101 protein-coding genes, 1 tRNA gene and 3 pseudogenes (1 of these 105 only partly in view) are annotated in these 115,343 nt (G+C 59.8%); 54 read left to right on the top strand and 51 right to left on the bottom strand.

The annotated features are described in order from the left end of the window. The 4 genes in view from ROS217_RS14960 to ROS217_RS14945 are tightly spaced (at most 13 nt apart) and all read left to right on the top strand, a layout consistent with a single transcriptional unit that may run on beyond the window. Nucleotides 1-840, top strand: partial view of a sarcosine oxidase subunit beta family protein gene (locus ROS217_RS14960; RefSeq protein WP_009818620.1) — the 3' portion only. It extends 411 nt beyond the left edge of the window; only the last 840 of its 1,251 coding nucleotides appear in the window; its start codon lies beyond the left edge, outside the window; its stop codon occupies nt 838-840. A 13-nt stretch (nt 841-853) separates the two neighbouring features. Continuing rightward, nucleotides 854-1,141, top strand: coding sequence for a sarcosine oxidase subunit delta (locus ROS217_RS14955; protein ID WP_009818619.1), 288 nt, complete (start codon nt 854-856; stop codon nt 1,139-1,141). Then, a complete protein-coding gene (locus ROS217_RS14950) occupies nt 1,138-4,092 on the top strand; it encodes a sarcosine oxidase subunit alpha family protein (RefSeq protein ID WP_009818618.1) in 2,955 nt (984 codons plus the stop codon). Before ROS217_RS14955 ends, ROS217_RS14950 begins: the two co-directional genes overlap by 4 nt. After that, complete coding sequence (locus ROS217_RS14945) at nt 4,085-4,645, top strand: sarcosine oxidase subunit gamma (protein WP_009818617.1); 561 nt, start codon at nt 4,085-4,087, stop codon at nt 4,643-4,645. Before ROS217_RS14950 ends, ROS217_RS14945 begins: the two co-directional genes overlap by 8 nt. 75 nt (nt 4,646-4,720) lie before the next feature. Here ROS217_RS14945 and ROS217_RS14940 read toward each other — a convergent pair whose 3' ends face one another. After that, complete coding sequence (locus tag ROS217_RS14940; RefSeq protein ID WP_009818616.1) at nt 4,721-5,719, bottom strand: GlxA family transcriptional regulator; 999 nt, start codon at nt 5,717-5,719, stop codon at nt 4,721-4,723. 149 nt (nt 5,720-5,868) lie between these two features. Between ROS217_RS14940 and ROS217_RS14935 the strand changes: the two genes are divergently transcribed. Further along, the gene (locus tag ROS217_RS14935; RefSeq protein ID WP_009818615.1) at nt 5,869-6,516 is read left to right on the top strand and encodes a helix-turn-helix domain-containing protein; all 648 of its coding nucleotides are present in this window, start codon (nt 5,869-5,871) and stop codon (nt 6,514-6,516) included. Nucleotides 6,517-6,769: 253 nt separating this feature from the next. Here the strand turns inward: ROS217_RS14935 and ROS217_RS14930 are convergent, their stop codons facing one another. The 4 genes from ROS217_RS14930 to ROS217_RS14915 are packed head-to-tail and all read right to left on the bottom strand — an operon-like array spanning nt 6,770 to nt 10,643. Further along, nucleotides 6,770-7,837 (bottom strand): heme-dependent oxidative N-demethylase family protein, encoded by a 1,068-nt coding sequence (locus tag ROS217_RS14930; RefSeq protein ID WP_009818614.1) that lies wholly within the window; start codon nt 7,835-7,837, stop codon nt 6,770-6,772. 13 nt (nt 7,838-7,850) lie between these two features. Then, on the bottom strand, nt 7,851-8,837 hold the full coding sequence (locus ROS217_RS14925) for a PDR/VanB family oxidoreductase (protein WP_009818613.1): 987 nt from the start codon (nt 8,835-8,837) through the stop codon (nt 7,851-7,853). Further along, nucleotides 8,834-9,442 carry a dimethylamine monooxygenase subunit DmmA gene (gene dmmA, locus ROS217_RS14920; RefSeq protein ID WP_009818612.1) on the bottom strand — a complete coding sequence of 203 codons (609 nt, stop codon included), beginning with the start codon at nt 9,440-9,442 and terminating at the stop codon, nt 8,834-8,836. Before dmmA ends, ROS217_RS14925 begins: the two co-directional genes overlap by 4 nt. Before the next feature lie 55 nt (nt 9,443-9,497). After that, nucleotides 9,498-10,643: an aminomethyltransferase family protein gene (locus ROS217_RS14915; protein WP_009818611.1), complete on the bottom strand. Its 1,146-nt coding sequence runs from the start codon at nt 10,641-10,643 to the stop codon at nt 9,498-9,500. A 248-nt stretch (nt 10,644-10,891) separates the two neighbouring features. Here ROS217_RS14915 and ROS217_RS14910 point away from each other — a divergent pair, with 248 nt between their 5' ends. From ROS217_RS14910 to glnT, 6 genes are all read left to right on the top strand, one after another. Beyond that, nucleotides 10,892-12,265: an ammonium transporter gene (locus ROS217_RS14910; RefSeq protein ID WP_009818610.1), complete on the top strand. Its 1,374-nt coding sequence runs from the start codon at nt 10,892-10,894 to the stop codon at nt 12,263-12,265. Between the two features lie 11 nt (nt 12,266-12,276). Then, nucleotides 12,277-12,492 (top strand): hypothetical protein, encoded by a 216-nt coding sequence (locus ROS217_RS14905; protein WP_009818609.1) that lies wholly within the window; start codon nt 12,277-12,279, stop codon nt 12,490-12,492. A gap of 148 nt (nt 12,493-12,640) precedes the next feature. Next, the gene (locus ROS217_RS14900; RefSeq protein WP_009818608.1) at nt 12,641-13,537 is read left to right on the top strand and encodes a class II glutamine amidotransferase; all 897 of its coding nucleotides are present in this window, start codon (nt 12,641-12,643) and stop codon (nt 13,535-13,537) included. A 2-nt stretch (nt 13,538-13,539) separates the two neighbouring features. Then, a complete protein-coding gene (locus ROS217_RS14895) occupies nt 13,540-14,217 on the top strand; it encodes a GXGXG domain-containing protein (RefSeq protein ID WP_009818607.1) in 678 nt (225 codons plus the stop codon). Nucleotides 14,218-14,228: 11 nt separating this feature from the next. Then, nucleotides 14,229-15,572: an FMN-binding glutamate synthase family protein gene (locus tag ROS217_RS14890; protein WP_009818606.1), complete on the top strand. Its 1,344-nt coding sequence runs from the start codon at nt 14,229-14,231 to the stop codon at nt 15,570-15,572. 69 nt (nt 15,573-15,641) lie between these two features. Beyond that, nucleotides 15,642-16,970, top strand: a complete 1,329-nt coding sequence (glnT, locus tag ROS217_RS14885; protein ID WP_009818605.1) for a type III glutamate--ammonia ligase — start codon at nt 15,642-15,644, stop codon at nt 16,968-16,970. Between the two features lie 348 nt (nt 16,971-17,318). On the opposite strand, the gene ROS217_RS14880 is transcribed toward glnT, so the two are convergent. Together ROS217_RS14880 and tdm are read right to left on the bottom strand one after the other, a co-directional pair. After that, nucleotides 17,319-17,759 (bottom strand): globin domain-containing protein, encoded by a 441-nt coding sequence (locus ROS217_RS14880; protein WP_009818604.1) that lies wholly within the window; start codon nt 17,757-17,759, stop codon nt 17,319-17,321. Nucleotides 17,760-17,804: 45 nt separating this feature from the next. After that, on the bottom strand, nt 17,805-20,174 hold the full coding sequence (gene tdm / locus ROS217_RS14875) for a trimethylamine-oxide aldolase Tdm (protein WP_009818603.1): 2,370 nt from the start codon (nt 20,172-20,174) through the stop codon (nt 17,805-17,807). 145 nt (nt 20,175-20,319) lie between these two features. Between tdm and ROS217_RS14870 the strand changes: the two genes are divergently transcribed. Next, nucleotides 20,320-21,174, top strand: a complete 855-nt coding sequence (locus ROS217_RS14870) for a DMT family transporter (protein ID WP_009818602.1) — start codon at nt 20,320-20,322, stop codon at nt 21,172-21,174. 38 nt (nt 21,175-21,212) lie between these two features. Here the strand turns inward: ROS217_RS14870 and ROS217_RS14865 are convergent, their stop codons facing one another. The 6 genes from ROS217_RS14865 to ROS217_RS14840 all read right to left on the bottom strand — a co-directional run bounded on the left by ROS217_RS14865 (nt 21,213) and on the right by ROS217_RS14840 (nt 26,434). Continuing rightward, nucleotides 21,213-21,824 carry a tetratricopeptide repeat protein gene (locus ROS217_RS14865; protein WP_254656433.1) on the bottom strand — a complete coding sequence of 204 codons (612 nt, stop codon included), beginning with the start codon at nt 21,822-21,824 and terminating at the stop codon, nt 21,213-21,215. Continuing rightward, a complete protein-coding gene (locus tag ROS217_RS14860; protein ID WP_009818600.1) occupies nt 21,775-22,482 on the bottom strand; it encodes an ABC transporter ATP-binding protein in 708 nt (235 codons plus the stop codon). Before ROS217_RS14860 ends, ROS217_RS14865 begins: the two co-directional genes overlap by 50 nt. Further along, on the bottom strand, nt 22,472-23,239 hold the full coding sequence (locus tag ROS217_RS14855; protein ID WP_009818599.1) for an ABC transporter ATP-binding protein: 768 nt from the start codon (nt 23,237-23,239) through the stop codon (nt 22,472-22,474). The genes ROS217_RS14860 and ROS217_RS14855 overlap by 11 nt, the downstream gene beginning before the upstream one ends. Beyond that, nucleotides 23,236-24,213, bottom strand: a complete 978-nt coding sequence (locus tag ROS217_RS14850) for a branched-chain amino acid ABC transporter permease (RefSeq protein ID WP_254656432.1) — start codon at nt 24,211-24,213, stop codon at nt 23,236-23,238. The genes ROS217_RS14855 and ROS217_RS14850 overlap by 4 nt, the downstream gene beginning before the upstream one ends. Next, nucleotides 24,206-25,075, bottom strand: coding sequence for a branched-chain amino acid ABC transporter permease (locus tag ROS217_RS14845; RefSeq protein WP_009818597.1), 870 nt, complete (start codon nt 25,073-25,075; stop codon nt 24,206-24,208). Before ROS217_RS14845 ends, ROS217_RS14850 begins: the two co-directional genes overlap by 8 nt. A 69-nt stretch (nt 25,076-25,144) precedes the next feature. Continuing rightward, nucleotides 25,145-26,434, bottom strand: coding sequence for an ABC transporter substrate-binding protein (locus tag ROS217_RS14840; protein WP_009818596.1), 1,290 nt, complete (start codon nt 26,432-26,434; stop codon nt 25,145-25,147). Between the two features lie 423 nt (nt 26,435-26,857). Between ROS217_RS14840 and ROS217_RS14835 the strand changes: the two genes are divergently transcribed. Next, entirely contained in the window at nt 26,858-27,586 is a 729-nt protein-coding gene (locus ROS217_RS14835) for a FadR/GntR family transcriptional regulator (protein WP_009818595.1), read from the top strand. Between the two features lie 21 nt (nt 27,587-27,607). Here the strand turns inward: ROS217_RS14835 and ROS217_RS14830 are convergent, their stop codons facing one another. After that, nucleotides 27,608-28,909, bottom strand: a complete 1,302-nt coding sequence (locus ROS217_RS14830; RefSeq protein WP_009818594.1) for an ABC transporter substrate-binding protein — start codon at nt 28,907-28,909, stop codon at nt 27,608-27,610. A 163-nt stretch (nt 28,910-29,072) separates the two neighbouring features. Here ROS217_RS14830 and ROS217_RS14825 point away from each other — a divergent pair, with 163 nt between their 5' ends. Next, a complete protein-coding gene (locus ROS217_RS14825) occupies nt 29,073-30,410 on the top strand; it encodes an NAD(P)-binding domain-containing protein (RefSeq protein ID WP_009818593.1) in 1,338 nt (445 codons plus the stop codon). Nucleotides 30,411-30,560: 150 nt separating this feature from the next. Beyond that, nucleotides 30,561-31,595 (top strand): tRNA 2-selenouridine(34) synthase MnmH, encoded by a 1,035-nt coding sequence (gene mnmH / locus ROS217_RS14820; RefSeq protein WP_050766449.1) that lies wholly within the window; start codon nt 30,561-30,563, stop codon nt 31,593-31,595. A 253-nt stretch (nt 31,596-31,848) separates the two neighbouring features. On the opposite strand, the gene selD is transcribed toward mnmH, so the two are convergent. From selD to ROS217_RS14795, 5 genes are all read right to left on the bottom strand, one after another. Beyond that, a complete protein-coding gene (selD, locus tag ROS217_RS14815; protein WP_009818591.1) occupies nt 31,849-34,020 on the bottom strand; it encodes a selenide, water dikinase SelD in 2,172 nt (723 codons plus the stop codon). Nucleotides 34,021-34,095: 75 nt separating this feature from the next. Continuing rightward, the gene (locus ROS217_RS14810; protein ID WP_009818590.1) at nt 34,096-34,341 is read right to left on the bottom strand and encodes a MoaD/ThiS family protein; all 246 of its coding nucleotides are present in this window, start codon (nt 34,339-34,341) and stop codon (nt 34,096-34,098) included. Continuing rightward, complete coding sequence (locus tag ROS217_RS14805) at nt 34,341-36,590, bottom strand: xanthine dehydrogenase family protein molybdopterin-binding subunit (protein WP_009818589.1); 2,250 nt, start codon at nt 36,588-36,590, stop codon at nt 34,341-34,343. Before ROS217_RS14805 ends, ROS217_RS14810 begins: the two co-directional genes overlap by 1 nt. Then, nucleotides 36,590-37,069, bottom strand: a complete 480-nt coding sequence (locus tag ROS217_RS14800; protein ID WP_009818588.1) for a (2Fe-2S)-binding protein — start codon at nt 37,067-37,069, stop codon at nt 36,590-36,592. Before ROS217_RS14800 ends, ROS217_RS14805 begins: the two co-directional genes overlap by 1 nt. Next, on the bottom strand, nt 37,066-37,929 hold the full coding sequence (locus ROS217_RS14795; protein ID WP_009818587.1) for an FAD binding domain-containing protein: 864 nt from the start codon (nt 37,927-37,929) through the stop codon (nt 37,066-37,068). The genes ROS217_RS14800 and ROS217_RS14795 overlap by 4 nt, the downstream gene beginning before the upstream one ends. A gap of 248 nt (nt 37,930-38,177) precedes the next feature. Here ROS217_RS14795 and ROS217_RS14790 point away from each other — a divergent pair, with 248 nt between their 5' ends. Beyond that, nucleotides 38,178-38,387 carry a hypothetical protein gene (locus tag ROS217_RS14790; protein ID WP_009818586.1) on the top strand — a complete coding sequence of 70 codons (210 nt, stop codon included), beginning with the start codon at nt 38,178-38,180 and terminating at the stop codon, nt 38,385-38,387. Between the two features lie 4 nt (nt 38,388-38,391). Here ROS217_RS14790 and ROS217_RS14785 read toward each other — a convergent pair whose 3' ends face one another. From ROS217_RS14785 to ROS217_RS14775, 3 genes are read right to left on the bottom strand one after another with little or no spacing between them, the layout of a single operon-like run. Continuing rightward, nucleotides 38,392-39,108 carry an RlmE family RNA methyltransferase gene (locus ROS217_RS14785; RefSeq protein ID WP_009818585.1) on the bottom strand — a complete coding sequence of 239 codons (717 nt, stop codon included), beginning with the start codon at nt 39,106-39,108 and terminating at the stop codon, nt 38,392-38,394. A 10-nt stretch (nt 39,109-39,118) separates the two neighbouring features. Then, nucleotides 39,119-39,535: a phage tail protein gene (locus ROS217_RS14780; RefSeq protein ID WP_254656431.1), complete on the bottom strand. Its 417-nt coding sequence runs from the start codon at nt 39,533-39,535 to the stop codon at nt 39,119-39,121. A gap of 41 nt (nt 39,536-39,576) precedes the next feature. Then, nucleotides 39,577-40,689 carry a Ppx/GppA phosphatase family protein gene (locus ROS217_RS14775; RefSeq protein WP_009818583.1) on the bottom strand — a complete coding sequence of 371 codons (1,113 nt, stop codon included), beginning with the start codon at nt 40,687-40,689 and terminating at the stop codon, nt 39,577-39,579. Nucleotides 40,690-40,925: 236 nt separating this feature from the next. Here ROS217_RS14775 and ROS217_RS14770 point away from each other — a divergent pair, with 236 nt between their 5' ends. The 4 genes from ROS217_RS14770 to ROS217_RS24125 all read left to right on the top strand — a co-directional run bounded on the left by ROS217_RS14770 (nt 40,926) and on the right by ROS217_RS24125 (nt 44,902). Continuing rightward, entirely contained in the window at nt 40,926-41,222 is a 297-nt protein-coding gene (locus ROS217_RS14770; RefSeq protein WP_009818582.1) for a virulence factor, read from the top strand. 30 nt (nt 41,223-41,252) lie between these two features. Continuing rightward, nucleotides 41,253-42,176 (top strand): methylenetetrahydrofolate reductase, encoded by a 924-nt coding sequence (locus tag ROS217_RS14765; RefSeq protein WP_040651537.1) that lies wholly within the window; start codon nt 41,253-41,255, stop codon nt 42,174-42,176. A gap of 10 nt (nt 42,177-42,186) precedes the next feature. Continuing rightward, entirely contained in the window at nt 42,187-43,248 is a 1,062-nt protein-coding gene (locus ROS217_RS14760; RefSeq protein WP_040651535.1) for a methyltetrahydrofolate cobalamin methyltransferase, read from the top strand. Nucleotides 43,249-44,131: 883 nt separating this feature from the next. Further along, entirely contained in the window at nt 44,132-44,902 is a 771-nt protein-coding gene (locus ROS217_RS24125) for a hypothetical protein (protein ID WP_157046616.1), read from the top strand. Nucleotides 44,903-45,214: 312 nt separating this feature from the next. Here the strand turns inward: ROS217_RS24125 and ROS217_RS14750 are convergent, their stop codons facing one another. Continuing rightward, on the bottom strand, nt 45,215-45,823 hold the full coding sequence (locus ROS217_RS14750; RefSeq protein WP_009818578.1) for a response regulator transcription factor: 609 nt from the start codon (nt 45,821-45,823) through the stop codon (nt 45,215-45,217). A 640-nt stretch (nt 45,824-46,463) separates the two neighbouring features. Between ROS217_RS14750 and ROS217_RS14745 the strand changes: the two genes are divergently transcribed. From ROS217_RS14745 to ROS217_RS14715, 6 genes are all read left to right on the top strand, one after another. Beyond that, the gene (locus tag ROS217_RS14745; RefSeq protein WP_217623017.1) at nt 46,464-48,707 is read left to right on the top strand and encodes an ATP-binding protein; all 2,244 of its coding nucleotides are present in this window, start codon (nt 46,464-46,466) and stop codon (nt 48,705-48,707) included. A gap of 454 nt (nt 48,708-49,161) precedes the next feature. After that, complete coding sequence (locus tag ROS217_RS14735; RefSeq protein WP_254656430.1) at nt 49,162-50,211, top strand: efflux RND transporter periplasmic adaptor subunit; 1,050 nt, start codon at nt 49,162-49,164, stop codon at nt 50,209-50,211. Next, nucleotides 50,208-53,306 (top strand): efflux RND transporter permease subunit, encoded by a 3,099-nt coding sequence (locus ROS217_RS14730; protein ID WP_009818574.1) that lies wholly within the window; start codon nt 50,208-50,210, stop codon nt 53,304-53,306. The genes ROS217_RS14735 and ROS217_RS14730 overlap by 4 nt, the downstream gene beginning before the upstream one ends. A gap of 110 nt (nt 53,307-53,416) precedes the next feature. Beyond that, a complete protein-coding gene (locus ROS217_RS25025) occupies nt 53,417-55,222 on the top strand; it encodes an autotransporter assembly complex protein TamA (protein ID WP_040650619.1) in 1,806 nt (601 codons plus the stop codon). Next, nucleotides 55,222-58,962: a translocation/assembly module TamB domain-containing protein gene (locus ROS217_RS14720; RefSeq protein ID WP_009818572.1), complete on the top strand. Its 3,741-nt coding sequence runs from the start codon at nt 55,222-55,224 to the stop codon at nt 58,960-58,962. The genes ROS217_RS25025 and ROS217_RS14720 overlap by 1 nt, the downstream gene beginning before the upstream one ends. 113 nt (nt 58,963-59,075) lie before the next feature. Next, complete coding sequence (locus ROS217_RS14715; RefSeq protein ID WP_009818571.1) at nt 59,076-60,668, top strand: FMN-binding glutamate synthase family protein; 1,593 nt, start codon at nt 59,076-59,078, stop codon at nt 60,666-60,668. 541 nt (nt 60,669-61,209) lie between these two features. Here the strand turns inward: ROS217_RS14715 and ROS217_RS14710 are convergent. The 5 genes and pseudogenes from ROS217_RS14710 to ROS217_RS14690 all read right to left on the bottom strand — a co-directional run bounded on the left by ROS217_RS14710 (nt 61,210) and on the right by ROS217_RS14690 (nt 64,663). Beyond that, complete coding sequence (locus ROS217_RS14710) at nt 61,210-61,941, bottom strand: ParB/RepB/Spo0J family partition protein (protein WP_157046613.1); 732 nt, start codon at nt 61,939-61,941, stop codon at nt 61,210-61,212. A gap of 367 nt (nt 61,942-62,308) precedes the next feature. Then, entirely contained in the window at nt 62,309-62,791 is a 483-nt protein-coding gene (locus tag ROS217_RS14705; protein ID WP_083781585.1) for a BRO-N domain-containing protein, read from the bottom strand. A gap of 96 nt (nt 62,792-62,887) precedes the next feature. Beyond that, nucleotides 62,888-63,157, bottom strand: coding sequence for a hypothetical protein (locus ROS217_RS14700; protein ID WP_009818568.1), 270 nt, complete (start codon nt 63,155-63,157; stop codon nt 62,888-62,890). Next, nucleotides 63,145-63,735, bottom strand: a pseudogene (locus tag ROS217_RS25020) (RHS repeat-associated core domain-containing protein); the annotation flags it as partial. The pseudogene ROS217_RS25020 and the gene ROS217_RS14700, both read right to left, overlap by 13 nt. A 292-nt stretch (nt 63,736-64,027) precedes the next feature. After that, nucleotides 64,028-64,663: a recombinase family protein gene (locus ROS217_RS14690; RefSeq protein ID WP_009818566.1), complete on the bottom strand. Its 636-nt coding sequence runs from the start codon at nt 64,661-64,663 to the stop codon at nt 64,028-64,030. Nucleotides 64,664-64,986: 323 nt separating this feature from the next. Here ROS217_RS14690 and ROS217_RS14685 point away from each other — a divergent pair, with 323 nt between their 5' ends. Continuing rightward, nucleotides 64,987-66,072, top strand: coding sequence for a lysozyme inhibitor LprI family protein (locus ROS217_RS14685; RefSeq protein ID WP_157046612.1), 1,086 nt, complete (start codon nt 64,987-64,989; stop codon nt 66,070-66,072). Nucleotides 66,073-66,269: 197 nt separating this feature from the next. On the opposite strand, the gene ROS217_RS14680 is transcribed toward ROS217_RS14685, so the two are convergent. The 3 genes from ROS217_RS14680 to ROS217_RS14670 form a co-directional block, all read right to left on the bottom strand. Next, nucleotides 66,270-66,794, bottom strand: coding sequence for a hypothetical protein (locus tag ROS217_RS14680; RefSeq protein ID WP_009818564.1), 525 nt, complete (start codon nt 66,792-66,794; stop codon nt 66,270-66,272). A 267-nt stretch (nt 66,795-67,061) separates the two neighbouring features. Further along, nucleotides 67,062-68,426, bottom strand: coding sequence for an integrase (locus ROS217_RS14675; protein ID WP_254656428.1), 1,365 nt, complete (start codon nt 68,424-68,426; stop codon nt 67,062-67,064). A 109-nt stretch (nt 68,427-68,535) separates the two neighbouring features. Next, nucleotides 68,536-68,621: transfer RNA gene (locus ROS217_RS14670), tRNA-Leu, on the bottom strand. A gap of 143 nt (nt 68,622-68,764) precedes the next feature. Here ROS217_RS14670 and ROS217_RS14665 point away from each other — a divergent pair. Both ROS217_RS14665 and ROS217_RS14660 read left to right on the top strand, forming a co-directional pair. Then, complete coding sequence (locus tag ROS217_RS14665; protein ID WP_009818562.1) at nt 68,765-69,343, top strand: YqaA family protein; 579 nt, start codon at nt 68,765-68,767, stop codon at nt 69,341-69,343. After that, nucleotides 69,343-69,807 (top strand): disulfide bond formation protein B, encoded by a 465-nt coding sequence (locus ROS217_RS14660; RefSeq protein WP_040650616.1) that lies wholly within the window; start codon nt 69,343-69,345, stop codon nt 69,805-69,807. The genes ROS217_RS14665 and ROS217_RS14660 overlap by 1 nt, the downstream gene beginning before the upstream one ends. Nucleotides 69,808-69,814: 7 nt before the next feature. On the opposite strand, the gene ROS217_RS14655 is transcribed toward ROS217_RS14660, so the two are convergent. After that, nucleotides 69,815-70,243 (bottom strand): Lrp/AsnC family transcriptional regulator, encoded by a 429-nt coding sequence (locus ROS217_RS14655; protein ID WP_009818560.1) that lies wholly within the window; start codon nt 70,241-70,243, stop codon nt 69,815-69,817. Between the two features lie 117 nt (nt 70,244-70,360). On the opposite strand from ROS217_RS14655, the gene rocF reads away from it, so the two are divergent. Continuing rightward, a complete protein-coding gene (gene rocF / locus ROS217_RS14650) occupies nt 70,361-71,290 on the top strand; it encodes an arginase (RefSeq protein ID WP_009818559.1) in 930 nt (309 codons plus the stop codon). 10 nt (nt 71,291-71,300) lie between these two features. Then, complete coding sequence (locus ROS217_RS14645; RefSeq protein ID WP_009818558.1) at nt 71,301-72,353, top strand: ornithine cyclodeaminase; 1,053 nt, start codon at nt 71,301-71,303, stop codon at nt 72,351-72,353. 11 nt (nt 72,354-72,364) lie between these two features. Here ROS217_RS14645 and ROS217_RS14640 read toward each other — a convergent pair whose 3' ends face one another. After that, nucleotides 72,365-73,924 carry a helicase HerA-like domain-containing protein gene (locus ROS217_RS14640; RefSeq protein WP_040650614.1) on the bottom strand — a complete coding sequence of 520 codons (1,560 nt, stop codon included), beginning with the start codon at nt 73,922-73,924 and terminating at the stop codon, nt 72,365-72,367. Nucleotides 73,925-74,371: 447 nt separating this feature from the next. Between ROS217_RS14640 and ROS217_RS14635 the strand changes: the two genes are divergently transcribed. Further along, nucleotides 74,372-75,031 carry an invasion associated locus B family protein gene (locus ROS217_RS14635; protein ID WP_040651531.1) on the top strand — a complete coding sequence of 220 codons (660 nt, stop codon included), beginning with the start codon at nt 74,372-74,374 and terminating at the stop codon, nt 75,029-75,031. A gap of 61 nt (nt 75,032-75,092) precedes the next feature. On the opposite strand, the gene ROS217_RS14630 is transcribed toward ROS217_RS14635, so the two are convergent. The 3 genes from ROS217_RS14630 to ROS217_RS14620 form a co-directional block, all read right to left on the bottom strand. Beyond that, nucleotides 75,093-76,304, bottom strand: coding sequence for a beta-ketoacyl-[acyl-carrier-protein] synthase family protein (locus tag ROS217_RS14630; RefSeq protein WP_009818555.1), 1,212 nt, complete (start codon nt 76,302-76,304; stop codon nt 75,093-75,095). Continuing rightward, nucleotides 76,301-76,561, bottom strand: coding sequence for an acyl carrier protein (locus ROS217_RS14625; protein ID WP_040651529.1), 261 nt, complete (start codon nt 76,559-76,561; stop codon nt 76,301-76,303). Before ROS217_RS14625 ends, ROS217_RS14630 begins: the two co-directional genes overlap by 4 nt. 394 nt (nt 76,562-76,955) lie before the next feature. Further along, entirely contained in the window at nt 76,956-78,581 is a 1,626-nt protein-coding gene (locus ROS217_RS14620) for a L,D-transpeptidase family protein (protein WP_009818553.1), read from the bottom strand. A 326-nt stretch (nt 78,582-78,907) separates the two neighbouring features. Between ROS217_RS14620 and ROS217_RS14615 the strand changes: the two genes are divergently transcribed. Beyond that, the gene (locus ROS217_RS14615; protein WP_009818552.1) at nt 78,908-79,477 is read left to right on the top strand and encodes a YcbK family protein; all 570 of its coding nucleotides are present in this window, start codon (nt 78,908-78,910) and stop codon (nt 79,475-79,477) included. A 182-nt stretch (nt 79,478-79,659) separates the two neighbouring features. Here ROS217_RS14615 and lipA read toward each other — a convergent pair whose 3' ends face one another. The 3 genes and pseudogenes from lipA to ROS217_RS14600 all read right to left on the bottom strand — a co-directional run bounded on the left by lipA (nt 79,660) and on the right by ROS217_RS14600 (nt 82,965). Then, nucleotides 79,660-80,604 carry a lipoyl synthase gene (gene lipA, locus ROS217_RS14610; RefSeq protein WP_009818551.1) on the bottom strand — a complete coding sequence of 315 codons (945 nt, stop codon included), beginning with the start codon at nt 80,602-80,604 and terminating at the stop codon, nt 79,660-79,662. 97 nt (nt 80,605-80,701) lie between these two features. Continuing rightward, nucleotides 80,702-81,730 (bottom strand): hydrogen peroxide-inducible genes activator, encoded by a 1,029-nt coding sequence (locus ROS217_RS14605; protein ID WP_009818550.1) that lies wholly within the window; start codon nt 81,728-81,730, stop codon nt 80,702-80,704. Nucleotides 81,731-81,886: 156 nt separating this feature from the next. Beyond that, nucleotides 81,887-82,965 (bottom strand): annotated as a pseudogene (locus ROS217_RS14600) (DUF6456 domain-containing protein). Between the two features lie 275 nt (nt 82,966-83,240). Between ROS217_RS14600 and ROS217_RS14590 the strand changes: the two are divergent. Continuing rightward, nucleotides 83,241-83,579 (top strand): DUF6477 family protein, encoded by a 339-nt coding sequence (locus ROS217_RS14590; RefSeq protein WP_157046610.1) that lies wholly within the window; start codon nt 83,241-83,243, stop codon nt 83,577-83,579. A gap of 20 nt (nt 83,580-83,599) precedes the next feature. Here ROS217_RS14590 and ROS217_RS14585 read toward each other — a convergent pair whose 3' ends face one another. Next, complete coding sequence (locus ROS217_RS14585) at nt 83,600-85,147, bottom strand: trimethylamine methyltransferase family protein (protein ID WP_009818546.1); 1,548 nt, start codon at nt 85,145-85,147, stop codon at nt 83,600-83,602. 317 nt (nt 85,148-85,464) lie between these two features. Between ROS217_RS14585 and ROS217_RS24710 the strand changes: the two are divergent. The 10 genes and pseudogenes from ROS217_RS24710 (at nt 85,465) to ROS217_RS14535 (ending at nt 95,752) form a co-directional block, all read left to right on the top strand. Then, nucleotides 85,465-86,727 (top strand): annotated as a pseudogene (locus ROS217_RS24710) (OmpP1/FadL family transporter). 51 nt (nt 86,728-86,778) lie between these two features. Further along, nucleotides 86,779-88,350: a glutamine-hydrolyzing GMP synthase gene (gene guaA, locus ROS217_RS14575; protein WP_009818543.1), complete on the top strand. Its 1,572-nt coding sequence runs from the start codon at nt 86,779-86,781 to the stop codon at nt 88,348-88,350. Between the two features lie 374 nt (nt 88,351-88,724). Beyond that, nucleotides 88,725-89,618: a DMT family transporter gene (locus tag ROS217_RS14570; RefSeq protein ID WP_009818542.1), complete on the top strand. Its 894-nt coding sequence runs from the start codon at nt 88,725-88,727 to the stop codon at nt 89,616-89,618. A gap of 138 nt (nt 89,619-89,756) precedes the next feature. Then, on the top strand, nt 89,757-90,875 hold the full coding sequence (locus tag ROS217_RS14565; protein ID WP_009818541.1) for an outer membrane protein transport protein: 1,119 nt from the start codon (nt 89,757-89,759) through the stop codon (nt 90,873-90,875). Between the two features lie 110 nt (nt 90,876-90,985). Continuing rightward, nucleotides 90,986-91,858 carry a hypothetical protein gene (locus ROS217_RS14560; protein WP_009818540.1) on the top strand — a complete coding sequence of 291 codons (873 nt, stop codon included), beginning with the start codon at nt 90,986-90,988 and terminating at the stop codon, nt 91,856-91,858. Nucleotides 91,859-91,886: 28 nt separating this feature from the next. Next, nucleotides 91,887-92,810, top strand: coding sequence for a homoserine O-succinyltransferase (locus ROS217_RS14555; protein ID WP_009818539.1), 924 nt, complete (start codon nt 91,887-91,889; stop codon nt 92,808-92,810). Continuing rightward, complete coding sequence (locus ROS217_RS14550; protein ID WP_009818538.1) at nt 92,794-93,762, top strand: alpha/beta fold hydrolase; 969 nt, start codon at nt 92,794-92,796, stop codon at nt 93,760-93,762. The genes ROS217_RS14555 and ROS217_RS14550 overlap by 17 nt, the downstream gene beginning before the upstream one ends. 36 nt (nt 93,763-93,798) lie before the next feature. Then, nucleotides 93,799-94,668 carry a polyphosphate kinase 2 gene (gene ppk2 / locus ROS217_RS14545; protein WP_009818537.1) on the top strand — a complete coding sequence of 290 codons (870 nt, stop codon included), beginning with the start codon at nt 93,799-93,801 and terminating at the stop codon, nt 94,666-94,668. After that, complete coding sequence (locus ROS217_RS14540; protein WP_009818536.1) at nt 94,661-95,284, top strand: TetR/AcrR family transcriptional regulator; 624 nt, start codon at nt 94,661-94,663, stop codon at nt 95,282-95,284. The genes ppk2 and ROS217_RS14540 overlap by 8 nt, the downstream gene beginning before the upstream one ends. 90 nt (nt 95,285-95,374) lie before the next feature. Beyond that, on the top strand, nt 95,375-95,752 hold the full coding sequence (locus ROS217_RS14535; protein WP_009818535.1) for a DUF2852 domain-containing protein: 378 nt from the start codon (nt 95,375-95,377) through the stop codon (nt 95,750-95,752). A gap of 66 nt (nt 95,753-95,818) precedes the next feature. Here the strand turns inward: ROS217_RS14535 and rpsI are convergent, their stop codons facing one another. The 3 genes from rpsI to ROS217_RS14520 form a co-directional block, all read right to left on the bottom strand. Next, nucleotides 95,819-96,310: a 30S ribosomal protein S9 gene (gene rpsI / locus ROS217_RS14530; RefSeq protein ID WP_009818534.1), complete on the bottom strand. Its 492-nt coding sequence runs from the start codon at nt 96,308-96,310 to the stop codon at nt 95,819-95,821. Then, entirely contained in the window at nt 96,310-96,774 is a 465-nt protein-coding gene (gene rplM, locus ROS217_RS14525; protein ID WP_009818533.1) for a 50S ribosomal protein L13, read from the bottom strand. Before rplM ends, rpsI begins: the two co-directional genes overlap by 1 nt. A gap of 245 nt (nt 96,775-97,019) precedes the next feature. Beyond that, nucleotides 97,020-97,439 carry a PaaI family thioesterase gene (locus ROS217_RS14520; RefSeq protein WP_009818532.1) on the bottom strand — a complete coding sequence of 140 codons (420 nt, stop codon included), beginning with the start codon at nt 97,437-97,439 and terminating at the stop codon, nt 97,020-97,022. Nucleotides 97,440-97,497: 58 nt separating this feature from the next. Here ROS217_RS14520 and ROS217_RS14515 point away from each other — a divergent pair, with 58 nt between their 5' ends. Genes ROS217_RS14515 through gluQRS form a run of 3 tightly spaced genes read left to right on the top strand, consistent with a single transcriptional unit; the run spans nt 97,498 to nt 100,530 of the window. Continuing rightward, nucleotides 97,498-98,283: an enoyl-CoA hydratase gene (locus tag ROS217_RS14515; protein ID WP_009818531.1), complete on the top strand. Its 786-nt coding sequence runs from the start codon at nt 97,498-97,500 to the stop codon at nt 98,281-98,283. A 42-nt stretch (nt 98,284-98,325) separates the two neighbouring features. Continuing rightward, the gene (gene trmFO / locus ROS217_RS14510; protein ID WP_009818530.1) at nt 98,326-99,684 is read left to right on the top strand and encodes a methylenetetrahydrofolate--tRNA-(uracil(54)-C(5))-methyltransferase (FADH(2)-oxidizing) TrmFO; all 1,359 of its coding nucleotides are present in this window, start codon (nt 98,326-98,328) and stop codon (nt 99,682-99,684) included. Nucleotides 99,685-99,696: 12 nt separating this feature from the next. Then, nucleotides 99,697-100,530 carry a tRNA glutamyl-Q(34) synthetase GluQRS gene (gluQRS, locus tag ROS217_RS14505; RefSeq protein ID WP_009818529.1) on the top strand — a complete coding sequence of 278 codons (834 nt, stop codon included), beginning with the start codon at nt 99,697-99,699 and terminating at the stop codon, nt 100,528-100,530. A gap of 22 nt (nt 100,531-100,552) precedes the next feature. Here the strand turns inward: gluQRS and hisI are convergent, their stop codons facing one another. Then, on the bottom strand, nt 100,553-100,921 hold the full coding sequence (gene hisI / locus ROS217_RS14500) for a phosphoribosyl-AMP cyclohydrolase (protein WP_009818528.1): 369 nt from the start codon (nt 100,919-100,921) through the stop codon (nt 100,553-100,555). Between the two features lie 67 nt (nt 100,922-100,988). Here hisI and ROS217_RS14495 point away from each other — a divergent pair, with 67 nt between their 5' ends. Continuing rightward, complete coding sequence (locus tag ROS217_RS14495) at nt 100,989-101,444, top strand: iron-sulfur cluster assembly scaffold protein (RefSeq protein ID WP_040651524.1); 456 nt, start codon at nt 100,989-100,991, stop codon at nt 101,442-101,444. A gap of 99 nt (nt 101,445-101,543) precedes the next feature. Next, on the top strand, nt 101,544-102,764 hold the full coding sequence (locus tag ROS217_RS14490) for a HAMP domain-containing protein (RefSeq protein WP_009818526.1): 1,221 nt from the start codon (nt 101,544-101,546) through the stop codon (nt 102,762-102,764). A gap of 208 nt (nt 102,765-102,972) precedes the next feature. Here the strand turns inward: ROS217_RS14490 and ROS217_RS24895 are convergent, their stop codons facing one another. The 5 genes from ROS217_RS24895 to sciP form a co-directional block, all read right to left on the bottom strand. Continuing rightward, on the bottom strand, nt 102,973-103,095 hold the full coding sequence (locus ROS217_RS24895; protein WP_009818525.1) for a hypothetical protein: 123 nt from the start codon (nt 103,093-103,095) through the stop codon (nt 102,973-102,975). A 97-nt stretch (nt 103,096-103,192) separates the two neighbouring features. Then, nucleotides 103,193-105,283, bottom strand: coding sequence for an ATP-dependent DNA helicase RecG (gene recG, locus ROS217_RS14485; RefSeq protein ID WP_009818524.1), 2,091 nt, complete (start codon nt 105,281-105,283; stop codon nt 103,193-103,195). Continuing rightward, the gene (gene ligA / locus ROS217_RS14480; protein WP_009818523.1) at nt 105,280-107,880 is read right to left on the bottom strand and encodes an NAD-dependent DNA ligase LigA; all 2,601 of its coding nucleotides are present in this window, start codon (nt 107,878-107,880) and stop codon (nt 105,280-105,282) included. Before ligA ends, recG begins: the two co-directional genes overlap by 4 nt. Before the next feature lie 104 nt (nt 107,881-107,984). Further along, nucleotides 107,985-108,701 (bottom strand): response regulator transcription factor CtrA, encoded by a 717-nt coding sequence (gene ctrA, locus ROS217_RS14475; RefSeq protein WP_009818522.1) that lies wholly within the window; start codon nt 108,699-108,701, stop codon nt 107,985-107,987. 101 nt (nt 108,702-108,802) lie between these two features. Next, nucleotides 108,803-109,075, bottom strand: a complete 273-nt coding sequence (sciP, locus tag ROS217_RS14470) for a CtrA inhibitor SciP (RefSeq protein ID WP_009818521.1) — start codon at nt 109,073-109,075, stop codon at nt 108,803-108,805. Between the two features lie 122 nt (nt 109,076-109,197). Here sciP and mnmA point away from each other — a divergent pair, with 122 nt between their 5' ends. Next, nucleotides 109,198-110,349 carry a tRNA 2-thiouridine(34) synthase MnmA gene (gene mnmA, locus ROS217_RS14465; RefSeq protein WP_009818520.1) on the top strand — a complete coding sequence of 384 codons (1,152 nt, stop codon included), beginning with the start codon at nt 109,198-109,200 and terminating at the stop codon, nt 110,347-110,349. Between the two features lie 28 nt (nt 110,350-110,377). On the opposite strand, the gene ychF is transcribed toward mnmA, so the two are convergent. Next, nucleotides 110,378-111,475 (bottom strand): redox-regulated ATPase YchF, encoded by a 1,098-nt coding sequence (gene ychF, locus ROS217_RS14460; protein ID WP_009818519.1) that lies wholly within the window; start codon nt 111,473-111,475, stop codon nt 110,378-110,380. 126 nt (nt 111,476-111,601) lie between these two features. On the opposite strand from ychF, the gene trpA reads away from it, so the two are divergent. From trpA to ROS217_RS14445, 3 genes are all read left to right on the top strand, one after another. Then, nucleotides 111,602-112,393 (top strand): tryptophan synthase subunit alpha, encoded by a 792-nt coding sequence (trpA, locus tag ROS217_RS14455; RefSeq protein ID WP_009818518.1) that lies wholly within the window; start codon nt 111,602-111,604, stop codon nt 112,391-112,393. A gap of 164 nt (nt 112,394-112,557) precedes the next feature. Beyond that, the gene (locus ROS217_RS14450; RefSeq protein ID WP_009818517.1) at nt 112,558-113,019 is read left to right on the top strand and encodes a hypothetical protein; all 462 of its coding nucleotides are present in this window, start codon (nt 112,558-112,560) and stop codon (nt 113,017-113,019) included. Continuing rightward, nucleotides 112,937-114,289: a DNA-packaging protein gene (locus ROS217_RS14445; RefSeq protein WP_050766389.1), complete on the top strand. Its 1,353-nt coding sequence runs from the start codon at nt 112,937-112,939 to the stop codon at nt 114,287-114,289. Before ROS217_RS14450 ends, ROS217_RS14445 begins: the two co-directional genes overlap by 83 nt. Before the next feature lie 6 nt (nt 114,290-114,295). Here the strand turns inward: ROS217_RS14445 and ROS217_RS14440 are convergent, their stop codons facing one another. Next, the gene (locus ROS217_RS14440) at nt 114,296-114,694 is read right to left on the bottom strand and encodes a DUF2177 family protein (protein ID WP_009818515.1); all 399 of its coding nucleotides are present in this window, start codon (nt 114,692-114,694) and stop codon (nt 114,296-114,298) included. Between the two features lie 131 nt (nt 114,695-114,825). On the opposite strand from ROS217_RS14440, the gene ROS217_RS14435 reads away from it, so the two are divergent. Next, a complete protein-coding gene (locus ROS217_RS14435) occupies nt 114,826-115,302 on the top strand; it encodes an REP-associated tyrosine transposase (protein ID WP_009818514.1) in 477 nt (158 codons plus the stop codon). Nucleotides 115,303-115,343: the final 41 nt, after the last annotated feature.

Genomic DNA, 115,343 nt, shown 5'->3' with positions numbered 1-115,343 from the left:
ATGCTGAACGGGGCCGATGCCGACCTGCTGACCACCGCGCAGATTGTGGCGCGCTATCCGTTCCTCAACGTCAATGATGCCCGTTTCCCGATCAAGGGCGGTCTCGCCCAACATCGCGGTGGCACCGTGCGCCATGACGCGGTGGCCTGGGGCTATGCCCGCGCCGCCGATCAACGCGGGGTGGATATCATCCAGAATTGTGAAGTCACCGGCTTTCGCATCGAGAACGGCACATGTCTGGGAGTCGAGACATCGCGCGGCTTCATCGGCGCGAACAAGGTCGGCGCTTGCGTTGCTGGCTCCTCCTCACGCCTCATGTCGCACGCGGGCATGCGCCTGCCGATTGAAAGCCATGTCTTGCAGGCCTTCGTGTCGGAAGGCCTCAAACCCGTCCTGCCCGGCGTCATCACCTTCGGCGCGGGCCATTTCTATTGCAGCCAATCCGACAAGGGCGGGCTTGTGTTCGGCGGCGACATCGACGGCTATAATTCCTACGCCCAACGCGGCAACCTGCCCGTGGTCGAGGATGTCTGCGAAGGCGGCATGGCAATCTTTCCGATGCTGGGCCGCGCGCGTCTTTTGCGGATGTGGGGCGGCATCATGGACATGAGCATGGACGGCTCGCCCATCATCGACCGCACCCATATCGCCGGGCTCTATTTCAACGGCGGCTGGTGCTATGGCGGGTTCAAGGCAACGCCTGCCTCGGGCTTTGCCTATGCGCATCTTCTGGCCACCGACACGCCCCATCCGACTGCCACCGCCTATCGGTTTGATCGCTTCGCCTTGGGGCGGATGATCGACGAAAAGGGCATGGGCAACCAGCCCAACCTGCATTGAGGGACCCCGCGCCATGCTGATCAACCACCCAACCCTCGGCCCCCGCGACGCCAGCGAATTCGTCTACAAGGGCGACGCCGCCCTCATCCGCCGCCCCGCCCCGGACGCGCCGGACGCGCTGGAGCAGTTCATCGACTACGGCTACTTGCGCGACAACCCCGCCGGGGCACATCGCGAGCTGTGGTTCCACGAACAGGGCGATCGAAGCTGGCTTGTCGTCACCCGTGACACGCTGACCCATGAAATCACCGATGTGGAACTGGCCCGCGATGTGGCCCGCCGCGAGGGACGCTCCAAATGACCCAAGAAAACCGTTTGCAGGGCGGGCTGATCGACCGCAGCCGCACCATTTCCTTTCGTTTCGACGACAAATGGATGAAGGGCCATCCCGGCGACACGCTCGCCTCGGCGCTTCTGGCCAATGGCGTGCGCCTGATGGGCCGTTCGTTCAAATACCACCGCCCACGCGGCCCGCTCTCGGCTGGCTCCGAAGAACCCAACGCGATCGTGGAATTGCGCGACGGCGCGCGGCGCGAACCCAACACGCGCGCCACGACCGCCGAATTGTTCGACGGCCTCACCGCGCAATCGCAAAACCGCTGGCCCTCGCTCACCTTTGACGCGCTCTCGATCAACGACCGCCTCTCAAGCTTCTTTGCCGCCGGATTCTACTACAAAACCTTTATGTGGCCCGCCGCTTTCTGGGAAAAGCTCTACGAACCCATGATCCGTCGCGCCGCCGGTCTGGGCTCTCTCAGCCTGCAAGCCGACCCGGACAGCTATGACAAGGGCTATCTGCACTGCGACCTGCTCATCATCGGCGCTGGCCCCGCGGGCCTCGCGGCGGCCCTGACCGCAGCCGAATCCGGTCTCAATGTCATTCTCGCGGATGAGGATTCCCGGCCCGGTGGCCGCCTCAACGCCGAAACTTTCGCAATGGGCCAACACTCCGGATCCGACTGGGCGGCCGAGACCGCCGAGCGCTTGTCCGCCATGCCCAATGTCCGGGTGATGACCCGCACCACGGTCCTTGGCGCGTTCGATCACGGCATCTACGGCGCGCTCGAACGCGTCAGCGATCACCTGCCCGTCCCGCCCGAGGGCAAGCCGCGCCAGATCCTCTGGCGCATCTATTCCACCCGCGCCATTCTCGCCGCCGGTGCCACCGAACGCCCCATCGTGTTCGAGAATAACGACCGCCCCGGCATCATGATGGCGGGGGCCCTGCGCGCCTATGCCAACCGCTGGGCCGCAACCCCGGCGCAAGAGATCGCCGTTTTCACCAATAATGACGACGGCCACCGCACCGCGCAGGATTTGCTGGCCAAGGGCGTGACGGTCACCGCAGTGATCGACACCCGCCCCGATGCCCCCAAAGGCAACGGCTACGAGGTCATCGCTGGCGGCACTATTACCAACACGTCAGGCCGCCTTGGGCTGAGCAAGATCGAGGTGACGGACGCGCGCGGCACTCGCCGTAGCCTAAACTGCGGCGCGCTTGGCGTCACGGGTGGCTGGAACCCGAACGTAAGCCTCACATGCCATCAGCGCGGCCGTCCAACATGGAACGCCGATATCCATGCCTTTGTTCCCGGTGGCACCCTGCCTCAGGGCATGACCGTGGTCGGCGCGGCCGATGGTCTCTTCTCGACCCATGCCGCCCTGACCTCGGGTGCCGACGTCGCCGCAAGCATCGTCGCCGACCTTGGCCGCACCGTCACCCGCCCCGATCTGCCTCAGGCCGAGGATACGCCCGTCGCCCTCACCCCCTTCTGGCATGTCCAAGGCGCCAAGCGCGCGTGGGTGGATCAACAGAATGACGTCACCGCCAAGGATATCAAACTGGCGCATCAGGAAAACTTCACCTCCGTCGAACATCTCAAGCGCTACACGACCCTTGGCATGGCCACCGATCAGGGCAAGACCTCGAACACTGCGGGCATGGCGATCATGGCCGAAGTGGCGGGCAAATCCATCCCCGAGGTGGGCACCACCATGTTCCGCCCGCCCTATACCCCCACCGCCATCGGGGCCTTTGCGGGTCGCTCACGCGGTGCGGATTTCCGGCCCACCCGCAAGACCCCCAGCCATTTCTGGGCCGAAGAACAGGGCGCGGTCTTTGTCGAGGTGGGCATGTGGCTGCGCGCGCAATGGTTCCCCCGCGCCGGCGAAACCCATTGGCGGCAGAGCGTGGACCGCGAGGTTCTGCAAACCCGCCGCTCGGTCGGGATCTGCGATGTGACCACATTGGGCAAGATCGACGTGCAGGGCGCGGATGCCGCCGCTTTCCTCAACATGATCTATTGCAACGCCTTCGCCAAACTGCCCGTGGGGCGCACCCGCTACGGCCTCATGCTGCGCGAGGACGGCATCGCCATGGACGACGGCACCGCCGCACGTCTGGCAGAGGATCATTTCGTGGTCACAACCACCACCGCAAATGCGGTCACCGTCTATCGCCATATGGAATTCGTGCGCCAATGCCTCTGCCCTGACATGGATGTGCAGCTCATCTCCACGACTGAGGCTTGGGCGCAGTTTTCCGTCGCAGGCCCCAATGCCCGCAAACTCTTGCAAAAAGTGGTGGACCCCGAAGTCGACCTCTCGAACGACGGCTTCCCCTTCATGGCCTGCGGCGAAATCACCGTCTGCGGCAGCTTGCGCGCGCGCCTGTTCCGGATCTCGTTTTCGGGCGAGCTGGCCTATGAGATCGCCGTGCCTACGCGCTACGGCGATGCCATGATCCGTCGCTTGATGGAGGCGGGGCGCGAGTTTGACGTGGTTCCCTACGGCACCGAAGCGCTCGGCGTCATGCGGATCGAAAAGGGTCACGCCGCGGGCAACGAGCTGAACGGCACCACCACGGCCCTCAATCTCGGCATGGGCAAGATGGTCTCGGACAAAAAAGACTCGATCGGGGCTGTGCTCTCACGCCGCGAAGGTCTCAATACCCCGGATGCGCTGCGCCTTGTCGGCCTGCGCCCGGTGGACCGCGCCAACCCCGTGCCCGCAGGCGCGCATCTGATGACACGCGGCAGCCCGGTCGATGCCGCCCATGATCAGGGCTATGTGACCTCCGCCTGCTACTCGCCCAACTTGGGCCATGCCATCGCGCTGGCCTTCCTCAAATCCGGCGATACCCGCATGGGCGAGGTCCTGCGCCTCGTCTCGCCCCTGACCGGCGTCGAGCATGACGTCGAAGTCGTCAGCGCCCATTTCGTCGATCCAGAAGGAGAGCGCCTCCGTGCCTGATCTCATCGCCATCACCCCGCTCGGGGCGACCCGTCCCCGTATCGACAGCCACGGCCCGGTCACATTGACCGAAGTCACCGACCGGGCGCTTGCCTCCGTCGCGGCGCGTCTTGGGCATGAGGCGCAGACCGCCGCCCTTGTGACCTCTCTGATCGGTGCCCCCGCCCCCGGTCCGGCCCGCATGGGCGGCACTGACCTCACCGCCTTCTGGATGGGACCGGATCAATGGATGCTCGACGCCCCCATCGAGACCCACGAGGATCTGGCACATCAGATCTTGGCGCAGGCCAAGGGTGCCACAAGCGTCACCGACCAGACTGGCGCATGGTGCCGCTTTGACCTCAGCGGTGACGGCTTGGCCGATGTGTTGGAACGCCTCACCAACGCCAACACCCGCGCCTTCACCGGCGGCGAGGCGCAGCGCACGGCGGTTGAGCATATGGGCTGCTTCCTGCTTTGCCACAGCCCGCGCCATATCTCGGTGATCGGCCCCCGCTCCTCGGCGGGTTCCCTGCATCACGCGCTTCTGACAGCGATACGCTCAGCGCATTAAAGACGGTGCCCGTGAAGGCGGTGACCACCAATCGGGCCCCCCATGGCACAATTGAGGATCGAGTAAGGGCCGCGCTCACACCGAGGGCACCGGCAGATTGCCCTTGACCCGCGTGAGATTGATCCTTTGGCGATCCTCACGCGGCGAGATGCCAAAAGCCTCGCGGTAATGCCGCACCAACACCTTGGAACTGGCATACCCAACAGCTTCGGCGATCTGCATCATTGTGTCGTTGGAATACATCACGATCTGCCGCGCGGCCTTCATTCGCATGGCGCGGTAATAATTGGTCGGATTCTGCCCCGTCGCCCGCTTGAAACTACGCTCCAGATGGCGCGGCGTGATCGCCAAATCCTCCGCCACCTCTGCCATGGAAATGGGCACCGACATATGCCGTGCCATAAGGTCGATCGCCCGCGCAACGATGGGGTGGAGATCCTCCTGTTTGCTGCCTTCTCCAAGGACCGGCACCATCTGCTGAACCCCGGCCTTGCGCATCATTGGATGTTGAAACCAACACGCCACCTCGGTGGCGATCCCCGCGCCAAGCTCGGTTTCGACCATATGCAGCGCCAGATCAAACGCAGCCGCCGCCCCCGAGGCCGTGACACAGCGCGGCGTAATCTCGATCACCTGATCCGACGCAGGCACGCCCGGAAACTCTGCCAGGAACGCCGCCTCGTAGCACCAATGCACCGACAAGGCCGCATCTCCCACGGCACCACTCCGCAACAGTGGAAACACCCCGCCGCTGATTGCCCCGAGAATGGTCCCATGCCGCGCCGCGCGCCGCAAATGAGCAGGTGAACTGCGCTCCGCAAACACGCTGGTGGGCGCGGACAAGAGCAGCAGATAGTCGCAATTCGCCGTATCTGCGAGGCTGCGACTGGGTTCAAACGCAATCCCGGCACTTGAGATCACCGGCTCGGTCCCTTCAGCTATCAGATCCCAGGCAAAGGTATGCCGCCCCGAAATTTCATTGGCCGCACGCAGCGGCTCGATCACCGAGGTCAGACAAGACATCGGAAATCCCGGAAATATCAGGAACCCCACCCGGATCACACGCTCTGTCATCGTCAGTTTCCTCTAGTCAGACCCTGCTTTGTCTCTACGTAACATTTTCCACTTGGGAAAAAATTATGCAATATGGTGAAGTACAGCGAGAAACTTACGAACAATCTGGCAATTCGAAACGGCCCGAATTACAACCCGAGAGGAAAACGATGAGCATCATGGAACCCGCAAAATTGGTCAAACTGACTCAGGATCCTCACAAACTGCGCGACGAACGCGAGAAAGTGCTCGAAGTTGCCATCGGCCGCGAGGTGCGCGCCTATCGCAAGAAACAGAACATCACCGTGGCCGAACTTTCGAACATGACCGAACTCTCCATCGGCATGCTCTCCAAGATCGAGAACGGCAATACCTCGCCCTCGCTAACCACGCTGCAAACGCTGGCACGCGCCCTCTCCGTGCCCTTGACCGCGTTTTTCAAGGAATACGAAGAGCGCCGCGAGGCAGTCCATACCAAGGCCGGGCAAGGTGTCGAGATCGAGCGCGCAGGCACCCGTGCAGGCCATCAATACAATCTCCTTGGCCACATCGGATCGAACAGCAGCGGTGTCATGGTCGAGCCCTATCTCATCGTGCTCAACTCCGAATCCGACACGTTCAAGACCTTTCAGCATGAGGGGATCGAGATGATCTACATGCTCGAAGGCGAGGTCGGTTATCGCCATGGCAACGAAACCTACCATCTCACCCCCGGCGACACGCTCTTTTTCGACGCCGACTCGCCGCATGGGCCGGATCAGTTGATCCGCTTTCCGATACGGTATCTGTCCATCATCAGCTACCCGCAGAAGAGTTGAGGCTTGGGTGCCGGGTTGCTCCCCTTCACCTCAAACAATGAGCCGCGCGGATCGTTGGGCCGGGGACTAGCGAAGCAACGGCACGTTATGGCGTTTTATGCCTGCCAAGTCCGCATGGCCTCACAGTATTGCTGCTCCTCTCAGCATCGCTAGGCCGCGGGACGGCCCAGCGATCCGCGCGGCGGCGCGTTCCGCGCCTTGATTCCGCGCGTGCGTGCTTTTGGGGCACCCTTCGCAATAGCCCCACACCTCCTCACTTCTGCAACGGTGGCTCCGTCTCCAGATCCGGCCAGATACCGGGGCTGGTGGGCAGGCCATCGTCAAACCGGCTCAGATACTCGATCATCAGCGGACGATTGGCGATGAATCCCTTGTAGGTCGCCAGTTCCTCAGGCAGATCGCGCACCACGCGGTGCAGACGGCGACCCCATTTCGGCACGCTCACCACATCCTGAAACGCAATCAGATAGCAGCGTATCGGAAACAGCAGCGCATTCGAGCGCGGCAGCCGGAAAAACGTCTGCAACTCGACCCGCAGATGCTGTTTCGCGCCGATATTCTCGGGCGTCAGCGTGGTCTTTTGCACGCCCCATTTGTGATAATTCTCGGGGCTGGTATCGAGCAGCGGATTGACTGTCATCGTCCAGTTCAGCCGCCTTGCCGGGGCCCCCTGCTGCACATTCAGCAGGAACTTCAGCGCGCGCTGGAAAATCCCCATCTCATGCGCCAAAGGCACCGGCGCATGCCATTCAAAGAAATTCATGCCTATGTCGAAATCGAGCGACCAATCGGCCTGCGTGGTAATCATCCCCGCATCCATCCAAAGCATCTCGTCGCGCTGATCCAACACCGCGAAATCGCCTTGAGTCTGGCGCGTAATATACTCCAACGGTCCCTGCGGCAGCGTGGTCTCGTCCAGAAAGGTAAAGCTGTGGTCGATTCCCATCGGCTTGTTGATCCACCGCCACCTGTTCCCGTCGCGATGCAACTCAAAGAGGTCGGGATAATCCTCGGACTTGCAGGTCATGATCAATTCGAGCACGTCCCATCCCGCCAGCGTCATATGCGGCAGGGATTGGCACCGCAGCGGATCATCGGCCAGCACCAGCGCCCGGTCGGCCATTTCCGACAGGTAATGCTCGTCCACATCGAACCGCTTTTCATAGACTGATCCGGCAGGCCCGCCGCGATGCTGCTCCATATTCACCGAATACATATAGCTGTCTTCGTGGAACGGGAACGGGAACCGCTTGATCGCCCAGGGCGAATTGCGGAATGAATAATCGTTGCGGAAGGTCTCATTATTGAACTGAATGGTCATCTCGCGTGGCTCCTTATCGGTCCAGAACCAGCGTCTTGCCGATGAAACGGCTGACGCAGGGCATGATTTTCTTGCCGCTGGCGTGCTCTGCATCGTCCAGCCAGTGATCGCGGTGCACGATCTTGCCGTCCAACTCGACCACATCTGTCTCGCATTGGCCGCAGGCCCCGCCGCGACAGAGGAAGGGCGCATCGACCCCTGCCCGCTCGATGGCCTCCAAGAGACTCTCGTGTTCGCCCACCTGAATGACCAGATCGGATTTGCAGAGCCGCACCTCAAACGGCACGCCGGGTTGCGGCGCGAGAAACTCCTCGGAATGCACCGCCTCGTCCGGCCAACCAAGCGCGGTCGCGCGGGTCTTGACCCAAGTAATCATCCCTTTGGGACCGCAGACATAGATATGCGTGCCCAGAGGCTGCCCGCTCAAGAGATCATCGAGCGGAATCGCCTGCTCCTGATCGTCGTAATAGATATGCGCCTTGTTGGAATATTTGCCCCGCAGCTGATCAGCATAAGAGCCAAGATCGGCATTCCGGCAGGCATAGTGCAATTCCCAATTGCCGTTGGATTGCTCCAACTGCGCGATCATCGCCATAAACGGCGTGATCCCGATGCCCCCGGCAAAGAACACATGCTTGCGCGCCCGCAGATCGAGCGGAAAGAGATTGACCGGATAGGTGATCGTCATCGCGTCACCCGGATTGACATGGCGATGCATATAGAGCGACCCACCCCGCCCCTCATCATCGCGCCGCACCGAAATGGCATAGAGCGACCGATCACCGGGGTCGGACATCAGCGAATAGGGGTTCAGCCGCGTGCGGCCCTCGTCATGCATTTCCACGACCGTATGCGCGCCCGCCGAAAAGGGCGGAAACTCCGCCCCCTCCGGGCGGCGGAATTCGAACCGCGTCACCAAGTCGTTGACCGGCACCACAGCGGCGACAACCACCTCGATCTTTTCAGCCCCGGCGCGGGCCTTCTGGGGGGCGGCGCTCATGAATACAACTCCTGTGCGGGAGGGACATTGCCGGGGTCTTCCGCGTCGATGCACACCCCCTGAAACGCGGCCAGCCTGCGCGAATAGTGATCGCGCACAAAGAGGTTTAGCCCACAATGCGAACAGACAAAGGGATCGGTCGTCACATCCTCGGTGATCCCCTTGCAATGCACGCATTGCATCCGCCGCGCGGTCGAGCCGCGATGCTCGGTCTGAATGGCGCTATGCGGAATGCCCGCCGTCACCGCCTCGTTCATCGCCTGCCCCATCAGCCCCTCGGTTCCCGCAAGATAGACCTGCAACCCCATATGCGCATCCGACAGCACCCGTCGCAGACGCTGAACCGAGGCCGGATAGCTAGGACCGACGTAGAACTGTGCAGGCTTGAGCGCGCGCAGTTTCTCCACATAAGTCTCACCAGTCCCCTTGGGGATATAGATGATATGCGTCTTGGCCATCAGACCGTCTTCATGCGCGGCCAAGTCCAGAATCGCCTCGGCGCCCTCGGCATCGGCAATCATCAAGTGCGCCTTGCCCGGTCGCGGGGCCAGCGTGCCATAGACCGGGCGGCTGGTGATACTTTCCGGAAACTGGAATTTCGACATCTTAGCGTCTGCTCCCTTTCGCGTCTTTTGGCCCAAAGGCCCGAGGGCCAAGGGATTAACCCTTGGCCGCGCGGATCACCTTGTCCTTGTCGTAGAACGGCATTTCCTCGGCCACACACGCAACCTCGGTGCCATCCGCATACCGCACGCTCATCTTGGTGCCGGGTACAGCGCAATCGACCGGCATGCGGGCGATGCCGACATTATGCCCATTGAGATTGGAATTCATCCCAAATGTGACCACGCCCACCGTCTCTCCATCCTTGAGCAAAGGCGCGCCCATATCGGCCGGCTTCTTGCCGTCCAAACGCACGCCATAGATCTTGAACCGCTCGCGACCCTCGAGCGCATAGTGGTTCTCTGATCCGCGGAACCCGGTCTTGCCGGGCGACACGGTGAAATCCAAACCCAATTCCCACAAGCTATCGCCACACAGGTCGTCTTTGAACGGATAGGTCTCGGAATTGTCACCCGGATAGAACAACAGATAGCTCTCGGTCCGCAACAGATCGAGCGTCGAGAATTGCACCGGCCTGATGCCCATCTCCTTGCCCTGCTCCAGAATTTGATCCCAGATTTGCGGGGCATGCCGCGCCTGACAGAATATCTCATACCCACGCTCACCCGTATAGCCCGTGCGCGAGATCATCACCGGCAGACCGAAAATCTTGGTCTGCAATATGCCGAAATAGGCCAGATCGCGTATCCCCGGCACGTGCTTTTCGAGGAAATCCACCGCAACCGGCCCTTGCAGCGACATGTCGTGCAGATCGTCGTCAAAGATCATCGCGACATTCTTGCCATAGGCCGCCATCGCCAGCGATTCGTGGCCGGTGCCGGTGCCATGCACCACCATCCAGTGATTGACCGAGAGCCGGTAGATCACGCAATCGTCGAGGAATTTTCCGGCATCGTTAAGCATGCAGGCATAGACCGCGCGTCCCGGCATGATCTTGTCGACATTGCGCGTTGTGGCACGGTCGATCACGGCGGCCGCATGTGGCCCCACCAGATGTATCTTCTTGAGTCCCGACACATCCATCAGACCTGCCTTGGTGCGCACCGCGAGATAATCCGCCTCGGCGCGTTCGTCCGTGTGGTCATAGAACCATGCGGTTCCCATCCCGTTCCAGTCGGTCAGCTCGCCCCCGATGTCGGTATGACGCGGTGCAAGCGCGGAAGTTCTATAGATGATGGCCATGGCAGGTTCCCTATCGGTGTTATGTTTGACGATATTCAGACCTAGATCGTAGCAAAAATCAATACTTTCATGCAGATTATTTTCCTGACGGGAATATCCTCACCATCCATGCCCGAATTTCGAGCGACCAGAGAATTGATCAGCGATCCGAGTCAAACCTGTTGACAGCGACCGAAATCTTTGCCTCCCTTAGAAGAAAAAGTTTTCACCACCAATAAAACAACACACAGCACAACAGGGAGAGTGCGATGAACGGCAACCTTGATGCGTTGACGACCATCTTCACCGAATTCTATTATTGGGTGACGGTCGTCTTCATGTTCTTAATCCATGTCGGCTTTTGCATGTACGAGGTGGGCGCAAGCCGCCGCCGCAACCACATGCACACGCTGATGAAAAACGTGATGGTGATTCCATTGGTCACCGTGACCTTCTTCTTCTTCGGATGGTGGATCTATTGGGCATTTCCAATGTTCCCCTTCTTCGGCGGACTTGACCATGAGATGGCCAGCGCCAATCTGCCCTGGTCGCCGACCATGGCCACCAATCTCGACGACCGTATCACCGGCGTCTTCTGGGCGGCGTTCCTGCTGTTCTCCTGGACTGCGGCCTCGATCGTTTCGGGCTCGGTGATCGAACGCATCCGCTCCTCTGCCCTTTGGGTGCATGCGGTGCTGATCGGCTCGGTCTGGTGGATCATCGACGCGGCATGGGGCTGGCACTACGGCGGCTGGATGGTCAAATATCTTGGCTATCACGATGCCTACGCCTCGGGCGTGATCCATGCCATCGCGGGCGGCTATGCACTCGGCGTGATCATGGTTCTGGGGCCGCGGATCGGCAAATTCGCCGCCGACGGCACCCCGCGCGACATCCCGCCCCATAACCCCTGGATGCTCACCATCGGGATTTTCCTGATCTATACCGGCTTCTGGGGCTTCTATGCCGCCTGCAACGTGCCGCTCATCTCGCCCGAAGTGATCGGTGGCCAGATCACCGGCACCACCTGGACGGCGACCAATATCTACCTTGCGCCGACCTCGCTCTCGGCCATTACCTTCAACTTCCTGATGTCGCTGTCGGGCGGTCTGATGGCGGCCTATGTGGTGTCCAAGGGCGATGCCTTCTGGACTTTCTCGGGCGGTCTCGCCGGGATCATCACCGCGTCTGCGGGCAATGACCTCTACCACCCGATTCAGGCCATGCTGGTGGGCGCGGTCGGCGTCGTGATCGTCTACAAACTGCACTACTGGGTAGAGCGCCGGTTCAAACTGGATGATGCTGTGGGCGCGGTCGCCGTACATGGCTATTCCGGCGTCGTCGGGCTTATCCTTGCGGGCTTCATTCTCTGGGGCGCACCGTCCTCACCGTTCGAGGACTACGCCACGATCAATCCGCTGGGCAATACTCTTGGCGCGGTGATCATGTTCTTCGTCCTGGGCTTCGTACCCGCCTTTGTGGTGGCCAAGATGCAGGCCGCCGCCGGTGTGCTCCGCATCCCGGTTGAGGTCGAATTGCAGGGTCTCGATTACGCAGAACACCATGCCTATGAGGACGCGATCGTTAAGGTGATCGAGGCCGACAAGGCCTATCTCTCGGCCAAAGCAACCCCCGCAGAATAAGGAAAAGGCACATGTCTACAATCGGATACGAATCATGGGCCGTTGATCTGGCCGATGTCGGGGCTATCTACCCCTTTCAGGGTTGGGAAATCCCGATGACTGTGGTCGGCGTGATCTTCTGGCTTGCATGGCACCGCATCCAGTTCGTCCGCGAGGGCGAGCACCTGGAACAGGCACGCAAGATGGGCGACCCCGAAAAGGTCCGCAAACATCTCGACCGCTACTGAGATGATCAAATTTGCGCGGGCCTTTGTGGTTCGCGCAAATTACTTGTAGGAAACTTTTATTCATTTCAGTTGCAGTACCTACAGCCCGATGCTAGCTTCGGACTTAGGAAACCCTACGGGGCAGAATCACAAAGTGGAGCAAACGCGAATGTGCGGGATTGTCGGACTTTTTCTGAAAGACAAAGCACTTGAACCCCAGCTTGGCAGCATGCTGACGGATATGCTGATCACCATGACGGACCGTGGTCCCGATAGTGCGGGGATTGCCATCTATGGCGCGGCGCAATCGGGTCACAGCAAGCTGACCGTTCAATCGGATGCAGCAGCCAAGGATTTTGACGGGCTGGCAGACCGCCTCGCGTCCGAAATAGGCGCGCCGGTCACGCTTACCCGCAAAGATACTCATGCGGTGCTGGATTTCCCCGCCGACAAGGCCGCCGAAACGCGTGCGGCGCTTGAACGCATCGCCCCCGGCGTGCGTGTCATGTCCGCAGGTGAGAGCATCGAGATTTACAAGGAAGTCGGCCTGCCCAAGGACGTCGCCGCCCGCTTCGACATCTCTTCGATGAGCGGCAGCCACGGCATCGGTCACACCCGTATGGCCACAGAATCGGCCGTCACCACCATGGGCGCGCACCCGTTCAACACCGGCGCTGACCAGTGCCTCGTGCACAACGGCTCGCTCTCCAATCACAACTCCCTGCGCCGCAAGCTGCTGCGCGAAGGCGTGCGGATCGAAACGCAGAACGATACCGAAGTGGCCGCCGCCTATCTCACCTGGAAAATGCGCGAAGGCGCGACCTTGGGTGAGGCGCTGGAAAGCTCGCTGGTGGATCTCGACGGGTTCTTCACCTTCGTCGTCGGCACCGAGGATGGCTTTGGCGTGGTCCGCGATCCCATCGCCTGCAAACCCGCTGTTATGGCCGAAACCGATCAATATGTGGCCTTTGGCAGCGAATATCGCGCGCTTGTGAACCTGCCCGGCATCGAAGAGGCCCGCGTCTGGGAACCCGAGCCCGCAACCGTCTATTTTTGGAAGCACTGAACATGCAGACATTTGACCTAGCAGCCGAAGGGCTGCGCAGCCTCAACGCGACCCTGCAGGCGCAGGCCGCCGAAACCAACCAAACCAGCTGGGATGTCGTCAACCCACGCGGCAGCCATGCCATCGCCGTCGGTCTTGATGCCCCCATCGAGGTGCATGTCAAAGGCTCGACCGGCTATTACTGCGCCGGCATGAACAAACAGGCCACCGTGCATGTGCATGGCTCCGCCGGTCCGGGCGTGGCCGAAAACATGATGAGTGGCACCGTGATCGTCGAAGGCGACGCCAGCCAATACGCCGGTGCCACCGGCAATGGCGGCACGCTGATCATCAAGGGCAATGCCTCGTCGCGCTGCGGCATCTCGATGAAGGGCATCGACATCATCGTACATGGCAACATCGGCCATATGTCCGCCTTCATGGCGCAATCGGGCAATCTGGTTGTCTGCGGCAATGCCGGTGACGCGTTGGGCGATAGCCTCTACGAGGCGCGTCTCTTCGTGCGCGGCTCTGTGAAATCCCTTGGTGCCGATTGCATCGAAAAGGAAATGCGTCCCGAACATCTGGAAATTCTGGCCGATTTGCTGGAACGTGGTGGCTGTGACGCCCGCCCGGAAGAGTTCAAGCGCTACGGCTCTGCCCGCCAACTTTACAACTTCAAACCTGACAACGCATACTGAGGGCTCAGACCATGAAAGACGAGACCCACGGCGCTCCGCGCACCCAGCCGATCCAATCGGCGACCTTCACGCAGTCGATCAACGCCGAAATCCGCCGCGCGGCAGCCACCGGCATCTATGACATTCGCGGTGGCGGAGCCAAACGCAAGGTGCCGCATTTCGACGACCTGCTGTTCTTGGGCGCGTCGATCTCGCGCTACCCGCTCGAAGGCTACCGCGAACGCTGCGACACCTCGGTGACCCTCGGCACCCGCTACGCCAAGAACCCTATCCAACTCGACATCCCGATCACCATCGCAGGCATGAGCTTTGGCGCACTTTCCGGCCCCGCCAAAGAGGCTCTGGGGCGCGGTGCCACGCTGGCTGGCACCTCGACCACCACCGGCGACGGCGGCATGACGCCCGAGGAACGCGGCCATTCCAAGAAACTGGTCTATCAATACCTGCCCTCCCGCTATGGCATGAACCCAGATGACCTGCGCCGCGCCGATGCGATCGAAGTGGTCGTGGGCCAAGGGGCCAAACCCGGCGGCGGCGGCATGCTCTTGGGTCAGAAAATCTCGGACCGCGTGGCCAAGATGCGCAACCTGCCCAAGGGCATCGACCAGCGCTCGGCTTGCCGTCACCCGGACTGGACCGGCCCCGACGATCTGGAAATCAAACTGCTGGAACTGCGCGAAATCACCGCATGGAAAGTGCCGATCTATATCAAGATCGGTGGCGCGCGCCCCTATTTCGACACCACGCTGGCGGTCAAGGCGGGGGCCGATGTGGTCGTGCTCGACGGGATGCAAGGCGGCACAGCAGCCACGCAGGACGTGTTCATCGAACATGTGGGCCAGCCCATCCTCGCCTGTATCCGCGAGGCCGTCCGCGCGCTTCAGGATCTGGGCATGCACCGCCAGGTGCAACTCATCGTTTCGGGCGGCATCCGCACCGGGGCCGACGTGGCCAAATGCATGGCGCTTGGCGCGGATGCGGTCGCCATCGGCACCGCCGCCCTGATCGCATTGGGCGACAATGACCCCAAGTGGGAGGCCGAGTATAACAAACTGGGCACCACCGCCGGGGCCTATGACGACTGGCACGAGGGCAAAGACCCCGCCGGCATCACCACCCAAGACCCTGAGTTGATGAAGCGGTTTGACCCCATCGAAGGGGGGCGCCGCCTCAACAACTACCTCAAGGTCATGACGCTCGAGGCCCAGACCATCGCGCGCGCCTGCGGCAAGAGCCACCTGCACAATCTCGAGCCAGAGGATCTCTGCGCCGTGACGATGGAGGCCGCCGCCATGGCCCGCGTTCCGCTCGCAGGCACCGATTGGTGGCCCGGCAAACCCGGCACCAGCTTCTGATCCCCGATCCGGCGTGGCCATATCGGCCACGCCCCTCTCTTACAACACATGACAACAGGGACTGAAAAAATGACCAGTGATCTGGCGAAATTTGCCAAGGACAAGGGCGTAAAATACTTCATGATTTCCTACACCGACCTGTTCGGTGGACAGCGCGCCAAGCTGGTGCCGGCAGAGGCAATCGCCGACATGCAAGAGGACGGTGCCGGTTTCGCAGGCTTTGCCACCTGGCTTGATCTCACCCCGGCGCATCCCGACATGCTGGCCGTGCCGGACCCTGCGTCGGTCATCCAACTGCCTTGGCAACGCGATGTCGCCTGGGTCGCCGCCAATTGCGTGATGGATGGCAAAGACCTGCCCCAAGCCCCCCGCAACGTGCTGCGCCGCCTGATCGGAGAGGCCGCCGCCGAGGGGATGTATGTCAAGACCGGCATCGAGGCCGAATTCTTCCTTCTGACCCCCGAGGGCGATCAGATCAGCGATCCGTTCGATACCAGCGGCAAACCCTGCTATGACCAACAGGCGGTGATGCGCCGCTATGACGTCGTGCGCGAGATTTGCGACTACATGCTCGAACTGGGTTGGGAACCTTACCAGAACGACCACGAGGACGCTAATGGCCAGTTCGAAATGAACTGGAAATATGACGACGCGCTGGACACGGCTGACAAACATTCCTTCTTCAAGTTCATGACCAAATCCGTCGCCGAAAAGCACGGCTTCCGCGCCACTTTCATGCCCAAACCGATCGAGGGCATGACCGGCAACGGCTGTCATGCGCATATCTCAGTCTGGGATGGTCCGGGCAAAAAGGCCAAAAACAACGTCTTCGCGGGCAAAGGCGAAGGCCAGACCGGCGAAGTGGGCCTGTCGGAGCGCGGCAAGCATTTCCTTGGCGGCATCATGAAACACGCCAGCGCCTTGGCCGCGATCACCAACCCGACCGTCAACAGCTACAAGCGCATCAACGCGCCCCGCACCATTTCGGGGGCCACTTGGGCGCCAAATTCGGTCACATGGACCGGCAACAACCGCACCCATATGGTGCGCGTCCCCGGCCCCGGTCGGTTCGAGCTGCGCCTGCCCGATGGCGCGGTCAACCCCTATCTCTTGCAGGCGGTGATCATCGCGGCGGGCCTCTCGGGCATCCGCTCCAAGGCCGATCCGGGCAAGCGTCACGACATCGACATGTATGCCGACGGTCACAAGGTGCGCGGCGCTCCCAAGCTGCCACTGAACATGCTCGACGCGCTGCGCGAATATGACAAGGACAAAGAGCTCAAGGCGACCATGGGCGAGGATTTCTCCGCCGCCTATCTCAAGCTCAAGCGTCAGGAATGGAATTCCTTTGTCAGCCATTTCACCAAATGGGAACGCGACAACACGCTCGATATCTGAGCCGGTGCATAATACCGGACAAATGGCCCGCGCGAGGGATCGCGTGGGCTTTTTGTTTGAGGGCTGTAAGGGCGGCGCGCAAATGCCTTTTTAACGAACGTTTGCCCAATCGCCCCGCGCGGAACAAGGCGCGAAGCGCCGCCGCGCGGATCGCTGGGCCGTCCGTCGCACCGAAGGTGCGCCGCTTTACATCGGCACGCCTTTGGCGTGACGGCCTAGCGATTTCGAGATGAAACACCATACTGTCAAGTTAGACAGACGTTGCTGGCATAAAGTGCCAGATGGCACCGTTGCTTCGCTAGTCCCCGGCCCAGCGACCGCGCGGCTCACAACTTAGCCACGCGTCCCTCAGCCCTCCGACACCGGGCACCCCTGCCCCATCCGATCCGCCTCCTCACGCCAATCCGGCACCGCGTTGATCAGCATATGCGCCGCCCGATCCAGCGTGGCGCGAAACCGCTCCACCACAGGCCCCTCCATCCCCTCATCGCGCAGCGCTGCATCAAAGGTCTCGAGCCACATGCTCACATCCGCCTGTCGGATCGGCACATGCGCATGAATTTCGCGCAGGTCCATATGCCCGAACCGCTCCCGGTAATAGGCGCGCCCGCCCAGAAACCCCGACAGGAATTCAAACTGCGTCTGGCGCGTATGCTCCAACCCATGCCCGCGAAAATGCAGGCGATGCAGCGGATAGACCGCCGGATCATGCTCCATCCGGTCGTAAAACGACCCAACCAGATCCCGCAGACGGTCTTCGCCGCCGATATCCTCAAGGGCTGTGCTCATGGCTTTCACCTTCGCCTCAGACCGCCCCGACCGCCTTGACCCAAATCAAGAGCGCGGCTTGGTCTTTTGTGGATCATAATGAGCAAAAGGCACCACCACGGTAGGAAGCCGTTTCTGCTGCCCATCGAGCTTGCCAATCTCCACCTGCGTGCCAACCGCATGATGCGCCACATCGACCCGCGCCAGTGCGATATTCTTGCCCAAGAGCGGCGAGCGCATGGAGGACGTCACCTCGCCCACCTGCGCGCGACCGATATGCACCGAATCGCCATGGCCCACCGCGACATTGCTCTCAATGTCCAAGCCCACAAGCACCCGCGCCGGATGCTCCTTGCGTCGAATGAGCGCCTCACGCCCGATGAAATCATCCGGCTTCGACTTGAGCGGCACGGTAAACCCGATCCCCGCTTCAAAGGGGTCCGTTTGGTCGCTGAAATCATAGCCTGCGAAAATCAGCCCCGCCTCGATCCGCACCATATCCAGCGCCTCAAGGCCCATCGGTGTCAACCCATGATCCTTGCCCGCCGCCCAGACGGCATCGAACACCTCAACCGCATGCTTGGGGTGACAGAATATCTCATACCCCAATTCACCCGTATAGCCGGTGCGCGACACCACCACCGGAATCCCGTCGTGATCCCCGATCCGTGCCGGTGTGAACCGGAACCAGCCCAGTTCGTCGAACTTGGGCTGATGCGGCGCGGTCCAGATCACCTTCTTTAGCAGATCCCTGCTCTCCGGCCCCTGCACCGCGATATTGTGCTGCATATCAGTCGAGGACCGCACCAGAACCTTCAGCCCCAGTTCCGCAGCCTTCTCGCGCAGCCATTCGCCGCCATAGTCACTGCCGCCGATCCAGCGGAAATTATCCTGTCCCAGCCGGAACACGGTGCCATCGTCAATCATGCCGCCATGCGGATAGCACATCGCGGTATAGACCACGCCCCCCACCGGCAGTTTCTTGATGTCGCGGGTAAAGACATATTGGCAGAGCGCCTCACTATCCGGCCCGGTGATCTCAAATTTGCGCAGCGCGCTCAGATCCAGCACCACCGATTTCTGCCGACAGGCGTGATATTCCGCAATCGGCCCGGCACTCGACATGGCACTGGCCAGCCAATAGCCGTTGTATTCGATGAAATTCTCGGTGAACCGCGCGAAACACGGGTGAAATCCTGTCTGTTTGGTCATTCTTGGCTCCGCGTCGGGGGTGGGCCGATAGGCCACCGATCTTTGAAATGTTTCCTTGCCACTATACGTGCGCACATGGATATCCGTGGGGTTCCAGCCATTGGCGGCGGTCGTGTCATCCGGACAGGCCGAACTCACGCAGACCAGATCCGTCAGCGCCTGCAACAGCACATAGTCGCCCGGCCGCGTCCAGGGTTCGTCGGTATACATGACCCCATGGGCGTCAATGCCGGTGTTGAAGAAGAAATTGATCGCCATCCAGCCCGCGCGTCCCGTCACCCCATGCGGGGCCAAGGCGCCGTTGAAATTGTCCGAACAGTTCACATGCCCCGGATAGCCGATGTCGTCATAGTATTTTGCCGCACAGGCCAGCGCAAAGGCATCATGCCGCCCGACCGTGTCCTGCACCACCTCGACCAGTGGCATCATCTCTTGATCATAGTATTTCGCATGCAGCCCGGGCATCGGATAGGCGTGCCCCATCAACGTGCGCGTCGTGGTCACATCCAGCGCATGCTCAATGCCCTTATCCAGCTTGCGCGCGGCAAAACACTGAAAATCCGTGCATTGCCGCCCGTCCACGTCAAGGATCTGGATATAATCCCCCGCCTTGACGAAATAGGCCTCGGCGGTGGCAGAATGCACCCGTAGATCCGTCACCGGATCAGCCAAAGGATCGGGCAATTCAAACCGCGCAGCGGATTTGAGAACCGCGCGCGTCACCCAGACTGTGAGCGGCGTCGCCGTATCCTGCGTCGCGAAATCCATGATCCCGCCGGGGGCCGCGATCACCACCACGCCGTCACGCCGCGCGACGAACTCAGCCTCGCACCCCGCTGGGCTACTGGCCTCGAATACATCCACAGACCGCGCATGCGCCAGATCAATCCCCCGCGCCTCGAGCCCCATGCGCAACCCGCGCAATGAGGTTTCCGATCCGCTCAGGAGCGATTTGAGCCCGCGCGCCTCGCCCGTGCCCGCCTCGCCCAGAATACCCGGATCAATCACGCCATCCGGCCCCGCCGCCACGATCTCGCAGCGCTGTCCACCTTCGGTATTGACCACGCGCAGACGGTCTCCGGCCTCGACCCGGATCAGGATTGCACCCGCGCCCTCGACCACATAGCGTTCGCTTCCGGGCGGCAGCGCAAACACGCGCGGCTCGACAATGACACTTGGCCGGGGTGGTCCGGCCTGAACCTCGGGATAGCGCGTTTCCAACACCACAGACCTCCTCGTTCTCCGCAAGACATTTGCATACGCGGAATATTTATTTAACAATAAGAATATCCGAACCCATCCAATCCAGCAACCTGAAACCGGACCACCAACCCGAAATCTAACATAAAGACAAAGGACCGAAATCCGAATGACCGCTTTGATACTTGGGCTGGTGGCCGCCGTCGCCTGGGGCACACATGATGTCTGCGTTCGCTACGTCAGCCAGAATAACGGTATCTTTGCGCCTTTGGTCTGGGTTTTGACCTTTGGCTTGATCCTTGTCACCCCGATCAGTGCTTTTGCCGGATGGGCGGCCCCCGCTGAGGGCAATTTCGGCCTCGCCCTGTTGGCAGGCCTGTGCTTTGGCGTGGGCGGCACGGCGCTCTACCGTGCCTTCTCCATCGGCCCGGTGCGGTTGGTCGCCCCGGTCATCGGTGCCTATCCGATTCTCTCGGTCGCTTGGGCCAGCCTCAGTGGCACGCCCACCACTGCGCTCGAATGGGTCATGGTGGGCCTGATCATCTGCGGTGTGGCCTATATCGCCCAGAGCGATGCGGGCCATGACCAGGCCGAGGCCACCCCAAGTCCGCTTCCTGCGATCGGTTGGTCGGTGCTGGCCGCCGTGGGTTTCGCGCTGACCTTTGCAATCGGGCACAGGGCCACGGCCAACGGCGGCGAATTACTGCTCTTGGCCCCCACCCGCGCCGCCGCCCTAGTGGTCGTGCTGGGCTTTGCGTTCGCCGTACGCGCCCCCCTGACCCTCACCCGTCGCCACGTCCCGCTTTTGGCGCTGATGGGCACACTCGATGCGCTGGCCATCGGCTGCGTGATCGGCGCGGGTCAGACCGCGCGGCCCGAATTCGCCGCCATCGGTGCCTCGACCTTTGGCGTGATCACCGTCCTCTTCGCGGCCATTTTCCTGCGCGAACGGCTGCGCGGCACGCAATGGCTGGCGGTTCTGGGCGTCTTCACCGCCATCGGCATCTTGGGCGGCGGGCACTGATCCCCGCCGTTCATCGTTCTTCAAATACTCAAAAAATCTCAGCCCTCGGCGATTAACAACGCTGCGGCCAGAAACTTGCGCCCGTCATCAAACACCGGCGGCTTTTCGCCCCGCCAGCGGGCACAAATCGGTCGGTCCGGTCGCGCCCCGGTTAAGAGCCGACGCAACGCCTGATCGCTCTCGGCGGCAATCGCGCGATACCGCTTGCGCATATTGTCATGGAACGTGTCGCGGTGCAGCGCCTCCATCCGCAGATGAAACAGCGACGAGCGGCTGCGCGGCTTGAACACAATCCCGCCGACGGCCTCCGAGGCCCCCATCCACCGGCTCAACGCCTGCTTTTGCAACCGCTCCGCCCGCGCCCCCTGCCCGGCATCCCGCGCCAGAACGGCCAGATTGGCAAGGCTTGTCGCCCGTCGCATATCCTGCGCCTGGAAAAACAGCCGCGCCACCCATCCGGCCCGCCGCAGCATCCGGGCGGCACCCGTCCGGTCGCCCGCCGTATAGGCCGCACAGCCCGCCTCGGTCAGACGCTCCCAGACCAGATCGGCCCGCGACCAGCCTGCCGCGCGCGCCACCCGCATTTCCGTGTCGCCGCGCTCAAAGCCCCAGATACGCGGCGCGAACATGTTCATTTCCACGTAACTCATGGGCAGGTCCCTCCATTGCGGTATCCCCGGTTTCCAACACATAGGCATGATGCGCCAGTTCCAGCGCCAATTCGGCATTCTGTTCCACCAGCACCACCGACAGCCCCTGCGCGTTGATTTCCTCGATGATCCGCGCGATTTCCTCGACGATCACAGGCGCCAGCCCCATCGACGGCTCATCCATCAGCAACAAACGCGGCTTCGACATCAGCGCGCGGCCAATCGCCAGCATCTGTTGCTCGCCGCCCGACATGGTTTGCGCCCGCTGCACCCGCCGTTCGCGCAGGCGTGGAAACCGGTCATAGACCTGCTGCAGATCGCGCTCGATCTCCGGCTTGTCGCGCCGCAGAAAGGCACCGGTGCGCAGGTTCTCTTCCACCGTCATATCCTTGAAGATGCGCCGCCCTTCGGGCACATGGGCGATGCCATGCGCCACCACCTTATGCGCCGGCAGATGATCAATCCGCTTGCCCTCGAACAGGATTTCCCCCGCGACAATTGGGACCATCCCCGACATGGCGCGCAGCGTCGTGGTCTTGCCCGCGCCATTGCCGCCTATGATCGTCACGATCTTGCCCTCGGGCACGGCAATGGAAATGTCGCGTATCGCGTTGATCTTGCCATAGTTGACGGCAATCTTGCGCATCTCAAGCAACATGGCGCGCGCCTCCCAGATAGGCCTCGATCACCGCCGGGTGGTGCCGGATCTCTGCAGGCCCCCCTTCGGCCAGAAACTTGCCGAAACTCATGCAGGTGATGGTATCGCAGAGCCCCATGATCGCCTGCATATCATGCTCGACCAAGAGAATCGTAATCCCATCCGCCTTGAGACGGCGCATCAACTCCATCATCTGCCGGGTTTCCTCGGGATTCATGCCGGTAAACGGCTCATCGAGCAGCATCACATCGGGATGGCTGGCATAGGCCACCGCCAGCCCAAGCGCGCGCTGATGCCCATGCGAGAGATCCCCAGCACGTTCTTCAACCAGATCGCTCAGACCAAAGAACTCAAGCGCCTCACGCGCCCGCGCCTCTGCCCCACGACGATCTTCGCGATCCCAACCGACGATGGCGGCAAAGATATTCGGCCGAAACGGCATATGCGTGCCCACCAGCGCGTTCTCCAGCACCGTCAGTTCGGCAAACAACGTCGAGTGCTGGAACGTCCGCACCACGCCGCGCCGCGCGACCTCATGCATCGCAAGGCCGGATATATCCTCACCCCGCAAGAGGATCTGACCAGACGTCGGCGTATAGAACCCCGACATCATGTTGAACGTGGTCGTCTTGCCCGCGCCATTCGGCCCGATCAGCCCGTGAATGCTGCCATGCGCAACCTTGAACGACAGCCCATCCACCGCCATCAACCCGCCAAAGCGCATGGTCAGCCCGCGCATTTCCAGAAAATCGGTCATGCCTCTGCCTTTCTGTCGGATTTAGCTGTGGACCTACGTGGCAGGAACTTCTGAACAATGCTCTCCAATCCGTTGGGAAGAAAGAGAATAGACAGGATCATGATCGCCCCGTAAATCAGCGGCCGTGCCTGCTCGAACCCCATCCCGCGCAGCACAATCTCATTGATCACGGTCAGCAGAACACAGCCCAATATCGGCCCGTAGAATGTCGTTGTGCCGCCCACGATGGCCCATGTCAGCACAAAGACCATCACCTCGATGTCAAAGGAATTGGGATTCACCGTGCCCACGTAATGCGCCTGCAACGCCCCTGCGATCCCGGCAAAGCCCGAGGCAATGGCAAAGGCCAGCGTTCTGTAGGCGCGCAGATTGACCCCCGACGCCTGCGCCAGCTTGTCCTGCCAATGCACTGCGTGAAAGGTCAGACCCACGGGTGATTTCTCGATCCGCCACAGCACCCAGAGACAGGCCAAGACAATCACCCCGGCAAAATAGTAGTAGGACACCGGCTCGAAGAAATCGAAGCTGTAAAACCCCAGCGAGAAGTCCGGCATCGGATCAATCCCCGAAATCCCCCGTACGCCGCCGAATGGCTCGCGGAACCGCTTCCAGATCAGTCGGATGATCTCACCCGCGGCAAACGATCCGATGAGAAAGTAGAACCCCTTCATCCGAAAGAGCGGAAAGGACAGCAGCACCGCCAAAAGCGCCGATGTGATCCCGCCAAGGAACATCGCCACCGGCACGGCGACACCTAATTCCTTGGTCAACAGCGCCGAGGCATAGGCCCCCACCCCCATGATCACCACATGCCCGAGCGACCATTCGCCGGTCAACGTCAGCAACCGATACGAGGTGACCAAGAGGATATTGATCACCAGAAAGACCAGAATTTCCTGCTGGGAAAAGCTCAACCCATGCGGCAAGGCAATCAGCGCCACCGCGCCGAAGAGAAACATCAACGGCTTAAGCACGATCCGCACTCCCGAACAATCCGGTGGGTTTGACGATCAGCACCACCAGCATGAGCGACAAGCCCACGATATCGGCCAGCACCCCATCCGAAAAGGTTGTCACGAAGGTGTGGACAAAGGCATAGACCACCGAGGCGACGATTGCCCCTTCCAGTGATCCGACACCGCCCACGATGATGACGATAAAGGCCGTGACAATCACCGAATGCCCCATATGCGGGTTGACCGACACCAGCGGCGCCGTCAGCGCTCCCGCAACCCCAGCCAGTGCCGCGCCGATAAACATCGCAATCCGCGCCGTTTGCGTGATCGAAATCCCCTGCAACGCGGCGGCCTCCGGGTCTTGCGCCGAGGCGCGCAGCGCCCAGCCAAACCGCGTCCGCTTGAGGAAATACCACAGCGCACTCAAGAGCACGACAGCCGCCACAATCACATAGAGCCGCGCCACGGGCACGCCCACCTTGTCAGTGATCCGCCACACCTCTTGCGTCACCGGGGGAATATGCTCCATCCGCACGCCAAACCCCATCACCGCCAGGGATTGCAGGATCATCAGAAACCCGATCGAGGCCACCAGCCCGCCCAGGGGATTATCCTTGAGCGGTCGAAACAGCCCCCATTCCATCAGCAGGCCCAGCATGCCGACGAACAGCATGCCAATCGGCACCGCGACAAAGAACGGCAGATGCATGTCGGCATAGAGCGCCACCACCGCATAGGCACCGGCCATGAATAACTCGCCATGGGCGAAATTGACCACACCCATCACCCCAAAGATCAACACGAGGCCGACCGCGACCAGAGAAATATAGCTTGCTGCATAGACGGCGTTCAGGCCGGTCTGCGCCAGGAGTTCCATCATCGGAATGCTCGAATTTTAGAGAGAAGAAGAAACAGCGCCCGCGTGCCGGGCGCTGTCCGTGTGCCGATCTTAGCTCCGCTGATCCCACATCTGGCCATAGGCCTGCATATGTTTGATCAACAGATCGCCATGCCGGCTGTACCAATCGGGAATGGACCGGAATTCCTTGATCACAGCCTTGCCGTTCTCAATCGCCACCACCGGCCAATCGCCGACCAGCGCGTTGTTGATGCCAAAGAGTTCCTCACCCCACCATTCCGCATCACCAAAGGCGTGTTTGCCGGGCCCGTCCTGCATCGCTGTGATCACCGCTTCGGGATCGGCAGAGCCTGCCTTTTCCGCCGCCGCTTTCCACAGATCCATGATCGAGGCGTATTCCCAGCTCACCGCGCCCCACTGACCCGGATGCCGCTTGTTATACTCGGCATAGAACCCGTTGGGGTCTTCGAAATTCACGGTTTCTGCATTCAGCGCCGGATCATCGAAATCCGGGAACTGGAAAATGAACCCTTCCATGAATTCCTTAGAGGTCTTGGCGATCATCTGGTCATAGAAATCCGCCGTGCAGCTGATGATCTGCCCGCCAAAGTTCTGCTGGAAGAGTTGCTCTGCGATCGGGTGAACATAGTCTGAATAACACGTGTCGAGACAGATGATATCGGGGTTCTTGGCCAAGAGCCGCGTCACCACCGGCGCGAAATCCGTCGTCGCAGGATCAAACAGCAGCGGCTCGTCCAGCATCTCGATCCCCGCAGCCTCGAACGCTGCCAGATAGGTTGCCACCGACGGCAGGCCAAGCGCATCGTCCTGCGCGCACATCACGGCCGTTTTCAGCTCGGGCTTGTTCTGCGCCAGCCACTCCACCCCGGTCACGTTGTAGATCGGGTGCACCTCAGCAGGTGCCAAGAGCGTCTTGCTGTCCGGAGAGAGATCCGACGGAAGTAGCGTCGAAAACAGCATGCCCGTGCGTTCCGCCACCGGCTGCACACCGGGCCAGGTATCGCCACCCAGCATCATGATGAAGCTCACGCCATCCTCGCGGATCAGCTTGGTCGCCCCTGTCCGGGCCTTGGCAGGGTCATATTCATTGTCATAAGACACGAATTCCACCGGATGCGCACCATCCGCCAGCGTGATGCCGCCCGCGGCATTGACCCGCTCGGCCCAGATTTCACAGCCATCAAGACCGGGCTTGCCCCAGGCCGCCACAGCACCTGTCAGCGGCGCAAGAAATCCGATCTTGATCGGCTCACCCGCCGCAAGCGCCATTTTCGGCAGCCCAAGCGCCGCAGTCGCCGCTGCCGATGTCTTTAGAAAGGTCCGACGTGTGAACCCCGAAGCGATATATTTGGAAAGCATGCGTTCCTCCAACTGTTGGCGCCACGCGCCATCCGCGCAGCAGAGAGTAGCCAAGAGCGACCTGTTTTTGGTTCATTTCCAACCTCAGTCACTATACCAGTTTCCGAAATTGGTTTGGCCCACGAGGGAAGGCTAGCAAAGCGATCTGCAACTCACAAGAAAATTTGTTTCTTAGAGTTATAATTAAACCGGATCTCTAAGCCAAATCTTTCAATTCGCACAGAATTTTAGCAAGATCAGTTTGCGGGCAATTGGCACATAACGGCTTTCACCCTGAAAAACTGGTCCTCTAAGGCGTTAAAATTGGTCCTATGATCCCGCCGTCCGACTTGTGAAGGCGACGCATTCCGCCTAGATTTCCACCAAACGGCCTTCGCGCCAGACGCGGGACCAGACGAGGGACCAGACGAGGGACATCACATCATGGCCAGTCAGACCACGAATACCACGGCGCAACTCGTCACCACACATTCGGTTGGGGCGACCGTGCAGGTGGTGATCGACAGCCTCTTTGCCCGAATCAAATCCGAGGACTATCCCGAGGGTGCCCGACTGCCGTCAGAGCGCACGCTGTCGTCAGAACTCGGCGTCGCCCGTAACACGGTGCGCGATGCGCTCGATGTGCTCGAATCGCGCCAGATCATCCGCCGCCGCGCAGGCTCTGGTAGCTTTGTCACCTATAAGAGCGAACTCAGCCGCACCGGCAACCGCAGCGCCTTGGCCGAAAACACCAGCCCGCTCGACCACCTCGTCGTGCGCGGCATTCTGGAACCCGAGATGATCCGCCTCGCGGTCATCAACATGACCCCCCGCGACATCATGGAACTCGACGACATTCTCACCCGGATGGAGGCAATCAGCACCAATGCCGCCGAATTCGTGAGCTGCGAAGAGGAATTCTATCGCAAGATTGCCGCAGGCACCGGCAATCCGCTGCTCGCCTCCTGCTATGATCTGGCGATCGAGGCCTGCTTGCAGACCCATCGTTCCACCATGATGCGGCGACATCTCACGCCCAAACGCATAGAGGATTACCAGAAACGCTATAATGCGCTCTTCAACGCGATTTCCTCCCGCGACGTCGAAACTGCGGTGGAATATATCAAGCTGCATCTGATCGAAGAACAAAAAACCCTGCTGCAAGAGGACTGAGCCCAAGACGGCCGCGCCGCTTCAGCTCACCACCAGCCGCGCCTCGAGACAGGCCTTGCCCGCCCCCTGCCCGTGCCGCTGATGCCAGAGTTGCCCCAATGCCGCCATCTCGGCCCGCAACAGCGCCTCATGCCGCGCCAGCCACGCGGGGATTGACCCGAAATCGACAATCCGCGCCTTACCGCCTTGGATTTGCACGACCGGCCAATCGCCGATCAGCGTATGATTGAGGCCAAACATGTCCTGCCCCCACCATTGCGCCGGGCCAAAGGCATGGTTGACCTCGCCCAACTGCCGCATCGCCGCCAGAACCGAGACCGAATTGACCGTCCCCGCCCGCTCGACCGCAGATTGCCAGATATCGAGGATGGCGGCATATTCCCAACTCACCGCCGTCCAGCTGCCCGGAAACCTTCTGTTGTATTCCTCATAAAACGCCTGCGGCTGGTTAAAGAAGAACGCCTTTTCCGCCAGCGCCGGATCGTCGAAATCGGGAAATTGGAACAGGAACCCTTCCATGAATTCCGCCGAAGTCAGCGCGATCAACTGCTCATAGCAATCCGCCGTACAGCTCAGGATCTGGCCCTCATATCCCTGAAGATAGGCAAATTCCGTCATCGCATGCACCATCGGCGTATAGCTCGTGCACCAGCACAGCATATCCGGCGACGCGGCCAACATCGGCGCGACAACGTCGGGGGCCGATGCCGTGCCGGGATCATAGCGGATTTCCTCAACGATCTCGATCCCCACCGCCTTGAACGCCGCGCGATAGGCGGCCAGCGCTGGCAGGCCAAGCGCATCGGTCTGCGCACAGAGCGCCACGGTGCGAATATCCGGCCGATGCTTGGCGATCCATTCCACCGCCGTCACCGTATAAATCGGCAGCGATTCGCCCGGCGCGATCAGATACGGCGTATCCGGCGACAGATCACTCGTCAGCAAGGATGAGGTCAGCACCTTCTGCCCCATCAGGTAATCGCGCACCTCCGTAAACGAATCGCCCCCCAGCATCATCACCAGTGCCGCGTCATGCTCCTGCACCAGATGTCGCGCCCCGGTCAGCGCCTCCGCCCCGTCATAGCCGCAATCATAGGCCTCCAGCCGCACCGGGAAACGCCGCCCCCCCATCAGCACGCCCCCCGCCCGGTTGAGCCAATCCACCCAAATCTGACAGCCGTTCAGCCCCGGCAGCCCCCATGATTCGACCGGACCGCTCAAGGGGGCCAGAAATCCGATGGTCAACGTCTTGCGCATCCCGACGGAAAACCGGGGCAGAGCGCTTCTGATGGCCAGACGTTGTGCGAAACTGGAATTGGACATGCTTGATTTCTAGCAGGTTCGCGGCCCTGCGCCACCCAGTTCATGGGAAAATTTTATTCTTCGCGAGAAAATTTATTGACAACAGGTCCGGCGCAACCTCAGTCTGGCATGGACCAAAGGCACCAATACTAGAATATTGGTCCATACCAGCTTGGAGGGCTACATGACCAAAAAACGAATTGCGATCATCGGCGCGGGACCGTCGGGCCTGGCCCAATTGCGGGCCTTCCAATCCGCAGCGGCCAAGGGTGCCGAAATCCCCGAAATCGTCTGTTTTGAAAAGCAGGACAACTGGGGCGGGCTCTGGAACTACACATGGCGCACGGGCCTTGATCAATATGGCGAGCCGGTGCATGGCTCCATGTATCGCTACCTATGGTCAAACGGCCCAAAAGAAGGCCTTGAATTTGCCGACTATTCCTTTGAGGAACATTTCGGCAAGCAAATCGCCTCCTACCCGCCCCGCGCCGTGCTTTTCGACTATATCGAAGGCCGCGTGCTCAAGGCCGGCGTGCGCAATCTGATCCGCTTCTCCACCGCCGTCCGCTGGGTCGAGAAAGCCGGTGATAAATTCAACGTCACCGTCTGCCACCTTCCCGAGGACCGCACCTATACCGAAGAATTTGATCACGTCATCGTCTGTTCGGGCCATTTCAGCACGCCCAATGTCCCCTATTTTCCCGGCTTCGAGAATTTCAAAGGTCGCGTCCTGCACGCCCATGACTTCCGCGACGCGCTGGAATTCAAGGACAAGGACATTCTCATCGTCGGCACCAGCTATTCCGCCGAAGACATCGGCTCACAATGCTGGAAATACGGCTGCAAATCCGTGACTGTCAGCCACCGCACCGCACCCATGGGCTTCAACTGGCCAGACAACTGGCAAGAGGTGCCGCTCCTGCAAAAGGTCGAGGGCAACACCGCCTATTTCAAGGATGGCACCACCAAGGACGTGGACGCGGTCATCCTCTGCACCGGCTACAAGCACCATTTCCCCTTCCTGCCCGACGATCTGCGGCTCAAGACCGCCAATCGCCTCGCCACCGCCGACCTCTACAAAGGTGTCGCCTTCGTGCGCGAACCGGCCCTCTTCTACCTCGGCATGCAGGACCAGTGGTTCACCTTCAACATGTTCGACGCGCAGGCGTGGTGGGTGCGCGACGTGATCATGGGCCGCATCGCCCTACCGGATCAGGCCACGATGGAGGCGGATGTGATCGACCGCGTGACCCGCGAGGACGCCGGCGAGGATGATTACGCAGCGATCTGGTATCAGGGCGATTACGTCAAGGAACTGATCGACGAGACCGACTATCCCAGCTTTGATGTCGAAGGCGCCTGCAAAGCCTTCAAGGAGTGGAAGGGCCACAAGAAAAAGGACATCATGGGCTTCCGCAACAATGCCTATAAATCTGTCATCACCGGCACCATGGCGCCCATGCACCACACGCCATGGAAAGACGCGCTTGACGACAGTCTCGAAGTTTACCTCCAGAACTAACCTTCCCTGACTGAGGTGGGCGGCCCCGCGCTGCCCACCTTTTTTCATATCCCCCGACGCCATGCAGGCGCGACAGGGCTTGATCTTGGCGGACGCGCAGCGCATGCACAGGGCCATGTCCCATCCCTGTCCTCATCCCGTTTTTTCCTGATGCCGATTGCCCTCGACAGTCTCGCGGCATTGGCCGCCCTGCCCTTTGACGAGGTGATCGACGTCAGATCCCCCGCAGAATTCGCCGAGGATCACATTCCCGGTGCCATCAACCTGTCCGCACTCTCGAACGAAGAACGCGCCCATGTTGGCACCATCTACGTGCAACAGGACCGATTTCTCGCTCGCAAGATTGGCGCGGCACTCGTGGCCCGAAACGCTGCTGCCCATCTTGAAGGCCCGCTTGCGGATCGTCACGGCGGCTGGCGTCCGCTCGTCTATTGCTGGCGCGGTGGCCAGCGCTCAGGCTCTTTCACCGTGATTTTGCAACAGATCGGCTGGAAGGCAGACACCATTCAGGGCGGCTATCAGAGCTATCGCCGCCTCGTCGTCCGCGCCCTTTATGAAGAGGCGTTTCCCGCCCCAATCACGCTGATTGACGGTGGCACCGGCACCGGCAAGACCCATCTGCTCTCCCATCTCGCAGCCCAAGGCGCGCAAGTGATCGACCTTGAACACCTGGCCGCCCATCGCGGCTCGGTCTTTGGCCCCGTCGCGGGCGGGCAACCCTCGCAGAAATCGTTCGAGAGCGCGCTGGCCGCTCAAATGGCGCGGCTCGATCCCACGCGCCTGGTCTATATCGAGGCCGAGAGCACCCGCATCGGGCGGATCAACCTGCCGCCGATGCTGACCAGCGCCATGCGTGTCGCACCTGTGATCCGGCTCGAGGTGCCCCTTGCCGCCCGCGTGTCCCATCTCTGCGCCGATTACACCGACCTCATCGCCGATCCCGACCGGCTCGACGCGATCCTCACGCGGCTGGTCCAGTATCATGGCCATGCGCAGGTCGACCAATGGCGCGCCCTCGCCGCCACGGGGGATTTTCCCACCCTCGTGACGCAGTTGATCGAGACCCATTACGACCCCCGCTACATCCGCAAACCCCGCCCCGAAGGGATCACCCCCCTGGACTTGCCAGATTTGTCAGAGGCCACGCTGCAAGCGGCAGCACGGAATTTGATCAAGAGCGCGTAGGCTTGGGGCCACTTCCGACCACGAAGCCGCGCGGATCGATGGGCCGGGGACTAGCGAAGTAAAGGCCTTGGCTGCCACTTTATGTCAGCAAAGTCCGTATGACCAATCAGAGAGGCACTCCCTCTCAAAATCGCTAGGCCGTCACGCCAAAGGCGTGCCGATGTAAAGCGGCGCACCTTCGGTGCGACGGACGGCCCAGCGATGCGCGCGACGGGCTTCGCCCTTGATTCCGCGCGGGGGAAACCCGCGACCCTCACCCCCTCACCCTGATCCCCACCGGCCCCGCCACAATCCGTCCGATCACCGCCGCCTCATGGCCCGCCGCATGCAACCGCTGCACCACCCCTTGCACCGCATCGGCCCCAACCGCCGCCAGCATCCCGCCCGCCGTCTGCGGATCATGCAACAACGCCAACCGTGGCCCAGCCCCGCCCACAACCGGTGCTGCCGCCACATTCGCCGCCCATATCGTGGACCGCACCCCCGCCGCCGCCAACCCTTCAGCCCCCGCATAGACCGGCACCTGCGCCAGATCGACCTCAGCCGCAACGCCCGACGCCCGGCACATCGCCATCAGATGCCCCGCAAGACCAAAACCCGTCACATCCGTCATCGCATGCGCCTGCCCCAAGATCTCCGCCGCCTCCCCCTGTGGCACCTGCAACGCGGCCAGCAGGGCGGCAATATCGCGCCCGTCGGCCACCCCGCGCATCTCAGCGGCCAAGAGCACGCCCGAGCCAAGAGGCCGCGTCAGGATCAGCACATCGCCCGGCATCGTCCCCGCGACCGTGATCGCCTCGCCGTCCAAAATTCCCGTCACGGTAAAGCCGATGCTCGCCTCCGCCCCCATGGTCGAATGCCCGCCCACGATCTCAGCGCCCGCGCAACGCAACGCATCGCCCGCCTGCGCCATGATCTCGGCCATACTGCGCGCCTGCAACACCTCAGACAGGCGCGGCAGGGTCACCGACACCAGGGCCGCCTGCGGCTTTGCCCCCATCGCCCAAACGTCACCCAAGGCATGCAGCGCCGCAATCCGCGCCATCACCCCCAGATCCTCGGTAAAGCCGCGCAGATGATCCGTGGTCAGCACCTGCCGCACGCCCCCCACGCGGATCACCGCCGCATCATCCCCCGGCCCGGTCAGCACGTCCTCGCGCCCCCGCGACAGCTCCGCCGCCAGCACCTCGCGCAAAACCCCCGGTGCCACCTTGGCTCCGCATCCGCCACAAAGCGGCTCGTCTCCCACACCACCCAAGGCGCGCAGACGCGGTGCCTCCGCCGCAGCCATCGCCGGCAATTCCGCGAATTGCACCATGAACTTGCGGTCGATCCGATCCTTCAACCGCCACAAGAGCGGCCCGCCAAAGGCCATGCCCATCTTTTCCCCCAAGGCCGATTTTCCCCCGAGAGAGATCAGCTTGAGGTAATCGCGCTGCGGATGAAACGGCCGCGTCTTGCCCCCACTCAGCACCGCGCGCAGATTGTCGCGCAGCACAGGGGCGGCACGCACTGCATAGACCCCGGCCTTGGGGCGCGGCGCATGGCTCAGATGCGCACAATCCCCAGCGGCAAAAATCGCCTCTTGCCCCTCGACCCGCAAATCCGCACCCACGCGCAGAAACCCGTCCTCTGTCACCGGCAATCCGGTCTCTGCCAGCCAACCATGCGCCCGCGCGCCCGCTGCCCCCGCGACAAACCCCGCCGCAATCTGGGTCCCATCGCTCAGGATCACACCCGCGCCCGTCACCTGCGCCACCTCGGCCCCCGTCACAATCCGCACCCCCGCCGCCGCACAGGCGCGGATCAGACGCGGGCGGATCACCGGTGCCCCCGGCGCAATCTCCGCTGACCGCTCGATCAGCGTCACCTCCGCCCGCCCCGCAACGCCCCGCAGCCGATAGGCCATCGCCATCGCCAATTCGATCCCGGCAATGCCGCCGCCGATCACCGCCGCTTGCGGCGCGGTCCCGTCGGCCACCCGGCCCAGAAACCCCTCCCAGGCCCCCGCAAAGGGCCCAAGCGGCTTGGCCGCGACCCCATGCTCGGCGAATCCCGGCACCCGTGGCATCCCCGAATGAATGCCCACATCGACCGAGGCCACGTCAAACCCGATCTCGCCGCGCCCCGCGACCGTGACCCGGCCCGCGCCCGCCTCAATCCCCGTGACCGCCCCCACAATCAGCCGCGCGCCCGCAAACCGCGCCAGCCGCACCAGATCAATCTCCAGCTCCTCGCGCCGGTAATGCCCCGCCACCAACCCCGGCAACATGCCCGTATAAGGCGCAACCGGATTGGGGTCGATCACCGTCAACCGCGCTCCCGGCAGCGGGTCCATCCCCCACATCCGCAGCACCAACGCATGTGCATGCCCACCCCCGATCAGCACCAGATCACGAGTCAGGGGAACAGAGGCGGACATCATGGGGAAACTCTCCGGTTATGCTCGCATCGGCATAGGCCAAGCGAAACCGCAGGAAAAGCGGCGAATGCGCGCGGCTCAGCCGCCCTTGAGCCGCTTGAGCAACACAACTTCGCTATCAGGCTCAATCGGCGTGAACCAACTGTCGTTATAGACGCGCCCGTCAATCGACACCGACACGCCGCGCTCCAACTCCGCGCGCAGGCCGGGGAATTTCTCCCCCAGCCCATCGAGCAACGCGCGCAGCGTGGCGGCCTCCACCACCACCTCGCGCGCGCCCTCCGCACTCTCGGCCAAAGACCCCCAGAGCACGACCTTGACCATCAGCCGCGCGCGGCCTCGTGGATCGCCGCCAACACACGCGGCGGTGACATCGGCAGGCGCGTCATCCGCACGCCCGCTGCCGCCGATACCGCATTGGCCACCGCGGCCAAGGGCGGCACAATCGGCGTTTCGCCCACACCGCGCACGCCGTAAGGATGGCCGGGATTGGGGATTTCCAAAATCACCGTGTCGATCATCGGCAGGTCAGAGGCCACGGGAATCCGGTAATCAAGGAAGCCCGCATTTTGCAGAATCCCATCCTCCCCATAGATATATTCCTCGTTGAGCGCCCAGCCGATGCCCTGCACGGCACCGCCCTGAAACTGTCCCTCGACATAGGCCGGATGCACCGCGCGCCCCGCGTCCTGAAACACCGTGTAGCGCAGGATTTTGGTGGCGCCGGTATCGGGATCAACCTCGACATCGACCATATGCGTGCCAAAGCTCACGCCCGCCCCTTCGGCGTTGACCTCATGGTGTCCTGCAATCGGACCGCCCGTGTTGCTGGCAATCGCGGCGATCTCCTTGAGGGTCATCGGCGGGAATTTCCCCGCATTTGGACCAGCGGGGCGCGCGGCCCCCTCCTCCCACTCGACGGCATCGGCGTCGATGCCCCAGATCATCGCGGCGCGTTTGCACATCTCACGCTTGGCAGCGCGTGCCGCCTCAATCGTGGCCAGACCCACCGCGAATGTCACGCGGCTGCCGTCTGTCACCTCGTTCTGGCCCAGCGATCCGGTATCGGCAATAACCGTCCGCACCTGATCATAGGGAATGCCCAGTTCTTCGGCGGCCATCATCGTCATCGACGCGCGCGACCCGCCAATGTCGGGATTGCCCTCCGAGACCGTCACCGTCCCATCCGGCGTCACATTGAGGCTCACGCACGTATCACCGCCAAAGTTGAACCAGAACCCGCAGGCCACGCCGCGCCCTTGGTTTTCGCCCAACGGGGCGGTCCAATGCGGATGCGTATGCGCCGCCTCCAACGTCGCCATCAGGCCAATCGCCGGATAGGTTGGACCGTAAGAGGCTTTGGTGCCCTCCTTCGCTCCGTTCATCAACCGCACCGCCAACGGATCAAGGCCAAATCCCTTGGCCAATTCGTCAATGGCACTTTCCACCGCAAAGGCCGCCATTGGCGCACCGGGTGCGCGGTAGGCCGCCGCCTTGGGCCGGTTGCTCACCACATCCCAGCCGACAGTTTTCACATTCTCCAGATCATAGGGCGCAAAGGCCGACATCGACCCCATATCAACCGGCGACCCCGGATAGGCCCCGCCCTGATAGCGCAACTCGGCAAAGGCCGCCGTGATCCGGCCATCCGTCTTCATCCCGATCCTGACATCAATCGAGGAAGACGCCGTGGGCCCGGTGGCCCGCAGCACCTCGGACCGGCTCATCACCATCTTGACCGGGCGGCCCGATTTCTTGGCCAGCATGAGGGCCACCGGCTCCAGAAAGACCACCGTCTTGCCGCCAAAACCGCCGCCGATTTCGCTGGCTGTTACCCGCAATTGCCCCTGCTCCATCCCAAGGATGGCGGCACAGACATTGCGCACCATGTAATGCCCTTGGGTGCAGACCCAAAGATCGCCCTGCCCGTCCGCGCTCATCGTCGCAAGGCAGGCATGCGGCTCGATATAGCCCTGATGCGTGGCCCCGGTGCGATAGGTCCGCTCGACCACGCGGTCCGCCTGTTTCAGCCCCGCCTCGATATCGCCATGCCCGAATTCAGAGCGCGCGATGACATTGCCGGACAGGCCTTCTGGCACCGTCTCTTGCTGTCGCCCCTCATGCAGCACCGGCGCGCCGGGCTTCATCGCCTCGTCCACATCCGTCACATGCGGCAGAACCTCGTATTCCACCTCAATGAGCTTCAGCGCCTTGCGCGCCACCGCCACCGAATTGGCCGCAATCGCCGCCACCGCATGCCCGTCATAGAGCGCCTTGGCCCCGGCCAAGCAATTGTCCATCACATCGGCCACATGCTCCGGCACATCGCCGAAATCGGCGCGCGTGACCACGGCCTTGACGCCGGGCAACGCCTCGGCCTTGCTCGTATCAATCTTCACGATCCGCGCATGCGCATGCGGGCTGCGCAGAATACGCCCCGTCAGCATCCCCGGTGCCACGATATCCGCGCCAAAGCGCGCCCGACCGGTGACCTTGTCGATCCCGTCCGGCCGGTTGGGCCGCGTGCCCACAACCTTGAAATTCTTGATTTTCTTGGTGTCATCCAAAGCCATCACGACGCCCTCCGCATGTCCGCTGCCGTTTCCATCACGGCGCGGATGATCTTGTCATAGCCGGTGCAACGGCACAGATTGCCCGCCAGCCAATAGCGCACCTCTTCCTCAGACGGGTCCATGTTGCGTTCGAGCAGCGATTTCGCCGCCACCAGAATCCCCGGCGTGCAGATGCCACATTGCAGCGCGGCCATCTCGATGAACTTCTGCTGCAACGGATGCAGCACCTCGCCCGCCGCCATGCCCTCGATCGTGGCAATCTCACGCCCCTCGGCCTCGGCCCCCAGCATCAGGCATGAACAGACCAGCCGCCCATCCACCGTCACCGAACAGGCACCGCAATCGCCCGTGCCACAGCCCTCCTTGGTGCCCGTCAGGCCCAGTTCGTCGCGCAGCACATCCAAGAGCGTCGCCTCAGCATCACAAAGAAACTCGGTCTCATCGCCGTTGATCGTCGTCGTCACATGTATCCGGCTCATGCCTTCTCTCCTTTCGCGCGCGCCTCGGCGATCACCGCCGCGCGGCGCGCCAATACGCCCGCAACATGGCGACGGAAATCGACCGTGCCGCGCTTGTCATCAATCGGGGTGGCCGCCTTTGAGCAGACCGCCGCCAGATCCGCCAGCGCCGCCTCATCCAGCGCCCGCCCCACAATGGCCTCCGCCGCTGCATCCACCAGCATCACCTTGGGTCCAACCGCCCCCAGCGCCACGCGCGCCGCCGCAACCTTGCCCGCCGCGTCCAAACTCAAGGAAATCCCGCACCCCACCACCGCGATATCCATCTCGGTGCGCGGAATGAACCGCAGATAGGCATCGCCCGAGCGCGCGCCGCGCGCAGGCAAAAACACCGACGCGATGAACTCCCCCGCACCCAGCGAGGTTTTGCCCGGCGACTTGGGAATATCAATCACCGCCACGTCGCGCGTGCCCTTGGGGCCAACCACCCGCACGACCGCCTCCGCCGCCACTATCGCCGGCACTGAATCTGCCGCAGGCGAGGCGTTGCAGAGATTGCCCGCCAAGGTCGCCCGCCCCTGCACCTGCGTCGAGCCAATGAGCCCCGCCGCCTCGACCACACCGGGCCATGCCGCCACCAGCCCCGCATGCTCGCCCATCTCGGCACCCGAGACCGCAGCACCTATCCGCCAGCCTCCGGCCTCCGGCATCACCGCCTTCATGCCTGCGATCCGCTTGATATCGACGATCACGTCCGGCTCGACCATCTCCGAGCGGAGCTTGACCAACAGATCCGTGCCTCCCGCCAACACATACGCGCCCTGCTCTGCGGCCAGTATCCGCACAGCGGCCTCTACATCCTGAGGTGCCTCATACCGCATTCCGGCTTTCCTTTCCTGTTGCTCGCCGATCAGATCCCAATCTGACTCAGTCCCATTTTCGCTGACTATCCCGCAACTCGGGCCAAGACGCAAACCGCTTGCCGACATTCAGCCGCCCTTGCGCGCCATTCCTGTGCGTCCCCTGCCCCCGATGCCATAGGTTCGGACAGTTAATGTGCCAAAATCGCCGTAATCCTTTGACAAGCTCTTTGCTGCATAACTGGTCCACCGCCACTCAAAGGTCATAGATGTCCGACCCCGATCCGCGCCCCCGCCCCAAACTCGACAGAGCGCGTCACGCGCTCTTGTTCGAGCTGTTCCGTCAGCGCAACATGGCGCACTATGTGGCGCAGAACAGAACCGCACTGCCCGAAACTCTATCCGCCGACCTGCGCCTCTTTGCACAATCCGCCAGCCGCTCCATCGCGCCGGACCGTCCATCCCAGCCGCTGTTCTGAGCGCCTAACCGCGAAATCCCGTGGCAATCACGAACTTCTCCGAACTGTCCGCGCGCGATGCGGGCGGCTTCACATTGGCAACCTTGTCGAACCGCTTTTTCAGCAGCGTCTGCAACTCGCCCTCGGCCCCACCTGCCAGAACCTTGGACACAAATGTGCCGCCCACCTCCAGGACGTCAAACGCCAGATAGGCCGCCGCCTCGCAGAGCGCGATGATGCGCAAATGGTCTGTTTGCTTGTGACCCGAGCTTGAGGCGGCCATATCCGACATCACCACATCCGCCTTGCCGCCCAGCCAGTCCTTGACTTGCTGGTCTGCATCGTCGGCCATGAAATCAAGCTGATGGATCTCGCATCCCGCAATCGGCTCCACCTCTTGCAGATCGACTCCCACGATCCGGCCAATCGCCTTGCCCTTCTTCTCGCCGAGGGCGTTCACACGCGGCACCGCCACCTGACACCAGCCCCCCGGCGCACAGCCCAGATCAAGCACCCGCGCGCCGGGCACCAGAAACCGGAACTTGTCATCCAACTCCATGATCTTAAAGGCCGCACGACCGCGATAGCCCTCGATCTGCGCCCGCTTGACATAGGGGTCGTTCAACTGCCGCTGCAACCAGCGCGTCGACGACGATGTGCGCCCACGCGCCGTCTTGACCTTGACCGTCAGATCGCGTTGCCCGCGCCCCGAGGTATTCTTGCCATCCGGTGTCTTGGCCATCTAGTCTGCCTCACACGTTTTCAATTGTCAGCCCTTCATGAGCGATCTCAATCGCTTCAATCGCCACTTCATTGCCCTCGGCCTTCAGAGCGCTGCTTGTCACCTTGACCGGATAGCCGTTCTTGACCCGCCAGATCATCGTCGGCGCGCCACTTTGATCCAGCAAGGCAATCGTCAGATCTTTACGCTTGATCACGTTCATCTTGATCTCGGAAAACCAGTCAAAGATTTTGCTCTCCGTGGCGCATACCCCCTTTTTCAGGGTGATGGTGCTCGATTTCAGGAGTCCCGGCATTTTCACCTGCGAAAACTCGGGCGCATTTCCCGCGCGATATTCAATCGGCTGGCTTTCCACCTCCAGCCCAGACACCTCTTGGAAAGTCAGCTCCAACGTGTCCCATGCCACCCGGAAATAAAACTTCGGCATAGGCCAGATAGTCTGTGATTGCGCCGGACCGTCCTCCACCATCATGCCTCTCCGTCCGTCAATACGCCATCCGCCGCCATCTGCGCGTAGAGCATGCCTTCGCGCAGGCCTCGATCCGCCACGCTCAGCCGATCCGTCGGCCAGCACCTGAGCAACGCCTGCAAGATGGCAGCCCCCGACATGATCAGCGCCTGCCGATCCTGACCTATGCGCGGATCACGTCTGCGCCCCGCCGGACCAAGCGTCAGATAGGACCGGATCACCCGATCAATCTCGTCACTGGTCATGGTCAGCCCGTCCACTTTGTTGCGATCATAGCGCCGCAGGTTCAAATGGCTGGCCGCCACCGTCGTCACCGTGCCCGAGGTGCCCACGATCTGAAACCCCTCGCGCGACTGCTCATCCTTGTAGGGCGCGAATTCGGCAAGGTTCTCCTCAAAGAACCAGCTCATCAACGCAAACCGCGCCGCGTCATCTTCGACATCCCGGAACTGATCGCGCAGCGTCGCCACACCCAAGGGCACGCTGATCCAATCCACCACCTTGGCCGCAGGCAGACCGACTGGGCTGGAATGAAACCCCATATGCATCCGCATGATGGCACGCCGCCGCTCGGAATGCGGCACGGCCGTCAGGTCAATCCACACCAACTCCGTGGACCCACCCCCGATATCCACCACCAAGAGCTGATCGGTGCGCAGACTGACCAGCGGCGCACAAGACACCACAGCCAATTGTGCCTCTTCCTGAGGCGCGATGATATCGAGCTTGAGACCGGTCTCGCGCTCGACCCGCGCCATGAAGTCCGCGCCATTGCTTGCGCGACGACAGGCTTCGGTCGCGACCAGCCGCATGCGCGTCACCCGGTGCCGCTTCAGCTTCTGCTTGCAAACGCGAAGCGCCTGAATGGTCCGATAGATTGAGGCGCGCGACAGACGTCCAGAGCTTTCAAGCCCCGCGCCCAGCTGCACTGATTTCGAGAAACTGTCCACGACTTTAAACTGATGGCCCTCGGGTTGGGCAATCAGCATCCGGCAACTGTTTGTTCCCAGATCAAGCGCCGCATAGAGCGGCCCCTGATCCAGATGGGTCAGTGCGGGGCTCTCAACCGGTATCGGGACCGCGCCCGCACTTTCGGGACGCTTGGGCGTCATAGCAACACGCCCTCCATTTCAAGTTACCTCCAAACTAGTCCGAAGCGGGCGCGCACGCAAGCGTTGCGACGGGTCATAACGATGATGAGTATTTTTCGCATCCCGCCCAATGGCTCGCCGCGCCGCGCGCCGCTAAGGTGGCCACGTCGCATGACGCTCCCGTTCTGTCGAAATCGAACCCTGCGCATCGCCCAGCCTGCATTAGGTAGGGACCACGAAGGAAAAAGGAATCAACCATGGTCGACGTCACCATCGTCTACTGGCGGGACATCCCCGCTCAGGTCATCGTCGGCAAGGGCCGCCGCGGCAGCAAGGTTCAGCTGCCCGAGCGCTTCGAGCAGGCCATCGACCGCGCGGCGATGAAATGCGGCGCCGCTGGCACCGACGCCTACCTCGCCGAATGGCGCAAGGCTGATCCCTATCCCGTGGAAGGCGAACCCGACGCCGTCGCCCAATCCGAGGCGGCCCGGATCGACGCAGAGTTTGATCAGGAGCGCATCAAGGCCCTGATCGCGAATGATGGCTGGGCGTGAATGCGCTCTGGATCTCTATGGGAGGCCGCGATGGCACTTTTCAACTTCAAGAAGCGTGAGAAATTCACCCCCGCCAATGGCCAGCTCGAGGCTTTCCTTGACGGCTATTCGATCGAGGTGATGCCCCGCACCGCCGAAAAGATCGAGAATTTCCGCGACCTGCTGCCCACCGGCACCCGCGTCTACATCGCCCATATCGAGGGCACCCCGATCGAGGATATGGTCGCCACCGCCGCGCGTCTGGCGCGGGACGGCTATCCCGTCATGCCCCACTTCCCGGCCCGCATCATCAAGGACCGCGCCACCCTGGCCGACTGGATCGCCCGCTACCAGGGCGAGGCGGGCGTCGATCAGGCCCTGCTCCTCGCCGGTGGCGTCACCACCCCGCATGGCGATTTCGACAGCTCCATCCAACTGATGCAATCCGGTGAATTCGACCGCGCTGGCTTCAAGCGCCTGCATGTCGCAGGCCACCCCGAAGGCAACCGCGACATCGACCCCGATGGCAGCATGAAAAACGTCGAGGACGCGCTCCGCTGGAAACAGAAATTCTCTGAAACCACCGACGCGAAAATGGCCCTCGCCACCCAATTCGCCTTTGAGGCCAAGCCGATCATCCAATGGGCCGACAATCTCAAGGCGGCAGGCATCGACCTGCCTATCCACATCGGCATCGCCGGCCCCGCCAAGCTGCAAACCCTGATCAAATTCGCCATCGCCTGCGGTGTCGGCCCTTCGCTCAAGGTTCTGCAGAAACGCGCCATGGATGTTTCGAAACTCCTGCTCCCCTATGAGCCGAACGACGTTCTGACCGAACTGGCCGCCCACAAGGCCGCCAATCCCGAGTTCAACATCGAGCATGTGCATTTCTTCCCGCTCGGCGGGATCAAGAGCAATGCCGAATGGGCCATCGCCAATGGCGGTGCCGCCGCCACCCCTGCCAACGCATCCTGAAGGACCACATATGACCCGCACCATCGTCGAGAGCAAAACCAAAACCGCCGTCATCGGCTTTGACGAGCCGTTCTGCGTCATTGGCGAACGCATCAACCCCACAGGCCGCAAAAAGCTCGCCGCCGAGCTTGAGGCCGGCGATTTCTCGACAGTGGAATCCGATGCTCTGGCACAGGCCGCCGCTGGTGCCACCGTGCTCGATATCAACGCAGGCGTGGTCTACAATTCCAACCCCAACCCGAACGAGACCGAACCGCCCCTGATGACCAAGATGATCGAGCTGGTGCAGGGCCTCGTCGACCTGCCGCTCTGCATCGACAGCTCGGTTCCCGCAGCGCTTGAGGCCGGTCTCAAGGCCGCTCAGGGCCGTCCCCTCCTCAACTCGGTGACGGGTGAAGAAGACCGCCTAGAATACGTGCTGCCCTTGGTCAAGAAATACAACGTGCCGGTCGTGGCCATCTCCAACGACGACACCGGCATTTCCGAAGACCCCGACGTCCGCTTTGCCGTCGCCAAGAAAATCGTCGAGCGCGCCGCCGATTTCGGCATCCCCGCGCATGACATCGTGGTCGATCCTCTGGTCATGCCGGTGGGCGCGATGGGCACCGCCGGTCGTCAGGTCTTTACCCTCGTGCGCCGCCTGCGCGAAGAGCTGGGCGTCAACACCACCTGTGGTGCCTCCAACATCTCCTTTGGCCTGCCCAACCGCCACGGCATCAACAATGCCTTTCTGCCTATGGCGATGCAGGCGGGCATGACCTCCGCCATCATGAACCCGATCGCGCTGCCGGTGAAACAGGCCGAGATCGAGGCGAAAAAGGCCGAAGTCGCCGCCTCCGGCCTCATCCTGCCCGAGGATATGGACGACGAGACCTTCTGCCAGCTCTTTGGCCTGGGCTCGATGAAGGCCCGTCCGGGCAAGGAAATGGAGGCGATCATGGCCGCCAACTTCCTGATGAACGCCGACCCGCACGGCGGCAACTGGATCAAGTTCAACAAAGCCCCCCCCAAACCCGGCGAAGAGGTCCGCACCGGCGGCCGCGCCGGGAGCCGCAGCCGCCGCCGCGGCTAAGGCGCAGGCCAGCCTCAGCACAACAGACCCAAGCGCGGCCCCTCCAAGGGCCGCGCTTTTTCGTGCCACGCTCCCCCAAACACTCTTGCGCGGAATCAAGGTGTCGCAGACACCGCCGCGCAGCGCCCGTCCGCCCCCTCGGGCGGGCGCTTTTGCAACGTGGCATTTCCTTGAAAACGCAGAAGTATGAGGCAGACATAAACTGCCAGCCCACACCGTCGCAGCGCCCCCCCGGCGGACAGGCCCCGCACGGCTCAATGGTTGGCGTAAACCTCAACCCAAACACGCCAATAGATCCCCACCCCCGTCACCCCGGACTTGATCCGGGGTCTCTTGAGGATTGCTTGGTCAAGGGCGCGCTACCGCAGCATCTTGAGAAGGTAAGCCCAACAACTGTTCTACCTTTCAGCTGATCAGGAACGACTGTCGGCAATGCGCAGGAAACGGACAGTTCAAAAGCGCAAACCGTAAGCACCCTTCGGAACGCGACCGGCCCGAAGCGGACTTTGACAGGCACTTCCAGCGCTGCGGTGCAGCTTTCGCATTGCGGCCATTCATCCACCGGCAGTTTTTTTATTGCCTCAATCGTTGGTCAGCGGGTAAAGCAACCGCATTTACACCAAAGCCGATTGGGCGCTGGCGTAGAAATGCAGTCCAGCAACACATTCTAGATGGCTCAACGGATCTTCTATGAAGAACACTTGGATCGAATGCGGTGCGGCGCTTTGGAGCCGGGAAAGTGCGCCACCTTGCGATTCGCATCGACAAGCTCATGCCATGTAAACTCGGAAAATTACCGTGACAGTGAACGCAGATACCGCTTACACTTCACTGCATCCCACGCTGCGGTGCTCGCCATGTCGGTCCGCGAAGATGTAGGCATGTGATCGCGGCAGGGAGTCTAGCTGTTTTGGATGAGCCAAGAAAACTAAAGAGCCTACAATTCTACCTCGATAAGACTGCAGAGTTAGACATTCCAATCTCAGCCGATGTCGCAATGATAATGTCTGACACTCGATCATGCATTGAGGCGCTTAAATTTAGAGGTAAATACAAGACTGTAGATCTTGTTTGTGACTTTTTGCTTCATGAAAGGTTGGATCGCGCTGCAGCGCGACATCACCTTGCCAATGTGTCAAAAAGTTTGTGGCCTGGTATTGATGATGAACGCTCTATTCAATCCAAGTTTAGTGATTGTCTAAATATAGAACGGCTCCTAAGTGAGTTATCGGAGTTTTACCGTGCGCTCAATCTAAATGACTTTATTGTCACCGATCCAGTAAGAAGTTTTCTTTTCTGTGGTTTAGTTCTCAATCAGTTGGATGGTGCCAAGATGTCAATGCGTGAGCATGTTATTGTTGACGGTGAATTTATGCCTGAGCGCTTGAACGGACTTTTTGGCGAAGAACCAGGCCAATTCATCGCCGAGGTACAGGTACAGTATCAAGTTCACCCACCGCAGAAAGTAGGGCACATTCAGAACACGACGGGCTTTTACATTGTTGGAACTATCTTAAACCCAGAGAAATTATGGATTGATCCAGATAAGGAAGGAGTTTTCTTACGGTATTTAATTCTTCCTTTTGATCTTAACAAAACTACCGCCGAACAAGAACTAATGCGGCCATATTTCATGAATCGGCTAACTTCATAATTGTTATTAGGTAGAGAAACCCCAACTGGAGAGCGCGTCCCGACATGGACGGTCGATTGCCGACCTTGGCTCTCACGATAAAGGCCTGCTTTGACAAGGCCTGTATCAATCAATCGGTACTGCAGCGAATGTCCGGAATCCGCCCTTCGCGTCGACAACCCGATACTTGCGGCACGCTGCACAACCGTCCAAGACGGGCTACTCCGACCACTTTTCGCCGGCCTTTCAATAAAGACGACTAAAGGTAACCGCCCCCTCCCCCCCTGCGTACAAAACCCGTGTACAAAACGTACATCCTGTACGCGCCGACCCTTACGTCAGCCCCATATCGCGGGCGATCATGGCGGCTTGGGTGCGGTTCTTGGCGCCGAGTTTGCGGGACAGGGTTTTGAGGTGCAGTTTCACCGTAACCTCTTGAATATCAAGGTCTCTTGCGATTTCCTTGTTGGATTTTCCGTCCAGAACGCCGACCAGAACATCCGTCTCTCTGGGCGTGAGGTGCACTTTCCCCTCCGCCTCCGTATCCCCGGATTCAAGAAAATCTAGCGGCGTATAGGTCTCTCCCAACAACATATGGTGGACAGCAGCCACCAAAGACTGTGGATCCAGCGTTTTCGGCAGAAACCCCGCAGCCCAAGATCTGAGCGCCCTCCGCGCCACCTCCGGCGTCCCCGTCCCCGACAAAATCGCCACCGGACACCCCGCCCGCGATTTCATCACGGCAAGGCCCGACAGAGAATCCATTCCGGGCATCATCAAATCAAGCATAACCAACTGAAAAGGAACATTTTTTTCTTGGACCTTCAATGCGCTCTCTAGGCTCTCGGCCACGAAAACGTCAAAGCCTCCCTGCACCCGGAGGTACTCGGCGATCATCTCACGCACCAGATCGTGGTCGTCGGCCAGTAAAAGTTTGGTCATCAGTGCATCTTCCCTCTGCCACCGATTTTCTGCTTATATTTCAAATAATAAGCTGCGCTCGGTGCCATGACAATTGTTCGGCAACCCGCATCAAGGTCACCCATATCCTCTGCACATGTGGCAAGTTCCATGCCAATCCCCGCGCTGCCCCTATCTTCCGGGATAGGGGGCTGGTCAAACCCTGGAAAACCGCAGCATACCCGCAAGAGCAGTGGTGGTTCCCATGGTCCCATCCGTGCATTCCAACCTTTTTGCTCGACGCCAAACGCCACATTCCAACAAAAAAAGCAAAAACTTTAGCGAAAGGCCGACCGGCACGTCTCTGCGCCATAAAACCAACAAAATGAAAGAATAGAAATACTTGGCCTCACGGCAATCAACACTCCCCAGAGCTTTGCTGCGCGCCACGTTCGATACAAGATGGAAAGGCGCTGAAAACCCATAGGCCTAGGTGACAAAGGATCACTTTGATTGATATACAACCATAGCGCTAGTCCGATCCAGGGTACTGAACTATTTTTCAGGGGGCGCGTTTGGCGTACTTGTCGGTCAGTGGCTAGAACAAGTTGTATGTAGGTAACGAATTATAAGGCAAATCATGCACGCCTCGAGACTTCGCAAGTCACCAACCCAGCATCGCTTGTTACTGATCACGTTAAGCGTGTTTGCGATCGGCTGCATGGTGGCGGCGGTGGTTATGACCAGCAAGGTTTTCGTACAACTGGACGACTACGGCATCGCGAACCAAGACAATCTACAGTGGACGACATCGCGCCTGGAGGTTGACCAGCTCAAGTACTTGGCCGCATTGCAGACCTTGTCAGCGCCTGACCCTGAGCAAGTCGATCACGTCCGGCGTCAGTTTGATGTTCTCTACAGCCGAGCAACGGCCCTAAGGAACGGCAGGGTGTACCGCGAAGTTTTGGCACAGGATGTTTCTCATGCAGACCTCGACCGCATCGGGGACCTTCTTGCGAGAATGGTACCTCTTGTTGATACGGATGCGGCAACAGTATTTCAAGAACGAGACCGCCTGATCTCACTCGGTCTGGAAATGGCCGACCCAATTCGAAGTATCGCAACGCGGGGACTGGCCGCGCATGCCAAGCGCTCGGATTCGGAACGCGCCGGCCTCACCGCAAAAATTCTTTCGATGGCGGCACTCAGTGTCATGATGCTTGCGGCCCTCTCTTCGCTCTTATTCTTGGTTTGGCGCCTGTATCGCAGCTATCGCAGGCAGGCCGAGCAAAGTACGAGTACATCAAATAGGCTGGCAACCATCCTCAACACCTCGCAGGATGCCGTTCTGGTCGTTGGCCCAGATGGGCGCATCGAAGATACAAATGCGCGCGCAGGTGACTTGCTGGAACTTTCAGGAGATCCTGCAACTCCAGTCAAACTAAGTGAATTTCTATTTTACAAGCAAGCTGATGGACGGTTGAAGCCACTTGATGCGAACGTATTGCGAGAGACATGCGTCGACGGTCCAGTGCGCCGAGAGGATGTGATAGTTCGCAATTTCGCAGGCCGCGAGTTTGCAGCTGAGTTGTCGGCGGATCTTGCAAAGCGGGGCCAAACCACAATTTGCATCTGCTTTGTTCGGGATATTTCCGAACGGATCGCCGCCGAGGCCGAAATCGCTAGCTCCCGCGACCGGGCACTTGCAGGAGAGAGAGCCAAAGCACGATTTCTCGCGATGATCAGTCACGAAATGCGCACACCGCTGAATGGTATTCTGGGAGCGCTTGAACTGCTGGACGATACTGGGTTAACGCCCGACCAAGAGAAGTTCACCCGGATCATGCGGTCGTCGGGTCAACTCCTCTTGACGCAAATCACCGATGCGCTGGATTTGACCCAAGCCGCTGCAAGACAGATCGTCCTGCGACCTGCGGCCTTTGATCTGGACCAATTGCTGGAAGAGTTGGTTGAAACCCAACAGGGGCCGGCACAGGCCCGAGGAAATGCCCTTCGCCTGCGCAGGCCCCACTCTGGGCTTGGACGAAGCATAGGAGATCGGGCACGGATTTATCAAGTGCTCCTCAATCTCGTTTCGAATGCAATCAAATTCACCAAGGATGGCGAAATCACGTTGGACGTGACGCGACATGACCCTAGCCAGAGCGGTTTGGACGAGGTGGAATTTCAGGTCACAGACACCGGCATTGGTATAAGTGAGACCGACCTACCGAAAGTGTTTGATGATTTTATGCGTGTTCAGGACATCTCGGGTGACAGACCCGAGGGGACGGGTCTTGGGCTCGGCATTGCACGCCAACTGGTCAAGCTTATGAAAGGCAACATTGGCGTCGAAAGTGAACTTGGAGAAGGCAGCCTATTTTGGGTGCGCCTGCCCCTGCCCCCGGCAACAGGCGTAGTCGCAGCGCCGGAGCCTTCCCATGTCCCCCTACCCCCAAGGAAAAAATCCGATCGAACCCTCAATATTCTGGTTGTCGAGGACAATGCCACTAACCGTCTTGTGCTGGAGAGCATGCTGACCAACGATGGTCACAAAGTCCAGCTTGCCTGTGATGGCATGGAAGGGTTGGAATGCGCGGCAGCTGAGCAATATGACTTGATCTTAATGGATATCAGCATGCCGCGGCTGGACGGTAGAGAGTCTACGCGCCGTATCAGAGCCAGCCGGGGCCCGAATTCAAAGACACCCATCGTCGCCCTGACAGCGCATGTGCGGGCGGAGGACCGCGGCGATCTGGAAGCCGCAGGTTTTGACAGGGTCGAAACGAAACCTCTGCGTCGCGAAGCTTTGCGCGCCGTCATCAATCAGACGGCCACCCAAGGCGTCAGCTCCGCGGACACGACGTATTGTGTCGATTCCACATACCACACAATTGCGTTCAGCCTTGCCTCAAGAGCGGATTGACCGGCTTATCACAGAGTTCGAGGCCGAAGGTTCTGCGATCCTCGTTGCACTCAATCAGCAAGACAGACGATCCGACAACGACCTCGCAGATCACATACACAAACTTGCTGGCACAGCCGCCTCAACAGGCGCGCTCAGGTTACAGGCCCTTCTGGGACTCACAGAAGTAACCCTGCGCACTGGAGACGAATCCACAATAGCAACAACCAGCGTGGCAATCCCAGAGCTGTTGCAAGCGACGCTGGCACAGCTCAAAGAGCACAATCAGAAACGCTGAAAAACTCACTTAGAGTTGCCTTTCATCTGGCTTACTATAGGTTCCACGGCATACACTTCGCTATCAGACTTCCCGCGTCATCGCGGGGCACCAGAGAACGGGACCCCGGCCAATATGAAGATATGGAAACAACTGGTAGTACTTTGTCTGATGTGTGCAGCATCTTACGGCGGGTATTTGGCATACCAGACCTATTTCGCGCCCAATGCCGCCGCAGAGACCGCGCCCGATGGAGAGCGACCTGTAACTGTTGAAGTGACATCAGCCGAAAGACGTACGCTCCAAGAGACAATTGAAGCGGTTGGGACGACGCGGGCCTTGAAATCCATCGACATTGTTCCAGAAGTCGACGGGCGCTTGATCGCGCTGTCCATCTCTCCGGGGACGAAGGTGGAAAAAGGCGACGTGTTGGCGCGCCTTGATGATACGATCGAGCGCGCGGATCTAGCCGAAGCCGAGGCTGTTCTGATTGAACAACGTCAGACTTTGGAGCGCACACGTCAGTTGCGTCAGACCAGTGCCGTATCGAAAGCCACCGAGGAAGAGGCTATCGCGCGTCTCGCAGAAGCTGAGGCAGAGGTCGAGCGCGCACGCAGGCGCCTTGACGATCGGACCATCACAGCGCCCTTTGGGGGCATCGTCGGGCTTACAAACTTCGATGTGGGCGCACGCGTCACAGAAGGCGAGGTTCTCACCCGGCTCGACGACTTGAGCCAGGTCGAAGTCGAGTTCTCCCTGCCCGAGATGATCTATGGGCAAGTCCAAAAGGGACAACCACTGACCGCGCGCAGCGCGGCCTTCGCAGATCGCGTATTCAATGGCACCGTGGATGTTGTGGACAGTGGCATAGACCCGGTCAGCCGCGCCTTTCGCACCCGCGCGTTAATCCCAAACTCCGATAGCACACTCCCTGCAGGGATGTTCCTGTCACTGACGCTGGTCCTATCAGAGAGCGAAGAAGTCACCGTCCCGGAAGAGGCTATCGTTTTCCAAGCAGCCGAAACTTATGTTTTTGTCGCTACGGACGGCAAAGCCAGCCGCCGTACCGTAATCGCAGGACAACGCAAGGATGGGCAGATCGCCATTACCTCAGGCCTAGAGGCCGGTGAATCCGTGATCATACGCGGTCTGCAACGGGTGCGCGATGGCACCTTGCTTAGGATCTTAGAGGCCGACACCGGAGCCACTGCCGAAACCGATCTACCCAAGCCCGAGAGTGCAACATGACCCTCTCTGACATCTCGATCAGACGGCCCGTTCTGGCTGCGGTGGCAAGTCTTCTGATCGTGATATTCGGCATGGCCGCCCTACGCGATATTCCGGTGCGGGAACTCCCCGACGTAGATAATGCGGTTGTTACTGTCACGACAACCTATCGCGGAGCAGCGCCTGAAGTAATCGATACCGACATTACGGAAACGGTGGAGGGTGCCATAGCCTCCATATCCGGCATCCGCACAATCAGTTCCGAGAGCCGCCAGGGAAGATCAAGGGTCACCGTCGAATTCGAGACCAGCGTCGACATCGATGTTGCGGCAAATGACGTCCGCGATGCTGTGGGGCGAGTGCGTGGTGATCTGCCTGAAGAGGCGGACGAACCACAAGTCGTTAAGAGTGATGCCGATGCAGATCCCGTGATGCGTCTTGCTGTCACGTCGGACCGCATGACCACAGCCGAGATTACCGATTATATTGACCGTTTTGTCGTGGACAGGTTCGCCACACTTGACGGCGTCGCCAATGTCGAAATCATTGGGGATCAACCCTTTGCGGTTCGCATATGGTTGGATCGAAGAGCCCTTGCCGCGCGCAACCTCACGGTGGCCGATGTCGAAGCGGCTTTGCGTCGCAATAATCTCGAACTGCCTGCAGGCGACGTTGAATCGACCAACCGCCAACTCACAGTCCGTCTCAACAGCCGATTGCGCAGCATTGAGGATTTTCGTGACATCGTCTTGGACAGGATGGCCGGATATCCAATCAGATTGCGCGATGTGGCGCGTGTCGTGCCGGGAGTTGCAGACGATTCAACCATTGTTCGAACCAATGGCACCGATGCTGTCGGCGTTCAGGTCTTGCGTCAGAGCCAGTCCAATACTCTGGCAATCTCCAAGGCCGTACGCGCCGAAATCAAGACATTGGCGCCCAACCTGCCAGCGGGCATGAGGATTATAGTTGGGTCCGATGACGCCCTTTTTGTCGGAGCCTCAATCCGCGAGGTGGTGGTGGCTCTGTTTATTTCGCTGGCACTCGTGATAGCGGTCATCCTCCTTTTTCTACGCAGCATCCCTGCGACGCTTGTGCCGTTCATCACAATTCCAGTTTCATTGATCGGAAGCTTCTTGCTGATTGGAATTTGGGGATTTTCGCTCAACACGCTAACGCTTCTGGCGCTTTTGCTGTCCATTGGTCTTGTTGTGGATGACGCCATTGTTGTTCTTGAGAACATCCAACGCCGAATTGAAGACGGTGAAAGCCCTCTGGTAGCCAGCATGCATGGAGCGCGGCAGGTTACATTTGCAGTCATTGCAACCTCGCTAACGTTGATTGCAGTTTTTGTGCCGCTGTCCTTCATGCCCGGTCAAGTAGGACGGCTGTTTGTCGAATTTGGCTGGGTTATGGCTGGAACGGTGGCGATCTCTACGTTTGTCGCGCTTTCGGCCTGCCCGGCGCTTGCTTCAAAAGTACTGAGCGCTTGCAAGTTGCGCGCCAACGCTCCCACCGGACCACGTCCACCAACGATGATTCAACGCATTTATGGTTCGCTCTTGACCCGTGCCATTGGCATGCCTCTTGTTATCCTGCCGTTGGCACTTGTGATAACGGCAGGAGCCGTTCTCTTTTATGATGGGCTTCCGCGCGAACTTGCCCCGCGTGAGGATCGAGGCGTGGGCTTCGTGCCGCTGACGGCACCTCAGGGGTCGACCGTCGCACATTCCGACATGGCCGCCCGTCAAGTTGAAGCCATTATGGAACCCCTGAGAGAGTCCGGTGAAATTGAAACCGTGTTCAGCTTTACAGGTTGGGGTGGTCGTCCGTGGCGGTCATTTGTTGTCTTCCGTCTCGCGCCTTGGGAAGAACGTGAGCGCTCTGTATCCGACATCGTGTCGGAGATTGCTCCGCAGATGGGGAATGTGACGATTGCGCGCGGCTTCCCTGTAACACCTGCGGGGCTTGGCTTGCGCGGCAGCTCTACCCCGGTGCAGATCGTGATCGGAGGCCCCGATTTCGAGAGCGTCAAAGACTGGGCGACAACCTTTCTAGAGCGTGCAGAAAGTGTCGAAGGCCTTGTGAACCCAGAGATCAACTTTGACCAGAACCTGCCGCAACTCGACATAGAGATTGATCGTGCGCGCGCCGACGATTTGGGCATATCCGCGGATGCGATTGCAGCCACGTTGCAAACCATGCTCGCATCGCGGGAGGTTACGACGTTTGTAAGTCGAGGCCGTGAATACCCCGTCCTCGTTCAGGCCGAAGATGAAGATCGCCGCTCGCCCACCGACATCACGAATATCTTCGTTCGGGCCGGAGACGGTGAGACATTGGTTCCTTTGGGGGCTCTTGTGACCCTCAAGGAAAACGCTGCAACCCCGTCACTTCGACGCTTCGACCGTTTGCCCTCGATTCAGCTTTCGGGGGCATTGGCACCCGACGCCGAACTTGGCGACGTGCTGAGTCGGCTAGAGGAAATTGCGGCAGAGATTCTGCCACCAGAGGCCAAGTTGGGATATGATGGCCAATCGCGCACCTATCAGGATACCTCAGGTGGCGTTGGTCTTGTGTTTCTTCTAGCGCTGCTCATCGTATACTTGGTTCTTGCCGCACAATTCGAAAGCTTTGTTCACCCACTTGTCATTATGCTGACTGTTCCCATCGGCATCGCCGGCGCGATTTACGCAATGGCAGCAGGCGGATTGTCGCTCAATGTTTACAGTCAGATTGGAATTATCCTGCTGATCGGGCTCATATCCAAGAATGGCATCCTAATCGTGGAATTTGCCAACCAACTGCGCGATGAAGGATACGCCGTGCGCGAAGCAGTGATCGAAGCCTCGGTGCTGCGTCTTCGCCCCATCATGATGACTGCAGTTTCAACGATTTTAGGAGCCGTACCGCTGATTACAGCCTCTGGTGCAGGTGCTGAAAGCCGGATCGCAGTTGGTACAGTGATCATCGCGGGCCTCGCCATGGCTACGACGTTGATGCTCTTTGTGACGCCAATTCTTTACGATCTGATGGCCCGTTTCACCAAACCACGCGGCGCAGTTGAGAAGACTCTCGACGCTGCGCTGGCCAAAAGCCATCTACCGGCGGAATGAAATTTTGCCCTCTTCGGAACGCCGGGCGCGGATTTGGCTCTTGGCAAGGGTGGCAATCCATCCTTCGCAATGCGATAAAAAGCGCAAGCTAGCGGAGTGCATCTCGGGTGATGAAGTCCCATTCAAGACTGTTAGGAATAACGGCCCTTTGCGTAGGGCTCATGCCTTTGTTCGCTCATGCGACAGATGTCTCATTCTCCACACCCAACGCCCCCAAGTCATTCTCGGAGAAGCTGCGCAGTGCATCGCTTGTTATGACCACTGCCGCTCAACAAGAGGCGACGGCGCAAGATCTCTTGGCCGCAGCCCAGGCAGATTACGGGCGATTGATTGGCGTCCTTTATGCTGAAGGCTATTACGGCGGGGTGATCCGCATCCGGGTGAATGGACAGGAAGCAGCGAGTATACCACCCCTGCGGGCCCCAACCGAGATCGCGCAAATCGATATCAGTGTTGACCGCGGGACGGCCTTCACTTTCTCAACGGCTCGGGTGGCCCCACTCCCACCGGATACGAAGCTGCCAGAAGGGTTTGCGACGGGCAATCCGGCCAAGGGCGAGTTGGTCGGAGAGGCGACACGAACGGGGATTGCCGCGTGGCGTGCCTCAGGTCATGCCAAGGCGCTTGTTGCCGATCAAACTGTTATTGCTGACCACGCGGTCTCGACGCTAACCGCTGACATCGCTCTTGATCCGGGTCCGCGTCTAAGATTTGGGACGCTCGAAATCTCAAACGAAGGCGACCCAAGCCGCGTTCGCCCATCACGTATTCGGGCCATCGCAGGCCTTCCCACTGGCCGAGTATTTTCACCCGAGGATCTGGAAGAGGCTGCCACACGCCTACGTCGGTCAGGGGCTTTTCGTTCTGTAGTGATGACCGAAGCCGAGAGCCCTAATCCGGATGGAACACTCGACATCACAACGCGTGTGACCGACGCCGAACGTCGCCGCATCGGCGCGGGCGCAGAGTTGGCGTCATTGGAAGGTCTTACATTATCTGGCTTCTGGTTGCACCGAAACCTTTGGGGCGGGGCCGAGAGGTTGCGGATCGATGGTTTGATCGGCGGTATTGGCGGTGACTCTGGCGGTGAGGATTACCGGCTTGGCGTGCGTTACGACCGACCCGCAACATTCACCCCCGACACAGGCCTTTTCCTAGAAGCTCGCGCCGAAGGAAATGATGAGCCTGACTATCGCGAGGCAAAGATAGAAATCGGCGGCGGTCTGAGCCACATCTTTTCGGATGATCTGAGCGGTGAGCTCGGCATCGCCTACCGTTATTCCGACATAAGTGATGATTTGGGAACGCGCAAACTGCAACACTTGCTGTTTCCAGGCAGCATCACATGGGATCGGCGCAACGATCCGTTGAACGCAACATCCGGGATTTTCCTCGAAGTGACGCTGACCCCGTTTATCGGTCTTGATCAAGAGAGTGGCGACGGCGCGCGAATTTATGCGGATGGACGACATTATCGCAGCTTTGGTCCTGACGATCGCTTTGTCCTAGCAGGACGGGCGCAGATCGGATCGATCGCGGGTGCAACCGTTGATGAAATCCCAGCTGACATGCTCTTTTACTCGGGCGGTGCAGGCACCGTGCGTGGTCAGAGTTATCAGTCGCTCGGTGTTGATATCGCACCCGGCGTCACCGTGGGTGGCCGTGCGTTTGCTGGGTTCTCAGGCGAATTGCGCGCTAACATCAACGATAAAATTCAAGCCGTGGCCTTTGCTGATACGGGATTTATCGGACAAGATGCGCTCGGCACCGGACGCGGGCGTTGGCACAGCGGCGCGGGCTTTGGCGCACGCTACTTCACTCCTGTCGGCCCAATTCGTGTGGATATAGGCACGCCTCTTGGCGACAATCTCGGTGAAGATTTTGAGATCTACATCGGCATCGGACAGGCCTTCTGATGGCACGCCTTATCTCCATCCTCTCGATTGCACTCGCCTGTCTTGCGCTGCCACTCTTGGCGCAGACGCCTGAACAGGACCGGGGCTATCTACAAGCCCTGCTAGAGGACAACCTCTCGGGCGCCGGTCGTGATGTACGGATCATCGGATTTTCCGGGGCGCTCTCATCACAGGCTACAGTGGACGAACTAACCATCGCCGACAAAGACGGCATCTGGATCACCTTGAATGAAGTCACACTTGACTGGACACGTTCGGCCCTCTTGCGAGGTAGGGTAGAGATCAATCGTCTGACCGCGCGTGAAATTGTGCTGGCCCGGCTACCACAGGCCGAAGAGGAACTCTCGCCAGAGATGGCAGAGGCCAAGCCGTTTCAACTTCCTGACCTGCCAGTCTCGGTCAACATAGGAGAGATCAGCGCCGAAACACTCACACTTGGTTCGCCCATCCTCGGTGAAGAGATTGACCTTCAACTCTTGGGAAGACTGTCGCTCGGAGGCGGCGAAGGCGCGGCTGAGATCGACGTGACGCGCTTGGACGGGCGCGGTGCTGTTCAATTAGACGCGAGTTTTGTGAACGAGACCGAAGTCCTAGCTTTAGACCTATCTCTCGAAGAGGACGAGGGCGGCATTGCAGCAACTTTGCTGCAACTGCCTGATCGGCCCGCGTTGTCATTAGAGATCAACGGCACGGCCCCTCTGAGCGATTACGTTGCAGACATTCGCTTGGCATCTGACAATGAGCCACGCCTGACTGGTCAGGTGACCCTTCGTAATGTGGACACATCCGAGACGCCCATCCGGGCATTTTCAGCAAAGCTGCGGGGCGACTTGACGCCGCTCTTTGCCGCCGAGTATCGTCCGTTCTTTGGCACGAACAGCCAACTTTCAGTCGAGGGTCAGCAACAGAGCGGTGGAAATCTTGACATCGAAGAATTCAACCTTTCTGCGGCACAGATCAAACTCGATGGCTCACTCTCGCTTGACGCAGCCGGATGGCCTGTACGGTTTGCCCTCAACGGCGAGTTGGACAATGAAGGCGCCCCGGTCCGCCTGCCGATCACCGGTCCCGCCACGCATGTTACAAGCGCGACGATTGAGGCGCGGTTTAATGCCGCGCGCGGCGACCGTTGGCGGGCCAAGGTCGCGATGACTGGATTCGAGAGGCCAGAAATCGGCATCACAAGCGCCAATCTCTCTGGCCGCGGCGTATTGCGACGGACCGCACCGCGCGGCGTTACTGCACTGACCGAGTTTGATGTATCAGGCCTGAGGCTAGAGGACGCAGCCCTCGCTGAGGCGGCGGGAACAGTGCTGTCGGGGCTTGCGTCGCTCGACTTTACCGAAGGTGGCCCGCTCAAGTTGCTTGGACTGCGTCTCGACGCAGGCGCAGCACAGCTCACGGGCAACGGACAAATAGCGGAGTTAGCCGCAGGATTTCCAGTGTCGGGCACGGTAACTCTCGAAGCTCCGAACCTGTCGCGGTTTGCAGCGCTTGCAGGTCAAGACATCGCTGGTGCAGCCCGCGCGACGATTGCTGGCTCAGGGAGCCTGCTGGGCGGAGATTTTGATATCACACTCGACGCCGAAACTGACGGCCTCGCCTTTGGACTACCGCAGGTTGATCCGTTGATCGCCAACCCAGCAACGCTTTCCTTGGCGGCCCGCCGAGATACGGCAGGCACCGATCTCAGCCGGTTCCAGATTGACAATGACACCATTCGGGCCACGGCTTCGGGGCGCCTTAGCAGTGAAAGCGGCGCGCTCAGCCTTGCCGCGCGGCTCTCAGATCTTTCTCTCTCTGATCCTCGCCTCTCTGGCCCCGCAGAACTCAGCAGCAACGTGTCATGGCAGGCCGGCGGCGACATAACCTTGAACGGGCTTGACGCACAGTTGATGGGGGCGCGCCTGCGCGCCGATGCAGCCCTCTCGCCAGAGACACCAGGGCTGCCCGTAAGGGGAAAGCTCAGGGCGGAAATTGAGGATCTGGCGCGTTTCAATGCCCTCGCGGGTCAGACCCTGCGCGGACAGCTTGACCTGACGCTCGAGGGCTCAGCCAAGGACAGTGCTCAGGACATGGCTCTTAAAGCCGCGATGAACGGGCAAAACCTGGCGACCGGCATTGCCGAACTCGACAAGCTCATTGCCGGTCGATTGACCCTCACCGCAGACGCCGCCCGACGCCCCGACAGGATCGAGATCAGCAATTTGGACTTCGAAACTCCACAAGTCTCTCTATCGGCTGGATCAAACAGTCCCGACGCGCCGGTTGAGTTCACCGCGCGCCTCGCCAACCTTGGGCTTTTTGCCCCAGAGTTTTCCGGCCCCGTATCGGCAAACGGAAGCGCTAGGCTGATTGGCGATCTGGCACAACGAATTTCTCTCACGTTGTCCGCCACCGGTCCCGGAGGCACAACGGCACAAGTCTCCGGCGATATCGTCGATCATGCGGCATCCGTTGATATCGCCGCTAATGGTTCCCTACCTCTCGCGCTTGCAAATAGTTTCATTCAACCAAATGCGCTTCAGGGAAGTGCCAGCTACGACCTTCGGATAGACGGCGCTCCCTCACTAGAGGCGGTGTCTGGCCGCATTACCACGTCTGGAACACGGATTGCCCTTCCCGGCACGGGTCTTGCCGTAGAGGACATCAGCGGGACAGCGACGCTCGGTGAGCGCCGCATGCAAACTGATTTCACCGCTCGCATGCGGGATGGTGGGCAAGTCCGGATCACAGGCCCGATTGCATTGACACCGGGCTATGCTGGCGATCTGCAAATTGCTTTGACCGATCTCGTGCTCAGCGATCAGGCAATTTACACGACATCCGTCAATGGCAACGTGGCGGTGAATGGCCCGCTGACCGGAGGTGCCCGGATTGGAGGCACCCTGACATTAGGTGAAACCAATATCCGTATTCCCTCGGGCCTCGGTCCCGCATCTGTGTCCCTTCCAGAATTGAAGCACGTGAACGAACCCGTAGATGTCCGCGCGACCAGAGAACGCGCCGGCCTTATAAAGGCTCCGGGCACGGGCCGCGCACGACCCTATCTCCTCGACCTCTCAATCAACGCTCCCAATCGGATATTTGTGCGCGGTCGCGGGCTGGATGCTGAATTGGGCGGCCAACTGCGCCTAGCTGGAACAACCGAGGCCGTCGCACCGGATGGGTTCTTTGAATTGATCCGCGGACGGCTCGACATTCTGGGCCAGCGGTTGACCATGACCCAAGGACGCGTCACCTTGCAAGGCTCGCTTGACCCGTATCTCCGTTTTGTAGGAGAAACCGAAACTGATGACGTTACCGTTCAGGTGATCATTGAAGGTTTGGCAAGTGCTCCAGAAGTTCGCTTCATCTCTGATCCGGATCTACCGCAAGAAGAAGTTGTCTCTCGCCTGATCTTCGGGCGCGGCCTCGACAGCATATCGCCATTCCAAGCGGCTCAGATGGCCTCTGCGGTGGCCACCCTCTCAGGTCGGAGCGGCGGTGATGTCGTCGGTAAATTGCGGAATGCCGTCGGTCTGTCAGATCTTGATGTGTCGCAGACCGATGATGGTGGAACAGAAGTAAGTGCGGGTGCCTATATCTCGGACAAAGTCTATACTGAAGTTACCGCGGACAGCGAAGGAAAGCAGCGCATTAATCTTAATCTCGACCTGACCGACAGTCTTACGGTCAAGGGAGGGACGTCGAACGATGGCTCCACAGGGATTGGTGTGTTCTTTGAACGAGATTACTGAGGATGAATATCTGAGCACATTCACTCAATAGCCATGATTGCGTCCTAAAACACCTTGCACGTACAGTAGGTGCTTTTGTGGCCTGAGGATCGGTACGATGGGGAACGGATAAAATGCGTTACATACCTCTCTGTCTCAGCATCCTACTCATCCCATGTGGGATTGCACTGGCCCTCCACTTCCCCGTCTGGGGCGGTCTGCTCGGTGGCGTTGCATGTCTGGCTGCCACGGTCGGTCTTTATGACCTCTTTCAAACCAAACGCGCCGTGCTCAAGAACTACCCAATATCGGCACGGCTCAGGTTTCTCTTTGAACATTTTCGCCCTGAGATCCGGCAGTATTTCCTCGAGAGCGACCACGAAGAGACCCCATTTTCGCGCGAACAGCGCGCTCTGGTCTATCGACGTTCCAAAGGGATCGAGGGGCTGCGCCCGTTTGGAACTCTGCGCAATGTGAACGCCGTCGGGCATGAATGGATCAACCACTCTATGGTTCCGACGCATCTGGGTGATGGAGAGTTTCGATTGCAGATTGGAGGTCCGGACTGCGCGCGGCCTTATAAGAGCTCTCCGCTCAACATATCCGGCATGTCTTATGGTGCCCTATCACCCACCGCAATTGAGGCTCTGAACTGGGGCGCAAAGCTTGGTGGATTTGCACATACGACAGGCGAAGGCTCGATTTCGAGGTTTCACCGAAAGCATGGCGGAGATTTGATTTGGCAGATCGGTTCGGGTTACTTCGGATGTCGCACCTCAGGAGGTGGCTTCGACCCAGACATGTTCTCGATGGCTGCTGCCGAGGATCAAGTCAGGATGATCGAGATAAAGCTTAGCCAAGGTGCAAAGCCGGGCCACGGTGGCATCCTGCCAGGAGCCAAGGTAACAGAGGCCATCGCAGAAGCGCGTGGTGTCCGGATTGGTCAAGATTGCATCAGCCCGGCGGCGCATTCCGAGTTCTCCACGCCCGATGGGCTCTGCAATTTCATCGCCCGACTGCGCATCCTCTCAGGCGGCAAACCTGTTGGACTTAAACTGTGCGTTGGTCACCCATGGGAAGTCTTTGCCATGGTCAAAGCCTTCCACGCTACGGGAATTACTCCTGATTTCATTACGATCGACGGGGCAGAAGGTGGCACCGGGGCAGCACCGGTCGAGTTCGCGGATCACAAGGGAGCGCCCATCCGCGAGGGTTTGATGCTAGTCCATAATACACTGGTAGGGATGGGCCTGCGCGACCGCATCCGTCTCATTGTCTCAGGCAAGATCATCAGCGCCTTTGACATGTGTCGCATGTTCGCCTTGGGGGCCGATAGCTGCAACATGGCACGTGGGTTCATGTTTGCCGTCGGCTGCATTCAGGCCCAAGTCTGTCATTCTGGGAAATGCCCCACCGGCGTGACGTCACAAGATCCAAGCCGCTATCGCGCCCTCGTGGTCGCAGAAAAGCACCAGCGTGTCGCCAATTTTCACCGCAACACACTCTTCGCACTTAAAGAAGCTGTGGAATCCTCAGGCCTGCGCAGACCGCAGGACTTTACCCCAGATCACCTCATGATCCGTGTTAATAGCCGAGAGGTTCGGTCTGCGGCGAGCCAATATCTCTGGTTGGAGCCGGGGGAATTGCTCTCCGGTCGCGTGAACCACCCAGCCTTCGAAAAATACTGGAGCCACGCCCGCGCCGATACATTTGAATTCACACCGTGACGCATCGAACAGCGCAATGGAAAGCACCCGATTGTCTAACTGTAGGAATGCGGATGGTGCCCAAGGTGGGTTTCGCCCTGCATCCTACCCCTTTGTTTTCAATCGAATATTACAGGCTTTGGACGGCAATGTGTAGTGAAATGTGTATACGGGACCGATCATCAGCTCATGCCCGTGGGAATAGGGGCCACACCACTGGCGCAGCCCCTTCATGTTCTCATACGGCTTGACGCTTTCGCCGCTCAATGAACCATACGACCCCCAAGGTCCGAATAGTCCAACCCTCCCAATTGGCGGTTTCATAGCGCATTACGGACCACGCAATTTCACCCACAAGACGGGGAGAACGCTGGATTGATAGCTTATACATTGGGTTTCCCTTCAAGGTTGCTATGAAGGGGCCTTTGGGATCATCCCACAAGTGGAAGTATCCTTTGCCTTCAATTAGTTATCAGGTCCAACGTGCCGGGGAAAGGGCAAATCGTCGCCTCTCCAGCCTATGCCATTGGCACACCCTACTGGTGGCACCCCCTGAGGGCCCCTAGAAGTCGGGCATGGGATCGTCGTGCGGGTCTATATCCGGGCTGTCTGCTGTGACGGTCGAGAACCATTCGTCGGCATCCTCGGTGCTGGGAAACGTATATTCCGCCACCGCGCGTATCCGTGAGACGCCCAGCGCTTTTATCAAACATTCATCCACGATGCTGATCTCACTCCGCCAACCGCTCTTCCCGCGACGATCCAGAAGATTGCGGATTTCCTTGGTCCCCTCTTCTATGTAAGCGCGGCGCTGATCCTCTGTCATATCGTCCTCCATTTCAGTTTCCACTCTGTCGTCACGGTCGCGCCACCAGCTTCCCGTGAATTTCCCTTCATCGCCCCTGCGCTGGGCATCGCCCAATCTCGCTCGCATCCGAGCAACCGTCCGGGCGCTAGTAGCTGTCGCCTTGGCGATCTCACTCTTGGAGTAAGCCAGTCCGCTTTCCCTGACCAAGCGCCATGCAAAGTCCGCCCTTTCGTTTGCCGTTAGCGGGTATTGGGCTTTGCTGTGCGATCTTGCTGAGATTAGCAGCGCCTCACGCCATGGGCAGGTGATCACGGTCGCCGGGATATTCCGCGACACGCCTTCACTCCTGTAGGCCGCAATCCTGTGTCGCCCGTCGAGGATCACCAAGGGGGCTTCTGGGCCTTCGGGGCTTGCCCAAAGTAGGATAGGATCAAGCCTCCCGGTGTTCTTGAGGGCAATGGTCAATTCTTTGACCCAATCGGGCATGAGGGGGCCGGGGCGGGCTGTGCCGCTTTCGTTGTCGAGGGCGATTGCTGATAGTGCTACCTTTGCGGGCCGCTTTTGGGTCGTGGTTGGTTTGCTTGTGGTGGTTCCCATTGGGGTCACTCCTGTGCTGTTGATGATGGTTGAGGGTGTCAGACAAAACCAATCACCCCCTCAGGAAATCCTTGGGAGGCGACACATGATCTTATCTGAAGGTGCAACCTAATCGGGGTGGGACGGGCCACCGGGCCGATCATCATCCCCAATCATCCGCAATCATCCGACCAAAACAGATAGGAGACGCACAGGGACATCAGGAGCGCCGCTCAGGGCCTCTCTGGACGCTGGACGTGTGACTTAACGAAACCCATCAGGCGACTCTAGGGGGCCGCACAGGGCCTCTGAGGACATCAGGCCGATCATCACCCTCGCCCATGATGTACCCCCCGTCCTTGCGGATCGAAGGGAGGACCGTGCCGGTCACCCAATCTTGGAACGCCTTGGCCTCGGGCTTGTCGGAGCGCATCACCAGCTTGTAAAGGCCGCTTTCGGTGACGATCACCATTGGCTTGCCGCCGCGTCCTTCAAAGTGACTTCTAGACACTTTGGACGTATCTGTCCGGTGCCCCCGCTCTGACGGCGAGATAGAGTGCCTGCTAGATGTCCACCGTCGATATTCGCGGATCAGTGAGGATGTCAGCACCACGTCATCATAGTCGTATTCCGCGATGCGGTTGCCATCGAGATCGTGGATCGAATGGATGATCTGCCCCGCCTGGGTCAGGTTGCGGATCACCTGATGGCCGGGGGCGTTGTACTTATATTCGGCCTGCACTACGCCTGACAGAGACATGCTCTCCATCCGGTTGGCGGCGTTGTAGGCATAGCCATAGCCAACGCCCGAGCAGGCATCACAGGTAAAATTGCGCGCCGCGTCCCAAGTGATATCCTAATCTTCGCATACGGTCTTTAAAGGTTGGGCATCCTTTAGGGCGAAGTACTCTTTGCAATTCAGGCCATCGATTATCTTTTTTCGATTGCCTACATCTGAACCCGCTATAGCTTCCAGTACTGTGGTTCTCCCATCTTCGTCCCAGTCCATATCGCTCCAAGCATATCCATTGTTAAACGCCGCGTTTATTCTCAACGAAGCATAGGCGCCTATCAAAATTGTGAACGCTAAAGCGAAGAACAAAACCAGCTTGGTCATTTTGCCCATGGTGAATGACTCCCGACAAAACGGTCTCGATGTGACGGCGCATGCCAAATCGTACCGCCACCCTTCACATATGGATGATTCCTGATTTTTTCACCCAAGCCTAGTGGCGTAACTGAGTTTTCCACACAGTACCCAACAATACAAAGGCAGCGTTCGATGGGGCTTGTGCAGTTGTTCGCCAATGCTCCGTAGTCTCCTGGGTTTCCCAGCAGGCACGCCGCCACTCGCTGTTCTTGAAGGCGATCCAAAGGTATTGGTATACCAAAGCCATCACGAAAGTCATTTCGGTCACAATAGGTCGTAGGAGCTTCTGTCGACATGCCGCCTGGACCATATGAAAAGCTAGTACCACCGGACGAGATTGACGCGTGTCCAAAGGATGATGATTCCCATCCGACCGGTTCCCAAATGATGACTTGTGTTTCAAGGCCGGTCGGATCGACATACCTTCCCGGGTTCTGTCGAACATACCCATACACACTCGCCCCATCGACCAGCCCCAGCGGGTCCGCCTGGATGTACCGCCCCAACGTCGGGTCGTAGTCGCGCATCCAGTTTTGGTGCAGGCCTGCCTCGGACTGGAACCTTTGGACTTCTCATCGTCATTGACCACACTATACGCCCGAGAGTTTCCGTTGGTATCACCGTAGAGAAGCCGGATCACGTCAGCCGCCACGAACCACGGGGCGTTGTCGATCTCGATCAACCGGATGGAGTGGCCTTTGAAGTCGTAGAGGGATGCGAGTGCGTCAGAAGCACTCACACGGTTGACGATGAACTTCTCTCCCGTCCCTGTCACTAAGAAAGCCTCAATCTGTTTGAGTGTAACCACGTTCATCTCAAGATCGTTGCGATCTACTTTGACCCCCTTCACAGCCCCCAGCGGGCCAACGCAGCTTCAGCCGCAGCCGGGTCGCCCTTGATCCGCAGCACGGTTTGCCGGGACACCCCAACCGCCTTGGCGATCTCAGAGGTGCCAGAGCCGATGGCCAGCATATCCCGCACCCGATCAAGCCCCTCACGATCATAAGTGGGCTTCTTGCCCCGGTAGCGTTCCCGGTTGCCCTTCGCAGCCGCTATGCCCGCCTTCTGGGCCTCCTTGGTAGCCTCTGCCTGAGCCTGTGCGGTTGCCGCCATGAAGGCAATCAGGGCATCCCTTACGGCCTCCTGCATGGGGTCTCTGGTGGCCCCGTCAAAGGTCAGACCGTTGATCACCGTCTTGACCACGACCCCTTGCCGCATGAAGTGGCGGATCGTGTCTGTCACGTCCTGATAGTTGCGCCCCAGCCGATCCACCCAGCGCACCACAAGGGTATCCCCGCGCCGCAGCTTGTCGAACAGCCTGCGCCCATTGGGCCGATCTGCCAAGGGGACAGAGACACCGGAGACGCCATGATCCGAGACCACATCATCAATGACAAATCCAGCCGCCGTGGCTTGGGATAGCTGGTGATCAAGGTTCTGGTCTGCGGTCGAGACGCGGGCATATAGGATGGTCTGGGTCATAGTGGCCTCTCAGGGCGTTCGTAAGGGTTATGACCCCTGATAGGCGTGACCGTTGATCAATGTCAATCCTTACGGACACGCTAGCGGCATCTTTCTTGATGACCTTTGGGGTATACCCTTACGGACAAAACAGGATGCCGCCCCCCCGCCCAGCCTTGAAGGTGGCCCCGTGCATCATCATCCGCGATCAATGACCCCGTGGCGCTGGGCCTTGGCCCCCTGCCCCGTCTCTGGACCGCGCATGTGGGGGTATGGGGGAGAATTCCGGCGCTCGGTTGAGGCTATATGGGGCTTCGGAAATGTGACCCGGAAAATGGCCGCTGGTGGATTCGCAGAAACACAGTCGGCCCACAGCTGCTATTCACTTGGCTCTTGCAACGCTGCGGTTCTGCCCGTCGAAGTGGACATTCGCCGCGCCAGCAAAGCTTGCAGGTATGAGTTTTCTGGGCAAGTGTAAGGCTATGCGGAACGCCAAGTATCAACAAATTATCGATTGGAACAAGCGCCAAGGGGATCATCGGCGACTTGGTGTTGAACTGTCCTACGAAATCGAAACGCTTATGACAGACGCCAGCGCTCTGACTGATAGCTCTCCGAAGTTTGTTGAATTTATTCCAATTCGTTTGGTCACGATATTGGAGGTTTTTCTTCGCGGTGTGATCGCAGAGTTAATTGATGGAAAGGAAATCTACTTCGAACGCGCAGAAAAGCTCACCAAGGGCGCGAAAATTGATCTTGCCTTCACCGCACACATTAACCAACGCGAACTAACAGTAGGCGATTTTGTGGCGCATGCTGTTTCCCTAAACCACGTAGATTCTATCATCAGTACTTTGGACACGTTGCTTATTGATTTCCCTGCGAAACTAAAAGTCATCCATCCCCGATGGGTGGAGGAAGAAGCCAATTGGCCGTTCACGCCGATTATCGAAAGCTATGATCAGATCATGTCATCGTTGGCCCGGCTCTACGAGGTGCGCCACGTCCTAACCCACGAACTTCCTTCTTCGCCGTTCCTTGACCCAATTGAAGTGCCAACGCTTGCGGCGGCAGCCAAATCATTCATCACGGCAACTGATTGGGTCGTCGTTGAGGCTCTGCACGGCGCTGTTCCTAGAACGCAGATGGGTATGAATTTGAGCATGGGCGGCGAATTGCACGACGAGGAAGCCCAGTTAGCCGCAGCGATGGATGAGGCAACGAAGCTTCATGGCATTGACCTTAAAGCGCTCACAGAACTGCAAAACAGGTGGATTGAGTGGGCCGATGCGCAAGCTAACCTTGTGGCCTCACAAGTAGCTGAAGGCTCAATGTATCCTATGGTGTGGGCGTCAGAAAGGGCAACCATTGCACGGGAGCGGCATGAACAGGTCAAGCGCTTGATCAGCGAGTGGATGGACAATCATTAACTACCTGAAATCGTGGAAAATGAGCGCAACGTTGAAAATTAGACACGCTTCGCGACGACCTTCGTTCCCTCGACTGCGACGACATATGATATTCCATCAGCTTCGATATGGAAGACGTGCTTCACCGTGCTCAGATTCAACGTGGGCATCGGGTCTTCAATTTCTTGCGGAACGGCCAAGTCGGAGTCGTCGTCTCGTTAGCCGGGCGTATATCCGTGGAGGCGCACCTGCTTGGGAATGCCACCCATGTCTTCGAAGATAGCGTCCATCGCCAAAACGGCTGCACCGTTCCGGTTCAGAACAACCGTTCGACTGAAGAAGGGTCGAATTTTCCCGAACAGGGTTCGCCAAGCTTCGATGTTGTCAATGATTGGCTTGCCGGTAAAGAAGATAGCCATCATCCAAGGAATGAGCGGAAAAATGTTCGAGCTTATGAACGTGACGAAGGCTGGTAAGTCCGCACCGGGACCGATATTAGCTTCTTCGAATTCGGCATCGAATTCAGCACTGATGCGTTCAAGGAAGATTTCGCTCGCTGCTTCTGTTGCCCCCCATTCGTCGGCATAGTCGCTCCAATCCACGTATTCACTGATGCGTTGGTAGCTTTCATCCACAACGAAAATCAGAACTTCGTCGACCTCTTCCTCGCGCTGGCGGGATAAAGGCGGAGGTGCGCTAACCTGCAGCCCAAGTAGTTTTCGGATGCTTTTGATGATCCCCATGCCAATACCCCCAAATAGATTCTACCTTGCAGCCACCGTATCAGTTCATGGGTTCAGTGGCTTGCGGTCATTGTGAAAGACTGCTTCTTGTCCTGCACGATGTCCCTCTTGCGGCTACAGCGAATGCCTAGAATCCGCCCTTGGTGCTCGGGGGTAAGTTGTGATCTTTCACATCTCCGGCGAAAGCCCCAGCAGGCTGCCCTCGCTCTTGCCGTACATTGCCCCCTCATCTGTTTGGTGGCTGAGAAGGGCTGCCGCTGGCACGGCCTACTTCCGTCCTTCATGCGGGCTTTCCCTATACCCACCCAGCGCCTTCACCAGTGCATCCCGCTTCTGTTCCAACGACACGGGGCCACCATAGGCCGCATCTTCACCGCCCCCAAAGGCATGGCCTTGGATAGCCCGCTGGGTGTCCGGGAAAATCTCCGCCGCCCGCATCCGGTCCTTCATGTTGTGGCGCAGGCTGTAGGGGACGTGGCGGTTGTCCTTGGTCAGCGCCCTTACGCGGCTCGTTAAGGCCTTTGAAAGGCGGTCCAATCCATCCTCCCCATAGAAACGGGGGAACGCAGGGGCCTTTGGATCATTCACCCCCCGCACGGCCTCCTTAGCAGCTTCTAAGCCTGCGCCCACAAGGGGCACCAATCGGGTAGACCATGGGGTTTTCAGGGTTCGATCTTCACGCTCATGTAAGACCACATGGGGAACGGCATGGCCAAGAACGATCTCACCGACCCGCAATTGGCGTATCTCGCTGGGCCGCGCCCCGGTGAAGTCCAGTAGGGTCCAGATTTGCAAAAGGTCTAGGCGCTGATCACTCAGGGCGTCGTAAACCCCTTCAACGACTTCGGGCGGTAGCGACACGCGCTCTTCTTGGCGGCTCACCTTTGCTTTCGGCAGTTTGAGACCTGAGAACGGATTTATGCCCCCTGCATCCAATTCGCTCCGGGCCACGGCTATCACGGCGCAAAGGTCGTTCTTCTCACGCTGTATTGTTGCTGGTGCCTTCCCCGCCGCTACGCGCATATCGCGCCACTTGCGGGCATCCTCTCGGGTCAGCTTAGATACGGGTTTATCCTCACCGACCGCCGCGATCAGGTGCAGCTCAGCACGGGCCAGCCTCTGTTCTTGCTTCTTGCGCTGTCCGGGAAGCGCCTTGGCGTTCTCCGCCAGATAGAACTTGAAAGCGTCCCTTATGGTTGGCTCAGGGGCCTCTTTGGACACGCCCCCTAGGAGGGCTGAGGCTATCGCAGCCTCTTTCTCTGGCACCCCCTCATAGCGCCCTGTGTGCGGGTCTTGGTATCTATCCACCAGCTTTGCCGCCGCTTCCCCCCGCCACGTCTGTTCGTTGTCGTCCCGTCCGGGTCCAGTGGGGTCAGCGCCCCAAAGCTCTAGCATTGCTCTGAGTCGCTCAGCCTGTTCGCTGGGGGTCAGCCCCGCCACGCCGTTCTTTGCGAGTGCCAGTATGTGCTCAATGCGCTGGTGGTATTGACCGTAGGCAACAAGGGCCTCTTGCTCCGTCCGCCCAAGGGTCGAGACGAACTCTGTCTTGCCAATCGACGCTTTCAACGACTCGGGAACGCGCCTGCGATAGACGTAGTGACCATTCCGCTTGTCTACTTTGACGTGCTTCACGCTGATTTTCCACACAGCCCAATTCTTCTTTGTGGATACGGTTGTGGATACAGGAGCGCAATAGGCGATCATATAACGCAATAAAATCAGTGTGTTATCGCGGAAATTCTGGTGCCCAAGGTGGGATTCGAACCCACACACCCGTAAAGGCGGCGGATTTTGAATCCGCTGCGTCTACCGTTCCGCCACTTGGGCCCGATGTGGTAATTAGCGAAGCCCGCAGGCCTCGTCCAGTGGCGAAACAGCATTTTCGCCGGAATCTGTGGCTTAATCCTCTCGGCCCTTGACCCCGGCATGCGGGCATGATGTGTCGCGATAGATCAACAAAGAGATCCAAAATGATCCGTGCTCTCTATGACTGGACGATCCGCATGGCCGAACACCGGCATGCACTATGGGCGTTGGCAGCAGTTTCCTTTGTTGAAAGCTCGGTATTTCCGATCCCACCCGATGTGCTCATGATCCCAATGGTCCTGGCCCGCCCCAACCGGGCATGGCTTATTGCGGCGGTCGCACTCGTATCTTCAGTTCTAGGTGGTCTCTTGGGATACGTCATCGGAGCATTCGCCTTTCAGGAAATCGGTCAACCCATTCTTGATGCCTTGGGGAAGGGTGACGCTATGACGGCCTTCAGTGAGCGGTTTAACAATTTTGGCTTTTGGGCTGTGCTGACGGCCGGGGTCACTCCCTTTCCCTACAAGGTGATCACCATCATGTCAGGTTGGACCGGTATGCCACTTGGGGTGTTCATCGCAACCTCTATCCTTGCGCGCGGTATCCGATTCTTCTTGGTCGCAGCGCTTCTCTGGAAATATGGCGCTCCGATACGGGATTTCATCGAACGACGCCTGGGATTGATGACCATCGTCTTTGTGGTTTTGCTCTTTGGCGGGTTCTACGCAACGAGGTTCCTGTGATGCCCCTTTCTCAAAAACACCTCATACTAATAGCTGCCGGAGGTTCCCTCGCGCTCATGCTGGGCGCGCTCGGATTCCAGCATCTTGGTGGGATGGCACCTTGCAAACTGTGCATCTGGCAGCGATGGCCCCATGTGATCGCAATCGGCTTTGGGGTATTTGCACTCGTCGCTCTGCCGCGGTTTATGGCCGCGGGTGGCGTTGCCGCGGCCCTCACAACCGCCGCAATCGGCAGTTATCACACCGGCGTCGAGCGCGGCTGGTGGCAGGGTCCAACCAGTTGCTCGTCGTCTGGCGCGAGCGGCATCAGCGCTGACGACCTGTTCGATCAAATCATGTCGGCGCCACTTGTGCGCTGTGACGAGGTTCCGTGGGAGATGCTTGGCCTCTCAATGGCAAGCTGGAACATGCTGGCGTCACTCGGGCTTGCGGCGGTTTGGCTCATGGCATTTCGCGCGCGCTGAGTTGTCGTCAGCCCCCTGATTTCCAAGTATTGAGCAACAGGCTGGTCTCGGATTGCGCAATCCCGTCGAACCGTCGGATTTGCGCGAGAATTTTGTCCAATTCCTCGAGTGTCACAGTGCCAATCTCGACGATCACATCCCATCTGCCATTCGTCGTATGGGTTGCGCGTACTGCGCTCAAACCGTTGAGCTGACGAATGATCCGATCCGTACCGCGCCCCTCGATCCCCAACATCATGAGGCCACGTACCGGATCGCGACCAGCATCGCCCCTCAACACGACCGAAAACCCGACAATTTCACCGCTAGCACGTAACCGCTCGATGCGCGCGCGCACCGTGGTGCGTGATATCCCAAGATCAATTGCCAGATCCGACAGAGAGGCGCGTGCATCGTGACGCAATATAGAAATCAATCTGTGATCAGTATCATCCATTTCGAAACTATCCAGATCCACTTTGTACAAAATATCCCCTATTTGTGCAAATATCACCCTTCAGTTCAACTCAATTCGGCAGCACACTAAAGGTCACCGCAGCTTGGAGACTATTCCATGACCTCTCGAACCATTCTTCTGATCGGTGCCCCGGTGGATAGCGGCAAGGACCGCCGCGGCTGCCTGATGGGCCCCGATGCGTATCGCACGGCAGGGCTGGCCGAGGCACTTGGTGATCTCGGGCATAGCTTGCGCGACCTTGGCAATCTCTGCCCTGCCCCGGCTACGGTCGATCCCGCCCTGCCCCTGCATGTGCATGCACCTGCAGAAACGGCCGGCTGGACAGCAACCTTGATGCAAACGGCCGAGGACGCGATGCACGAGGGGCTGCCGATTTTTCTGGGTGGGGATCACAGCCTCTCGCTCGGGTCTGTGGCCGGCGTGGCCAATCATGCCACCGCCACGGGACGCCCGCAATTCGTGCTCTGGCTCGATGCCCATAGCGACTTTCACACGCCACAGACCACAGCCTCGGGCAACCTGCACGGTACGCCGCTCGGTTATGTCACTGGCCGCGACGGGTTCTATGGCTTTCCTGAGGTTGCCAATCCCGTGCCCGAGGAGAATATCTGCATCCTTGGCCTGCGTTCCGTCGATCGGGCCGAGCGCGAGGCGCTTCAAGCCAGCCGCATCCGCTATCACGACATGCGTGTGATAGACGAAGAGGGCATTTCCCGCCCGCTCGCCGCCTTTCTTGACCGCGTGGCAGGCGTGGGTGGCGCGCTGCATGTCAGCCTTGATGTCGATTTCATCGACCCGCTCTTTGCCCCCGCCGTGGGTACCACGGTGCCCGGCGGTGTCACGATCCGCGAGGCGCATCTAACAATGGAGATGATCTGCGACAGCGGGCTCATGACCTCGCTCGATCTCGTAGAACTCAACCCCTTTCTCGACGAGCGCGGGCGCACTGCGCAGGTGATGGTTGATCTCGCGGCCTCGGCCCTTGGTCGCCGCGTGTTCGACCGCCCGACCCAGGCCTATAGCTAAGGATCCAAAGATGACGCTGTCCCCCTCCCACAAGGCTCTGGTGCCTTTCGTCTCTGTCGACAACATGATGAAGCTGGTGCATCACATCGGGATCGAACCGATGTTGCGCGGTCTGGCCGACTATATCGAGGCCGATTTCCGCCGTTGGGAGCTTTTCGACAAAACCCCGCGCATCGCCAGCCATTCCGAAGAAGGCGTGATCGAGCTGATGCCCACCTCGGATGGCGAGGTTTATGGCTTCAAATATGTGAACGGTCATCCCAAGAATACCCGCGAAGGGTTGCAAACCGTCACCGCCTTTGGCCTCTTGGCCAATGTGGGCAATGGTTACCCGGTGCTGCTCTCTGAAATGACGGTGCTCACCGCCCTGCGCACGGCGGCCACTTCCGCGATGGTGGCCAAGTATCTGGCCCCCAAAGGCGCGGACACCATGGCGATGATCGGCAATGGTGCCCAGTCGGAATTCCAGACGCTCGCGATGAAGGCGATCTGCGGGCTCAAATCCGTGCGCCTCTATGACATAGACTCCGCTGCCACGGCCAAGGCTGCCCGCAACCTGCGCGGTCTGGGGCTGGAGGTTGTCAGCTGCACCAGCCCAGAGGAGAGCATGGAAGGCGCGCAGATCATCACCACCTGTACCGCGGACAAACAATATGCCACCATTCTGACCGATAACATGGTCGGGGCTGGCGTGCATATCAACGCCATCGGCGGTGACTGCCCGGGCAAGACGGAACTCGCCCCCGGCGTGCTGCACCGCTCAACCATCTTTGTCGAATATCCCGAACAAACCCGGATCGAGGGCGAGATCCAGCAACTTGACCACGACCACCCCGTAACCGAGATGTGGCAGGTGATCAACGGAACCGCCAAGGGACGCACCCGCGCCAACGAAATCACGCTCTTCGACAGCGTAGGCTTTGCCATCGAGGATTTTTCCGCGCTGCGCTATGTGCGCGACCATATCGCAGGCACCGATCTTTTCCTCGAGTTGGACCTTCTGGCCGACCCGGACGACCCCCGCGACCTCTTTGGGATGCTGCAGCGCGCGGCGAAAGCCTGAAACGGGGCGCTTCAGCGCCCCTTAAAGAGCCCCCCGAGAATACCGCGAACGATGCGGCGTCCTGTGGTGCCGGTCAATTCCTTCATAACGACCGAGGCGAGTTGACCTCCGATGCCATCAGGTTCCCGCGCACGACGACTTGAACTTGTCGGGGTACCAGCCGAATAGCGCCGCGCTGCCTTGAATTCGCGCGCGCGCTCGACTTCTGCCTCTTCGGCGGCTGCCTCTGCGACAATCTTGGCCTCAGCCTCTTCGGCCTCTTTCGCGGCGGATTCGGCGCGGGCGGCCAGAATCTCATGGGCGGACTGCCGATCAATCGCCGCCTCGTATTTCCCCGCCACGGGTGAGGCCGCAATCACCGCGCGGCGCGTGGCGGCATCGCAAGGCCCAAGCTGTGTCGCGGGCGGGCGAATGAGCGTGCGTTCCACCACGCCGGGCACGCCTTTGTTTTGCAACATCGAGGTCACGGCCTCGCCCACGCCCACATCCCGGATCGCCTCGACCGTGTCAAAGCGCGGATTGGGCCGATAGGTCTCGGCGGCGCGGCTCAGCGCCTTTTGATCCCGCGCGGTGAACGCACGCAGCGCATGCTGAAACCGGTTACCAAGCTGGCCCAGAATATCCTCGGGCACGTCATCGGGGTTCTGCGTGATGAAATAGACCCCAACCCCCTTGGACCGAATGAGCCGCGCCACCTGTTCGACCTTATCCACAAGCGCCTTCGGTGCGTCCTCAAACAGCAGATGCGCCTCGTCAAAGAAAAACACGAGCTTTGGCTTCTCGACATCCCCAACCTCGGGCAAGGTTTCAAAGAGCTCGCTTAAGAGCCACAAAAGAAACGTCGCATAGAGGCGCGGCGAATTGATCAGCCGGTCAGCCGCGAGGATATTGACATAGCCACGCCCCTCAGGGGTCACGCGCATCAGGTCTTCGAGCGCCAGAGCAGGCTCGCCAAAGAAATGCGCGCCGCCCTGATTTTCCAGCACCAAGAGCGCGCGCTGAATGGCCCCGACCGAGGAAACCCCGACATTGCCATAGCGCAGCGATAGATCGCCACTGTTCTGGCCCACCCATGTTAGCAGCGCTTGCAAGTCCTTGAGATCAAGGAGCGGCAACCCCTCTTCGTCGGACACACGAAAGGCGATGTTGAGCACGCCCTCCTGCGCCTCAGACAGACCCATCAGGCGTGACAGCAAGAGCGGCCCCATTTCGGCCAGCGTGGTGCGCACCGGGTGGCCCTGCTCGCCGAAGAGGTCCCAAAAAATCACCGGAAAGGTGTCGTAGCGAAAGCCGTCAAAGCCGATTTTCTGCGCCCGTTCCGTAAAAGGCGCGTGCAGCTTGCTGTCAGGACTACCGGCCACGGCCATGCCCGACACATCGCCCTTGATGTCCGATAGGATCACTGGCACGCCCGCATCCGAGAACCCTTCGGCCAACACTTGCAGCGTCACGGTCTTACCGGTGCCCGTGGCCCCCGCGACAAGCCCATGTCGATTGCCGTATTTAAGCAAGAGTTCCTGAGGCTCGGCATAATCCGCGCCACCGCCGCCCACGAATATCGAAGTCTGCACCCTCACACCCCCTGTCCAGAAAGGATCACGGGCTGACCATACTTAATTAACCCTCCCATGCCAGTCTGAATTCATGCCCGGAGCCAATTGTCCTCTGGTTGCGGGTGACTTCCTCCCTGTTAGACTGGCCGCGCCTTACGGGTGCGGCCTTTTTTCGCATTTTACGACCTTCCCTGTTGACGGGTGACCGCATCTGTCCTAGCGTCCTGTTCAATAACTAAGTCGGCCAGTCCGACGGGGAGAAACGCAGGAAGAGGCCGAAAGGCCTCTTTCTTTTTGCTGATAGCAGATGACGCAACGCGCTTTCCGCGTGCACGTCCACCTGATCAGGCATCCTTAGGCTGGCATAAACCTGCTAGCCATGTCGTGATTTTTCCGTTTTGATCCTGACACTTTCGGCACGCCATGCTAGAGCACAGCAGAGATTCAGAGCTAGATGGGGAAACGATGCCTAAACTTCTGACCAGCCTTTCGATTATGGCGCTTCTGGCGATGGGGAGTGCCCTCAGCGCACAAGAGGCGACACAACCCGCTCCCGCACCCGAGACGGCGGCGGAAACCGAGCCAACACCCGCTCCCGAGGCAGACGCAGCCCAAGCCGAAAGCGATAGCTCAGGTGTTGGACTCGACACTGGACGCCCGGTACAAGAGGACCCCGCTTATATCAAAGCCACCCACGATGACTGGCAGTTAAAATGCTTCCGAACTGGCGCGGAGGGTCAAGAAGACCTGTGCCAGATGTATCAGTTGTTGAAAGAGAGCGGTGGCAATCCAGTCGCAGAATTCAGCATTTACAAATTACCTGAGGGTGCACCCGTTGTCGCAGGAGCAACTATTGCAGCACCACTGGGCACTTTGCTGACTGAGGAGATCAAGCTGTCTGTTGATGGAGGCAATGCCAAGAGTTATGCCTATTCATTTTGCACGATGGCAGGATGTTTCGCGCGTATTGGCCTGACACAAGAAGACATCAATGCGATGAAACGCGGCGTCAAGGTCACCATCGAAATCGTTCCGGCACAGGCTCCGGATCAAAAGGTCCGCATCGAAGCTTCACTGAAAGGCTTTACCGCTGCATTTGACGAGGCATCCGTACTCCAGAACTGATCTACGTTAATAGTGCTTGAGAAAACGCCGCCCGTTTGGGCGGCGTTTTGCTTGGATTGGTTCAATTGAACCGCTTCAGCGCCAGCACAGCATTGAGACCTCCGAAAGCGAAGGCGTTGCTCAACGCTACGTCAACCCGCGCTTCTCGCGCCACGTTGGGCACCACATCAAGGGCGCATTCAGGGTCCGGCTCTTCATAACCAATAGTAGGCGCGATGATCCCGTCGCGCAGCGCCATGATACACGCCAATAGCTCGACGGCGCCGGTGCCGCCTATCAGGTGGGCATGCATGGATTTTGTAGACGAAATCATCAGCCGATCCGCATGATGGCCAAAGACATCCGCAACGGCAGCACATTCGGTTTTGTCATTGGCAGCCGTGCCAGTCCCATGTGCGTTGATATACCCGACCTCTTCACGGTTGACCCTCGCATCGTTGAGCGCACCAGTTATCGCGCGCGCAGCCCCCTGCTTGGAGGGCATGACGATATCGGATGCATCCGAAGTCATTGCAAAACCGGCCACTTCCGCGAGGATTTGCGCACCACGTTTGCGTGCATGCTCCAACTCTTCAAAGACAAAAATCGCAGCCCCCTCGCCCTGCACCATGCCATTTCGATTGGCCGAGAACGGGCGACAGGCGTCGCGCGACATCACACGCAACCCTTCCCACGCTTTGACCCCGCCAAAGCAGAGCATCGACTCGGAGCCGCCGGTAATCATCACGGGCGTAATGCCGCCATGCACCATCTGAAACGCCTGCGCCATCGCATGATTGGAAGAGGCGCAAGCGGTGGAGACGGTAAATGTTGGCCCCTTGAGGTTGAACTCCATCGACAGGTGCGATGCGGCGGCGTTGTTCATCAATTTGGGCACCACAAAGGGATGCACCCGGTTCTTGCCCTCTTCATAAACGGAGCGGTAATTTTCATCGAGTGTGGTCATGCCTCCACCCGAATTGCCAAGAATGACCCCAGCCTTTGCTGCCAATTCGCCCGAGAATTCCAACCCGGACTGTGCCATCGCCTGACGCGCGGCTATCAGCGTGAACTGTGTAAAACGGTCAAAGAGAGCCAATTGCTGGCGATTGAATTGCGCCTCTGGATCGTAATTTTTGACCTGCCCTCCGATACGGATCGAGAGCCGCTCCACATCCTGAAACTCAAGATCAGAAATACCAGAGCGCCCTTCTCGCATCGCCTCGAGCGTGCATGCAACATTTGCACCAAGCGCGTTGATCGTGCCCGCACCGGTAATCACAACCCGTTTCACGATTGCTCCGCGACCAGCCGCTCGATACCCGCGATGATCGTGCGGACAGAGGAAATGTCAAAGTCGCTCTCCGAGGGATTGTTGGCATTAAAGGGAACGGAGATATCGAACGCCTCTTCAATTGCAAAAATGCTCTCGACCAAGCCAAGGCTATCGATCCCCAGATCCTCAGGGGTGCTGTCGAGGGTCACATCCTCAGGTTCCAGCACAGCCTGTTCTGCGATAATTGCTATGACTCGGTCCTGAATGCTGCTCATGGCAAGGTCTTTCATTCTGTCGCCCTATATCGGGCCGGTTGTCGGAGTTGTGCGTCGGTTTTGTAACCGTTTTTTATGATCCGGGACACTGTCGAGCAATATTTTCAGTCAAACATAACCCGTGAAACGCTCGACAATCATGGTCATCATTATCGCACGTCGAACATCATGACGCGAACCGTCGGAATAAAGCGCCACTCGATGCCCGCACTGTCGGCGATCAAGTTGACAAAAACAAAGACACCTTCACTGAACCCGATTTCGCCTAAGAGGCCGGCTTTGCTTCCATGCTGCTTGTTTCCTAGAACACTAACGACACGCCGAGGAAGGCCACACGCACAACACACCCGTCATCGTTGTAGAGCATGTGGAACCCCGCGCAATCAAAGGCTAACTAGCCCTGAACCGCCTCCAGCAAAACCCCTGCTTTTTGAAGCGCGTCCCAAATTCGACCATCTCGCCCATAAACGTCACCACGATACTGTGGCCGACCCTGTGCCTGAGTGAACGCCGTCCGATAAATGATATGAACCGGCACATGCTGCTCAAGTTGGACATATGTTTCACGCCGCGTGTCAAGCACCGACTTGAAATAAGCTTGAGGGTCACTTTCCTGCTTGGCCAACAGCGCATACGCAAAATCGAAAGGTTGATGCAAACGGATGCAACCATGGCTGAAATCGCGCTTTTCGAGATCGAACAATGCCTTCTGCGGCGTATCGTGCAGATAGATATTGTATTTGTTTGGAAACATAAATTTTACCAGTCCAAGCGCGTTTCGCTCGGATGGCGGTTGCTTGATGGCAAAGGGAAAATTACGCGCATTGTAGGCGCCAAAATTGACGGCCCCCCGGCTCACCTCTCGACCGTTCCGATTATACAGCTTGAGATGTGATGCCGCTCCGGGATTGCGTTGCATCTGTGGAAGGTACTCGTTGACCGCAATCGAGTAGGGAACATGCCAAGTCGGATTGACCACCATATGCTCCATCTCGTCCGAGAACTCCGGGCTGCGTCGGCCAGCGTCGTTCTTGCCGATCACCGCACGAGTCGCGAATGTAACCTGATCGTTGTCCAGAATGCGCGCGCTAAAGTCAGTGAGATTCACAAGAATGTGCCGCGTTCCGCGATCTTCTGTCAACCACCGCTCCCGCTCCATCGCGACAATCACGGATTTCAGACGTTCAGACGCAGATGTATTCAAAGCAGCCATAGTGGCCCCCCCTGCAACGCCATCTGCATCAAGCCCGTGATCTGTCTGAAATGCCTGCACAGCCTGTTGGAGACGGGCGTCGTAGGTCTGTGATGCACTGCGGGTGACATATCCCATCGCAATCAAACGGTTGCGCAGAGCAACAACGGATTGCCCGGTGTCTCCCGGACGAAGCGTTTCAGCGGGGACGGCCCCCCCCCATCCTCCTAGGGCGATCAATCGTTCAAGTCGTAGCTTTTCCTTGAGCAATCGCGCGTATTCATTGCTATGCGGCGGGAAACTCCGCATAACCTTGAAAGCATCTCCTAACACGATCTGCGACATCAGCGTGGAGGCGTCACGATAAACGATGTCTCGTTTAATATCGCTGTCGACGCGGGACGGTATCAGGACTCCAGACTGAACATCCCTTGCATATTGCAGGTAAGTCCGGCTCAATGCGACCTCGACAGCGCCCAGATCCCGCAACGAGCGTGCCTCTGCCATCATCGTCATCAACCCGGCAAGATCATACCGCACGGCGGGCAGTCCGTGAACCTCCGCCTGCGACAGGGCACGCACGAGAGCCTGCCTGCGGGTTCGATCTTCTTCGCCCTCGCCGATCCAAACGGACCGATACTCAGTGCTCTGATAGAACGCAGCGAGGTCGCGGTCCTCGGCTGCCGCTTCTGCCACAGCCTGTCGAAAAGCGGTTACTTGCGCCGCGGCTGGCACGGTAGATGCAACCATGAGGAAGACAATCATAAATGCAAGAGAGGCGATCCCGACCAAATGTCCATCACGCCAGCGGCTGAGCGCCAAATTCATAGTTCTACCCCTAGGTCGCGGATTTCGTTCACTCTTAATTATAATCCGGAAATCATGGCGCTCTCAATTTTTTACTAAGGAATCCATGTCACCTTTGACAACAACCGCGTGACTGCGGCGAAAATACAGCGGGGTTTGCGCAATGTAGTCACAGGGGAAAAATAATGCGCGAAAACCCGCCGAAATCACTTGAAGGTTCTTTGAACGGTAAAAACAAGTCTTGGTCATTGATTCCCAGTGTGCAATAAACTCCCACATCTGGGGATGATACGAAAAGGTCGCGGGACAGCGGCCGCAGGTAGGCTACGGGACAGGCGATTGAAAATATGACAAAATTCAGTTCAACTGGCATCTCGCGCCGTGGCGTGTTGATGGCTTTTGCCGCTACGGCGGTTGCAGCAGCACCAACGTTCTCAAGTGCTGCAGGGTTCCTTCGCGGAGCTGGTGATATTCGCCGCATCCGCCTGGTATCTCCAAGAACCGGTGAACGCCTCGATACAATTTATTGGATCGAGGGCGATTATCTCAAGGAAGCAGTGCGAGAAATTTCACTCTTCATGCGTGATTGGCGGACAAACCAAGTGCGAAACATTGACATTCGCACAATCGACATCATGGCGGCGAGCCACAATCTGTTGGACGCGTCGGAACCCTATACCTTGTTAAGCGGGTATCGCAGCGCTCAAACCAATGCCATGTTGCGAAGCCGTTCCGGTGGGGTTGCGAAGAATTCTCTCCACATGGTTGGCGAGGCTGCGGACCTTCGGCTTGGAAGCCGCTCAGTCAGCCAGATCTATCGCGCGGGCGTCGCCTGCGGAGCTGGCGGAGTCGGACGCTATTCCGGTAGCAACTTTGTGCATATGGATTGCGGTCCCGTACGCACCTGGGGTCGCTGAATATCGGTCAGAGATAGAGCGTATGAAAAGCTAGGCATCAGATTGGCGCCTACTAAACACTTGCGCAGGACATGTGTGTTTTCCGTCGACATAAAGAAGACACCCCGAGCGCTGTCTCAGGACACAGCGCCTTCCTCTCCTCAAAGAGTAAAAACGCGCTTCGAGATCGCATTAATGCCCTCTCAGGCGAATTTAGCGTTTCGCGCGACCTGCAAACGGGCAAAATCGTCACCCGCATGATAGCTCGACCTCGTCAACGGCGAGGCGGATACCATGAGAAACCCTTTCCCATAGGCGGCCTTCTCATAGGCTGCGAACTCATCAGGATGCACAAAGCGGTCCACCGCGTGATGCTTGGGTGTCGGTTGTAGATATTGACCAATGGTCAAGAAATCAATCTCGGCGGCACGCATATCGTCCATCACCTGATGCACAGACTGCCGATCCTCTCCGAGACCCACCATGATGCCGGACTTGGTGAACATTGTGGGGTCCATTTCTTTGACCCGCTGCAACAGGCGTAGCGAGTGAAAATAGCGCGCACCGGGACGAACCGTAAGATAAAGGCCGGGCACGGTTTCCAGATTGTGATTGAACACATCCGGCTTGGCTGCAACCACAGTTTCCAGAACACTGTCAGCACAATGCAAAAAATCGGGTGTTAGAATTTCAATAGTGGTGCCGGGCGCCCGGTGACGAATTGCCCGGATCGTTTGTGCGAAATGCTCTGCTCCACCATCTTCAAGATCGTCACGATCGACGCTTGTTATGACGACATGTTTGAGGCCCAGCTTTGAAACAGCGTCAGCGACCCGTCCCGGCTCGAATGCGTCAAGCGTCTGCGGTTTTCCGGTCGCCACATTGCAGAAGGTGCAGCCGCGGGTGCAAATCTCACCCATAATCATCATGGTCGCATGCCCTTGGCTCCAACACTCGCCGGCATTGGGGCATCCCGCCTCTTCGCAAACAGTCACCAGCTTGTGCTCACGCATGATCCGGTGCGTTTCGAAATAGGCTTTACTCGTCGGCGCCTTGACCCTGATCCAATCTGGCTTGCGCGGCTGAGCATTGTCGGGGCGATGCGCCTTTTCAGGATGACGTTGGTCGGGCAGTTTGAGATCGCGCACGTTTTTTTCCCCGCGAATGGTTTGGTAACGCTTGTCTAGTATAGGTCATAGCGATGGAGAGTGCCAGTCAAGCAACGCCGCATTTTGGCGTCTGTAATCAAGGTAACGAGTGACCATCGCGATTAGCGAGTGTCCCTGTAACGTCGGCCTGCGCTGTTTCTGGCGCAGGCCGTGCATCTGACATATCCGACCTTTCCGGCTGATCCGCGCGCGCGTGACTTATCATGCTCTGCCCCACAGCTTGTAACACTTCGGCCAGTTTCTCAAACCAGACCTCGTCGTGGGTGCTATGGCGACGGACGAGAACGATCTGGCGTGCAGGTTCCGGCGGGGTAAATCGGCGCAAATATATTCCCGGAGCTGCGCGCACTTCGGTCGCTGCGGCAATCTCGGGCATGAGCGTCAGCCCAAATCCTGCGGCCACCAGTCGCGACAAGGTGCCTAGGGATGAGGCACCCATGTCAATTTGGGCATGCCCGCGACCGCGCCCACAAACTTCAAGCGCCTGATCGGTCAGGCAATGACCATCCTCAAGAAGTAAAAGCGGGCTATGAGCCAACGACGTGGGTCGCAGCGCATCTACCCCCTGCCCCAAGGCCGAAAGCCGCACCGCCGTCCCCGCCAGAAGAAACCGATCTTCGAAAAGCAGCCGTTCACTCAACCCTTCGGATGCCACGGGCCTAGCCATGATCGCGGCATCCAACTGTCCGCTTTGGATATCAGCAATCAACTGATCGGTTTTCGCTTCGCGCACTTGGACATCCAGCGAGATGTCGCGACTGCGCAACGCCTCAAGCACACCAGGAAGGATATAAGGCGCAATTGTGGGAATGATTCCCAACGAAAGCCGCCCTGCCAAGCCTCCTTGCCAACGGGCGGCCTCGGTCAACCCCTGCATCTCGTCAAGAACCCGTATAGCGTGCGCGAGGATCAAACGGCCAAACGGGGTCAGAACAACATCGCGCGCTCGCCGTTCCACGAGCTTCTGACCCAAGGTGCTCTCCAACTCCTTGACCTGAACCGAGAGTGCAGGTTGAGAGATATTGACCCTCTCAGCCGCACGCCCAAAATTACGCTCCTCCGCAAGCGCCTTAAAGTAACCGAGCTGTCGCAGCGTTACATTCATAGTGTAAAATTATTACTTTCGGCAAACTCTGCAAGGATGAATTATCAAAATCAGGGAATGCAGGCCGCCGGATACAAACTCTTTGTTTGATATCACCGCCTGCAGGGAACCGGCGGGCCTCAACGGTCCAAACGTCCACCTGCAGGCTCGCATGCTTTAACCGATCATGCCACCGGCATCACCCAACCCCTCGTAATGCCGCTTAAGCCTTTGCAGAGCGATGCGAAGCACGATCTTTCCTGAGCGCGCCGACCAACCCATTCTCTTTTCTGCACGCTCCAATCCTTCCATGTAGCAGCAACACCGCAGCACCACATCACCCAGTCCTGGGCCCAACTCGCGCAAGGCCGACATGACACGCGCACGCGCGGCTTCTGCCCCATATCCTCCCAGAAAAGGGGAACGGTCTGACTGATCGACGTGGCTGAGGAAAACATCCCAATTTTGCGTGACACGGGGCACCATCTGAGCCAATTCGAAATCTTCGCGCAGACGCTCGCCAGCGCGTACCAAATCTGGGGACAGAAAGCGGCTGCCGTCCCTATCCCGGCGACGCGCTAGGGCGACCAGCGGCGAATCCACAATGCCGTAGCGCACCCGTCGTCCCGAAGCCTCTGAATACGCCTGCGGGATCCTGTGAGCTACACGTGCGATGGCCCCATCACCAAGACCACTTGCGTGGTTCTCAGCTTCTGCCAGCATAAGGCTCAACGCACCACGTCCCATGGCGGTCACATGATAGCGCGAGATCCGGCCGGGCCTATCGCAGGAAATCCATCCTTTGAGTGCCATGGCCTCGGCCACTTCGCGGTCAACCACGGCCGTTCGTGACGGCTGATCACTACCTGAGTCACGGACCACGACCGCCTTGTCCATCTCGGTCGAAACCGCCAAGAGCGCATCCGTCTCACAGAGGCGCCGCAGAACACGGCGAGCCTCTGATTTCAGACGTAGTTCTGTCAATTCTTGCGTATCGTAGGGCGTCGGGATGGTTTGGGATGTCATCGTGGCCTCCTTGGGGGAGAACCGGGCGTCCTGTCGTGGATCACGCGTTGGCCAAGCCGCCTCAGCGCCTCGTCAACCAGCAGATCGTCGCGCCGTGTTTCATAGGCACGTATCTGGCGCATCACGGTCGAGGCATGCCGCCCTGCCCGCCGCGCCAACGCCCGAATGGGCGTACCTGTTTCAGTGTGGGCCAAATAGTGCAGCGCGGCTTCGGGTACCCAACTCGGCATCTCCTGCAAATTGCATTTGAATGCATAACCCTCGCGCATCGTCGTCCCCCAGAATTAGGCCATACGGCACCGGATAGCGGCCAAGCAACTTACCCACAGAGTTATCCACAACTTAGGCGTGCAAAGATTACCGGTTCGTTAATCGTTTCCAGAAATGTAACCTTTGTTGACAAATCGTAAACAAATCCAATGACCTGCGTGCGGCGTATCGAGCTTGGACGCAACGGGCCTCCGACCCATGCAACTAAGGAGTCGCACGATACCAGGAGGCCCTCATGCAAGATGTACTTGGAACACTCAGAACATTACGCCGCCCACCTCTCTTGATCCGCGCAGCGCGGATTGGTCTCTCGGCCTACCGTCGTGAGGCACATCTAGGCCGACATGTCGGCAACGGAGTCCTGCCGCGCAGTTCGCAGGCGCTTGCCCATCTGATCGAAACCGAAGCGCGGCTGGAACACGATCGGAAAGTCCATGCGACCGGATATTCACCCTTGCAGCATGTCGACATTCTGATCGCCATGATGGGTGAGGCACAGTTGATTTGCACTGCACCCATGCTGGTTGACCTATCAAACAAAAACGCGCCGCAACCGGATTGCGACGCGTTTTGACGTCTTCGAGAGCGATCGCCTTAGCCGAAGGCGTCGGGCATCTCTGCCTTACGCTTCGCGACATAAACCGCAAGCGCCTCGGCGATGCTCGGATCAAGTTCAGGCTGTTGATAGTCAGCCAGCATCTTCTTGACCCGCGCGTTGGCCAGAACCATTGTATCGCGCTCGCCCTCATCCGACCATGTCTCGAACGGCTTGTAGTCGAACAGGTCAGACCGCCAGAAGGCGGATTTGAAATTCGCCTGCGTGTGTGCGCAGCCGAGGTAATGCCCCCCCGGACCCACTTCGCGGATTGCGTCCATGGCTTGTGCCTCTTCGTCCATCTGCACGCCGCGCGCCAGATGGTGCAAGGTGCCCAACTGATCGGCGTCCATGACGAATTTTTCAAAGGAGGACACCAGCCCGCCTTCGAGCCAACCGCAGGCATGCAGCATGAAATTGACACCGGCCAAGAGGCCCACGTTGAGGCTGTTCGCCGTCTCATATGCGGCTTGCGCATCCGGCAGCTTCGAACCGTTGAACGACCCAGAGGACCGGAATGGCAGCCCCAGACGCCGCGCCAATTGCCCCGCGCCATATGTGATATGCGCGGCCTCCGGCGTGCCAAAAGTCGGCGCGCCCGAGTTCATGTCAATCGAGGTGACAAACGCGCCAAAGATCATCGGCGCACCGGGGCGCACGAGCTGGCTATAGGCGATGCCCGCCAGGACCTCGGCCAGAACCTGCGTCAGCGTACCCGCGACCGATACCGGCGCCATCGCGCCGCCGACGATGAAGGGCGAGAGGATACAGGCCTGATTGTTGGCGGCGTAGATTTCCAGCGACCCCATCATGACATCGTCGAACGTCATCGGCGAGTTGACGTTGATGAGCGAGGTCATAACTGTGTTGTTCTGCACGAACTCCTCTCCAAAGAGGATGTTGCACATATCCACACTGTCCTGCGCGCGGCTTGGTTCTGTCACCGACCCCATGAAGGGCTTGTCCGACAGGGTCATATGCGCCAGCAGCATGTCGAGATGGCGCTTGTTCACCGGAATGTCGGTCGGCTCACACACTGTGCCACCAGAATGGTGCAGCCATTTCGACATATAGCCCAGCTTCACGAATTTGCGGAAATCCTCCATCGTGGCATAGCGGCGCCCGCCTTCCATGTCGCGCACGAAGGGAGGGCCATAGACCGGAGCCAAAACGAGGGACTTGCCCCCGATTTCCACCGTACGTTCGGGATTGCGGGCATGTTGGATGATCCGCGACGGGGCCGTAGCGCAAAGTTGCCGCGCAAGGCCGCGCGGGATGCGCACCCGCTCACCTTGAACGTCCGCACCCGCATTGCGCCACCGCTCAAGTGCCGCTGGGTTCTGAACGAAATTCACCCCAACTTCTTCAAGAACAATCTCGGCGTTGGCTTCGATGATCTCGAGCGCCTCTTCGGTCAGAACTTCGAAATTCGGGATGTTGCGTTCGATATAACGCGCGGTTTCAACGCTGACGGCGGTGCGTTCGGCGCGACGTGCGGCGCCACCGCCACCCCGGGACCGTCTGCTGCTAACTGCTGCTTCTGACATGGATGCACCCTTTTCATGGTCAATTGCGATAGCCAATGCGCCCGCCACGCGGCAGGTCTCGGCCCGTCATACCTCTTTGCCGGGGCGTATCAGGCGAAGATTCCGGCGATTGCGGGGAAAAAGCGACACATTCCGAAGATCAATTCGGCCCTCACAGAGCGGCCATTTCGGAACACAAAAAAGTGAATGACAAATTACATTCATAGATCGTAATATTTGAGTGTGAGCTTCATCTTTCGACCACCCTAAACGGCTCTGGAAAACCAAAAGACAAACTGACAGATGCGGGCGAACCGCACTGCATTGGGAGGGATACAATGATCAAACAGCGTTTTGGCCTCATGGCCAAGGTCTGCGCCCTGATGAGTGCGGCTGTACTCGCCAGTCCCGCCACGGCCACCAATGGCTATTTCGCCAATGGCTATGGCGGTCAGTCCAAAAGCATGGCCGGAGCGGGCGTCGCGGTGACGACAGGTGTTTTGGGCATGGCGCAGAACCCGGCCACGGGCGTCAAGGTGGGCAATCAGGCGGGGTTTTGCCTCACCACCTTTGCCCCCAACCGCGAGGTCGAAATTGCCCCCGGTGGCCCGCTGACCCCCGGCACGCACAAAAGCCAGAATGACGTGTTCTTCATCCCCTGCGGCGGTGCCAACTGGAAACTCGATGATCGCTCGTCGCTGGGCGCTTTTGTCTTTGGCAACGGAGGCATGAACACCGAATTCGATACGAATTTCTTTGCCGGGCTTGGCGCGGGGTCCGCCCCGCTCGGGGTCAATCTCGAACAGGCGTTCATAACGCTGAACTATGCCCGCAAGGTGAACGATCGCCTGACTTTGGGCATCTCTCCGATCCTTGCGGTGCAACGGTTCAAGGCGCAGGGGCTACAGGCCTTCTCCGGCCTCTCGATCAGCCCCGGCGAAGTCACCAACCGGGGCCATGACTGGTCCACCGGGTTCGGCGTGAACCTCGGTCTGCTCTACGAGGCCAACCCGCAATGGACCTTTGGCGCGGCCTATCGCAACGAAATCCAGATGTCCAAGTTCAGCCGATACTAGGGCCTCTTTGCAGGGGGAGAATTTGACGTGCCCGCGATGCTGACCCTTGGCGCGGCCTATACGCCCGCCTCAGCGCCGCAATGGACGATCACAGGCGAATATCAGCGCATTTTCTACGGCGATGTAAAATCCATCTCCAACCCGAGCGCGCCTCCGAACGGACCGCTGGGCGCCCCCAATGGCGTGGGCTTTGGCTGGGACGATGTCGATGTCTGGCGTCTGGCCGCCATCTGGCGCAAGTCGGACAAGCTGACGCTGCGCACCGGGGTCAGCTATTCGACCGAATTCATCAAGAACGATGGCGACGTGGTGATCAACACCATCGCCCCCGCCACACCGCAATGGCATCTCTCGGCGGGCGGCACCTACCGGATTAACGAGCGTTGGGCCTTTACGTTCTCCTACACTCATGCGTTCTCCAACAGTTTCTCCGGGAGCAATCCCGCGCTCACGGGCGTGGCGCAACCGGTGAAAATTCGCATGCACCAGGACGAGATCGCAACCGGCATCAGCTATCGCTGGTAAGGCGCGCTCTTTCTCTTGCGCAGGGGCGGGACGCCAATTACTAGGCAGAACATGAGCCAGATATCCCATGACCGCCTCCTGATCATCGACTTTGGCAGCCAGGTGACGCAGCTGATTGCGCGTCGCCTGCGCGAGCTGAATGTCTATTGCGAAATTCACCCCTATCAAAAGGTGACGGACGCCTTTCTGCAAGAGATGGCGCCGCGGGCGATCATCTTTTCGGGGGGGCCCGACAGCGTGATGCGCGAGGGTAGCCCAAGGCCACCTCAGGCCGCCTATGATCTGGGCGTGCCGATCCTTGGTATCTGCTATGGTCAACAAGTGATGATGCAGGATCTCGGTGGCAAGGTTGAGGCGGGAGAACACGCCACAGCCGAGTTTGGCCGCGCCTATGTGACCGGTGCCCAGATCGAGAGTGACTTCGTCAACGGCTGGTTCACTGATGACACGGGTCGCGAGCAGGTTTGGATGAGCCACGGCGACCATGTCTCTGAAATCGCTCCAGGATTTGAGGTTCTCGGCACCTCGCCGGGAGCGCCTTTTGCGATCACGGCCGACCGCTCGCGGCGGTTTTATGCGGTGCAGTTTCATCCTGAGGTACATCACACGCCCAATGGGGCGCGGCTCTATGAGAATTTCATCAAGCTCGCGGGATTTGCAGGTGATTGGACCATGGGCGCGTACCGGGAAGAGGCGATTGCCAAGATCCGTGCGCAGGTCGGCGACAAACAGGTGATCTGCGGTCTTTCGGGCGGGGTTGATAGCTCCGTGGCCGCTGTTTTGATCCATGAGGCGATTGGCGATCAGCTCACTTGCGTCTTTGTCGATCACGGGCTCTTGCGGTTGAACGAGGCGCAAGACGTCGTGACGATGTTCCGCGACAATTACAATATCCCCCTCATTCACGCGGATGAATCAGACCTTTTTCTAGGTGAACTTGATGGCGTAAGTGACCCGGAAACAAAGAGAAAAATAATCGGACGTCTGTTCATTGACGTGTTCCAGAAACACGCCAATGAAATTGAAGGGGCTGAGTTCTTGGCTCAGGGCACGCTCTATCCGGATGTGATCGAGAGCGTTTCCTTCTCGGGTGGTCCCTCGGTGACGATCAAATCGCACCACAATGTTGGCGGCTTGCCGGAGAAGATGGGGCTCAAGCTGGTTGAGCCGTTGCGCGAGTTGTTCAAGGACGAAGTACGTGCCTTGGGGCGTGAATTGGGGCTGCCGGAGAGTTTCATTGGGCGTCATCCGTTCCCCGGTCCGGGGCTTGCGATCCGCTGTCCGGGGGAGATTACCCGCGAAAAGCTGGAGATCCTGCGCAAGGCGGATGCGGTATATATAGATCAAATCCGCAAACATGGACTATATGATGCGATCTGGCAGGCGTTTGTGGCCATTTTGCCGGTGCGGACGGTGGGTGTGATGGGCGATGGGCGAACCTATGATTTCGCCTGTGCGCTCCGCGCCGTGACGAGCGTCGATGGGATGACGGCGGATTACTATCCCTTCACCCATGAGTTTCTCGGCGAAACCGCCACACGAATTATCAATGAAGTCAAAGGCATAAACCGCGTGACCTATGACATCACCTCCAAACCACCGGGAACGATCGAGTGGGAATGACCGCTTTCGGGCGCAAGCGCCGACCCGGCGACGTCTTTTGCAGAGTCGCCTGAGATCGCGTGCTGACTGTGTACACGATGTGCATTTTCAGGCTTGAATTGTACACAGGGGCATCGCCCGAATACAGCGGTAGACTGACACGAGACCAAGCCTGCCACGCTGGCTATGAAGCAGGGTCAACGGGGGCAGAGATGGATCGACCGGAGGACGCGCAAAGACCACATGTGAGTCGGACAGAGCCCGGTCTGCGGCTAAGGATACGTGGCATGCACGATCTGCGTCGCACTGTGTGCTGCGGCATTCATCACGCGGGTCATAGGGCCCGTGGGCGCGAGTTGGCGGCGGCACGATTACAACAGCGGTGGCGCGGCTGAATGGGGACTGGTGTCACCCTGCCCCGTGATCCGGGCGTAGTGCTTCGTGCGGGGCTTTGGATGCTGGGCGCGGTGGTGTCGTTTTCGTCGATGGCGGTTGCGGGACGGGCGGTCAGCTTTGAGCTCGATACGTTCGAGATCATGATGTACCGCAGCATCGTGGGTTTTGTCATCGTCATCATCTTGGCGCGACTGACAGGCCATGCCGCCACCATCACCACGCGCAGTCCCGGCACGCATCTGATTCGCAATCTATGCCACTTTGCCGGACAGAACCTCTGGTTCTATGCGATCACGGTCATTCCGCTCGCGCAGGTCTTTGCCCTGGAATTCACCGCGCCCCTTTGGGTGCTGGTCTTGTCTCCGCTGATTCTGGGTGAGCGGCTGACGCGGACCCGCGCCCTTGCGGCGGTGATCGGGTTCATTGGTATTTTGATCGTGGCACGACCAAGTCCTGAGACATTCAGTCTGGGCACCTTGGCGGCGGCGGCGGCGGCCATCGGCTTTGCCGGATCGATCCTGATGACCAAGCGGCTGACGCGGACAGAGAGCCTGACCTGTATCCTGTTCTGGATGACATTGGTTCAGATCATCCTCGGTGTCCTCTGCGCCGGGGTGGACGGCGACATAGCGCTGCCGTCGCTGGCCTCTGCCCCTTGGCTGATTCTGATTGGCTGTGCGGGGCTGCTCGCGCATTTCTGTTTGACCACGGCTTTGTCCCTCGCGCCCGCCACTTTGATCACGCCGGTAGATTTTTTGCGACTGCCCGTGATCGCAATCATCGGTCTTTTGGTTTATGCTGAGCCTGTTGACGCATTTGTGATCTTGGGCGCGATGGTGATCTTTGGCGCGAATTACCTGAATATATGGCGCGAAACGCGCAAAAGCGCCTGAATTTGCTCTTTTTTCACCTTTAGAGTGTGCCCACAGCGCAACCCGTGTCGCCGTCGCAATCTGTGACGCCGCGTCAAACATTGACCGGTTTCGGCGTAACGGTAATGTGACGCCAATAACTCTGGAGGAGAGGGACACATGAAGACAACTTGGCTCGCGGCGACATTGCTCACCGCAACAGCATCCACAGCCTTTGGTGGAGAGATAGAGCGCCGCGGCGATCCGTCGATGATCCTGTTCGAGAAGGGCAAGAATTATCTTGAGTTCTCTGCCGCCACGATTGACCCAACAGTTTCGGGCACCCCGCTTCCGGGGATTCCGACCGCGCCTACGGGCAATATTCAGGAACGCTATCAGTCCTTTGCGGGCGGCTATAAGCACGACCTGAATGACCGGCTCACCTTTGCCATTGTCGTCGACGAGCCGGTCGGCGCGTCGGTGAATTACCGCACGCCCCCGGCCGGCCTGGGCGGTGCGTTCTTTGGCGGATCGAACGCCGAGGTCAACTCGGTCGCGTTCACAGGTCTGGCGAAATACAAGGCCACAGACCGGATCAGCGTCTATGGTGGCCTGCGGTATATCGGTCTCTCGGGCAACATCACCGTGATCTCGCCTGCCACATTGGGCAGTGCGGTTCCCGCCCCCAACGCGCCCTATACGCTTGGCGTGAGCAAGGATTTCCAGGTCGGCTATTTGTTGGGCGCGGCCTATGAGATCCCGGATATCGCGCTGCGCGTTGCCCTGACCTATGAGTCAAAGACTGAGCACGATTTCAAGGACAACACCGGCGCGGGTTTCAAAGTGGAGATCCCGCAGGCCTTTACGCTGCATGCGCAGTCGGGCATTGCGGCCAACACGCTGCTCTTTGGGTCTGTCAAATGGCGGGAATGGTCGAAGTTCGCCGTGCAACCGGGCGATTTCTTTTCTGTCGCAACCGGTATTCCGGTCAACGTCCCCATCGCGAGCGGCCCCAGCGACATCTGGACCTATGAGTTGGGTATTGGACGCAAGTTCAATGAAAACTGGAGCGGCGCATTCATCCTTGGCTATGAAAAGGACGAAGGCGATATTGTCGGCAACCTCTCGGGCAAGGACGGCTATATCAGCTATGGTCTGGCCGCGACCTATGAGACAGAGGCTTGGGAAATCTCTGCCGGTATCAAGTATTTTGACATCGGGGACGCGAATACCAGCGTGACGTCCTTTTCCGGCAGCGACGCCATTGCCATCGGCACCAAGGTTGCGTTCCGGTTCTGAGCTGTCCACACGCCAAATTCAAGCCCCGCCCCCTCTTGGGCGGGGTTTTTCATGATTGCGTTTGACCCTGCGCGTTGCGCTTTGTACCAAGCCCCCGAGAGGGAGCGGTGATGATTTACACTTCGGCACAAGACTGGCGCGAGGCCACACATAAACGGGTGCTGTTTTATGGCATGTCAGGGCTGGGAAAAACGCATCTGTCCAACATGCTGCGCGATGCCGGGGACTGGTTTCACTATTCGATAGATTACCGCATTGGCACCCGCCACATGGGCGAGCTGATCGCGGATAATGCCAAGGCACATGCGATGCAGGTGCCGTTCCTGCGCGACCTGCTGCTGAGCGATTCGATCTATATCGGGTCGAACATCACCTTTCACAATCTCACCCCCGTCTCGACCTATCTGGGCAAGCCGGGCAATCCGGTCAAGGGCGGCTTGCCGATCGAGGAATACCGCATTCGGCAGGAGCAGTTCCGGCAGGCCGAGATCCACGCGCTGATGGATACGGCGTATTTCATCCGCCGTGCGGGTGCGCTCTATGGCTATCCGCATTTCATCTGCGACACGGGCGGGTCGATCTGTGAATGGGTGGATGGCAATAATCACGACGATCCGATCCTGACGGAGCTGTCGGCGCAGTGCCTCTTGATCTACATCGAGGGGTCCGAGGCGCATACCGCAGAGCTCATCCGCCGCTTTGATCGCGCCCCCAAGCCGATGGCCTATCAACCCGCGTTCCTTGATGCGGCCTGGGCGGAATATCTGCGCGAAAACAAGTGCGAAGAGGGTGATGTTAATCCAGATAGCTTTATCCGCTGGACCTATGCGCGCGCCTTGGCGCATCGGCAACCACGCTATGAGGCGATGGTGAAATGGGGGGTGAGCGTCAGTGCGACTGAGGTGGCGGGGGTCAAGACTGCGCAGGATTTCGAGGCGCTGATTGCCACCGCACTTGAGCGCCGCGCCGCCACGCCTATCTAAGGCCAGACAGTCAAGGAACCCCTGCCCCATGCCCATCAAGATGCCCGCCAATCTGCCCGCCTATGCCGTGCTGACGCGCGAAGGGGTGTCGGTGATGGACCCGGATCAGGCGGCGCGGCAGGATATTCGCCCCCTGCGCATCGGCCTGCTCAATCTCATGCCGAAGAAGATCCAGACCGAGAACCAGTTTGCCCGGCTGATCGGGGCGACACCGTTGCAGATCGAGTTTGACCTGATTCGCATGAGCGAGCATCAGGCCAAGAACACCGCTGCCGAGCATATGGAGAGCTTTTACCGGCCCTTTGAGGAGGTGGTGGTGTCGGGGGACAAATATGATGGGTTGATCATCACCGGCGCACCGATCGAGCATCTGGAATTTGACGCGGTCACCTATTGGGAAGAGTTGGAGCGCGTGTTCGCGTGGACGCAAAGCCATGTGCATTCGACCTTTGGCGTCTGCTGGGGCGGGATGGCGATGATCAACCATTTCCACGGGGTCAAGAAACATATGCTGTCCGCAAAGGCCTTTGGCTGTTTCCGGCATCGCAACATGGTGCCTGCCTCGCCCTATCTGCGGGGCTTTTCCGACGATTGCGTGATCCCGGTGAGCCGGTGGACCGAGATGAAGCGGGACGAGATCGAGGCGGTCGAGGGGCTGACGATCCTCTTGGACAGTGACGAGGTTGGTCCCTGTCTGGTCGAGGATACCACGCGGCATGCGCTCTATATCTTTAACCATTTCGAGTATGACAGCGACACGCTCAAGCAGGAGTATGACCGCGACGTGGCCAATGGAACGCCGATCAATGTGCCCTGCAATTACTATCCGGGTGATGACCCTGCGCGCCCGCCACAGAACCGTTGGCGCAGTCACGCGCATCTTCTCTATGGCAACTGGATCAACCAGATTTATCAGACGACTCCGTTCGATATGAATGCCATTGGCTGTTAAATCCCTGATCATACTTGTCTTTTTTCTGGCAGCGCTCTGGGGCTGGAGCCAGTATCGGGCGCGGGCGCATGAGGCGCAGGCGGAGGCGGCCTTTCCCCCTGAGGGGCAGATTCTCGAGGTGAACGGCCACCGCGTGCATGCGGTCGTCATGGGCGATGGCCCCGATCTCGTGCTGATTCACGGCGCTTCGGGCAATACGCGCGACATGACCTTTGATCTCGCTCCGCGTCTGGCGCGGCACTACCGGGTCATCGTGCTGGATCGTCCCGGTCTGGGCTATACCGCGCGGATCAATCGCACCGGTGCCACGATCACCCAGCAAGCCGCCCTCTTGCAAGCGGCGGCAGCGCTATTGGGGGCGGAGCGGCCGATCGTTCTGGGTCACAGCTATGGCGGCGCGGTGGCGCTGGCCTGGGCGGTGACGCGGCCCGACAACATTGCCGCGCTGGTCGATGTGGCCGGCGCAGCCAAGCCATGGGACACCGGCCTCTCAACCTATTACCGGATTCTGTCGCATCCGGTGCTGGGGCCGGCGCTGATCCCGCTGCTGACGGCCTTTGTGCATGACAGCCGCGTGGAACAGGCGGTGCGCGAGATTTTTGAACCTCAAGCGCCACCCGACGGCTATCTGGATCACATCGGCGCGGGGCTGACGCTGCGGCGGGACAGTCTGCGCGCCAATGCCCTGCAACGCGCCAATCTGCTGGGTGAGGTCGAGGCCTTGCATGGCCGATTCGGTGACATCGCGGTGCCGGTCGAGATCGTGCATGGCAGCGCGGATACGACTGTGGGCGTCGCCATCCATTCCGTACCGCTGGCGGCCCAGATCGAGTGGGCCAATCTGACCGTGCTCGATGGCATCGGTCATATGCCGCATCACAGCGCCCCCGAGGCTGTGATCGCCGCCATCCACCGCGCGGCCACCCGCGCTGGATTGCGCCCCGCCGATTGAGCGGCCATACTGCGCGAAACATCTGCGAGAGGCCCCATGGACCTGCCCTTTGATGGCGCAATCAGCGCCTTTTTCGAGACCGAAGCCCCAGACGCGATACGCAAGGAAATCCGTCGTGCCGAAAAGGACGACATTCTGGGCGGTGATTTCCCCTATTCCGAGGCAATGTCGAAAAAGACCTATGAGAAAGATCTCGCAAAGCTGCAAATCGAACTGGTCAAGCTCCAGCATTGGGCCAAGGAAAGCGGCGCGCGGATTGCCATCGTCTTTGAGGGGCGCGATGCGGCGGGCAAGGGCGGCACGATCAAACGGTTCCGCGAATATCTCAATCCGCGCGGCGCGCGCGTCGTAGCCCTCAGCAAACCCTCGGATGTCGAGGCGACACAGTGGTATTTCCAGCGCTATATCGACCACCTGCCAGCCGGTGGTGACATCGTGCTTTACGACCGGAGTTGGTATAATCGCGCGGTGGTGGAAAAGGTCTTTGGCTTTTGCACCGACGCGCAGCGCGAACATTTCTTTGCTCAGGTGCCGGATTTCGAGCGGATGATCGTCGATGAGGGCATCCATCTCTTCAAGATCTGGCTCAACGTTGGCCGCGCCGAACAACTCCGTCGATTTCTGGAGCGCGAGCAAGACCCGCTCAAACAATGGAAACTGAGCTGGATCGACGTTGAGGGCCTGCGCAAATGGGACAGCTATACCGCCGCCATCGCCGAGACCCTGACCCGCAGCCATAGCGACCATGCGCCCTGGACCGTGGTGCGTTCGGATGACAAGCGGCGGGCGCGGTTGGGTGCCATCCGGAGCGTTTTGAGCCGGTTGGACTATGCCCGCAAGGATGTACGCGCGGTGGGGGAGTGTGATCCATCCATCACCGGCGGGCCTGAAATCTGGAATGGGTAAACAGGGGTATCATCACGGCAATCTGCGGCAAGCCTTGGTAGATGCCACCTTGCGGCTGATTGCCGAGAAGGGACCGCAGGGCTTTACCATGGCAGAGGCGGCCAAGCTGGCCGAGGTTTCGACCGCCGCCCCTTACCGGCATTTTCCGGGCCGCGAGGCGCTGATTGCAGAGGCGGCGCGCCAGGGGTTTGAAATCTTTGTCGAGCGGATGGAGGCGGCGTTTGATGACGCCCGTCCAAATCCGCTGGCGGCCTTTATGGCCACCGGGCGGGCCTATCTGGCCTTTGCGCGTTCGAATGCGGGGCATTATGTGGCGATGTTCGAATCCGGCCTGTCGGTGAACACCAACCCGGAACTGGCCGATGCGGCGGGGCGCGCGCAGGCGATCTTGACCCGCGCCGCCGCCGCGCTCTCGGCGCATTTGCCCCCGGACCGCAGGCCACCTGCGGCGATGTTTGCCGCCCATGTCTGGGCGATGAGCCACGGGGTGGTCGAGCTCTATGCGCGCGGCGCGCCGGGGGCACGGTCGCCCTACCCGCCCGAAGACCTGCTGGAATCCGGTATCGGCGTCTATCTGCGGGGTCTGGGGCTGATTCCGCCCGACACCGAGGTCTGACGCAAAAAATCCGCGCATATCTCTTGCATGGGCCATTTTGGATCTTACTTATGTAAATGTAAGTAACATTTACACCGCAAAGGAGACCCAATGTCCGCCATCGCCACCTGGCCTGCACAAGCCGAATCCTGGCTCGACCGCCAAGGCAGACCCGCCTGGATCATCGCCATGGTCCTTGGCTTTATCGTTTTCTGGCCCGTCGGCCTCGCCCTTTTGGGCTATATGATCTGGAGCAACCGTATGACCTGTCGCAGCAAACTCTCGCGTTTTCAGGGCCGTCCTGCCTCAAAGGGCACCGGCAATGCCGCATTTGACGCCTATAAGGCCGACACGCTGCGCCGCCTGGAAGAGGAACAGGAACAGTTCGAGGCGTTTTTGCAGCGGTTGCGCGATGCCCGCGACAAGGCGGAGTTTGACCAGTTCATTGATGAGCGCCGCAAACCCGCCGAGGGACAGGCCACGCGCTGAGACCCGTGACAGATGCGAAAGGGCCGCCCAATGGGCGGCCCTTTGACTGTGATATCCGGAAAGCGATCAGCGCTTGGAGAACTGGAAGCTCTTGCGCGCCTTGGCCCGGCCATATTTCTTGCGTTCCACGACGCGGCTGTCGCGGGTCAGGAACCCGGCGGCCTTGAGGGCGCCACGCAGGGACGGATCATAGAGTTGCAGCGCCTTGGACACGCCGTGCTTGACCGCACCGGCCTGACCCGACAGACCGCCACCGGCAACCGTCGCCATCACGTCAAACTGATCTTCGGTGCCCGACACGGTGAAGGGCTGCTTGAGGATCATCTGAAGCACGGGGCGCGCGAAATACTCTTTCATCGGCTTGCCGTTCACCACGACCTTGCCCGAACCGGGCTTGATCCAGACGCGGGCGACCGCGTCCTTGCGCTTGCCGGTTGCATAAGAGCGGCCAAGCGAATCGCGCTGCGGCTCACGCGGGGCTTTGATCTCCATCGGTGCTGCGCTGACGGTGCCAGCGACGGCTTCGAGACCTTCGAGGGATTTGATTTCGTCAGCCATCAGTATGCCACCCGCGTGTTCTTGGAGTTCATGGATTTGACGTCCAGCACCTCGGGGCTCTGCGCCTCGTGGGGGTGCTCGCCGCCTGCATAGACGCGCAGGTTGGTCATCTGCGTGCGCGACAGGCGATTGCCCGGCAGCATGCGCTTGACCGCCTGCATCACGACGCGCTCGGGGTATTTGCCCTCGAGGATCTCGCCGGTGGTGCGGGATTTGATGCCGCCCGGATGGCCGGTGTGCCAATAGTTGGGTTTGCTGCGCTTGTTGCCGGTCAGCTGCACCTTTTCGGCATTGATGACGATCACGTTGTCACCCATGTCCATGTGAGGGGTAAAGCTGGCCTTGTGCTTGCCGCGCAGGCGCATGGCGATGATCGAGGCGAGACGGCCCAGAACAACGCCTTCGGCGTCGATCAGGATCCATTTCTTGTCGATATCTGCCGGGGTAGCAGAGAATGTTTTCATGTCAGGCAGAACCTTGTGCTTGGTCTTTGGTCTTGATCAGTTTCGGCCACCCTGCGGGCAGCGCTGATGCGATGGGCGGGTTATAATCAGTTCGATGCGCAGGTCAACCGCCATATGTTCAATTTAGATGTTCAAAAACAAGGACTTAAAAAATAGGTATTATATTACCCCAACAGTATCTTACCCCTCACCTTCGCTTAATACCTCGGGGGGTCCGGGGGGCGGACAGCCCCCTGCTCTTGTGCTCATTTCGGGGGGATCGAATAGGTCAGGCTGGCGCGTGCCACAGGGGCAGTCATACCGTCGGAAAAGATCAAAACCTCTCCCACTGCCAGGACCCGACCGAGTTTCAGCAGGCGGCATTCGGCGATCAGATCCACGCCCGCCACCGGTTTGCGCATGAAATCGACGCTGCAATTGGTGGTCACGGCCAACCCCTGCGGCCCGATCATCGCGAGAATCGCCAGATAGACCGACACATCCGCCAAGGCAAAGATCGACGGTCCCGACACCGTGCCACCGGGGCGCAAATGCCGATCCGCAACCAAAAGGCGCGTTCTGATGCGCATATCGCCCACCTCTTCGATGGCGAAGTCGCCAGTCACTTGCGGAAATTCCCGATCGAGGAACTCCATCAATTCCGTGGCGGTCATCTTGACGCTCATGCTTTGCTCCCTGCCCTGTTCCGGGCTAGAATGACCCCAAGGCACAAGGGGTTACAAGATGACAATTCTCGACCGCACCGATGAGGGTGCAATCGCGCGGCTCACGCTGAATTCGCCCGGCAATCTCAACGCGCTCTCGGATGCGATGCTGGCGGCGCTTCAGGCCGAATTCGACCGGCTGGCACAGGATCGCACGATCCGCGTGGTCACGATGATGGGCGCGGGCAAGGCGTTTTGCGCCGGGCATGATCTCAAGGAAATGACCGCCGGGCGGCAGGCCGAGGATGGCGGGCGCGCCTATTTCGCCGATCTCTTTGCACGCTGCACCGCTGTTATGACCGCAATTCGCACCCTGCCCCAGCCGGTGATCGCCGCCCCACATGGCATCGCCACGGCGGCGGGCTGTCAGTTGGTGGCAAGCTGTGACATGGCCGTGGCGGCGCATGGTACGCGGTTTGGCGTCAACGGGGTCAATATCGGCCTCTTTTGTTCCACTCCGATGGTGGCGCTGAGCCGCAATATCCCGCGCAAACAGGCGTTCGAGATGCTGACCACGGGGGCCTTTATCGACACGACCCGCGCCGTGGAGCTGGGGTTGATCAACCGGGCGGTGCCGCAAGAGGATCTGGCAGCGGAAACCACGGCGCTCGCCGAAATTGTCGCTGCCAAGCTGGGCTCTGCCGTGCGGATCGGCAAGCGTGCGTTCTATAAGCAATTGGAAATGGGACTGGATGCCGCCTATGCCCATACCGGCGCGGTGATGGTCGAGAACATGCTCGACCGCGACACCGCCGAAGGCATCGCGGCCTTTATCGACAAACGCGCGCCGGACTGGGATCAGTGACGCCCCTTTCCAAACCGCACGCAATGACCTAAATCGCAGCCCATGGACAAGGTATTGCATATCATCGGCGGCGGCATGGCCGGATCAGAGGCGGCGTGGCAGGCGGCCAATATGGGCGTCAACGTGGTCATCCACGAAATGCGCCCCAAGGTCAAAACCTTTGCGCATCGCACCGGCGATCTGGCGGAAATGGTCTGTTCCAATTCCTTTCGCTCGGATGATGATGAACAGAATGCCGTGGGCCTCTTGCATTGGGAAATGCGCGCGGCGGGTGGGTTGATCATGGCGATGGCCCACGAAAACCGCCTGCCTGCCGGTGGGGCCTTGGCGGTGGACCGGGACCGCTTTGCCCAATCGGTCACGGCGCGGCTCCTGGATCACCCGAGGATCACCGTGCAACATGATGAAATCACGCAACTTCCTGAGAGCGGCCATTGGATCATCGCAACTGGCCCGCTGACATCTGAGGGGCTGGGTCGCGCGATTGCCGCAGAGACCGGCACCGAAGCGCTGGCGTTTTTCGACGCCATCGCGCCGATTGTTTATCACGAGAGCATCGACATGTCGCGCGCCTGGATGCAGTCGCGCTATGACAAGGGCGAGACCGAGGCCGAGCGCACCGCCTACCTCAACTGCCCGATGGACCGTGACCAATACGAGGCGTTCATCGACGCGCTGCTGGCCGCTGACAAAACCGAATTCCATGACGGCGAAACGGCGGGCTATTTCGACGGCTGCCTGCCCATCGAGGTCATGGCCGAACGTGGCCGCGAGACCCTGCGCCATGGCCCGATGAAGCCCGTTGGCCTGACCAACCCGCATGCGCCGGATGTCAAGCCGCATGCCGTGGTGCAACTGCGCCGCGACAACGCGCTTGGCACGCTCTACAATATCGTGGGCTTTCAGACCAAGATGAAATACGGCGCGCAAACCGCTGTTTTCAAAATGATTCCCGGCCTTGAGAACGCGCAGTTCGCACGTCTTGGCGGCATTCACCGCAACACATTTCTCAATTCGCCGACGCTGCTCGATGCGCAGATGCGCCTGCGCTCGCGCCCGCATATCCGCTTTGCCGGGCAGATCACCGGGGTCGAGGGCTATGTCGAATCCGCCGCGATGGGCCTCTTGGCGGGCCGTTTGGCGGCGGCGGAAATTCTTGGGCAAACCTTGCCCCCCGTACCGCAGGACAGCGCCATGGGCGCGCTCATCCACCACATCAGCGGCGGGGCCGAGGCCAAGACCTTTCAACCGATGAACGTGAATTTCGGCCTGTTTCGCCCGATCGACGGGTTCAAGGGCGGGCGGCGCGGACGCATGGATCGCTACAAGGGCTATACCGACCGCGCCAAGGCGGCCTGGGGCGAATGGCTGGCCGATCAAAACATGAGCATTGCCTCATAACCATTTGTATAGATGTTCATAACGCGCTTTGCCCCCTCGCCGACCGGCCCACTGCATCTGGGGCATGCCTATTCCGCGATACTGGCCTATGACCGGGCGCAGGCTGAGGGGGGTACCTTTCTTCTGCGTATCGACGACCTCGATCAGACCCGTTGTCGCCCGGAGTGGGAGGTGCAGATTTTTGACGATCTAGCGTGGCTTTGGCTAGGCTGGCCCCTCCCCGTGCTGCGCCAGTCCACCCGCCTACCCCGCTATCGTGCGGCCTTGAAATCGCTTTGGAATCAGGGGCTTATCTACCAATGCTCATGCAGCCGTGCCGATATTCGCGCGGCCACCTCCGCCCCGCAAGAGGGCGCGCCGCTCTTGGGCCCCGATGGCGTGATCTATCCCGGCACCTGCCGCCCCGCGACCCCACCGCAGGGCCCTATGCCCGAGGAGTGCGCCCTGCGCCTTGATATGGCGCGTGCCTGCAGAATGCTAAGCAGCCCGTTGATTTACAAAGAAAAAGACGAGATTATCACCCCCCACGACCTGCCGCATACTGTCGGTGACGTGGTGCTGGCGCGGCGCGAGATGGGCGCATCCTATCATCTCTCGGTGGTGGTGGATGATGCCGATCAGGGCATCACCCATGTGATCCGGGGGGAAGACTTGCAAGAGGCGACGCAAATCCATGTACTCTTGCAGCGCCTTCTTGGCCTGCCCACGCCGGCCTATCACCATCACGCCCTGATCCGCGACGCGGCGGGCAGGCGTCTGGCCAAACGGGACGACGCGCGCGCCATCGCCACCTATCGCGTCGACGGGGCCAGCCCAAGCGACATTCGCGCCCTGCTGGGCCTCTAGGCTTTCATCGTTCCTTAAATACTCATTCCGCGCCCGCAATCGGCGCCATGATCTCGGTCTCTTTTCCCTCTCGCACGGCCGTGTAGAAACACGACCGCCGGTTGGTGTGACAGGCGGGGCCACTCTGGCGCACCTGCACCAACAGGCAATCGCGGTCGCAATCGACGCGCAGTTCGACCAAGTCCTGCACATGGCCCGAGGTTTCGCCCTTGATCCAGAAGGCCTGCCGCGAGCGGCTCCAATAGGTCACGCGGCCAGTGTCCAGCGTGCGCGCCACGGCGTCCGCGTTCATCCAGGCCATCATCAGCACCTCGCCGGTCGCGGCCTCTTGGGCGATGGCGGGGATCAACCCGTTCGCGTCATACTTTAGTGTCGCCGGATCGAAGGGCATGGCGGATTTCCTTTTGCATCTGCGCGTCACGCGCCTATTTATGGGGCAACACACGAAAGGGAAAGCCATGAGCGGCGAAACCGACCTGATCAAGCTCTATTCCGCGCGGATATTGGAACTGGCGTCCGACATCCCGCATCACGGGCGGCTTGCCGATGCGCAGGCCAGCGTCAAACGGCGCGCGCCGCTCTGTGGTTCGACCGTAACCGTGGACATTCGCTGCGAGGACGGGCGCATCAGCGACTATGCCGCCGAGGTCAAGGCCTGCGCGCTTGGTCAGGCGGCGGCAAGTGTCGTGGGGCGCGGCATCATCGGCTGCGATCTGGCTCAGGTGACGGCAGCACGCGACGCGCTGCGCGACATGCTGAAATCCGACGGCCCGACCCCGCCCGCACCGTTTGACGGGCTCGAGGTGCTGCGGCCTGCGCGGGATTACAAGAATCGCCATGCGTCGATCCTTTTGACGCTCGAAGCGGTGGTTGAGGCGATGGAGACCGTGCGCGCGCAGACCTCTTGCGCCTGACGTCGCCGTCGCGCCGCTGCGATCCTTTGTGACCACGCCGTCCCTTACCTTTCGGAAAATACGCTCTACGTCCTTGGGATAAACACCGGGGACAGCGCCATGACAGGGCAGAAACTCGACCAGAACAGTCCGTTGATCGGACGATTCGATCAGTCTTTCCTGATCCATATGATCCGCGATTTCTTTGTCATCCTGTTGATGGTGACGGTGTTGGAATTCGCGCTCAAGGCCGGGATGGTCTATTACAAATTCCGGGTGCATGGCCCCACGGATGCCCAAGAGGCCGCACAGGATCTGGCCGATAACGTCCGCTCGATCATGCGCAACGAGGGCGGGCCGGTGGCCGCGCGCACGGTCTATCCGATCCTCAAGGACAATTGGGACGGGCTGGGCTATCGCATTGCGATCATCCCCTCAGAGGTTACGATCCGGTCCATTGAACAGGGGTTCGAGTTCACGCCCGAGGGCCTGCCGCGCGGCGATTGGCCTGACACCGCCCATGCAAGCGCCACCCTGCCCCTCACCGCAGAGCCCTTTTGCCTCGCCTGCCACACCGAGGCGGCGGTGGGCGACGTGCTGGGCGAGGTGACGGTGCGGCGCGATCTGGCCACGGATTTCGCGCAATGGGTCGAGGATATGCGCCTGACCGGCCTCTTGGCGCTGGCCAAGATCCTGCTGCATTCGGTGCTGTTGTTCCTCATTCTGCGCGCGCGGTTGGAGCCGCTCTTGGGTCTGCGGGCTGTGGTGAGCAATCTGGCGCGGGCCTATGGCGGGTTGACCCATCGCGCCGACATCCGCAGCGCCGATGAGTTTGGCGTTTTGGCGCGTGATCTCAATCTCTTTCTCGATCGGATCACGCGGTTGATGGGCGAGTTGGACGAGGTGCTGCGACGGGTGGTCAAGGTGAATGACGATATTGTCACGATCCAAGGCGACCTGCGGGACCGGATTGATACGCTCACCGGGCGCATCCGGCGGTTGGAGCGCGCCGCAATGGTGAGCGCCAAGTCGGAGCCGCGTCTGTCACAGGCGTGGTTTGATACGGCACGGCGCGCGGTTGCCGACCTGCGTGATCAAACCGGCGGAGAGGATGCCGTGGGACTGGTCGAGGACCTGCGCGCCGTGGTTGTCAATGCCGAGGCTCAGATCGCCGGAAGTGAGGCGCTCTTTGCCGATCTGGGCGCCTTGGGGGATGAGAGCGAACATCTGCGCCATGTCATGTCCGAAATGATCCGGCTGGAAGAGCGGATGAAGGGAATCGTCCAGACCGGCACCGTGCTGGTGCAGCGTCTCCGCCCCGCCACCGAGCCGGTGGCGTGAAAAAACCGCCGCACGCTCGGGTGAGCGGCGGCGGCAGAGTTGAGCGGGTCACAGACCCCGGACATATTTCGGGAGGAATGAGGCAAACCCCGAAAACCGGTTGGGACAGGTGGGTGTGGCGCATCCCCGACGTTGGGACAGAGGGGATGCAGCCAAGGTCAAGGACGGACCCGCAGGCAGGAACTCAGGCAGAAAACACAAAGGACAGTCAGAGAACACCCGGCAGATAGAGCGCACCGACCAGCGTCACCATCAGCGCAAGCGCGCCAATCGCATCGCCGATAATCGTATCCTGCGCACGGGTCGCAGTCGTCTTGATCTGGTGCAACATCTGGGGGCTCCTTCAGAAAACCTCTGTGTTGCCACTTTGTTCTCATATTGCGTTAACCAAGTAAAGAACTTTTTAAGAACAAATGTGAACAAAACTTCTAACCTACTGAAATCAAACGGATCGCTTGATCCTGTTCCATCAGCCACAACAGCACCCGAGCCGCGCGCCCCCGGTCGGACACGAGGTCAGGATCGTCATGCAAGAGCTTGCGGGCATCCGATTGCGCCACCGCCATCAGCGCCGATTGCGATTCGAGATCGGCGATGCGGAATCGCGGCAGCCCCGATTGCGCCGTGCCGATGAGATCGCCCGCGCCGCGCATCTCGAGATCGACCTCGCTGATCCGAAACCCGTCCTCGGTATCACGCATTGTGGTGAGCCGCCGCTCACCGCCCTCGCTGAGCGGCGCCTGATACATCAGGAGACAGGTCGAGGCCGCCTGCCCGCGCCCGACGCGTCCGCGCAACTGATGCAACTGCGCCAGCCCAAAGCTCTCGGCCCGCTCGATCACCATGATTGAGGCATTGGGCACATCCACGCCCACCTCGATCACCGTGGTTGAGACCAGCACGCTTGTCTCACCACGCTGAAAGGCGGCCATCGCGGCATCCTTGTCCTCGGGCGGCATCTGACCATGCACCAGACCCACAATCCCTTCGCCAAGGGCTGCGCGCAACCGCTTGAAGCGTTCCTCGGCGCTGCTGAGGTCCACCACCTCGCTTTCCTCGACCAGAGGGCAGACCCAATAGGCCTGTCGCCCCTCGGCAATGGCGCGGCGCAGGTGATCCACCACCTCGTCAATCCGTCCCATGCTGACCAATGCGGTCTTGATCGGTTTGCGACCGGGCGGTTTCTCGTCCAGCACGCTGACATCCATATCGCCATATTGCGCCAAGGCCAGAGAGCGCGGGATCGGCGTGGCGGTCATCACCAGCACATCGGCCTGCGCGCCCTTTTTGCCCAGTTCCAGCCTCTGCCGCACACCAAAGCGGTGTTGCTCATCGACAATCGCCAGACGCAGATCGGCGAATTCGACATCTTTTTGAAACACTGCATGGGTGCCGACGAGGATCTGAATGTCTCCGCGCTTGAGCGCTGCCAGCTTGGCGCGGCGCTCTGCCCCCTTGTCGCGACCTGTCAGGATTTCCAGCACCACACCGGCGCTCTCGGCCAAGGGTCGCAGCCCCTGCAAATGCTGGCGCGCGAGGATTTCGGTGGGGGCCATCATCACGCCCTGCCCGCCCGCCTCGACCGCGATCAGAAGCGCCTTGAACGCCACCAGCGTCTTGCCTGCGCCGACATCGCCCTGAAGCAGCCGGTTCATCCGCTGTGGGGCGGCCATATCGGCGGCAATCTCGGCAATCGCCCGCGTCTGCGCGCCGGTGAGCGCATAGGGCAGCGCCGCGAGCACCTTGGCCTGCAATGTCCCGGTGCCAATGGTTTCGCGCCCCTTGGCGCGGCGCAGCTTTGAGCGCGCGAGCGCCAGCGTCATCTGGTGCGCCATAAGTTCGTCATAGGCAAGACGTTCGCGCGTCGGATGCGCGGGCGAGAGATCACGCGCCTCATCCGGGGCATGGGCACTGCGGATCGCATCCACCCAATCGGGCCATCCGGCCTGCGCCTTTTGCACCGGGTCGATCCATTCGGCGAGCTCTGGCAGGCGCATCAGCGCCGAGTGCGCCCCTTTGGCCATCACCCGTTGGGTGACACCTGCGGTGAGCGGATAGACCGGCTCGAAATCGGGAATCTCGCCCGCTTCCTCCACGGGCAGCATGTGATCGGGATGCACCATCTGTGCGATCCCGTCGAAAAGCTCGGCCTTGCCCGAGACAATGCGGCGCGCGCCGGTGGGCAACATCTTGCGCAGATAGTCATCGCGGGCATGAAAGAAAATCAGATGAAAGCTGGTGGCGGCATCCTCAACCACCACGCGGTAGGGGCCGCCTTTGCGGGACGGTGCGCGGTGCTGACCAACTGTCACCTCGACCGTGACGATGCCGGGAAGGTCAGCCCCCTGCACCGTGGCGCGGCGGCGGCGATCCACAGCGGAATGCGGCAGGGTCAGGATCAGGTCACGCGGGCGCGTGATCTCAAGCGCGGCAAGGCTCTGCGCGGTCTTGGGCCCGATCCCCTCCAGCGTTTCCAGCCCGGCAAAGAGCGGAAAGAGGATTTCCGGCCGCCCGCTCATGCGTCCCCGATGAGGGCGAGCCAGCCATCCTCGTCAATGGTCTCAATCCCCAGTTCCGCTGCCTTCTTGGCCTTGGACCCGGCACCGGGGCCGGCGATGAGCAGGTCAGTCTTGGCACTGACCGAGCCTGCGACCTTGGCCCCAAGGCCTTCGGCCCGCGCCTTGGCCTCGGCCCGGGTCATCTTTTCCAGCGTGCCAGTGAAGACCACGGTTTTTCCGTAAATCGAACTATCGGTTATTGCCTGTTTTTCGAATTCTTTTGGGTCCACATACTTCAAAATACTATTCACAGCCGCCACATTATTGTTATTTCCAAAGAAACGGATGATCGAATCCACCGTAACTTGGCCATGCCCCACGAGAGGAAGCAACTGAGCGCAAATCTGAGCGTCCTTTTCAATAAATTCTTCCAGATTCTTCGAACTAGCGCTCCAACCACCGTAGTTATCCCAAAAAGCTTCGGGGTCCATATATTGAAAAAGGCGTGCAAATCTATTCCAGCGGAAGTGAAGAGCGTCGGCCTTTTGAAGCAACTCCTCTTTGAACGCCCCTAAAGAACCAAACTGTTCTTTTGCAGCTTCATACTTAGTAGAGTAACGCTTTGTATTCTTGAAAGTTGCATCGAAAACTTTCGTTGCTTGCTCATCGCTAACTTTCGTCAATGACTTACCGAGAAATTTTCGAAGATTAGCAAGCAGTCCAACGCCCGCCACACCCTTATATGCATATAGTCTATCCCAAAAACTCAACTCAAACTCACGAAGTTCATTTGCAACTTCAACGACCTCAAGCCAGTTCGTATCATTGCTAATATTGATGCGAGACCAATGTTCAATTGCGGTTTGAATTCTCTGATTTTTCACATCGTCGTTTGCTTGTACCAAAGCTGTCCATGAACCATGAAAATTAGCCAAATCTTTAGAGACTTCTGCACCTACGTTAGGAATACCAAGAGCAAAGATAAATCTTGGCAATTCGACTGATCTTCGAGCTTCAATCGCTTCAAAGAGCTTAGCTACGCTTTTTTCTCCCCAACCCTCTCGGTTAGCCAGCTTAGTGAGGTTCTTTCCGTCACGTTCCTTGAGGGTAAAGATGTCAGCAGGTTGCTTAATTGGCAGTTGATCGTCGTTATAAAACATTTCAATCTGCTTGGCCCCCAGCCCCTCGATGTCAAAGGCGGCGCGGGAGACGAAATGTTTGAGCTTTTCCACCGCCTGCGCCGGGCAGATGAGGCCGCCCATACAGCGGCGCACGGCATCGCCCTCTTCGCGCACGGCGTCAGAGCCGCATTCGGGGCATGTGGTGGGAAAGATGAACGGCGCGGCATTTTCGGGGCGCTTTGTGAGGTCCACATCGGCGATCTTGGGGATCACGTCGCCAGCACGGTAGACCTGCACCCAATCGCCCACGCGGATATCCTTGGCATTGCCATTTTCATCGGGCCGGATCACCGCGCCCTTACTGTCGCGCCCGGCGATGTAATCCTCATTGTGGAGGGTTGCATTGCTGACCACGACGCCGCCGACCGTGACGGGCGTGAGGCGCGCCACCGGGCTCAGCGCGCCGGTGCGCCCCACCTGAATGTCGATCGCCTCCAGCCGGGTCCAGGCCAGCTCAGCCGGGAATTTATGCGCGATGGCCCAGCGTGGCGTGGTCGAGCGAAAGCCGAGCCGCGCTTGCAGGCCCAGATCATCCACCTTGTAGACCACGCCGTCGATGTCATAGCCCAAGGTCGCGCGGGCCTGCTCGATGCGCGCGTACTGCGCAAGCAGCGCCTCGGTCCCATCACAGAGCACCGTTAGCGGGTTGGTCTGAAACCCGAGTGCGGCCAGACGGTCGATGGCCCCCATCTGCGTGTCCGCCAAGGGCGCACTCAGCTCGCCCCAGCTATAGGCAAAGAACCTGAGCGGGCGCGCGGCGGTGATGGTCGCGTCTAGCTGCCGGAGCGATCCGGCGGCGGCATTGCGCGGATTGGCGAAGGACTTGTCGGATTTGGCGGCCTGTCGCGCGTTTAGCGCTGCGAAGTCGGCATGGCTCATATAGACCTCGCCGCGCACTTCGAGAACCTCGGGTGCGCCGGTCAGGGTCTCGGGAATATCAGCGATGGTGTGCGCGTTGGCGGTCACGTTCTCGCCCACCTCGCCATCGCCGCGCGTCGCGGCCTGCACCAACCTGCCCTGCTCATAGCGCAAGCTCAGGCTCAGCCCGTCAATCTTGGGCTCGGCGGTGTAGGCCAATGGGGCGTCATCCGCCAAACCCAGATAGCGGCGAATACGGGTGTCGAACTCGGCCACATCGCCCGCCTCGAAGGCATTGCCAAGGCTGAGCATGCGGATGCGATGCGTGACCTTGGCAAAGCCATCCGACGGCGCGGCCCCCACCTGATCCGAAGCGCTGTCCGCACGTTTGAGCGCGGGCAACCGCGCCTCAATGGCCGCGTTGCGCGCCTTGAGCGCGTCATAGGCAGCATCCGTGATCTCGGGCGCATCCTCGGTGTGATAGGCCCGATTGGCCTCAGCCAAGAGCGCTGCAAGGCGCGCCAATTCCGTCCGCGCCTCGTCTTCGGTCAGATCCTCAACGGCAATCCTGTCGGTCATCGGCCCCTCTCTGATCCGGGATGAGGTGGCAACGCCTTGCCCACCTCATACCTGACCAGAGTGATAGTGCCCGACCCGCCCAGCGTCCAGAGGCCGCGCAGCCCTCAGGCACCCACCGCCAGAGGCTGCCCGTCCATTTCGCCGAGTTCGGGATCGCGCAGCACATAGCCGCGCCCCCAGACCGTCTCGATGTAATTGGCACCATCGGTGGCCTCAGAGAGTTTCTTGCGCAGTTTGCAGATGAACACGTCAATGATCTTGAGTTCCGGCTCGTCCATGCCGCCGTAGAGATGGTTGAGGAACATTTCCTTGGTCAGGGTCGTGCCCTTGCGCAGCGACAAAAGCTCGAGCATCTGGTATTCCTTGCCGGTCAGATGCACGGCCTTGCCGCCCGCATCAACCGTCTTGGCGTCGAGATTGACATTGACCATGCCAGTGCGGATCACCGATTGGGAATGACCCTTGGAACGGCGGATGATCGCATGGATGCGCGCCACCAATTCGTCGCGGTGAAACGGCTTGGTCAGGTAATCATCGGCCCCAAAGCCGAACCCCCTGATCTTGCTGTCGGTGTCACCGGCCCCGGAGAGGATGAGGATGGGCGTGGCAACCCGTGCCAGCCGCAGTTGGCGCAGCACCTCATGCCCGTTCATATCCGGCAGACCAAGATCCAGCAGGATCAGATCGTAATCGTAAAGTTTGGCCAGGTCGATGCCCTCTTCCCCCAGATCGGTGGTATAGACATTGAGATTGGCATGGGTCAGCATCAGTTCGATGCTTCTAGAGGTTGTCGGATCGTCCTCGACCAAAAGTACGCGCATTGGGGACTCCACAGGTAATTGCTTCGATACCGGACACACTGGTCAAAAATGGTTAACTACCCGTTACCAGTGTTATGGCCTCCGCCAAACTCAACTTAAGGTTACCGATAGACCTTGAGCGAGGTCACTTTGAGCGCGCCCTCGCCATGCCGCGCGACGGCAGCGATCCAGCAATCAAACTCTTCGTCACTGAGCCCATAGGTCTCGAGCGCGTCGTGCCGCGCAATCAGGCCGTAGGCGACCCCTCGCACCACCGCGAGTTTGCGCGAGGCGACCCATCGCCGTGTGTCCGGGGGCGGCAAATCCGCCCGGCTGAGAACGGTGCCATCGGGCAGGTTAACGGCCCTTGGCCCTTCGACTTTCTTGAGATACATCACGCTCACCCTTTGTCTTGATAGGGTGAGAATGCCCATCTCAGGCTTAATGGGGCGTGAAACCGGGTCTTGAGAGTGTTTAGGATTTTCCTATATTCTGAAAGACCCGAGCGGAGGCCACTATGGCACTGGATACGAACAAACCACTGAATTCGCTTGGATTTCCCAAGCCCCCAGCCGAGACCCGCGTGGTCGTGGCGATGTCAGGCGGCGTCGACAGCTCGGTTGTGGCCGCGCATCTGGCCTCTGAGGGTTATGACGTTGTGGGCGTCACGCTGCAACTTTATGACCATGGCGCGGCGCTGGCCAAGAAGGGCGCCTGCTGTGCCGGGGTGGATATTCACGACGCGCGCCGCGTGGCCGAAGAGATGGGTTTTCCGCATTACGTGCTGGATTACGAGAACATCTTTCGTGATGCGGTGATTGACGAGTTTGCCGACAGCTATCTGGCGGGGGCGACGCCCGTGCCGTGCATCCGCTGCAACGAGCGGGTCAAGTTCAAGGATCTCTTGGAAACCGCCCGCGATCTGGAGGCCGATTGCATGGCAACCGGGCACTATATTCAGCGCAAACTAGGCTCGCAGGGGCCGGAATTGCATTGTGCAAGCGATTCGGCGCGCGATCAGTCGTACTTTCTGTTCTCGACCACGCCCGAGCAACTTGACTATCTGCGGTTTCCGCTGGGGCATCTACCGTCCAAGGCGGCGACGCGGGAACTGGCCGCGCAATACGGGCTTCAGGTGGCGGACAAGCCTGACAGTCAGGACATCTGTTTCGTGCCCAACGGCAACTATGCCAGCGTGATCGAAAAACTGCGCCCCGGTGCCGCGGAACCGGGCGAGATCGTGCATGCCGATGGCCGGGTTTTGGGCCAGCATGAGGGGGTCATTCACTACACCATTGGTCAGCGCCGGGGCTTGGGCATCGGCGGGCTGGAAGAGCCGCTCTATGTCGTGCGCCTTGATGTCGATGCGCGCCGGGTGATTGTCGGGCCGAAAGAGATGCTCTCGACCCGCACTGTGCCGCTGCGCGAGATTAACTGGCTGGGCGATGTGCCGATGACATCGCAGACGGAATGGCAGGTCTCGGTCAAGGTTCGCTCAACCCGCCCGCCGCGCGAGGCCGTTTTGCGGCCCATTTCAGCGACCGAGGCGACAGTCGAATTGCTCACCCCCGAAGAAGGTGTGTCGCCCGGTCAGGCCTGCGTCTTCTATGAGACGGACGGCAGCCGCGTGCTGGGTGGCGGCTGGATCTGGCGCGGCGCGTCTGCATGAGCCGCAGGCAGGGCGCGCCCTGCCCCGCTCAGGTGTTGAAGAGGAAGTGTAGAACGTCGCCATCCTTGACGACATAGCTTTTACCCTCAGAGCGCATCTTGCCCGCATCCTTGGCCTTTTGCTCGCCGCCCAAGCCCACGAAATCGTCATAGGCAATGGTTTCGGCGCGGATGAAACCGCGCTCGAAATCGCCGTGGATGACGCCTGCGGCCTTGGGGGCGGGCGTGCCTGCGGGGATGGTCCAGGCGCGGGCCTCTTTCGGGCCGACGGTGAAATAGGTTTCCAGATGCAAAAGCTCGTAACCGGCGCGGATCAGACGGTCGAGACCGGCCTCGTCGAGCCCCATTTCAGTGAGGAACATTTCGGCCTCATCCGGTTCGAGCTTGGAGATTTCTTCTTCGATCTGGGCGGAGATCACGACCGAGGCCGCGCCCTGGTCGGCGGCCATTTTTGCCACAGCGTCGGAATGGGCGTTACCGGTGGCGGCATTGGCCTCATCGACATTGCAGACGTAGAGGATTGGCTTGGCGGTCAGCAGTTGCAACATTTTCCAGGCTTTGGTGTCCTCGGCATCGACCTGCACGGTACGGGCGGGGCGGCCCTGTTCCAGCGCAGCCTGTGCCTGAGCGAGCAGGCGCTCGGCCTGAACCGCGTCCTTGTCGCCGCCCTTGATCTTGCGTTGCAGCCCGGCGCGGCGTTTCTCGACCGACTCGAGATCGGCCAGCATCAGTTCGGTTTCAATCGTATCGGCATCGGCCACCGGATCGACGCGGCCCTCGACATGGGTCACGTCGCCATCCTCGAAGCAGCGCAGCACATGGGCAATGGCATCCGTCTCGCGGATATTCGCGAGAAACTGATTGCCCAACCCCTCGCCCTTGGACGCGCCTTTGACGAGGCCTGCGATATCGACAAAGGTCATCCGGGTCGGGATGATCTGTTTTGAGCCGGCAATCTCGGCCAATTTGTCTAGCCGCGCATCGGGCACGGCTACCTCGCCGACATTCGGCTCGATGGTGCAAAAGGGGAAATTCGCGGCCTGTGCGGCAGCGGTGCGGGTGAGCGCGTTAAAGAGCGTGGATTTGCCCACATTGGGCAGGCCCACGATTCCCATTTTAAAGCCCATCTCAGACCCTCCATGCGGTGAATTGCGCGCATCTACGGGTTTGCGCGGGCCAAGGTCAAGCCGGGCATTGATTTCCCGCGCGCTTTGCGCCAAACCCGCACGGACCCATTCGAAGGACATACCCCCATGACACGCATCGACGCCAAATTCGCAGAGTTGAAAGCCGCCGGGAAGAAGGCGTTTGTTTCCTATATCATGGCGGGTGATCCGGATTACGAGACATCGCTGGCGGTGATGAAGGGGTTGCCGGAAGCCGGGGTGGATGTGATTGAGTTGGGCGTGCCCTTTACCGATCCGATGGCGGATGGGCCGACAATCCAACTGGCGGGGCAGCGAGCGCTGGCGGCAGGCATGACGCTGGAGAAAACGCTGGCGATGGCGACCGAGTTTCGCAAGGGCGATGACACCACGCCCATCGTGCTGATGGGCTATTACAACCCGATCTACAATCGCGGCGTGGAGAAGTTTTTGGTCGACGCCAAGGCCGCCGGGATTGACGGGTTGATCGTGGTCGATCTGCCACCCGAAGAGGATGACGAGTTGTGCATTCCGGCGAGCAAGGCGGGCATGAACTTTATCCGCCTCGCCACCCCCACCACCGATGACAAGCGACTGCCCAAGGTTCTCGAGAACACCAGCGGCTTTGTTTATTATGTGTCGATCACGGGGATCACCGGGGCCGCCGCCGCCGAGGCGGCGGATGTGGCGCCCGAAGTGGCGCGGATCAAGGCGCAGACCGATCTGCCGGTGATCGTGGGCTTTGGCATCCGCACGCCCGAGACGGCGCAGACGATTGCCAGCGTCGCCGATGGCTGCGTTGTGGGCTCGGCGATTGTGGGCGAGATTGCCAAGGGGCGGTCTGTGGCGGATGTCCTGAGCTTTGTGCAGGGGCTGGCCGAGGGCGCACACCGCGCCTGAACGCAGAGGTCAAAGAGCGCCTCCGGCGGGAGTATTTGGACCAAGAAAAACCCGGCCGCGTGGTGGCAAATAGTTAAAAAAAGGTAAATATACCGGAGGCTTAGCCGACGATCAAGAGATTCGCGTGCTTGACTCGGCGCACGCTTTCATCTATCGGTTGTGACATGCTGGACGAATTGGGCAAGCGGCCCCGGGGGGAACCCCGGCGGCCGTTTTTTCGTGTCGGCAGGATGGAGGGTTTTCCGAAACACACCAATCATGAGGCAAGAGCACGCATGGTTTTGATCACCCCCGATGTGGGGCCCACGGGCCTGACGACCTCGATCGATGCGCTGGAGCGCCAATTGGCGGATATGCGCGAAGACCTCGCAGAGATCTATCTGCGGATCAGGGCCGGAGACCTGGATGAGTTGAAGAATGCGACCAAGGCCACTGCCGAGATCCGGCAATGGCTGAAGATCGCCATAGAAGCGGAGGCACAACTTGAAAAACGCAGACGAGAAGACCGTGGCATTGTCCACGGATACGCGCTCGATTTCGACGATGCCCGGCATCAGATCGGGTGCCGACTGGATCGCCTCAAGAGGGCCAGCTGTGAGGGACGACTTCCTCGATGCCCTGAGTGACGGGGAGCGGATGGCCCTGCCCTATCTGTTCGAATTCTGGGCATTGGAGCATCAACTGCCCCCCGAGGGCGACTGGCGCACCTGGGTGATCATGGGCGGGCGTGGCGCGGGCAAGACCCGCGCCGGGGCCGAATGGGTGCGCGCGCAGGTCGAGGGATCGCGCCCCTTGGACGAGGGGCGGTGCAAGCGGATCGCGCTGGTGGGCGAGACGATTGATCAGGTGCGCGAGGTGATGGTGTTTGGCGAGAGCGGCATCATGGCCTGTTCGCCGCCCGACCGCCGCCCGGATTGGCAGGCGACGCGCAAGCGGCTGATTTGGCCAAACGGCGCGGTTGCGCAGGCCTATTCGGCGCATGACCCCGAGGCGCTGCGCGGGCCGCAGTTCGATGGCGCCTGGGTGGATGAGTTGGCCAAGTGGAAACGGGCGCGCGAAACCTGGGACATGCTGCAATTCGGGCTGCGGCTGGGCGATGCCCCGCGTGTCTGTGTGACCACGACACCGCGCAATGTGGGCGTCTTGAAGGATATCGTGGCGGTGCCCTCGACGGTGGTGACGAGCGCGCCGACCGAGGCCAACCGCGCCTATCTGGCCGAGAGTTTCCTCGATGAGGTGCGGGCGCGCTATGCGGGCACGCGGCTGGGGCGACAGGAGCTGGATGGTCTCTTGATCGACGAGGCCGAGGATGCGCTCTGGACGCCTGCCATGCTGGAGGCGGCTCGGGTGGAGAGCCTGCCCGAGTTTGACCGGGTGGTGGTAGCGGTCGATCCGCCGGTGACGGGCCATGCCGGGTCGGATGAGTGCGGCATCATCATGGCGGGGGCGATCACGCGCGGGCCGGTGCAGGATTGGCGGGTCTGGGTGCTGGCGGATGCCAGCGTCAGCGCCGCGAGCCCCGCGCGTTGGGCCCGCGCCGCGATCCGCGCGCGCGAGCTATGGGGGGCAGAGCGGGTGGTGGCCGAGGTCAACCAAGGCGGCGATCTGGTGGAACAGGTGATCCGGCAGGTCGATCCGCTGGTTCCGCTCAGGAAGGTGCATGCCAGCCGGGGCAAGCTGGCGCGAGCCGAGCCGGTGGCCGCACTCTATGAACAGGGCCGGGTGTATCACGCGCGCGGCCTTGGCGCGTTGGAGGATCAGATGTGCGCCATGACCGCACGCGGCTATGAGGGGCGCGGCAGCCCGGACCGCGTCGATGCGCTGGTCTGGGCGATCACTGATTTGATTGTCGAGCCTGCGGCCAAATGGGTGCGGCCCAGCATCCGGGGGGTGTGAGCGCGGCTAGCCCCAAGCGCGCGCCGCAAGGACGCCCACCCAGGCAGAGAAGCCGGTCAGAACCGCGCCCCATGTCACGTCGACCGCGACCATCTGCCAGTGCCAGTTGCGCAGAGTGGCGTAATTGGTGAACTCATAGGTGCCATAGGCCATGGCCCCCAAAGCCGCCCCGGCGAGGAGCGCGTTCACCGGCGCGCCCTCGCGCAGGGCGGGGAGCGAGACAAACCACAGCACGCCGCCCACATAGGCCAGATAAAAGAGCGCGGCGGGCACAATGCGCAGCTCTTTGGCCAGCATATCGCCGATATGGGCGGCAAAGAGCGGGCGCATCACGGTCCTGAGCATGATCGCATCAAGGCCGAGGAAGACGGCGGCGGTGACAAGGTAGAGGATGAGGGTTTGCATGAGCCTGCCGAGTTTTGGGTGTTGGACGGGATACGCAAGGGGGCGGCGATTGGATGGATTATGGGGTGCGCCATAAATGCGCACCCTACAGCTGAAACGATTTTTTAACCCTGTCATGGTGTTATTTGCCCATGTCCAATTACCTGCGCCCGCACGTCGCCGGGGCCTGCGTGTTCTTTACTGTGGGGCTGGCGAACCGACGATCAGACGTGCTGACGCGCGAAATCGCGGCGTTGCGCGCGGCTGTCCGACGCACCAAGGCAGAGCGGCCCTTTGTTATTGAGGCCTGGGTTGTGCTGCCCGATCATATGCATTGCGTCTGGACCCTGCCTGAAGGCGACCACGATTTCTCGACCCGGTGGAGCGTGATCAAGGCCCGGTTTTCCCGCGCCCTGCCCCATACGCCGCGCCGTGCCAGTCACGAGGCCCGGCGAGAGCATGGGCTGTGGCAGCGGCGGTTCTGGGAGCATCACATCCGCAGCGAGGCGGGTAAGCGCGCGGCGATCCGGTATTGCTGGATCAACCCGGTAAAACACGGGTTGGTGGAGCGGTCAGAGGACTGGGCCTATTCGTCGATCCACCGTGATGGCCCCGTCGATTGGCCGTAGGATCACACCCCGTAGGGTGCGCATTCATTGCGCACCATTCA

The sequence above is a fragment of the Roseovarius sp. 217 genome, assembly GCF_000152845.1.
GTDB lineage: Bacteria > Pseudomonadota > Alphaproteobacteria > Rhodobacterales > Rhodobacteraceae > Roseovarius.
The sequence above is the reverse complement of the archived record's forward strand: the minus strand, read 5'-3'. Positions and strand labels throughout refer to the sequence as shown.

What these genes read in the sequence shown, in the direction of transcription:
- ROS217_RS14955 (WP_009818619.1), top strand. Translation starts at nt 854, where the DNA reads ATGCTGATCAACCACCCAACCCTCGGCCCCCGCGACGCCAGCGAATTC.
- ROS217_RS14950 (WP_009818618.1), top strand. Translation starts at nt 1,138, where the DNA reads ATGACCCAAGAAAACCGTTTGCAGGGCGGGCTGATCGACCGCAGCCGC.
- ROS217_RS14940 (WP_009818616.1), bottom strand. Translation starts at nt 5,719, where the DNA reads ATGACAGAGCGTGTGATCCGGGTGGGGTTCCTGATATTTCCGGGATTT.
- ROS217_RS14935 (WP_009818615.1), top strand. Translation starts at nt 5,869, where the DNA reads ATGAGCATCATGGAACCCGCAAAATTGGTCAAACTGACTCAGGATCCT.
- ROS217_RS14930 (WP_009818614.1), bottom strand. Translation starts at nt 7,837, where the DNA reads ATGACCATTCAGTTCAATAATGAGACCTTCCGCAACGATTATTCATTC.
- ROS217_RS14925 (WP_009818613.1), bottom strand. Translation starts at nt 8,837, where the DNA reads ATGAGCGCCGCCCCCCAGAAGGCCCGCGCCGGGGCTGAAAAGATCGAG.
- dmmA (WP_009818612.1), bottom strand. Translation starts at nt 9,442, where the DNA reads ATGTCGAAATTCCAGTTTCCGGAAAGTATCACCAGCCGCCCGGTCTAT.
- ROS217_RS14915 (WP_009818611.1), bottom strand. Translation starts at nt 10,643, where the DNA reads ATGGCCATCATCTATAGAACTTCCGCGCTTGCACCGCGTCATACCGAC.
- ROS217_RS14910 (WP_009818610.1), top strand. Translation starts at nt 10,892, where the DNA reads ATGAACGGCAACCTTGATGCGTTGACGACCATCTTCACCGAATTCTAT.
- ROS217_RS14905 (WP_009818609.1), top strand. Translation starts at nt 12,277, where the DNA reads ATGTCTACAATCGGATACGAATCATGGGCCGTTGATCTGGCCGATGTC.
- ROS217_RS14900 (WP_009818608.1), top strand. Translation starts at nt 12,641, where the DNA reads ATGTGCGGGATTGTCGGACTTTTTCTGAAAGACAAAGCACTTGAACCC.
- ROS217_RS14895 (WP_009818607.1), top strand. Translation starts at nt 13,540, where the DNA reads ATGCAGACATTTGACCTAGCAGCCGAAGGGCTGCGCAGCCTCAACGCG.
- ROS217_RS14890 (WP_009818606.1), top strand. Translation starts at nt 14,229, where the DNA reads ATGAAAGACGAGACCCACGGCGCTCCGCGCACCCAGCCGATCCAATCG.
- glnT (WP_009818605.1), top strand. Translation starts at nt 15,642, where the DNA reads ATGACCAGTGATCTGGCGAAATTTGCCAAGGACAAGGGCGTAAAATAC.
- ROS217_RS14880 (WP_009818604.1), bottom strand. Translation starts at nt 17,759, where the DNA reads ATGAGCACAGCCCTTGAGGATATCGGCGGCGAAGACCGTCTGCGGGAT.
- ROS217_RS14870 (WP_009818602.1), top strand. Translation starts at nt 20,320, where the DNA reads ATGACCGCTTTGATACTTGGGCTGGTGGCCGCCGTCGCCTGGGGCACA.
- ROS217_RS14865 (WP_254656433.1), bottom strand. Translation starts at nt 21,824, where the DNA reads ATGAGTTACGTGGAAATGAACATGTTCGCGCCGCGTATCTGGGGCTTT.
- ROS217_RS14860 (WP_009818600.1), bottom strand. Translation starts at nt 22,482, where the DNA reads ATGTTGCTTGAGATGCGCAAGATTGCCGTCAACTATGGCAAGATCAAC.
- ROS217_RS14855 (WP_009818599.1), bottom strand. Translation starts at nt 23,239, where the DNA reads ATGACCGATTTTCTGGAAATGCGCGGGCTGACCATGCGCTTTGGCGGG.
- ROS217_RS14845 (WP_009818597.1), bottom strand. Translation starts at nt 25,075, where the DNA reads ATGATGGAACTCCTGGCGCAGACCGGCCTGAACGCCGTCTATGCAGCA.
- ROS217_RS14840 (WP_009818596.1), bottom strand. Translation starts at nt 26,434, where the DNA reads ATGCTTTCCAAATATATCGCTTCGGGGTTCACACGTCGGACCTTTCTA.
- ROS217_RS14835 (WP_009818595.1), top strand. Translation starts at nt 26,858, where the DNA reads ATGGCCAGTCAGACCACGAATACCACGGCGCAACTCGTCACCACACAT.
- ROS217_RS14830 (WP_009818594.1), bottom strand. Translation starts at nt 28,909, where the DNA reads ATGTCCAATTCCAGTTTCGCACAACGTCTGGCCATCAGAAGCGCTCTG.
- ROS217_RS14825 (WP_009818593.1), top strand. Translation starts at nt 29,073, where the DNA reads ATGACCAAAAAACGAATTGCGATCATCGGCGCGGGACCGTCGGGCCTG.
- mnmH (WP_050766449.1), top strand. Translation starts at nt 30,561, where the DNA reads ATGCCGATTGCCCTCGACAGTCTCGCGGCATTGGCCGCCCTGCCCTTT.
- selD (WP_009818591.1), bottom strand. Translation starts at nt 34,020, where the DNA reads ATGATGTCCGCCTCTGTTCCCCTGACTCGTGATCTGGTGCTGATCGGG.
- ROS217_RS14810 (WP_009818590.1), bottom strand. Translation starts at nt 34,341, where the DNA reads ATGGTCAAGGTCGTGCTCTGGGGGTCTTTGGCCGAGAGTGCGGAGGGC.
- ROS217_RS14805 (WP_009818589.1), bottom strand. Translation starts at nt 36,590, where the DNA reads ATGGCTTTGGATGACACCAAGAAAATCAAGAATTTCAAGGTTGTGGGC.
- ROS217_RS14800 (WP_009818588.1), bottom strand. Translation starts at nt 37,069, where the DNA reads ATGAGCCGGATACATGTGACGACGACGATCAACGGCGATGAGACCGAG.
- ROS217_RS14795 (WP_009818587.1), bottom strand. Translation starts at nt 37,929, where the DNA reads ATGCGGTATGAGGCACCTCAGGATGTAGAGGCCGCTGTGCGGATACTG.
- ROS217_RS14790 (WP_009818586.1), top strand. Translation starts at nt 38,178, where the DNA reads ATGTCCGACCCCGATCCGCGCCCCCGCCCCAAACTCGACAGAGCGCGT.
- ROS217_RS14785 (WP_009818585.1), bottom strand. Translation starts at nt 39,108, where the DNA reads ATGGCCAAGACACCGGATGGCAAGAATACCTCGGGGCGCGGGCAACGC.
- ROS217_RS14780 (WP_254656431.1), bottom strand. Translation starts at nt 39,535, where the DNA reads ATGCCGAAGTTTTATTTCCGGGTGGCATGGGACACGTTGGAGCTGACT.
- ROS217_RS14775 (WP_009818583.1), bottom strand. Translation starts at nt 40,689, where the DNA reads ATGACGCCCAAGCGTCCCGAAAGTGCGGGCGCGGTCCCGATACCGGTT.
- ROS217_RS14770 (WP_009818582.1), top strand. Translation starts at nt 40,926, where the DNA reads ATGGTCGACGTCACCATCGTCTACTGGCGGGACATCCCCGCTCAGGTC.
- ROS217_RS14765 (WP_040651537.1), top strand. Translation starts at nt 41,253, where the DNA reads ATGGCACTTTTCAACTTCAAGAAGCGTGAGAAATTCACCCCCGCCAAT.
- ROS217_RS14760 (WP_040651535.1), top strand. Translation starts at nt 42,187, where the DNA reads ATGACCCGCACCATCGTCGAGAGCAAAACCAAAACCGCCGTCATCGGC.
- ROS217_RS14750 (WP_009818578.1), bottom strand. Translation starts at nt 45,823, where the DNA reads ATGACCAAACTTTTACTGGCCGACGACCACGATCTGGTGCGTGAGATG.
- ROS217_RS14730 (WP_009818574.1), top strand. Translation starts at nt 50,208, where the DNA reads ATGACCCTCTCTGACATCTCGATCAGACGGCCCGTTCTGGCTGCGGTG.
- ROS217_RS25025 (WP_040650619.1), top strand. Translation starts at nt 53,417, where the DNA reads ATGAAGTCCCATTCAAGACTGTTAGGAATAACGGCCCTTTGCGTAGGG.
- ROS217_RS14720 (WP_009818572.1), top strand. Translation starts at nt 55,222, where the DNA reads ATGGCACGCCTTATCTCCATCCTCTCGATTGCACTCGCCTGTCTTGCG.
- ROS217_RS14715 (WP_009818571.1), top strand. Translation starts at nt 59,076, where the DNA reads ATGCGTTACATACCTCTCTGTCTCAGCATCCTACTCATCCCATGTGGG.
- ROS217_RS14710 (WP_157046613.1), bottom strand. Translation starts at nt 61,941, where the DNA reads ATGCCCGATTGGGTCAAAGAATTGACCATTGCCCTCAAGAACACCGGG.
- ROS217_RS14705 (WP_083781585.1), bottom strand. Translation starts at nt 62,791, where the DNA reads ATGTCTCTGTCAGGCGTAGTGCAGGCCGAATATAAGTACAACGCCCCC.
- ROS217_RS14700 (WP_009818568.1), bottom strand. Translation starts at nt 63,157, where the DNA reads ATGGGCAAAATGACCAAGCTGGTTTTGTTCTTCGCTTTAGCGTTCACA.
- ROS217_RS14690 (WP_009818566.1), bottom strand. Translation starts at nt 64,663, where the DNA reads ATGACCCAGACCATCCTATATGCCCGCGTCTCGACCGCAGACCAGAAC.
- ROS217_RS14680 (WP_009818564.1), bottom strand. Translation starts at nt 66,794, where the DNA reads ATGGGGATCATCAAAAGCATCCGAAAACTACTTGGGCTGCAGGTTAGC.
- ROS217_RS14665 (WP_009818562.1), top strand. Translation starts at nt 68,765, where the DNA reads ATGATCCGTGCTCTCTATGACTGGACGATCCGCATGGCCGAACACCGG.
- ROS217_RS14660 (WP_040650616.1), top strand. Translation starts at nt 69,343, where the DNA reads ATGCCCCTTTCTCAAAAACACCTCATACTAATAGCTGCCGGAGGTTCC.
- ROS217_RS14655 (WP_009818560.1), bottom strand. Translation starts at nt 70,243, where the DNA reads ATGGATGATACTGATCACAGATTGATTTCTATATTGCGTCACGATGCA.
- rocF (WP_009818559.1), top strand. Translation starts at nt 70,361, where the DNA reads ATGACCTCTCGAACCATTCTTCTGATCGGTGCCCCGGTGGATAGCGGC.
- ROS217_RS14645 (WP_009818558.1), top strand. Translation starts at nt 71,301, where the DNA reads ATGACGCTGTCCCCCTCCCACAAGGCTCTGGTGCCTTTCGTCTCTGTC.
- ROS217_RS14635 (WP_040651531.1), top strand. Translation starts at nt 74,372, where the DNA reads ATGCCTAAACTTCTGACCAGCCTTTCGATTATGGCGCTTCTGGCGATG.
- ROS217_RS14625 (WP_040651529.1), bottom strand. Translation starts at nt 76,561, where the DNA reads ATGAGCAGCATTCAGGACCGAGTCATAGCAATTATCGCAGAACAGGCT.
- ROS217_RS14620 (WP_009818553.1), bottom strand. Translation starts at nt 78,581, where the DNA reads ATGAATTTGGCGCTCAGCCGCTGGCGTGATGGACATTTGGTCGGGATC.
- ROS217_RS14615 (WP_009818552.1), top strand. Translation starts at nt 78,908, where the DNA reads ATGACAAAATTCAGTTCAACTGGCATCTCGCGCCGTGGCGTGTTGATG.
- ROS217_RS14605 (WP_009818550.1), bottom strand. Translation starts at nt 81,730, where the DNA reads ATGAATGTAACGCTGCGACAGCTCGGTTACTTTAAGGCGCTTGCGGAG.
- ROS217_RS14590 (WP_157046610.1), top strand. Translation starts at nt 83,241, where the DNA reads ATGCAAGATGTACTTGGAACACTCAGAACATTACGCCGCCCACCTCTC.
- ROS217_RS14585 (WP_009818546.1), bottom strand. Translation starts at nt 85,147, where the DNA reads ATGTCAGAAGCAGCAGTTAGCAGCAGACGGTCCCGGGGTGGCGGTGGC.
- guaA (WP_009818543.1), top strand. Translation starts at nt 86,779, where the DNA reads ATGAGCCAGATATCCCATGACCGCCTCCTGATCATCGACTTTGGCAGC.
- ROS217_RS14570 (WP_009818542.1), top strand. Translation starts at nt 88,725, where the DNA reads ATGGGGACTGGTGTCACCCTGCCCCGTGATCCGGGCGTAGTGCTTCGT.
- ROS217_RS14565 (WP_009818541.1), top strand. Translation starts at nt 89,757, where the DNA reads ATGAAGACAACTTGGCTCGCGGCGACATTGCTCACCGCAACAGCATCC.
- ROS217_RS14560 (WP_009818540.1), top strand. Translation starts at nt 90,986, where the DNA reads ATGATTTACACTTCGGCACAAGACTGGCGCGAGGCCACACATAAACGG.
- ROS217_RS14555 (WP_009818539.1), top strand. Translation starts at nt 91,887, where the DNA reads ATGCCCATCAAGATGCCCGCCAATCTGCCCGCCTATGCCGTGCTGACG.
- ROS217_RS14550 (WP_009818538.1), top strand. Translation starts at nt 92,794, where the DNA reads ATGCCATTGGCTGTTAAATCCCTGATCATACTTGTCTTTTTTCTGGCA.
- ppk2 (WP_009818537.1), top strand. Translation starts at nt 93,799, where the DNA reads ATGGACCTGCCCTTTGATGGCGCAATCAGCGCCTTTTTCGAGACCGAA.
- ROS217_RS14540 (WP_009818536.1), top strand. Translation starts at nt 94,661, where the DNA reads ATGGGTAAACAGGGGTATCATCACGGCAATCTGCGGCAAGCCTTGGTA.
- ROS217_RS14535 (WP_009818535.1), top strand. Translation starts at nt 95,375, where the DNA reads ATGTCCGCCATCGCCACCTGGCCTGCACAAGCCGAATCCTGGCTCGAC.
- rpsI (WP_009818534.1), bottom strand. Translation starts at nt 96,310, where the DNA reads ATGGCTGACGAAATCAAATCCCTCGAAGGTCTCGAAGCCGTCGCTGGC.
- rplM (WP_009818533.1), bottom strand. Translation starts at nt 96,774, where the DNA reads ATGAAAACATTCTCTGCTACCCCGGCAGATATCGACAAGAAATGGATC.
- ROS217_RS14520 (WP_009818532.1), bottom strand. Translation starts at nt 97,439, where the DNA reads ATGAGCGTCAAGATGACCGCCACGGAATTGATGGAGTTCCTCGATCGG.
- ROS217_RS14515 (WP_009818531.1), top strand. Translation starts at nt 97,498, where the DNA reads ATGACAATTCTCGACCGCACCGATGAGGGTGCAATCGCGCGGCTCACG.
- trmFO (WP_009818530.1), top strand. Translation starts at nt 98,326, where the DNA reads ATGGACAAGGTATTGCATATCATCGGCGGCGGCATGGCCGGATCAGAG.
- gluQRS (WP_009818529.1), top strand. Translation starts at nt 99,697, where the DNA reads ATGTTCATAACGCGCTTTGCCCCCTCGCCGACCGGCCCACTGCATCTG.
- hisI (WP_009818528.1), bottom strand. Translation starts at nt 100,921, where the DNA reads ATGCCCTTCGATCCGGCGACACTAAAGTATGACGCGAACGGGTTGATC.
- ROS217_RS14495 (WP_040651524.1), top strand. Translation starts at nt 100,989, where the DNA reads ATGAGCGGCGAAACCGACCTGATCAAGCTCTATTCCGCGCGGATATTG.
- ROS217_RS14490 (WP_009818526.1), top strand. Translation starts at nt 101,544, where the DNA reads ATGACAGGGCAGAAACTCGACCAGAACAGTCCGTTGATCGGACGATTC.
- ROS217_RS24895 (WP_009818525.1), bottom strand. Translation starts at nt 103,095, where the DNA reads ATGTTGCACCAGATCAAGACGACTGCGACCCGTGCGCAGGATACGATT.
- recG (WP_009818524.1), bottom strand. Translation starts at nt 105,283, where the DNA reads ATGAGCGGGCGGCCGGAAATCCTCTTTCCGCTCTTTGCCGGGCTGGAA.
- ligA (WP_009818523.1), bottom strand. Translation starts at nt 107,880, where the DNA reads ATGACCGACAGGATTGCCGTTGAGGATCTGACCGAAGACGAGGCGCGG.
- ctrA (WP_009818522.1), bottom strand. Translation starts at nt 108,701, where the DNA reads ATGCGCGTACTTTTGGTCGAGGACGATCCGACAACCTCTAGAAGCATC.
- sciP (WP_009818521.1), bottom strand. Translation starts at nt 109,075, where the DNA reads ATGTATCTCAAGAAAGTCGAAGGGCCAAGGGCCGTTAACCTGCCCGAT.
- mnmA (WP_009818520.1), top strand. Translation starts at nt 109,198, where the DNA reads ATGGCACTGGATACGAACAAACCACTGAATTCGCTTGGATTTCCCAAG.
- ychF (WP_009818519.1), bottom strand. Translation starts at nt 111,475, where the DNA reads ATGGGCTTTAAAATGGGAATCGTGGGCCTGCCCAATGTGGGCAAATCC.
- trpA (WP_009818518.1), top strand. Translation starts at nt 111,602, where the DNA reads ATGACACGCATCGACGCCAAATTCGCAGAGTTGAAAGCCGCCGGGAAG.
- ROS217_RS14450 (WP_009818517.1), top strand. Translation starts at nt 112,558, where the DNA reads ATGCTGGACGAATTGGGCAAGCGGCCCCGGGGGGAACCCCGGCGGCCG.
- ROS217_RS14445 (WP_050766389.1), top strand. Translation starts at nt 112,937, where the DNA reads ATGCCCGGCATCAGATCGGGTGCCGACTGGATCGCCTCAAGAGGGCCA.
- ROS217_RS14440 (WP_009818515.1), bottom strand. Translation starts at nt 114,694, where the DNA reads ATGCAAACCCTCATCCTCTACCTTGTCACCGCCGCCGTCTTCCTCGGC.
- ROS217_RS14435 (WP_009818514.1), top strand. Translation starts at nt 114,826, where the DNA reads ATGTCCAATTACCTGCGCCCGCACGTCGCCGGGGCCTGCGTGTTCTTT.